The sequence below is a fragment of the Pseudomonas vancouverensis genome (assembly GCF_004348895.1).
GTDB lineage: Bacteria > Pseudomonadota > Gammaproteobacteria > Pseudomonadales > Pseudomonadaceae > Aquipseudomonas > Aquipseudomonas vancouverensis.
The window spans coordinates 113130-228472 of the sequence record NZ_RRZK01000028.1 but is presented as its reverse complement, the minus strand read 5'-3'; the positions used below and the strand labels follow the sequence as shown (position 1 = coordinate 228472).

The 115343-nt window shown below is 59.1% G+C and carries 97 protein-coding genes, 1 other RNA gene and 1 pseudogene (2 of these 99 cut by a window edge); 43 read left to right on the top strand and 56 right to left on the bottom strand.

Features of this window, described 5'->3' with window-relative positions; genetic code table 11:
- The 8 genes from EIY72_RS20100 to EIY72_RS20065 form a co-directional block, all read left to right on the top strand.
- On the top strand, positions 1 to 1325 hold the 3' portion of the coding sequence (locus EIY72_RS20100) for a PEP-utilizing enzyme (RefSeq protein ID WP_093230366.1). 991 nt of this gene lie to the left of the window's left edge; only the last 1325 of its 2316 coding nucleotides appear in the window; its start codon lies beyond the left edge, outside the window; its stop codon occupies positions 1323 to 1325.
- A complete protein-coding gene (locus EIY72_RS20095; RefSeq protein ID WP_093217378.1) occupies positions 1322 to 1921 on the top strand; it encodes a gamma-glutamyl-gamma-aminobutyrate hydrolase family protein in 600 nt (199 codons plus the stop codon). Before EIY72_RS20100 ends, EIY72_RS20095 begins: the two co-directional genes overlap by 4 nt.
- Positions 1922 to 1953: 32 nt before the next feature.
- On the top strand, positions 1954 to 2667 hold the full coding sequence (locus tag EIY72_RS20090) for a phosphocholine cytidylyltransferase family protein (protein WP_093217383.1): 714 nt from the start codon (positions 1954 to 1956) through the stop codon (positions 2665 to 2667).
- 153 nt (positions 2668 to 2820) lie between these two features.
- The gene (locus tag EIY72_RS20085) at positions 2821 to 3009 is read left to right on the top strand and encodes a hypothetical protein (protein ID WP_093230369.1); all 189 of its coding nucleotides are present in this window, start codon (positions 2821 to 2823) and stop codon (positions 3007 to 3009) included.
- Between the two features lie 310 nt (positions 3010 to 3319).
- On the top strand, positions 3320 to 3688 hold the full coding sequence (locus tag EIY72_RS20080) for a bacteriocin (RefSeq protein WP_093217386.1): 369 nt from the start codon (positions 3320 to 3322) through the stop codon (positions 3686 to 3688).
- 114 nt (positions 3689 to 3802) lie between these two features.
- Positions 3803 to 4264, top strand: a complete 462-nt coding sequence (locus tag EIY72_RS20075; RefSeq protein ID WP_093217390.1) for a glycine zipper domain-containing protein — start codon at positions 3803 to 3805, stop codon at positions 4262 to 4264.
- A 16-nt stretch (positions 4265 to 4280) separates the two neighbouring features.
- The gene (locus EIY72_RS20070) at positions 4281 to 4508 is read left to right on the top strand and encodes a hypothetical protein (protein ID WP_093217394.1); all 228 of its coding nucleotides are present in this window, start codon (positions 4281 to 4283) and stop codon (positions 4506 to 4508) included.
- Positions 4509 to 4668: 160 nt separating this feature from the next.
- The gene (locus EIY72_RS20065) at positions 4669 to 5364 is read left to right on the top strand and encodes an HAD-IA family hydrolase (RefSeq protein WP_093217399.1); all 696 of its coding nucleotides are present in this window, start codon (positions 4669 to 4671) and stop codon (positions 5362 to 5364) included.
- Positions 5365 to 5481: 117 nt separating this feature from the next.
- On the opposite strand, the gene EIY72_RS20060 is transcribed toward EIY72_RS20065, so the two are convergent.
- Positions 5482 to 6228, bottom strand: coding sequence for a 3-oxoacyl-ACP reductase family protein (locus EIY72_RS20060; protein WP_093217403.1), 747 nt, complete (start codon positions 6226 to 6228; stop codon positions 5482 to 5484).
- A 124-nt stretch (positions 6229 to 6352) separates the two neighbouring features.
- Here EIY72_RS20060 and EIY72_RS20055 point away from each other — a divergent pair, with 124 nt between their 5' ends.
- Positions 6353 to 7276, top strand: a complete 924-nt coding sequence (locus tag EIY72_RS20055) for a LysR family transcriptional regulator (protein WP_093217407.1) — start codon at positions 6353 to 6355, stop codon at positions 7274 to 7276.
- Between the two features lie 129 nt (positions 7277 to 7405).
- On the opposite strand, the gene EIY72_RS20050 is transcribed toward EIY72_RS20055, so the two are convergent.
- The 3 genes from EIY72_RS20050 to EIY72_RS20040 form a co-directional block, all read right to left on the bottom strand.
- Positions 7406 to 8134: an aspartate/glutamate racemase family protein gene (locus EIY72_RS20050; RefSeq protein WP_093217412.1), complete on the bottom strand. Its 729-nt coding sequence runs from the start codon at positions 8132 to 8134 to the stop codon at positions 7406 to 7408.
- 56 nt (positions 8135 to 8190) lie between these two features.
- On the bottom strand, positions 8191 to 9732 hold the full coding sequence (locus EIY72_RS20045) for an NCS1 family nucleobase:cation symporter-1 (RefSeq protein WP_093217416.1): 1542 nt from the start codon (positions 9730 to 9732) through the stop codon (positions 8191 to 8193).
- Positions 9733 to 10310: 578 nt separating this feature from the next.
- Positions 10311 to 11045, bottom strand: coding sequence for a phosphoadenylyl-sulfate reductase (locus EIY72_RS20040; RefSeq protein ID WP_093217421.1), 735 nt, complete (start codon positions 11043 to 11045; stop codon positions 10311 to 10313).
- A 172-nt stretch (positions 11046 to 11217) separates the two neighbouring features.
- Here EIY72_RS20040 and thrH point away from each other — a divergent pair, with 172 nt between their 5' ends.
- Positions 11218 to 11835 (top strand): bifunctional phosphoserine phosphatase/homoserine phosphotransferase ThrH, encoded by a 618-nt coding sequence (gene thrH, locus EIY72_RS20035; protein ID WP_093217425.1) that lies wholly within the window; start codon positions 11218 to 11220, stop codon positions 11833 to 11835.
- Between the two features lie 146 nt (positions 11836 to 11981).
- Here thrH and pabB read toward each other — a convergent pair whose 3' ends face one another.
- The 4 genes from pabB to rloA form a co-directional block, all read right to left on the bottom strand.
- Positions 11982 to 13325, bottom strand: coding sequence for an aminodeoxychorismate synthase component I (gene pabB / locus EIY72_RS20030; RefSeq protein ID WP_093217430.1), 1344 nt, complete (start codon positions 13323 to 13325; stop codon positions 11982 to 11984).
- A gap of 227 nt (positions 13326 to 13552) precedes the next feature.
- Positions 13553 to 14539, bottom strand: coding sequence for an alpha-L-glutamate ligase-like protein (locus EIY72_RS20025; protein WP_093217434.1), 987 nt, complete (start codon positions 14537 to 14539; stop codon positions 13553 to 13555).
- On the bottom strand, positions 14539 to 16074 hold the full coding sequence (gene rloB / locus EIY72_RS20020; protein ID WP_093217439.1) for an osmotic stress tolerance membrane protein RloB: 1536 nt from the start codon (positions 16072 to 16074) through the stop codon (positions 14539 to 14541). Before rloB ends, EIY72_RS20025 begins: the two co-directional genes overlap by 1 nt.
- A 5-nt stretch (positions 16075 to 16079) precedes the next feature.
- Complete coding sequence (gene rloA / locus EIY72_RS20015; protein ID WP_093217443.1) at positions 16080 to 16616, bottom strand: retropepsin-like aspartic peptidase RloA; 537 nt, start codon at positions 16614 to 16616, stop codon at positions 16080 to 16082.
- Positions 16617 to 16915: 299 nt separating this feature from the next.
- On the opposite strand from rloA, the gene EIY72_RS20010 reads away from it, so the two are divergent.
- The 5 genes from EIY72_RS20010 (at position 16916) to prpF (ending at position 23754) form a co-directional block, all read left to right on the top strand.
- Entirely contained in the window at positions 16916 to 17635 is a 720-nt protein-coding gene (locus EIY72_RS20010) for a GntR family transcriptional regulator (RefSeq protein WP_093217447.1), read from the top strand.
- Entirely contained in the window at positions 17632 to 18522 is an 891-nt protein-coding gene (prpB, locus tag EIY72_RS20005; RefSeq protein ID WP_093217452.1) for a methylisocitrate lyase, read from the top strand. Before EIY72_RS20010 ends, prpB begins: the two co-directional genes overlap by 4 nt.
- A 44-nt stretch (positions 18523 to 18566) precedes the next feature.
- Positions 18567 to 19694, top strand: a complete 1128-nt coding sequence (gene prpC, locus EIY72_RS20000) for a bifunctional 2-methylcitrate synthase/citrate synthase (RefSeq protein ID WP_093217456.1) — start codon at positions 18567 to 18569, stop codon at positions 19692 to 19694.
- Positions 19695 to 19899: 205 nt separating this feature from the next.
- Positions 19900 to 22494 (top strand): Fe/S-dependent 2-methylisocitrate dehydratase AcnD, encoded by a 2595-nt coding sequence (gene acnD, locus EIY72_RS19995; protein WP_093217461.1) that lies wholly within the window; start codon positions 19900 to 19902, stop codon positions 22492 to 22494.
- Positions 22495 to 22560: 66 nt separating this feature from the next.
- Positions 22561 to 23754: a 2-methylaconitate cis-trans isomerase PrpF gene (gene prpF / locus EIY72_RS19990; RefSeq protein WP_093217464.1), complete on the top strand. Its 1194-nt coding sequence runs from the start codon at positions 22561 to 22563 to the stop codon at positions 23752 to 23754.
- Positions 23755 to 23870: 116 nt separating this feature from the next.
- Here prpF and ppsR read toward each other — a convergent pair whose 3' ends face one another.
- Positions 23871 to 24689: a posphoenolpyruvate synthetase regulatory kinase/phosphorylase PpsR gene (gene ppsR, locus EIY72_RS19985; RefSeq protein ID WP_093217468.1), complete on the bottom strand. Its 819-nt coding sequence runs from the start codon at positions 24687 to 24689 to the stop codon at positions 23871 to 23873.
- 174 nt (positions 24690 to 24863) lie between these two features.
- Here ppsR and ppsA point away from each other — a divergent pair, with 174 nt between their 5' ends.
- The 8 genes from ppsA (at position 24864) to EIY72_RS19945 (ending at position 32978) form a co-directional block, all read left to right on the top strand.
- On the top strand, positions 24864 to 27239 hold the full coding sequence (gene ppsA, locus EIY72_RS19980; RefSeq protein ID WP_093217471.1) for a phosphoenolpyruvate synthase: 2376 nt from the start codon (positions 24864 to 24866) through the stop codon (positions 27237 to 27239).
- Between the two features lie 123 nt (positions 27240 to 27362).
- Positions 27363 to 28352: an alpha/beta fold hydrolase gene (locus EIY72_RS19975; RefSeq protein ID WP_093217476.1), complete on the top strand. Its 990-nt coding sequence runs from the start codon at positions 27363 to 27365 to the stop codon at positions 28350 to 28352.
- A 137-nt stretch (positions 28353 to 28489) separates the two neighbouring features.
- Positions 28490 to 28981, top strand: a complete 492-nt coding sequence (gene rraA, locus EIY72_RS19970; protein ID WP_093217480.1) for a ribonuclease E activity regulator RraA — start codon at positions 28490 to 28492, stop codon at positions 28979 to 28981.
- A gap of 25 nt (positions 28982 to 29006) precedes the next feature.
- Positions 29007 to 30002, top strand: a complete 996-nt coding sequence (locus EIY72_RS19965) for a zinc transporter ZntB (RefSeq protein ID WP_093217484.1) — start codon at positions 29007 to 29009, stop codon at positions 30000 to 30002.
- Between the two features lie 63 nt (positions 30003 to 30065).
- On the top strand, positions 30066 to 30314 hold the full coding sequence (locus EIY72_RS19960) for a hypothetical protein (RefSeq protein ID WP_008048593.1): 249 nt from the start codon (positions 30066 to 30068) through the stop codon (positions 30312 to 30314).
- Positions 30315 to 30316: 2 nt separating this feature from the next.
- On the top strand, positions 30317 to 31141 hold the full coding sequence (locus tag EIY72_RS19955; protein ID WP_093217488.1) for a mechanosensitive ion channel family protein: 825 nt from the start codon (positions 30317 to 30319) through the stop codon (positions 31139 to 31141).
- Between the two features lie 89 nt (positions 31142 to 31230).
- On the top strand, positions 31231 to 31821 hold the full coding sequence (gene sigX / locus EIY72_RS19950; RefSeq protein ID WP_081501652.1) for an RNA polymerase sigma factor SigX: 591 nt from the start codon (positions 31231 to 31233) through the stop codon (positions 31819 to 31821).
- A 107-nt stretch (positions 31822 to 31928) separates the two neighbouring features.
- A complete protein-coding gene (locus tag EIY72_RS19945) occupies positions 31929 to 32978 on the top strand; it encodes an OmpA family protein (protein ID WP_093217492.1) in 1050 nt (349 codons plus the stop codon).
- Between the two features lie 75 nt (positions 32979 to 33053).
- On the opposite strand, the gene cobA is transcribed toward EIY72_RS19945, so the two are convergent.
- The 8 genes and pseudogenes from cobA to EIY72_RS19900 all read right to left on the bottom strand — a co-directional run bounded on the left by cobA (position 33054) and on the right by EIY72_RS19900 (position 44574).
- The gene (cobA, locus tag EIY72_RS19940) at positions 33054 to 33833 is read right to left on the bottom strand and encodes a uroporphyrinogen-III C-methyltransferase (RefSeq protein ID WP_093217497.1); all 780 of its coding nucleotides are present in this window, start codon (positions 33831 to 33833) and stop codon (positions 33054 to 33056) included.
- A 10-nt stretch (positions 33834 to 33843) separates the two neighbouring features.
- Positions 33844 to 36561, bottom strand: coding sequence for a nitrate reductase (locus tag EIY72_RS19935; protein ID WP_093217500.1), 2718 nt, complete (start codon positions 36559 to 36561; stop codon positions 33844 to 33846).
- On the bottom strand, positions 36561 to 36878 hold the full coding sequence (gene nirD / locus EIY72_RS19930; protein ID WP_093217504.1) for a nitrite reductase small subunit NirD: 318 nt from the start codon (positions 36876 to 36878) through the stop codon (positions 36561 to 36563). Before nirD ends, EIY72_RS19935 begins: the two co-directional genes overlap by 1 nt.
- On the bottom strand, positions 36875 to 39328 hold the full coding sequence (gene nirB, locus EIY72_RS19925; protein WP_093217509.1) for a nitrite reductase large subunit NirB: 2454 nt from the start codon (positions 39326 to 39328) through the stop codon (positions 36875 to 36877). Before nirB ends, nirD begins: the two co-directional genes overlap by 4 nt.
- A gap of 290 nt (positions 39329 to 39618) precedes the next feature.
- Positions 39619 to 41287: pseudogene (locus tag EIY72_RS19920) on the bottom strand (bifunctional protein-serine/threonine kinase/phosphatase).
- 7 nt (positions 41288 to 41294) lie between these two features.
- Positions 41295 to 42506 (bottom strand): nitrate/nitrite transporter, encoded by a 1212-nt coding sequence (locus tag EIY72_RS19915; RefSeq protein ID WP_093217514.1) that lies wholly within the window; start codon positions 42504 to 42506, stop codon positions 41295 to 41297.
- A 265-nt stretch (positions 42507 to 42771) separates the two neighbouring features.
- On the bottom strand, positions 42772 to 43347 hold the full coding sequence (locus tag EIY72_RS19905; RefSeq protein ID WP_093217519.1) for an ANTAR domain-containing response regulator: 576 nt from the start codon (positions 43345 to 43347) through the stop codon (positions 42772 to 42774).
- 15 nt (positions 43348 to 43362) lie between these two features.
- The gene (locus EIY72_RS19900; RefSeq protein ID WP_093217525.1) at positions 43363 to 44574 is read right to left on the bottom strand and encodes a CmpA/NrtA family ABC transporter substrate-binding protein; all 1212 of its coding nucleotides are present in this window, start codon (positions 44572 to 44574) and stop codon (positions 43363 to 43365) included.
- 228 nt (positions 44575 to 44802) lie between these two features.
- On the opposite strand from EIY72_RS19900, the gene EIY72_RS19895 reads away from it, so the two are divergent.
- Positions 44803 to 45822 (top strand): quinone-dependent dihydroorotate dehydrogenase, encoded by a 1020-nt coding sequence (locus tag EIY72_RS19895; protein WP_093217530.1) that lies wholly within the window; start codon positions 44803 to 44805, stop codon positions 45820 to 45822.
- 232 nt (positions 45823 to 46054) lie between these two features.
- Here the strand turns inward: EIY72_RS19895 and rmf are convergent, their stop codons facing one another.
- The gene (rmf, locus tag EIY72_RS19885) at positions 46055 to 46270 is read right to left on the bottom strand and encodes a ribosome modulation factor (protein WP_003223300.1); all 216 of its coding nucleotides are present in this window, start codon (positions 46268 to 46270) and stop codon (positions 46055 to 46057) included.
- Between the two features lie 529 nt (positions 46271 to 46799).
- Here rmf and rlmKL point away from each other — a divergent pair.
- A complete protein-coding gene (gene rlmKL, locus EIY72_RS19880) occupies positions 46800 to 49070 on the top strand; it encodes a bifunctional 23S rRNA (guanine(2069)-N(7))-methyltransferase RlmK/23S rRNA (guanine(2445)-N(2))-methyltransferase RlmL (RefSeq protein ID WP_093217535.1) in 2271 nt (756 codons plus the stop codon).
- 143 nt (positions 49071 to 49213) lie between these two features.
- Positions 49214 to 51613, top strand: coding sequence for a sensor domain-containing diguanylate cyclase (locus EIY72_RS19875; protein WP_093217540.1), 2400 nt, complete (start codon positions 49214 to 49216; stop codon positions 51611 to 51613).
- Positions 51614 to 51660: 47 nt separating this feature from the next.
- Here EIY72_RS19875 and dacB read toward each other — a convergent pair whose 3' ends face one another.
- A complete protein-coding gene (dacB, locus tag EIY72_RS19870; RefSeq protein WP_093217544.1) occupies positions 51661 to 53121 on the bottom strand; it encodes a D-alanyl-D-alanine carboxypeptidase/D-alanyl-D-alanine endopeptidase in 1461 nt (486 codons plus the stop codon).
- Between the two features lie 235 nt (positions 53122 to 53356).
- Between dacB and EIY72_RS19865 the strand changes: the two genes are divergently transcribed.
- The gene (locus EIY72_RS19865; protein WP_093217547.1) at positions 53357 to 53701 is read left to right on the top strand and encodes a YggL family protein; all 345 of its coding nucleotides are present in this window, start codon (positions 53357 to 53359) and stop codon (positions 53699 to 53701) included.
- 57 nt (positions 53702 to 53758) lie between these two features.
- Here the strand turns inward: EIY72_RS19865 and EIY72_RS19860 are convergent, their stop codons facing one another.
- The gene (locus EIY72_RS19860) at positions 53759 to 54949 is read right to left on the bottom strand and encodes a benzoate/H(+) symporter BenE family transporter (protein WP_093217550.1); all 1191 of its coding nucleotides are present in this window, start codon (positions 54947 to 54949) and stop codon (positions 53759 to 53761) included.
- 256 nt (positions 54950 to 55205) lie between these two features.
- On the opposite strand from EIY72_RS19860, the gene EIY72_RS19855 reads away from it, so the two are divergent.
- Complete coding sequence (locus EIY72_RS19855; protein ID WP_093217553.1) at positions 55206 to 55970, top strand: GntR family transcriptional regulator; 765 nt, start codon at positions 55206 to 55208, stop codon at positions 55968 to 55970.
- A gap of 90 nt (positions 55971 to 56060) precedes the next feature.
- Here the strand turns inward: EIY72_RS19855 and guaD are convergent, their stop codons facing one another.
- From guaD to xdhA, 4 genes are all read right to left on the bottom strand, one after another.
- Positions 56061 to 57365 (bottom strand): guanine deaminase, encoded by a 1305-nt coding sequence (guaD, locus tag EIY72_RS19850; RefSeq protein WP_093217556.1) that lies wholly within the window; start codon positions 57363 to 57365, stop codon positions 56061 to 56063.
- Positions 57366 to 57388: 23 nt separating this feature from the next.
- On the bottom strand, positions 57389 to 58246 hold the full coding sequence (gene xdhC, locus EIY72_RS19845) for a xanthine dehydrogenase accessory protein XdhC (protein WP_093217559.1): 858 nt from the start codon (positions 58244 to 58246) through the stop codon (positions 57389 to 57391).
- 142 nt (positions 58247 to 58388) lie between these two features.
- Positions 58389 to 60788 carry a xanthine dehydrogenase molybdopterin binding subunit gene (gene xdhB / locus EIY72_RS19840; RefSeq protein WP_093217562.1) on the bottom strand — a complete coding sequence of 800 codons (2400 nt, stop codon included), beginning with the start codon at positions 60786 to 60788 and terminating at the stop codon, positions 58389 to 58391.
- The gene (gene xdhA, locus EIY72_RS19835; protein WP_093217564.1) at positions 60781 to 62235 is read right to left on the bottom strand and encodes a xanthine dehydrogenase small subunit; all 1455 of its coding nucleotides are present in this window, start codon (positions 62233 to 62235) and stop codon (positions 60781 to 60783) included. Before xdhA ends, xdhB begins: the two co-directional genes overlap by 8 nt.
- Before the next feature lie 265 nt (positions 62236 to 62500).
- On the opposite strand from xdhA, the gene EIY72_RS19830 reads away from it, so the two are divergent.
- The 6 genes from EIY72_RS19830 (at position 62501) to ffs (ending at position 71689) form a co-directional block, all read left to right on the top strand.
- Positions 62501 to 63160: a GntR family transcriptional regulator gene (locus EIY72_RS19830; protein WP_093217567.1), complete on the top strand. Its 660-nt coding sequence runs from the start codon at positions 62501 to 62503 to the stop codon at positions 63158 to 63160.
- Between the two features lie 2 nt (positions 63161 to 63162).
- The gene (smc, locus tag EIY72_RS19825) at positions 63163 to 66651 is read left to right on the top strand and encodes a chromosome segregation protein SMC (protein WP_093217570.1); all 3489 of its coding nucleotides are present in this window, start codon (positions 63163 to 63165) and stop codon (positions 66649 to 66651) included.
- Positions 66652 to 66909: 258 nt separating this feature from the next.
- Positions 66910 to 67764 carry a cell division protein ZipA gene (zipA, locus tag EIY72_RS19820; RefSeq protein WP_093217573.1) on the top strand — a complete coding sequence of 285 codons (855 nt, stop codon included), beginning with the start codon at positions 66910 to 66912 and terminating at the stop codon, positions 67762 to 67764.
- Between the two features lie 89 nt (positions 67765 to 67853).
- On the top strand, positions 67854 to 70211 hold the full coding sequence (gene ligA, locus EIY72_RS19815; protein ID WP_093217576.1) for an NAD-dependent DNA ligase LigA: 2358 nt from the start codon (positions 67854 to 67856) through the stop codon (positions 70209 to 70211).
- 78 nt (positions 70212 to 70289) lie between these two features.
- On the top strand, positions 70290 to 71456 hold the full coding sequence (locus EIY72_RS19810; protein ID WP_093217580.1) for a zinc-binding metallopeptidase family protein: 1167 nt from the start codon (positions 70290 to 70292) through the stop codon (positions 71454 to 71456).
- A gap of 136 nt (positions 71457 to 71592) precedes the next feature.
- Positions 71593 to 71689: signal recognition particle sRNA small type (ffs, locus tag EIY72_RS19805), an RNA gene on the top strand.
- A 170-nt stretch (positions 71690 to 71859) separates the two neighbouring features.
- Here ffs and EIY72_RS19800 read toward each other — a convergent pair.
- On the bottom strand, positions 71860 to 72174 hold the full coding sequence (locus tag EIY72_RS19800; RefSeq protein WP_093217583.1) for a helix-turn-helix domain-containing protein: 315 nt from the start codon (positions 72172 to 72174) through the stop codon (positions 71860 to 71862).
- A gap of 285 nt (positions 72175 to 72459) precedes the next feature.
- On the opposite strand from EIY72_RS19800, the gene EIY72_RS19795 reads away from it, so the two are divergent.
- Positions 72460 to 74154 carry a putative bifunctional diguanylate cyclase/phosphodiesterase gene (locus EIY72_RS19795; protein WP_093217586.1) on the top strand — a complete coding sequence of 565 codons (1695 nt, stop codon included), beginning with the start codon at positions 72460 to 72462 and terminating at the stop codon, positions 74152 to 74154.
- A 9-nt stretch (positions 74155 to 74163) separates the two neighbouring features.
- Here the strand turns inward: EIY72_RS19795 and EIY72_RS19790 are convergent, their stop codons facing one another.
- A complete protein-coding gene (locus tag EIY72_RS19790) occupies positions 74164 to 74928 on the bottom strand; it encodes a substrate-binding periplasmic protein (protein ID WP_093217590.1) in 765 nt (254 codons plus the stop codon).
- 135 nt (positions 74929 to 75063) lie between these two features.
- Here EIY72_RS19790 and dnaX point away from each other — a divergent pair, with 135 nt between their 5' ends.
- From dnaX to EIY72_RS19765, 5 genes are all read left to right on the top strand, one after another.
- Complete coding sequence (dnaX, locus tag EIY72_RS19785) at positions 75064 to 77121, top strand: DNA polymerase III subunit gamma/tau (protein ID WP_093217593.1); 2058 nt, start codon at positions 75064 to 75066, stop codon at positions 77119 to 77121.
- 68 nt (positions 77122 to 77189) lie between these two features.
- Positions 77190 to 77528: a YbaB/EbfC family nucleoid-associated protein gene (locus EIY72_RS19780; protein WP_093217596.1), complete on the top strand. Its 339-nt coding sequence runs from the start codon at positions 77190 to 77192 to the stop codon at positions 77526 to 77528.
- 270 nt (positions 77529 to 77798) lie between these two features.
- The gene (locus EIY72_RS19775) at positions 77799 to 78830 is read left to right on the top strand and encodes an NADP-dependent oxidoreductase (protein ID WP_093217599.1); all 1032 of its coding nucleotides are present in this window, start codon (positions 77799 to 77801) and stop codon (positions 78828 to 78830) included.
- Between the two features lie 66 nt (positions 78831 to 78896).
- On the top strand, positions 78897 to 79499 hold the full coding sequence (gene recR, locus EIY72_RS19770; RefSeq protein ID WP_057715679.1) for a recombination mediator RecR: 603 nt from the start codon (positions 78897 to 78899) through the stop codon (positions 79497 to 79499).
- Between the two features lie 191 nt (positions 79500 to 79690).
- On the top strand, positions 79691 to 80839 hold the full coding sequence (locus EIY72_RS19765) for an acyl-CoA dehydrogenase family protein (protein ID WP_093217602.1): 1149 nt from the start codon (positions 79691 to 79693) through the stop codon (positions 80837 to 80839).
- Between the two features lie 139 nt (positions 80840 to 80978).
- On the opposite strand, the gene EIY72_RS19760 is transcribed toward EIY72_RS19765, so the two are convergent.
- From EIY72_RS19760 to ccoN (EIY72_RS19680), 17 genes are all read right to left on the bottom strand, one after another.
- Complete coding sequence (locus EIY72_RS19760; protein WP_093217605.1) at positions 80979 to 81527, bottom strand: adenine phosphoribosyltransferase; 549 nt, start codon at positions 81525 to 81527, stop codon at positions 80979 to 80981.
- Between the two features lie 79 nt (positions 81528 to 81606).
- Positions 81607 to 82341 (bottom strand): fumarate/nitrate reduction transcriptional regulator Fnr, encoded by a 735-nt coding sequence (fnr, locus tag EIY72_RS19755; RefSeq protein WP_093217608.1) that lies wholly within the window; start codon positions 82339 to 82341, stop codon positions 81607 to 81609.
- A gap of 93 nt (positions 82342 to 82434) precedes the next feature.
- Entirely contained in the window at positions 82435 to 83817 is a 1383-nt protein-coding gene (gene hemN, locus EIY72_RS19750) for an oxygen-independent coproporphyrinogen III oxidase (protein ID WP_093230372.1), read from the bottom strand.
- Between the two features lie 250 nt (positions 83818 to 84067).
- Positions 84068 to 84751, bottom strand: a complete 684-nt coding sequence (locus tag EIY72_RS19745) for a sulfite exporter TauE/SafE family protein (RefSeq protein ID WP_093217611.1) — start codon at positions 84749 to 84751, stop codon at positions 84068 to 84070.
- Positions 84744 to 84962: a cbb3-type cytochrome oxidase assembly protein CcoS gene (gene ccoS / locus EIY72_RS19740; protein ID WP_093217614.1), complete on the bottom strand. Its 219-nt coding sequence runs from the start codon at positions 84960 to 84962 to the stop codon at positions 84744 to 84746. Before ccoS ends, EIY72_RS19745 begins: the two co-directional genes overlap by 8 nt.
- A 22-nt stretch (positions 84963 to 84984) precedes the next feature.
- The gene (locus EIY72_RS19735) at positions 84985 to 87435 is read right to left on the bottom strand and encodes a heavy metal translocating P-type ATPase (RefSeq protein WP_093217616.1); all 2451 of its coding nucleotides are present in this window, start codon (positions 87433 to 87435) and stop codon (positions 84985 to 84987) included.
- Between the two features lie 153 nt (positions 87436 to 87588).
- A complete protein-coding gene (locus EIY72_RS19730; RefSeq protein ID WP_093217618.1) occupies positions 87589 to 88128 on the bottom strand; it encodes a FixH family protein in 540 nt (179 codons plus the stop codon).
- A gap of 11 nt (positions 88129 to 88139) precedes the next feature.
- Entirely contained in the window at positions 88140 to 89555 is a 1416-nt protein-coding gene (ccoG, locus tag EIY72_RS19725; protein ID WP_093217620.1) for a cytochrome c oxidase accessory protein CcoG, read from the bottom strand.
- Between the two features lie 260 nt (positions 89556 to 89815).
- On the bottom strand, positions 89816 to 90007 hold the full coding sequence (locus EIY72_RS19720; RefSeq protein WP_093217622.1) for a hypothetical protein: 192 nt from the start codon (positions 90005 to 90007) through the stop codon (positions 89816 to 89818).
- Between the two features lie 229 nt (positions 90008 to 90236).
- Complete coding sequence (gene ccoP, locus EIY72_RS19715) at positions 90237 to 91220, bottom strand: cytochrome-c oxidase, cbb3-type subunit III (protein WP_093217624.1); 984 nt, start codon at positions 91218 to 91220, stop codon at positions 90237 to 90239.
- Positions 91217 to 91402 (bottom strand): CcoQ/FixQ family Cbb3-type cytochrome c oxidase assembly chaperone, encoded by a 186-nt coding sequence (locus tag EIY72_RS19710; RefSeq protein ID WP_003175465.1) that lies wholly within the window; start codon positions 91400 to 91402, stop codon positions 91217 to 91219. Before EIY72_RS19710 ends, ccoP (EIY72_RS19715) begins: the two co-directional genes overlap by 4 nt.
- A gap of 5 nt (positions 91403 to 91407) precedes the next feature.
- Positions 91408 to 92016 carry a cytochrome-c oxidase, cbb3-type subunit II gene (ccoO, locus tag EIY72_RS19705; protein WP_009042961.1) on the bottom strand — a complete coding sequence of 203 codons (609 nt, stop codon included), beginning with the start codon at positions 92014 to 92016 and terminating at the stop codon, positions 91408 to 91410.
- On the bottom strand, positions 92016 to 93458 hold the full coding sequence (gene ccoN, locus EIY72_RS19700) for a cytochrome-c oxidase, cbb3-type subunit I (RefSeq protein ID WP_093217626.1): 1443 nt from the start codon (positions 93456 to 93458) through the stop codon (positions 92016 to 92018). Before ccoN (EIY72_RS19700) ends, ccoO (EIY72_RS19705) begins: the two co-directional genes overlap by 1 nt.
- Positions 93459 to 93942: 484 nt before the next feature.
- Entirely contained in the window at positions 93943 to 94896 is a 954-nt protein-coding gene (gene ccoP, locus EIY72_RS19695; RefSeq protein ID WP_093217629.1) for a cytochrome-c oxidase, cbb3-type subunit III, read from the bottom strand.
- Positions 94893 to 95090, bottom strand: coding sequence for a cbb3-type cytochrome oxidase subunit 3 (locus tag EIY72_RS19690; protein ID WP_093217632.1), 198 nt, complete (start codon positions 95088 to 95090; stop codon positions 94893 to 94895). Before EIY72_RS19690 ends, ccoP (EIY72_RS19695) begins: the two co-directional genes overlap by 4 nt.
- A 3-nt stretch (positions 95091 to 95093) precedes the next feature.
- Complete coding sequence (ccoO, locus tag EIY72_RS19685) at positions 95094 to 95702, bottom strand: cytochrome-c oxidase, cbb3-type subunit II (RefSeq protein ID WP_093217635.1); 609 nt, start codon at positions 95700 to 95702, stop codon at positions 95094 to 95096.
- Positions 95703 to 95712: 10 nt separating this feature from the next.
- Complete coding sequence (gene ccoN, locus EIY72_RS19680) at positions 95713 to 97137, bottom strand: cytochrome-c oxidase, cbb3-type subunit I (RefSeq protein WP_093217638.1); 1425 nt, start codon at positions 97135 to 97137, stop codon at positions 95713 to 95715.
- Positions 97138 to 97228: 91 nt separating this feature from the next.
- On the opposite strand from ccoN (EIY72_RS19680), the gene EIY72_RS19675 reads away from it, so the two are divergent.
- Both EIY72_RS19675 and EIY72_RS19670 read left to right on the top strand, forming a co-directional pair.
- Positions 97229 to 97921, top strand: a complete 693-nt coding sequence (locus EIY72_RS19675; protein ID WP_093217641.1) for an alpha/beta family hydrolase — start codon at positions 97229 to 97231, stop codon at positions 97919 to 97921.
- A 270-nt stretch (positions 97922 to 98191) separates the two neighbouring features.
- A complete protein-coding gene (locus tag EIY72_RS19670; protein ID WP_132680162.1) occupies positions 98192 to 100519 on the top strand; it encodes a fibronectin type III domain-containing protein in 2328 nt (775 codons plus the stop codon).
- 108 nt (positions 100520 to 100627) lie between these two features.
- On the opposite strand, the gene EIY72_RS19665 is transcribed toward EIY72_RS19670, so the two are convergent.
- Positions 100628 to 102193: a methyl-accepting chemotaxis protein gene (locus EIY72_RS19665; protein WP_093217646.1), complete on the bottom strand. Its 1566-nt coding sequence runs from the start codon at positions 102191 to 102193 to the stop codon at positions 100628 to 100630.
- Positions 102194 to 102507: 314 nt separating this feature from the next.
- Between EIY72_RS19665 and EIY72_RS19660 the strand changes: the two genes are divergently transcribed.
- A complete protein-coding gene (locus tag EIY72_RS19660; RefSeq protein WP_093217648.1) occupies positions 102508 to 103434 on the top strand; it encodes an NAD-dependent epimerase/dehydratase family protein in 927 nt (308 codons plus the stop codon).
- 97 nt (positions 103435 to 103531) lie between these two features.
- On the opposite strand, the gene EIY72_RS19655 is transcribed toward EIY72_RS19660, so the two are convergent.
- The 12 genes from EIY72_RS19655 to EIY72_RS19600 form a co-directional block, all read right to left on the bottom strand.
- A complete protein-coding gene (locus EIY72_RS19655) occupies positions 103532 to 103924 on the bottom strand; it encodes a VanZ family protein (RefSeq protein WP_093217650.1) in 393 nt (130 codons plus the stop codon).
- Complete coding sequence (locus EIY72_RS19650; protein WP_093217653.1) at positions 103921 to 106008, bottom strand: YjbH domain-containing protein; 2088 nt, start codon at positions 106006 to 106008, stop codon at positions 103921 to 103923. The genes EIY72_RS19655 and EIY72_RS19650 overlap by 4 nt, the downstream gene beginning before the upstream one ends.
- Entirely contained in the window at positions 106005 to 106736 is a 732-nt protein-coding gene (locus EIY72_RS19645; RefSeq protein ID WP_231985534.1) for a capsule biosynthesis GfcC family protein, read from the bottom strand. Before EIY72_RS19645 ends, EIY72_RS19650 begins: the two co-directional genes overlap by 4 nt.
- 38 nt (positions 106737 to 106774) lie before the next feature.
- Positions 106775 to 107434: a YjbF family lipoprotein gene (locus tag EIY72_RS19640; RefSeq protein WP_093217657.1), complete on the bottom strand. Its 660-nt coding sequence runs from the start codon at positions 107432 to 107434 to the stop codon at positions 106775 to 106777.
- Positions 107435 to 107448: 14 nt separating this feature from the next.
- On the bottom strand, positions 107449 to 108555 hold the full coding sequence (locus EIY72_RS19635) for a polysaccharide biosynthesis/export family protein (RefSeq protein WP_093217659.1): 1107 nt from the start codon (positions 108553 to 108555) through the stop codon (positions 107449 to 107451).
- Between the two features lie 89 nt (positions 108556 to 108644).
- Complete coding sequence (locus EIY72_RS19630) at positions 108645 to 108950, bottom strand: hypothetical protein (protein WP_093217661.1); 306 nt, start codon at positions 108948 to 108950, stop codon at positions 108645 to 108647.
- Positions 108951 to 109266: 316 nt separating this feature from the next.
- Positions 109267 to 110361 (bottom strand): glycosyltransferase family 4 protein, encoded by a 1095-nt coding sequence (locus EIY72_RS19625; RefSeq protein ID WP_093217663.1) that lies wholly within the window; start codon positions 110359 to 110361, stop codon positions 109267 to 109269.
- 28 nt (positions 110362 to 110389) lie between these two features.
- Positions 110390 to 111187: a glycosyltransferase gene (locus tag EIY72_RS19620; RefSeq protein ID WP_093217665.1), complete on the bottom strand. Its 798-nt coding sequence runs from the start codon at positions 111185 to 111187 to the stop codon at positions 110390 to 110392.
- Positions 111184 to 112296: an EpsG family protein gene (locus tag EIY72_RS19615; protein WP_093217667.1), complete on the bottom strand. Its 1113-nt coding sequence runs from the start codon at positions 112294 to 112296 to the stop codon at positions 111184 to 111186. The genes EIY72_RS19620 and EIY72_RS19615 overlap by 4 nt, the downstream gene beginning before the upstream one ends.
- Before the next feature lie 64 nt (positions 112297 to 112360).
- Complete coding sequence (locus EIY72_RS19610) at positions 112361 to 113299, bottom strand: glycosyltransferase family 2 protein (RefSeq protein WP_157720928.1); 939 nt, start codon at positions 113297 to 113299, stop codon at positions 112361 to 112363.
- A 15-nt stretch (positions 113300 to 113314) separates the two neighbouring features.
- Complete coding sequence (locus tag EIY72_RS19605) at positions 113315 to 114454, bottom strand: polysaccharide pyruvyl transferase family protein (protein ID WP_093217673.1); 1140 nt, start codon at positions 114452 to 114454, stop codon at positions 113315 to 113317.
- Between the two features lie 224 nt (positions 114455 to 114678).
- Positions 114679 to 115343: the 3' portion of a nitroreductase family protein gene (locus tag EIY72_RS19600; protein WP_093217677.1), read on the bottom strand. The gene runs 325 nt beyond the window's last position; only the last 665 of its 990 coding nucleotides appear in the window; its start codon lies beyond the right edge, outside the window; the stop codon is at positions 114679 to 114681.

Here is a 115343-nt window from a genome sequence, read left to right as displayed (position 1 = left end):
GGCGACTGGTCGATCACTACATCGACCGTCTGCTGGCCGAGCCGACGCTGCACGACAAGGTCGAGTTCGAGATCGTGTTCTCCTGTTACACGCTGGACCTGTCGCAACGCCTGGAGCGTCTGGCCGATGCCGGTTTCGAGGCGCATGAGCTGGACGCCATCAGCACCAGCTTGCGCAAGCTGACCAACCGCATCGTTCATCCCAAGGACGGCTTGTGGCGCGCCGATGCGAGCAAGCTGGACACGCTCAAGGCGCGACGTGAAGCCTTGCTGGCGTCCGATGCCGACCCTGTGGAGCGGATCTACTGGTTGCTGGAGGACGCCAAGCGCTACGGCACCTTGCCGTTCGCCGGTCTGGCTCGGGCCGGTTTCGTCGCGGTACAGATGCTCAAGTCCCTGGTATCGGTCGGCGTGTTCTCCCAGGCTGACTACGATGGTTTCATGGCCGGGGTTTCCACGGTCAGCGGCCAGCTGGCGCGTGACCGGGCGGAGCTGGACAAGACGACGTTCCTTGCGCGATACGGGCATTTGCGACCGGGCACCTACGACATCCTTTCGCCGCGCTACGATGAAGCGCCGGAGCTGTATTTCGACTGGGAACAGCGACCCGCCGCCCCGGAGCCGCTGCGGCCGTTTTCGCTGACGTTGCCGCAGATGCGCGAAATCGTGAAGCAACTGGAAGCCCACGGCCTGGAGCCGGACCCGGTGGGTTTGCTGGACTTCATGCAAGCCGGCATCGAGCTGCGCGAGCTGGCCAAATTCCACTTCACCCGCAACCTGTCCGATGCCCTGGCCTTGATCGCCGAAGTGGGCGCCGGGCATGGCATAGCGCGCGAGGACATGGCCTATTGCGACATCAGCGTGTTCCGCGAGCTGCATGTCGCCGCCGCAGACCCGAAGGACCTGATCTTGCGCAGTATCGAGCAGGGCAAGGCGCGCTACGCAAAGACCCTGAAGATATCGCTGCCGCCGGTGATCACCCGGCCCGAGGATGTCTGGTCCTTCGAGTGGCCGGAAACGGCACCCAATTTCATCACCCAGAAGCAAGTCACCGCGCCCATAGTCGGCAGCGATAACCGCGACCGGCTGGCCGGCGCGATTGTCTGCATTCCCAATGCCGATCCCGGCTTCGACTGGTTGTTCGCCTACCCGATTGCCGGGCTGATCACGGCCTGGGGCGGTGCCAACTCGCACATGGCCATTCGTGCTGGCGAATTGGGGTTGCCGGCCGTCATCGGTGCGGGCGAGGTGCTGTACCGGCGCTGGTCGACTGCGCAACGTTTGCACCTGAACTGTCCAGGGCGCTGGGTGGAGATACTGCTATGAAAGTGGTGGCCGTCAGTCAGCGGGTGGATGAATTCCCCGAGCGCGGGGAGGCCCGCGATGCGCTCGATCAGCGGCTGGTTGCCTTTCTGTTGGCGGCCGGCTGTCTGCCGGTGCCGGTGCCCAACGCCATCATCCAGCGCGAGCAGGGCGCCCTGCAGAGATGGCTCGATGTCGTCGCACCAGAGGCCATCGTGCTGTCGGGCGGTAATGACATCGGCCAATGCGCGGCGCGTGATTTGACCGAAGGCCGGCTGTTGGAACATGCGCTGACCCGCCAGCTACCGGTGCTCGGCATCTGTCGGGGCATGCAGATGCTGGCGCACTGGTCGGGTGGCGCGCTGAAGCCGGTGAGCGGTCATGTGCGCACCCGGCACCGTTTGTCGGGGCAAATAGTGGCCGAGGTGAACAGCTTTCATGACTGGGCCCTGGCCGGTTGCCCGCAGGGCTTTGAAGTCCTGGCGCGCAGCGAAGATGGGGAAATCGAAGCGGCTCGTCACCTCGATCTGCCCTGGGAGGGCTGGATGTGGCACCCCGAACGTGAAGCGATTTTTGCCGCGCACGACCTGCAACGACTCAAGCAGTTGTTCCAGGTCTGAGTCCATACGACATTTCAGGAGGTAATAGGGTTGTGAAAGCGATAATTCTGGCCGCCGGTCGCGGCAGCCGCATGAAAAGCCTGACTGACGAACGTCCCAAGTGCATGGTGCCGTTGCGCGGCAAGACTTTGCTGGCATGGCAACTCGAAGCGTTGCGCGGTGCCGGTATCGAAGAAATTGCCATCGTCACCGGTTACAAGCGCGAGCTGTTGGCAGATCAGGGCCTGGTCGAGTTCCACAATCCACGCTGGGCGCAAACCAATATGGTCGCGTCGCTGGCGTGTGCGCAGGCCTGGCTCGAAGAAGGGCCGTGCATCGTCAGTTATTCCGACATCTTCTATAGCCCCTCCGCCGTCCAGTCGTTGATGGCCAGTCAGGCTGCGCTGGCTGTTACCTACGATCCGAACTGGCTGGCACTCTGGACAGAACGTTTTGGCGATCCGTTGCTGGATGCCGAGACCTTTCGCCTGACCTCTGCCGGAACCTTGGCCGAGATCGGCAACAAGCCGCTGTCGGTGGACGACGTTCAGGGCCAGTATATGGGGCTGTTGCGCTTCACGCCGCAAGGCTGGGCGGAAGTCGTTCGCCTGCGCGCGGGGCTCACGGCGGAGCAATGCGACAAGGTCCATATGACCAACACCCTTGGGCAAGTCATAGAAGCAGGACGGGTGCCGATTCAAGCCGTTGCCTACGCGGGAGAATGGGGGGAAGTGGACTCCTGCGAAGACCTGGCGGTGTATCAATGAGCGCAAAGGTTGCGCGGGGCCATTCGTCGGGCATGGCAGAAACTGAACGGCAAGTCTGGTCGTGACCGGCTAGTCTGGGAATCCTTGGCGGTCGATATTGTTCTGGCAAAAGGGCTTGCCGGGGTCGATCCCGTTTTCAGAGGGGGTGAAGAGATGGCTGAACCGTATATCGAAGATGATGGGGCAGAATTTCCGATCAACAATTCCGTACATTGTGGCCAGACCCGCTACGTCGCAAGCTTCGGTGAAGACCAGACAGAGGTCGACAAGATCAAGACCCGAGCCTGCCGAGTGTTGAAAGGCAAGTTTTTACCCAAGGTTACTGCGCCGGTCAGGAAGTAAAAAAATCGCGTTCAAACCCCGCCATCGAGCGGGGTTTTTCTTGTCCGACGAAGTGCGGGCGGAAGTCGCTGAGAGGCGGATTTTCTTCACAAACTTTTCACATCGCCTTACGTAGGCTCAACTCATCCGTTAGAAAGCAACACCTGCCCGTTCCCCAGCGGGCTTTTTTTTGCCTGTCATAAAACCTTTTCCAAAAAAGCTGTCAAACCGTCGCCGATTGCGAAGTTGCGCCGGTGCGCTGGACATTGCCCGCCCGAAAGCATTCAATCTCGCCCCCTTTTCCTTACCCTTATTGTTTGAGGTTTTCGTCATGCGTTTAACACTGCCCGCTCTGGTTCTGGGGCTTCTGGTTGCTCAAGGTGCAATGGCTGGTGATGGTACGGCCGCGGTGGGTGGCGGTCTCGGTGGCGCCCTGGGTAATGTGGTCGGCCAGAAAATGGGCGGCAGCACCGGCGCAGCCATCGGTGCTGGCGTTGCTGGCGCGGCGGGCAGCGCGGTTGCCGCGAAAAAAGGTCATCGCACCAGTGCCGCCATCGGTGGCGGTGTCGGCGCGGCCGGCGGCTCGGTGATCGGCAACAGCCTGGGTGGCAAATCCGGCGCCACCATCGGCGCAGGCCTGGGCGGCGCATTGGGCGGCGGCGTGGGCAGCAACATGGCTAAAGGTCACAAGAGCCACTAAGGCTACCCGCACGTTGAAAAGGCCCGGCTTGATGCCGGGCTTTTTCATATCTGAACCTTTCCCCGCCAATCGGCCTCAAATCTTCCATACTCCTTGAAGAATGTGAGGCTCGCCATGAACCCGCACACCGCTGGCAAAAAAGATCACAGCCTGAATGCTCGACGTTTGATCCTGCCCGCCATTGTGTTTGGACTGCTGCTTTCCCAAGGGGCTCTGGCCGCCGGTAATGGCGATGCGGCAGTTGGCGGTGGCCTGGGTGGCGTTCTCGGCAACGTCGTGGGTGGACATGTCGGTGGCAGCACGGGTGCCGCCATCGGCGCAGGTGTCGGCGGCGCCGCTGGCAGCGCCGTGGCTGCACCCAAGCACAGCCGCACTGAAGCGGCGGTAGGTGGTGGTTTGGGCGCGGCGGGTGGCTCGGTAGTGGGCAACAGCCTGGGTGGCTCCACGGGTTCAGCTATCGGCGCCGGTCTCGGCGGTGCGGCCGGTGGTGCGGTCGGCAACAATCTCGGCAGCAGCGACGGCCATTCTCATTCCAGTCATAAACACTCGAACAAGCATCATCATAAAAATCATTGATTGAGCGAGGCGGATCATGAGGCCCGAACCTGAAGGCACGGAAGAAGAAGGCCCAAACGATCCCGGCAATGAAGACCCGGGGTCGTTGATGGATGATGCGACGGTGCCGTTGAGTGAAGCGGATGACACGCCGGAATATCCACTGCCTTCGCCCACGGATCCACTCGGTCGCGATCAGCTTCCTCTGGAGGAAGATGCCGGTGAGGATCAGCCAGATCGTGCCCCTGCACAGCACGATGCTTGAACCCGGGCCTTTTTCCCTCGATTGAATTGCAGGCCTTTTCCCGGGAAATCACATTGCCCGCGGCCCTCTGCGCTCGTTATGCTGCTGAAACCTTTAACCCGTCCGGGTCCATGCCGTTGCATGAACGGCCCGGATAGCCTGTTGATACGGATCAGTTGCGATGAGTGCACCCCTGAAAGCATTCGGCCCGATCAAGGCCGTGATTTTCGATATGGACGGTCTGCTGCTGGACACCGAAGGCATCTACACCGAAGTCACTTCCATCATCGCCGCGCGTTACGGCCGCACCTTTGACTGGAGTATTAAACAGAACATCATCGGCCGCGGCGCCACTGACCTGGCGCGTTACGTGGTCGAGGCGCTGGACCTGCCGATCAGCGCCGAAGAGTTTCTGGTCATCCGTGAACCGCTGCTGCGTGAAATGTTTCCTGGCGCCCAGGCGATGCCGGGTGCACAGGAATTGGTCAGGCATCTGAAGGCCAACAACGTTCCAATCGCCGTGGGCACCAGTTCGTCGAGCCATTCGTTCGGCCAGAAAACCACCTTGCACCGCGATTGGTTTGCGCTGTTCGATTTCATCGTCACCGCCGATGACCCTGAAGTGACAGCGGCAAAACCGGCCCCGGACATCTTCCTCACCGCGGCGCGGCGCCTTGGCGTGGCGCCGGAAGATTGCCTGGTGTTCGAGGATTCGCCTTTTGGCGTCACGGCGGCGAAAGCGGCGGGGATGACGGCGATTGCGATACCTGACGCGGCAATGGCCGATGAAAAGTATGCCCATGCCGATGGCATTCTTCGTTCGCTGAAAGCCTTCGTGCCGAGCGCGTGCGGGTTGCCGGCGCTGGAGTGGGGCTGAAAGACAGACAAATGTGGGAGCGAGCTGGCTCGCGAAGAGGGTGTATCAGTCGATGAAAATGCTGACTGACAGGCCGCCAATCGCGAGCAAGCTCGCTCCCACAATGTTGGTGTTGAATCAGGCGCCGAAACCACCGTCGATGGTCAGGCTCGCACCGGTGATGTAGCCGGCTTCCGGGCCGGCGAGGTAGGCGACGAAGCTGGCGATCTCTTCCACCTTGCCGTAACGACCGACCGCCATCATCGGAATCAGGCTGCCGGCAAAGTCGCTGTCGGCCGGGTTCATGTCGGTGTCGACCGGGCCTGGCTGTACGTTGTTGACGGTGATGCCTTGCGGACCAAGGTCGCGGGCCAGGCCTTTGGTCAGGCCGACCAGCGCCGACTTGCTCATGGCATAAGGACCGCCACCACCAAAGGGCATGCGATCGGCGTTGGTGCTGCCGATGTTGATGACCCGTCCGCCTTCCTTCATGTGTTGCGCGGCGGCCTGAGTGGCGACGAACACGCTGCGCACGTTGATGGCCAGGGTCTGGTCAAAGTCTTCCAGTTTGAACTCGGCCAGTGGCGCGATGGCCAGGACCCCGGCGTTGTTGACCAGAATGTCCAGACGACCGAAGGCGTCTACAGTGGCCGACACGGCATTGCGGATGGCTTGCGCGTCGGCGCTGTCGGCCTTGATTGCCAGGGCCTTGCCGCCCTTGGCCTTGATGCTGTCCTGCAGTTCTTCTGCCTTGGCGGTGGAGCTGACGTAAGTGAAGGCAACGGTTGCGCCTTCAGCGGCCAGGCGTTTGACGATGGCAGCGCCAATGCCACGGGAACCACCTTGAATCAATGCCACTTTGCCGCTGAGGTGTTGAGTAGTCATGTTGATCTCCAAGTCCCGAGGCGGAATGTCCCGGTTGATGGAGCCTAGTATCGATTGCCGATTACGTGCCGTGTAGACCGTGATTGCGATAGTCTGTGTAAACCAGAAGTTTATAGTGGCGCCTATGGAAACCTTCAGCAGTATCGAATGCTTCGTGCGCAGTGCCGAAGTGGGCAGCTTCGCCGAGGCCGCGCGCCGCTTGAGCCTGACACCCGCAGCGGTCGGCAAGAGTGTGGCCAAGCTGGAAGCCCGGTTGGGTGTGCGGCTGTTTCAGCGCAGCACCCGGCGCTTGACCCTGACGGAGGCCGGGCAGTTGTTTCTCGGTGAAGTCAGCGGCAGTCTGCACACGATCCAGAATGCCGTGGCCAACCTGGCCAGTGCAGGCGGGCAGCCGGCGGGTACCTTGAAAGTCAGCATGGGCACGGTGTTCGGCTGCTTGTATATCGTGCCGATGCTCGCTGAGTTTCTGCGGCGATTTCCGGCGATCAATCCGGACTGGCACTTCGACAATCGTCAGGTCGACCTGATCGGGCAGGGCTTCGACGCGGCCATTGGCGGAGGCTTCGAACTGCCCCCTGGCGTGGTGGCACGCAAGCTGAGCCCGGCGCATCGGGTGCTGGTGGCGTCGACGGATTACCTGGCGGCGAGGGCGCCGATTATCGAACCTGAGGACCTCAAGCTGCATGACGGGATTCTGATCCGCTCGCCGCAAACCGGTCGCGTGCGTTCCTGGCAATTGACTCACCGCAATCAGCAGCACAGCCCGCTGACGCTCAAGGCGCGGATGACCATGAGCGATTCCGAGGCCGCCTGCATCACCGCTTCCCAGGGGCTGGGCGTTGCCTTGGTGAGTATGCCGTTCGCGTCCGGTTATCTGGAGTTGGGCAGGTTGCAGCGGGTGTTGCCGGACTGGTACATCGACGACGGCTACACCTCGATCTACTACGCCGAGCACAAGTTGCTACCCGGCAAGACCCGGGCGTTTGTCGACTTCATCATCGAGCAGTTTGCCGAGCGCGGGTTGAAGCAGCGGTTCAGTGCTGTTTGAGTTCGATTCAGAACCGAGGTGTGGCCATCGAGGGCAAGCCCGCTCCGACTGGTACGGGGTCCCACTTCAATCCTGCAAACGACACAAGACCTGTGGGAGCGAGCTTGCTCGCGATTCAGCCGCCGCAGTCTAACGGGCAAACCGCCCCGGCCAGCCGATAATGTTCTTCGGCCGCGGCGTCGCGTAGGTGCGCACCTTCGAGGTCGACAGCCCCAGTCGCACCAGCGACTCGGCAATGGTCACCGCCGCCGTCACTCCATCCACCACCGGCACGCCGGTGCGCCGGCGAATCTGCTCATCCAGCCCGGCCATGCCGCCGCAACCGAGGCAAATCACTTCGGCCTTGTCCTGCGTCACCGCCAGCTCAGCCTGCTGGACGATGGCTTCCAACGCACGCTGCGGTTCATGTTCCAGTTCCAGCACCGCCAGGCCGCTTGCTCGCACGGATGCGCAACGGTCCCACAGGCCGGACAGCTTCAGGCGATCCTCGATTAGCGGCACGGTACGGTCGAGGGTGGTGACCACCGAATAAGCATGGCCAAGGAACATCGCCGTGCTGGCGGCGGCATCGGTGATGTCCACCACCGGGACATTGAGCAGTTCCTGCAAACCTTCCCGACCGTGTTCGCCATAACCGGCCTGGATGACCGCATCGAACGGCTGATCGTAGGACATGACCCGGTCCATCACGGCGATGGCCGCCAGATAGCTTTCGAAGTTGCCTTCAATGGAATCTGCACCGAAGTGCGGCGTCAGGCCGACGATTTCCGTACCGGGCGATGCGACAGCCTGCGCCGAACGGGCGATGGCTTGGGTGATGGATTCGGTGGTGTTGACGTTGACCACGAGAATACGCATGGGAATTCCTTATTGCGGAGGGTTCTGCGGCCCGAGCACGTCGGGCCGCGACAGGATTAATGGCTGACGTTGTCGACGGCGATGGCTTCGCCGCTGACATCGGCGTAGTGGGCTTGCCGTTTGGCGATGATCAGGTAGAGCATCCCGGCGATACCGGCACCGACCAGCCAGGAGAAGGGCGAAACGGAATGGAAGCCCGGTACCAGCGCCAGGACGATGGCGATCAACGCGGCTGGAATGAACGCCGCCACCGCACGCAGATTGACCCCATGGCTGTAGTAATACGCGCCGTTCGGATCTTCGCTGTACAACTGCGGTACGTTGACCTGGCCTTTGCGCACCAGCCAGTAGTCGACCATGATCACGCCGTACAACGGGCCGAGCAGGGCGCCGAGGCCGGACAGGAAGTACACGATCACCAACGGGCTGTTGTAGAGGTTCCAGGGCAGAATCAGCACGGCCATGGTGGCACTGATCAGGCCGGCGCGGCGGAACGTCAGATACTTGGGCGCGAGGTTGCTGAGCACGAAGGCCGGGGCAACGAAGTTGGCCATGATGTTCACGGCCACGGTGACAATCAGGAACGCCAGGCAGCCCAGCACCAGGAAGAAGGTGTTGGGGATCGAGGCGATGATCTCCGTAGGGCTTTCAATGATGTGGCCATTGATCTGGAATTGCGCGCCACACAGCAGGACGGTGATGGTGGCGAACACCAGGATGTTCACCGGCAAGCCCCAGAAGTTACCGACCTTGATGGTTTTGCGGCAGGGCGAGGAACGGGCGAAGTCGCAGAAGTTGAGGATCAGGGTGCCGTAGATCGCCAGCCACAAGGCGCCGCCGGCAAAGATGTTGCGCCACATCTCGCCACCGCTCAGCGGCTCGCGGATCGACCAGGCGATGGTCGCGTTGGCCTGGGTGTACATCCAGGCAGCGAGGGCGGCGACGGTCAGCAGGATCACCGGGCCGGCGAAGGCTTCGTAGCGCCGGACCATCTCCATGCCATAGGCAAGGATCGCCAGTTGCACGAACCAGATCGCCACGAAACACACCCAGCCCAAGGTCGAGAGGCCAAGGATCGAGTTGTGGTCGTAGTCGGCGAAACCGGGATGGATGGCCGTCAGCAGGACCCGAAAGACCACCGACGCCAGATAGGTCTGGATGCCGAACCAGGCGATGGCGATCACCGCGCGGATCAGCGCAGGAATCTGCGCACCATGAATGCCGAAACTGATCCGGCTGATGACCGGAAAGGGCACCCCGGTTTTTTGCCCCATGAACCCGGACAGGTTCATGAAGAAGTACACCAGAGTGGCGCCTATCCCCAGTGACAGCAGGATCTGCCAGCCGCCGAGGCCCAGTGCGTAGAGGCCGATGGCGAAGGAATAGTTGGCGATGTTGTGAACGTCGTTGGTCCACAGGGCAAAGATGCTGTAGCGACCCCAGCGTCGGCCTTCGGTCTTGGTCGGTGCCAGGTCCTCGTTGTGCAGGCGCGGGCTGAGCACGACGGGGTCGTGATGCCCTGGCACATCGGTTGTAGGGGTGGAAGGGGAGGCAGGTAGATCCAGTGCGATGTTGTTATTGGAGAGACTTGTACGCATTCCGGCAGGCTCCTGATGCTCGCCCTTCGCGATGACTGTGCTTGAGCACTGGCTCGGCAGATCTTCGTCGCGAGTGGCGAATACCATTGATTACGGGGCATCTGCAGCCTGTACGGGATAGGGCGCTTCAGGCTTGCGGATCTAAAGTGTGTATGTTTTCTATAATTGTATACAAAACATGTATGCACTTAAGCCAGATCTGTGCCAGTCCGCAATCTATGGAAATCAGTGCTCATTTCGTTTTGTTATCAAGAGGCGCCAAGCCGCTGAAATTCGGGCGATATAAGCTGACCGATCGAGCAGGTATTTATTTTCGGGAGAGGGCGTTCAGGAGGGCGTGATAGCGAATTGGAAGCAGGGGATTTGTAACTTTTGCGGGCGCTGAAAGTAAAAGTGCACACAAGAATGGCACCGATGGTGACACTCGTGTGTACACTTTTATTTTGAAAGGAATGCTGGCTTTTGTGGGAGCGAGCTTGTTCCGGGCGGCGTTCCGACGATAGCGGTGGGTCAGTCGACATCAACGCCGACTGTTACTCAGCCATCGCGAGCAGGCTCGCTCCTACAGGGGGGCAGCGTTAAGCCTTGCTGATGATATTCCCCGCATGCAGCCCGCATTCCTTCTGCGTGGCTTCTTCCCACCACCAGCGGCCTTCGCGCTCGTGCTGGTTCGGCAGCACCGGGCGGGTGCAGGGCTCGCAGCCGATGCTGATGAAGCCGCGCTCATGCAGGCTGTTGTACGGCAGTTCGAGCATGCGGATGTAGCCCCAGATTTCCTCGCTGGTCATCTGTGCCAATGGGTTGAATTTGTACAGGGTGCGCTCCGCGGTAGAAAACGCGCTGTCGATTTCCATCACGGCGACAGCGCTGCGGGTGCCGGGGCTCTGATCCCGACGCTGGCCGGTGGCCCAGGCTTTCACGCCCGACAGCTTGCGGCGCAACGGTTCGATCTTGCGGATACCGCAGCATTCGCCGTGGCCGTCCTTGTAGAAACTGAACAGGCCTTTTTCCTTCACGAAGGGTTCAAGTTTCGTGTAGTCCGGCGACACCAGTTCGATCTCGATTTTGTAGTGCTCGCGCACCTGATCGATGAAGCGGTAGGTCTCCGGATGCAGGCGACCAGTGTCGAGGCTGAACACCTTGACGTTCTTGTTCAGCTTCCAGGCCATGTCAACCAGCACCACGTCTTCGGCGCCGCTGAAGGATATCCACAGGTCATCGCCGAACTCGGCAAATGCGAGTTTCAGGATGTCCTGGGCGGATTTATTGGCATAGGTCGTGGCGAGTTCCACGACATCAAACGTTGGGCTCATCAGGGCGGCTTCCTACAGGTCGGTGGCGCTGGGCGCTCTATATGGGGCCGATGGTAACAAAAAGCTGCGTCGGGAGGGTGCCCGCTGCGTTGCGCCGGCAGCCTTGAATCGCTAGAGTTCCGCAGTCTTTTTGCTGGCTCGACTCAATAATCAATACAAATGGGAGTGTCTTGTGGAAATTGCCTGTCTGGATCTTGAAGGTGTACTGGTCCCGGAAATCTGGATCGCCTTCGCCGAAAAAACCGGAATCGAATCCCTCAGGGCCACCACCCGGGACATTCCCGACTACGACGTGCTGATGAAGCAACGTCTGCGGATTCTCGACGAACACGGCCTGAAGCTCTCCGACATCCAGGAAGTGATCGCGACCCTCAAGCCCCTGGATGGCGCCATCGAGTTCGTCAACTGGCTGCGCGAGCGCTTCCAGGTGGTGATCCTGTCGGACACTTTTTATGAGTTTTCCCAGCCGCTGATGCGTCAACTGGGTTTCCCGACCTTGCTGTGTCATCGCCTGATCACAGACGAAACCGGGCGAGTGACCAGCTATCAGCTGCGTCAGAAAGATCCCAAGCGTCAGTCGGTCCTGGCCTTCAAGAGCCTGTACTACCGGGTGATCGCGGCGGGTGATTCGTACAACGACACCACCATGCTGGGCGAGGCCGATGCCGGCATTCTGTTCCATGCCCCGGACAACGTGATCGCCGAGTTCCCGCAATTCCCGGCGGTGCACACGTTCGAGGCGTTGAAGCAGGAGTTCATCAAGGCATCGAACCGGACCTTGAGCCTGTAACCCCGATCCCTTGTGGCGAGGGAGCTTGCTCCCGTCGGGGCGCAAGCGTCCCCAAATCCAGGCTCCGCGCATCTTCAGATCCAGCGTGTGTTCTGAATTGCGACTGCTGCGCAGCCGAACGGGAGCAAGCTCCCTCGCCACAAAAATCAGAGGTTTTGCAGGGTCTCGAGCAGCACCTTCACCTTGGTGATCGATTCCTGATACTCGGCCTGCCACTGCGAATCCGCAACAATCCCGCCGCCGCCCCAGCAACACACTTGCCCATCCTTGACCAGCAAGCTGCGGATAGCGATCGAGCTGTCCATCTCACCGCGCACGTCCAGGTACACCAGCGAACCGCAGTACAGCCCGCGTCGGGTTGGCTCCAGCTCGTCGATGATCTGCATCGCACGAATTTTCGGTGCACCCGTGATCGAGCCGCCGGGGAAGCTGCCGGCGATCAGGTCCAGGGCATCGCGCTCATCCGCCAGTTCGCCGGTGACGCTGCTGACCAGGTGATGCACGTTCGGATAGCTTTCCAGGCTGAACAACTCCGGCACCCGTACCGACCCCGTTCGACACGTGCGGCCGAGGTCGTTGCGCAGCAGGTCGACGATCATCAGGTTTTCCGCGCGGTCCTTGGGGCTGGCCAGCAGTTCGGCTGCGTTTGCTGCGTCTTCGGCAGGCGTCAGTCCCCGTGGGCGGGTGCCCTTGATCGGGCGTGTTTCCACATGACGCTGGCTGACTTTGACGAAGCGCTCCGGCGACAGGCTGAGCACTGCGTTGCCAGCGGGCAGGCTCTGGAACCCGGAGAACGGCGTCGGGCACGCGGCGCGCAATGCGCAGTAAGCCAACCATGGATCGCCCTGGCATTGGGCACGGAAGCGCTGGGCGAAGTTGACCTGATAACAGTCGCCGGCCTGGATGTAATGCTGGATACGTTCGATCGACTGGCGGTACTCGTCGGCACTCAAGTCGGCGGTCATCGGCGATTGCAGGGTGAATGGCACGACGCTTGTGGATGCCGGTTGGCTGAACAGGTCGATCAGGCGCTCGCGCTCGTCGTTCGCCAGTGTCGGGTGAAACATTAACTGGCTGGTTGCTTGCTGGTGATCGCTGATCAGCGCCCAGTTGTACAGGCCAAGGCGTGCGTCAGGCAGTTGCAGATCGTCCCGGGCCTGGCTTGGCAGGTGTTCCAGGTGACGTCCGAAATCGTAGCTGAGGTAGCCGATCAAGCCACCGGCGAAGGGCAGTTCATAAGGTGCAGGCAAGGCGGCCTCGCCCAGGCGCGCAAGATTGACGCGCAGGCGCTGGAGGAAATCGGCGCCACGTTCGTTGGGCGCTACCGTCAATTCTTCCAGCGGCCAGGCGCTGAGCAGGTCGTAGCGGCCACGGTCGGCGCTCGGCCGGCCGCTGTCGAGCAGGATGGCACCGGGGGCATGACGAATCGCCGCGAAGTAGTCGGCGGGGTTGGCCAGATAGGGTAGCGGGTGTACGGAGCAGGTCAGCATGGGCGGGGTAAGTCAGCCATCGAGGCGGGGTGGCGATTGTAGTCCTCTGGGGGATTTGGTCCTAGAGGGGATGTCGGGGATTGGCAACTGGATGGCCGCATGAATGCTGTGGAGGCGGATAGTCCGTCATCGTCGGAGCGCCGCCCGGAACAAGCTCGCTCCCACAAGGATCGCGCAATTCCCTGTGGGAGCGAGCTTGCTCGCGATAGGCGCGACGCGGTTCCGGATCAACCCTCGACCGGCGGAATATGCCCGAACATCTCCTGCACAAATGCCACGCGTTCTTCGACGGTCTCGCTCAAGCCACGGGCCTTGAGGTCTTCCAGGCGCGCTTCCACGGCATGGGTGCGATGCGTCAGACCGCAGTCGTTGGCAATCTGAATGTTCAAACCGGGACGGGCGTTGAGCTCAAGAATCAGCGGACCTTTTTCCTGGTCCAGCACCATGTCGACGCCGATGTAACCCAGCCCGCACAGCTCATAACAGCCGGCGGCGAGTTTCATGAAACCGTCCCAGTAGGGCAGTTGCACCCCGTCCACCGCGTTGGTGGTGTCCGGGTGTTTGTTGATGATGTTGTTCAGCCAGGTGCCGCGCAGGGTCAGGCCGGTGGCCAGGTCCACGCCGACGCCGATTGCGCCCTGGTGCAGGTTGGCCTTGCCGTTGGACTGACGGGTCGGCAGGCGCAACATGGCCATCACCGGATAGCCCATCAGCACGATGATGCGGATGTCCGGTACGCCTTCGTAACTGATGCTCTTGAAGATCTGGTCCGGGGTCACACGGTACTCGATCAGCGCTCGATCCCGGTGGCCGCCCAGCGAATAGAGGCCGGTGAGGATGCTCGAGATGTGATGCTCAAGCTCTTCGTGGGCAATGATCTTGCCCGACACCGTGCGGTAGCGGCCCTCGAAACGGTCGGCGACGACGATGATGCCGTCACCGCCGGCACCCTGGGCCGGTTTGATCACGAAGTCGTTACGCCCGCCGATGATCTCGTCGAGCTTGTCGATTTCCTTCTCGGTGGAAATCACGCCATAGAGTTCCGGTACGTGAATGCCGGCGGCGATGGCGCGCTCCTTGGTGATGATCTTGTCATCGACAATCGGGTACAGACTGCGCTTGTTGTACTTGAGCACGTAGTCTGCGTTGCGCCGGTTGATGCCCATGATGCCCCGGGCTTCCAGGGCCTTCCAGGTCTTCCAGAAGCCGAACATCAGGCGTCAGCCTTCTTCAGGAAGGCCTTGAAACGCACCAGCTCGGTCAGGCGGTAGCCGCGATAGCGACCCATGGCCAGCATGAAGCCCACCAGGATCAGCAGGATCGCCGGGAAGGTGAACACGAAGTAAACCAGTTCCGGCACTGTCATGATCAGGTGCGCCAGGGACGCGGCGAACAGTGTGCCGATGGCGACTTTCATCGCATGGCTGGCGCCGCGTTCTTCCCAGGTGATCGACAGGCGTTCGATGGTCATGGTCAGGATCACCATCGGGAACAGCGCCACCGACAGCCCGCGCTCCAGGCCGAGCTTGTGGCTGAACAGGCTGATGGCGGCAATCAGCACCACGACGAAGGTCAACACCACCGACAGCCTCGGCAGCATCTGCAGCTTCAAATGTTCAAGATAGGAGCGCAGCGACAGCCCCAGCGCCGTGATGATGGTGAACAGCACGATGCCGAAGCCCAGCTGGGTTTCACGGAAGGCCAGGGCGATCAGCACCGGAGTGAAGGTGCCCAGGGTCTGGATGCCGATCAGGTTGCGCAGGATCAGGATCACCAGCACGCCGATCGGGATCATTACCATGATCATGAAAGTCTGCTGGGTTTGCAGTGGCAGGCCGTACAGCGAGTATTCGAGGAAGTTGGCGTCGGTGTTCTCGTCGGTCAGCTTGGCCAGGCGAATGGCGTTCATTTCGCTGTTGTTCAGGCTGAAGGTCACGTTGGCTTTCTTGCCGCCGTCGACGGTGATCAGGTTTTCATCACCGGTCCACCACAGCAGGCGGTCAGTGGGCAGGCCTTGTTCGCCGGTTTCCGGGTTGAAGTACAGCCAGTCGGTGCCGTTGAAGCTACGCAGCCAGAGTTCCGGGGTTTGCGGCTGGTCGGCCACCAGGCGAATGGTGTGGACCTTTTCCACCGGCACGTGGGCGATGGACAGCAGTAATTCGACGATTTTCGCCTTGTGCGGGGTCGACGGATCGCCCGCCAGCAGCAGCTTCACATTGTCGTCGCTGACATTGTTGACACGTTTGATCGCTTCGCCGACGAAGGTTTCGACATCGGCCGAATGCTGGCGAATTGGCGCCAGCAAGGCTTCGGCGGCGATCTTTTCCGGGCCTTCGATGGCGATGCTGTCGCGGAAGGTCGGGCCCTTGATCTTGGATTTTTCGCCGGAGTAACGCTTGGTCAGCACCAGGCGGTAGTACAGCGTCTGGTTGCCCTTGGCCCGGCGTGCCGACCAGGTGACCTTGCGGTTGCCGTCGACGCGGTTCACCGCCACGCCATAGTTGTTGGAGATGAAGCTCTCATTGAGGCTGACGAAGTCACGGCTCAGCGGCGGTACGAACATCTGGATCTTGACCGGGTCCTTGGCACTGGCGACGAACTCGACTTTCGCGTCGATGTTCCACAAGTCGTCGGTGGCGTCTTCGGTCACCGGGATGCCCAGCACGAAGATCTGGTAGGCCGTGACTGAAATGCCCAGCACCACCAGGATGGCGATCAGCAGTTTCAGATGAAGGGTAAGGGAGCGCATTTAAATTACTCTGCGGTATGAGCGTCGGTGGTGCAGGCAGGTTTGCCGGCAGCATATTTAAGGCTGGGGTCGACCAGCGCGTCGAAGCGCTTGAGTGCTTCGGAGCCGATCAGGAGCGGGTATTGGAAGGCGCTGCGGTCGGTTAGGTTCACTTCGATACTGCGCAGGGCCGAACCCATGCAGATGTCCAGTTCGATGACCGGGCGGGCCGTGTATTTCTTGCCTTCTTCGGGATCGTAGTCGCCGGCGCGGCGCTTGATCTTGCTGACCCGGGCCAGCGGCCGCTCGATCGGGTGCGAGTGGGCGGCATCGATGGCCAGATAGAAGCGCACCCAGGATTCGCCATTGCGTTTGAAGCGTTTGATGTCGCGGGCACTCAGCGAGGCGGTTTTCGCCCCGGTGTCGAGTTTGGCCGCCACTTCCAGGTCAATGCCGCCCAGCGACGCATATTCATTGAGGCCATACACGGTCTTTTCCCCTGCGACTGCAAAACCGGGCAGGCAAAGGAAATAAAGGAAGGTGGGGAAGGGCTTGAGTCTCATAAATCCTGGTGCGCAGCGGTCCGTGTATCGATTCAAGGCCCTGGCATCGCTGCGCAAGCTCCCTCGTATGCCTATCAGGGTTTTATGACAGGCAGTGCAGATGTGACAAACAAATGCGGGCGGCATTCTAGCACGGTGGATTGTGGGCGCCAGCGCTGGCCAGACGCTATAAACCCTCAGGTTGCATTGTTATGGTGCAACGGGTTATTAGACGATTGTCGACAATATCTAATTATCCTTTGACTCTGGCGTCGGTATTGGCTAATTTTCGCGGCACTGGCTTACAAGGTGTCGACAATATGTTGGATCAACTCGATCCCCCGGTTGCTACGCAGGACGATGCGGAGACTCTCTCCGAGAACGTCTTCCGGCGTATTCAGGCCGCCATCGTCAAAGGTGAGATCGCCCCGGGCAGCAAAATCTCTGAACCTGAGCTGGCGCGCACCTACGGCATCAGTCGCGGCCCGCTGCGCGAAGCGATCCACCGCCTCGAAGGCCAGCGCCTGCTGGTGCGCGTACCCCACGTCGGTGCTCGAGTGGTGTCGCTCAACCATGCCGAGCTGCTGGAACTCTATGAAATCCGCGAATCCCTCGAAGGCATGGCCTGCCGCCTCGCCGCCGAGCGCATGAGCCTTGAAGAAATCGACGAGTTGCGCCGGGTGCTCGAAACCCACGAGCGCGACGAAGCGTTTCAGGCCGGCCGCGGCTACTACCAGCAGGAAGGCGATTTCGACTTCCATTACCGAATCATTCAGGGCAGCGGCAACCGCACGCTGACCCAAATGCTCTGCGGCGAGCTGTATCAACTGGTGCGCATGTACCGCATCCAGTTTTCCACCACGCCCAACCGCCCGCACCAGGCGTTTGCCGAGCACCACCGTATTCTCGATGCCATCGCCGACCGTGACGGTGAACTGGCCGAGTTGTTGATGCGCCGCCACATCGGCGCTTCCAAACGCAATATCGCCCGTCATTACCAGGACGGCGCCAACCCGACAGCCAAACGAGGTGAGTCATGAGTTCGAACAAGAGCACACCAGGCCAGCGTTTCCGCGATGCGGTCGCCAGCGAGCATCCATTGCAAGTGGTCGGCGCGATCAACGCCAACCACGCCCTGCTGGCCAAACGCGCCGGTTTCAAGGCGATCTACCTGTCGGGTGGTGGTGTCGCTGCCGGCTCCCTGGGCCTGCCTGACCTGGGTATCACCGGTCTGGATGACGTGCTGACCGACGTGCGCCGCATCACCGACGTCTGCGACCTGCCGCTGTTGGTGGACGTGGACACCGGTTTCGGTTCCTCGGCGTTCAACGTCGCGCGTACCGTCAAGTCGATGATCAAGTTCGGCGCCGCAGCGATTCACATCGAAGACCAGGTCGGTGCCAAGCGTTGCGGCCACCGTCCTAATAAAGAGATCGTGACCCAGCAGGAAATGGTCGACCGCATCAAGGCGGCCGTCGATGCGCGTACCGATGACAGCTTCGTGATCATGGCGCGTACCGACGCCCTGGCCGTGGAAGGTCTGGAATCCGCCCTGGATCGCGCCGCGGCGTGCATCGAGGCTGGCGCCGACATGATTTTCCCGGAAGCCATCACCGAACTGGACATGTACAAGCTGTTCGCCAACCGCGTGAAAGCGCCGATCCTGGCCAACATCACCGAATTCGGCGCCACGCCGCTGTACACCACCGAGCAACTGGCTGGCGCCGATGTATCCCTGGTGCTGTACCCGCTGTCGGCCTTCCGCGCCATGAACAAAGCTGCGGAAAACGTCTACAACGCGCTGCGTCGCGATGGTACGCAGGCGAACGTCATCGACACCATGCAGACACGCATGGAGCTCTACGATCGCATCGACTACCACACCTTCGAGCAGAAGCTCGATGCGTTGTTTGCCGCGAAGAAGTAAGTCGAACAACTCCTTAACAAATTCAAGAATGCTGGAGACAAAAAATGGCCGAAGCAAAAGTACTCAGTGGCGCCGGGCTCCGTGGCCAGGTGGCCGGGCAAACCGCACTGTCCACCGTGGGCCAGTCGGGTGCCGGTCTGACTTACCGTGGTTACGACGTTCGTGAACTGGCCGCTGATGCGCAGTTCGAAGAAGTGGCTTACCTGCTGCTGTACGGAGAGTTGCCGACCAAGGCGCAACTGGCCGCCTACATCACCAAGCTGAGCAAGCTGCGTGACCTGCCGCAAGCGCTGAAGGAAGTGCTTGAGCGCATTCCGGCCGACGCTCACCCGATGGACGTGATGCGCACCGGTTGCTCGTTCCTCGGCAACCTGGAGCCGGAAAACAGCTTCGCCGAGCAACAGGACAAGACCGACCGCCTGCTCGCTGCGTTCCCGGCGATCATGACCTACTGGTATCGCTTCAGTCACGAAGGCAAGCGCATCGACTGCGTCAGCGACGAGCCATCCATCGGCGGCCACTTCCTGCACCTGCTGCACGGCAAGAAGCCGAGCGAGCTGCACGTCAAGGTGATGAACGTTTCGCTGATCCTCTACGCGGAGCACGAGTTCAACGCATCGACCTTCACCGCACGCGTTTGCGCTTCGACCCTGTCCGACCTGTACTCGTGCATCACCGCGGCGATCGGTTCGCTGCGTGGCCCGTTGCACGGCGGCGCCAACGAAGCGGCGATGGAAATGATCGAGCGCTTCTCTTCGCCGGAAGATGCGATCAAAGGCACCCTCGGCATGCTCGAGCGCAAGGACAAGATCATGGGCTTCGGCCACGCGATCTATAAGGACAGCGATCCGCGCAACGAGGTGATCAAGGGCTGGTCGAAAAAACTCGCTGACGAAGTGGGCGACAAGGTGCTGTTCCCGGTTTCCGAAGCCATCGACAAGACCATGTGGGAACAGAAAAAACTGTTCCCGAACGCCGACTTCTACCATGCCTCGGCATACCACTTCATGGGTATTCCGACCAAGCTGTTCACGCCGATCTTCGTCTGCTCGCGCCTGACCGGCTGGGCCGCGCACGTGTACGAGCAACGCGCCAACAACCGCATCATCCGTCCAAGCGCCGAGTACGTCGGCGTTGAACAGCGCAAGTTTGTGCCAATCGAACAACGCTGAATGGGGGTGGCCAGCGCCGGGATCTGAACTCAACGCAGGGTTCCAGTGGGAGCGAGCTTGCTCGCGATAGCGGTGGGTCAGTCGACATCATTGTCGGATGTGACTCAGTCATCGCGAGCAAGCTCGCTCCCACGGTGGATCCTGTGATCTTCAGCTCCGGCGCCAGGCCCCGCCTTTTGAAACTACCGTGACCGAGTCCTGACCGATGAACACAGAATTCCGTAAACAATTGCCCGGCAGCCAACTGGATTACTACGACGTCCGCGCGGCGGTCGAGGCCATCCAGCCGGGCGCCTATGACACCCTGCCGTACACCTCCCGCGTGCTGGCGGAAAACCTGGTGCGTCGCTGCGACCCGGCCACGCTGACCGAATCCCTCAAGCAGTTCATCGAGCGCAAGCGCGACCTCGATTTTCCCTGGTTCCCGGCCCGCGTGGTGTGCCACGACATCCTCGGCCAGACCGCACTGGTCGACCTCGCCGGCCTGCGTGACGCCATCGCCCAGCAAGGCGGTGACCCGGCGCAAGTGAACCCGGTGGTGCCGACCCAACTGATCGTCGACCACTCCCTGGCGGTCGAGCGCCCAGGCTTCGATCCAGAGGCGTTCGAAAAGAACCGCGCCATCGAAGACCGTCGCAACGAAGACCGCTTCCACTTCATCAACTGGACCAAGAAGGCGTTCAAGAACGTCGACGTGATCCCGCCGGGCAACGGCATCATGCACCAGATCAACCTGGAGAAAATGTCTCCGGTGATCCAGGTGCGTGACGGTGTCGCGTTTCCTGATACCTGCGTCGGCACCGACAGCCACACGCCGCACGTCGATGCGCTGGGCGTGATCGCCATCGGTGTGGGTGGTCTGGAAGCCGAGAGCGTGATGCTGGGTCGTGCCTCGTGGATGCGTCTGCCGGAAAGCGTCGGTGTTGAACTGACCGGCAAACTGCAACCGGGCATCACCGCCACCGACATGGTGCTGGCGCTGACCGAGTTCCTGCGCAAGCAAAAAGTGGTTGGCGCCTGGCTGGAGTTCTTCGGCGAAGGCGCTTCGGCCCTGACCCTGGGCGACCGCGCGACCATCTCCAACATGGCCCCGGAATACGGCGCCACCGCGGCGATGTTCTACATCGACCAGCAGACCATCGACTACCTCAAGCTCACCGGTCGTGAAGACGAGCAGGTGCAGTTGGTCGAGAACTACGCCAAGCAGATCGGCCTGTGGGCAGACAGCCTCAAGGGCGCGCAATACGAGCGTGGCCTGACATTCGACCTGTCGTCGGTGGTGCGCAACATGGCCGGCCCGAGCAACCCGCACGCTCGCGTGGCGGTCTCGGATCTGGCCGCCAAAGGCATTTCCGGACAGTGGGAAGACGTACCTGGGCAGATGCCGGACGGCGCAGTGATTATCGCCGCCATCACCAGTTGCACCAACACCAGCAACCCGCGCAACGTGATCGCCGCTGGCCTGCTGGCGCGCAACGCCAACAAGCTCGGCCTGACCCGCAAGCCATGGGTGAAATCGTCCCTGGCGCCGGGCTCGAAAACCGTCGCGCTGTACCTCGACGAAGCCGGCCTGACCGATGAGCTGGAGCAGCTCGGTTTCGGCGTCGTGGCCTTTGCCTGCACCACCTGCAACGGCATGTCCGGTGCGCTTGATCCGGTGATCCAGCAAGAGATCATCGACCGCGATCTGTACGCCACAGCGGTGTTGTCCGGCAACCGTAACTTCGACGGCCGGATTCACCCGTACGCCAAGCAGGCGTTCCTCGCTTCGCCTCCACTTGTCGTTGCTTATGCGATTGCTGGCACCATCCGTTTCGACATCGAAAAGGATGTGCTGGGCGTGGTCGACGGCAAGGAAATCCGCCTGAAGGACATCTGGCCGAGCGACGAGGAAATCGACGCGGTGGTGAAAGCTTCGGTGAAACCTGAGCAGTTCCGTCAGGTGTACATCCCGATGTTCGCCATCCACGAAGACAATGGTCCGAAAGTGGCGCCACTGTACGAATGGCGCGAGATGAGCACCTACATCCGCCGTCCGCCGTACTGGGAAGGCGCACTGGCCGGTGCACGTCCGCTCAAGGGCATGCGCCCGCTGGCGGTGCTGCCGGACAACATCACCACTGACCACCTGTCGCCATCCAATGCCATCATGCTCGACAGCGCCGCCGGTGAATACCTGGCGAAAATGGGCCTGCCGGAAGAGGACTTCAACTCTTACGCGACGCACCGCGGTGACCACCTGACTGCGCAGCGCGCGACTTTCGCCAACCCGAAACTGTTCAACGAAATGGTTCAGGAAAACGGCAAGGTCAAGCAGGGTTCGCTGGCCCGCGTCGAGCCGGAAGGCAAAGTGATGCGCATGTGGGAAGCTATCGAAACCTACATGGACCGCAAGCAGCCGCTGATCATTATTGCCGGTGCCGACTACGGCCAGGGTTCGTCCCGCGACTGGGCGGCCAAGGGCGTGCGTTTGGCCGGTGTGGAGGCGATTGCCGCCGAAGGATTCGAGCGCATCCACCGCACCAACCTGGTGGGCATGGGCGTGTTGCCGCTGGAGTTCAAGCCGGGCACCAATCGCCACACCCTGGCCATCGACGGCAGCGAAACCTACGACGTGATCGGTGATCGCACCCCACGCGCCGAGCTGACGCTGGTGATCCATCGCAAGAACGGCGAGCGCGTCGATGTGCCGGTGACCTGCCGCCTCGACACCGCCGAAGAAGTGTCGATCTACGAGGCCGGCGGCGTGTTGCAACGCTTCGCCCAGGACTTCCTCGAAGAGTCGGCGGTTGCCGTTTAAATCAGGCTGTACGGACACGGGACCTCGAGTCCCGTGTCTGTTTTCAGGTTAGGAGTAAAGAGCGCCATGGCTCAATTCGCACCCCAGATCAAAATCCCCGCCACCTACATGCGCGGCGGCACCAGCAAAGGCGTGTTCTTCAGCCTCAAGGACTTGCCCGAAGCCGCCCAGGTGCCAGGCCCGGCCCGTGATGCCTTGCTGTTGCGTGTGATCGGCAGCCCCGACCCGTACGACAAGCAAATCGACGGCATGGGCGCGGCAACCTCCAGCACCAGCAAAACCGTGATCCTGTCCAAAAGCATCAAGGCCGATCACGACGTCGATTACCTGTTCGGCCAGGTGTCCATCGACAAGCCGTTCGTGGACTGGAGCGGCAACTGCGGCAACCTGTCGGCCGCGGTCGGTTCGTTCGCCGTCAGCAACGGTCTGGTGGACGCCAGCCGCATTCCGCACAACGGCGTTGCCGTGGTGCGCGTCTGGCAGGCCAACATCGGCAAGACCATCATCGCCCATGTGCCGATCACCAACGGTGAAGTGCAGGAGACCGGCGATTTTGAGCTCGACGGTGTGACCTTCCCGGCCGCCGAAGTGCAGCTCGAGTTTCTCGATCCGGCGGCGGAAGAAGAGGGCGCCAGTGGCTCGATGTTCCCCACCGGCAACCTGATCGACGACCTGGAAGTACCGGGCGTCGGCAGCTTCAAGGTGACCATGATCAATGCCGGCATCCCGACGATTTTCGTCAACGCCGAAGACATCGGCTACAAGGGCACCGAACTGCAAGGCGCGATCAACGGCGACCCGAAAGCCTTGCAGATGTTCGAGACCATTCGTGCTTATGGCGCCTTGCGCATGGGCCTGATTTCAAATGTCGATGAAGCGGCCAAGCGTCAACACACGCCGAAAGTGGCGTTCGTGGCCAAGCCCGCGGATTACGTCGCGTCCAGCGGCAAGGCGATTGCAGCGGGTGATGTCGACCTGCTGGTGCGTGCGCTGTCGATGGGCAAGCTGCACCACGCCATGATGGGCACGGCGGCTGTGGCCATCGGCACGGCGGCGGCGATCAATGGCACCCTGGTCAATCTGGCGGCGGGCGGTGTCGAGCGCAACGCGGTGCGCTTCGGTCACCCGTCGGGCACTCTGCGGGTCGGCGCTGAAGCCAGCCTGGTCAACGGTGAATGGACGGTAAACAAAGCCATCATGAGCCGCAGTGCGCGGGTGTTGATGGAAGGTTTTGTGCGAGTGCCGGGCGATTCTTTTTAAGATCACCCAAAACCGCTCCCACACTGGATTTTCGGTGAACGCGGTATTTGTGTTCGACGCAAATCCAGTGTGGGAGCGAGCTTGCTCGCGATGAGGCCCGTTCAAGCGCCACAGGTTTACTTGAAGCGCCGCTCCACACCTTTCTCCACAAGGATTTTCGCGGAGATTTCTTCCACGGAAAAATGCGTGGAGTTGATGTGCGGGATGTTTTCGCGGCGGAACAGGTTTTCCACCTCGCGCACTTCGAATTCGCACTGGGCGTAGCTCGAATAGCGGCTGTTGGGCTTGCGCTCGTTGCGGATCGCGGTGAGGCGGTCCGGATCGATGGTCAGGCCGAACAGCTTGTGCTGGTGGGCGCGCAGGGCGGCCGGCAATTGCAGGCGCTCCATGTCGTCTTCGGTCAGCGGGTAGTTGGCGGCGCGAATGCCGAACTGCATGGCCATGTACAGGCAGGTCGGGGTTTTACCGCAGCGCGAGACGCCGACGAGAATCAGGTCGGCCTTGTCGTAGTAGTGAGTGCGGGCGCCGTCGTCGTTGTCGAGGGCGAAGTTTACGGCCTCGATACGCTCCATGTAGTTGGAGTTGGTGCCGATGGAATGGGACTTGCCGACGGTATAGGAAGAATGCTCGGTCAGCTCCTGTTCCAGCGGTGCCAGGAAGGTCGAGAAAATGTCGATCATGAAACCATTGGACGTTGCCAGAATCTCACGAATGTCCTGGTTGACGATGGTGTCGAAGATGATCGGCCGGAAGCCGTCTGTTTCGGCGGCTTTGTTGATTTGTTGTACCATTGCCCGCGCTTTTTCCACGTTGTCGATGTACGGTCGCGTGAATTTGCTGAAGGTAATGTTTTCGAATTGTGCCAACAGGCTCTGACCCAGGGTTTCGGCAGTGATGCCGGTGCCATCGGAGATGAAGAAAGCAGATCGTTTCATTTGCACCTTGGGCCTTAAGCTAGTGACGATTCTTGGATATGATAGGCGCGATTTGCAGGCCGCCAATGGCCGGCATTCTCACTTATTTTCCAGGTCCAGGCCATACAGCCGGCAGATGCTCCCCCGAGCAGCCGGTTCCTGAGCTTTTCCAATACAGTTAGTGGAGAGATCACCTTGGTAGAGTACGTAGTTTCCCTCGATAAGCTCGGCAAACACGATGTTGAGCATGTGGGGGGCAAGAACGCATCCCTGGGCGAGATGATCAGCAACCTTGCAGGTGCCGGTGTTTCGGTGCCCGGTGGCTTCGCCACGACCGCTCAGGCTTATCGTGACTTCCTGGAACTGAGCGGCTTGAATCAGCAGATTCACGATGCTCTGGATGCCCTGGACGTCGACGACGTGAATGCCCTGGCCAAGACCGGCGCACAGATCCGTCAATGGATCATGGAAGCCGAGTTCCCTGAAAAGCTGAACAGCGAAATCCGCACCGCGTTTGCTGCGCTGTCCGCCGGTAACCCCGACGTGGCCGTGGCCGTGCGCTCTTCCGCCACCGCCGAAGACCTGCCGGACGCCTCGTTCGCCGGTCAGCAGGAAACCTTCCTGAACATCCGTGGCGTTGAAAACGTCATTCGCGCCGCCAAGGAAGTGTTTGCCTCCCTGTTCAACGATCGCGCGATTTCCTACCGCGTGCACCAGGGCTTCGACCACAAGTTGGTGGCCCTGTCGGCCGGCGTACAGCGCATGGTCCGTTCCGAAACCGGCACCGCCGGCGTGATGTTCACCCTCGATACCGAATCGGGCTTCCGTGACGTGGTGTTCATCACCGGCGCCTACGGCCTGGGTGAAACCGTCGTACAAGGCGCGGTGAACCCGGATGAATTCTATGTCCACAAAGGCACGCTGGCGGCCGGTCGCCCGGCGATCCTGCGCCGCAACCTGGGCAGCAAGGCCATCAAGATGATCTACGGCGACGAGGCCAAGGCCGGTCGTTCGGTCAAGACTGTCGACGTGGATAAAGCTGAGCGCGCGCGTTTCTGTCTGACCGACGCTGAAGTCAGCGAGCTGGCCAAGCAGGCGATGATCATCGAGAAGCACTACCAGTGCCCGATGGACATCGAGTGGGCCAAGGACGGTGACGACGGCAAGCTGTACATCGTGCAGGCCCGCCCGGAAACCGTGAAGAGCCGCACCCAGGCCAACGTCATGGAACGTTACCTGTTGAAGGAAACCGGCACCGTGCTGGTGGAAGGTCGAGCCATTGGCCAGCGCATCGGCGCGGGCAAGGTGCGCATCATCAAGGACGTGTCCGAGATGGACAAGGTCCAGCCAGGTGACGTACTGGTGTCCGACATGACCGACCCGGACTGGGAACCGGTCATGAAGCGCGCCAGCGCCATCGTCACCAACCGTGGTGGTCGTACCTGCCACGCAGCGATCATCGCTCGTGAGCTGGGCATTCCGGCGGTAGTCGGTTGCGGTAACGCCACTCAACTGTTGAAAGACGGTCAGGGCGTCACCGTTTCCTGCGCTGAGGGCGACACCGGTTACATCTTCGAGGGCGAACTGGGCTTCGACATCAAGAAGAACTCCGTGGACGCCATGCCGGAGCTGCCGTTCAAGATCATGATGAACGTCGGCAACCCGGACCGTGCCTTCGACTTTGCTCAGCTGCCGAACGCCGGTGTGGGCCTGGCCCGCCTGGAGTTCATCATCAACCGCATGATCGGCGTGCACCCTAAAGCGCTGCTGAACTACGACGGCCTGCCGCTGGACATCAAGGAAAGCGTCGACAAGCGTATCGCCGGCTACAACGATCCGGTCGGTTTCTACGTCGAGAAACTGGTGGAAGGCATCAGCACCCTGGCGGCGGCGTTCTATCCGAAGAAGGTCATCGTGCGTCTGTCGGACTTCAAGTCCAACGAATACGCCAACCTGATCGGCGGCAAGCTCTACGAGCCGGAAGAAGAAAACCCGATGCTGGGCTTCCGCGGCGCTTCGCGTTACATCAGCGAGTCGTTCCGTGACTGCTTCGAACTCGAATGCCGCGCCCTCAAGCGCGTGCGCAACGAGATGGGCCTGACCAACGTTGAAATCATGGTGCCGTTCGTCCGTACCCTGGGCGAAGCGAGTCAGGTCGTCGACCTGCTGGCTGAAAATGGTCTCGCTCGTGGCGACAACGGCCTGCGCGTGATCATGATGTGCGAATTGCCATCCAACGCCATCCTGGCGGAAGAGTTCCTTGAGTTCTTCGACGGTTTCTCCATCGGCTCCAACGACCTGACCCAGCTGACTTTGGGCCTGGACCGTGACTCCGGTATCATCGCGCACCTGTTCGATGAGCGGAATCCGGCGGTCAAGAAGCTGCTGGCCAATGCCATCGCCGCCTGCAACAAGGCCGGCAAGTACATCGGCATCTGCGGTCAGGGGCCTTCGGACCACCCGGACCTGGCCAAGTGGCTGATGGAACAGGGCATCGAAAGCGTGTCGTTGAACCCTGATACTGTGCTGGAAACCTGGTTCTTCCTGGCTGAGGGTCAGGCTTCGGCTTGATTGTGTGAAAACGGGCTGTTTTCTGTGGGAGCGAGCTTGCTCGCTCCCACATTGATCTCAGCCTTTAGAGATTCAAGCAGGGCGGGCTCCAACAGGATGCCGCCCTTTTTTGTGCAAGAGACTATGCAAAGCAGCAGCAACCTATTTCCTGTCGCTCTGATCAGTGCCGAACGGCGCGGAGATCTGAGCGAAGATGTCTATCGTTTGAAACCTGCAAACAGCCCTGACATCAGCGTCGAACTGGCGGTGACACGCCTGGGCATGGCCGACGAGCCTGCCTCGCGCGGTGTGCCGGTGATCCTCTTGCATGGCAGCTTTTCCAATCGGCGCTTCTGGTTCTCACCAAAAGGCCTGGGATTGGGCGCCTATCTGGCGCGCCTGGGGTACGACGTGTGGATTCCGGAAATGCGCGGTCACGGTTTGTCCCGGCGCAACCAGGCTTACCGCAAGAACCGTGTTGCCGATTACGCGCAATATGATCTGCCCGCCATCGGCGCCTTTGTGCGCGAACAGAGCGGGCAGATTCCGCACTGGATTGGCCACTCCCTGGGTGGCATCACCCTGGCAGCCGCATTGGGCGGTGAATACATCGGTGAGCCGGTGGTGGCGTCGGCGGCTTTTTTCGGCACCCAAGTCAGTCGCACCTATTGGCCGTTGAAAATCCCGCCGGTGGAGTGGGGTAGTCGCTTCATTCTCAAGCGTTTTGCCCAGTTGTCCGGTTCGCGGCTCAAGCGTGGCCCCGAGGACGAGCCAATCGGCCTGGCCCTGGAAAGCATGCGCTGGTACGGGCTGTTCGGACGCTTTGGCGATGGCAAGAAGGATTGGTGGGCCGGTTTGGCCGAGGTCAAGCTACCGGTGCTCGCCGTGACTGCCGCAGGCGATCATCAGGATCCGGCCTGGGCCTGTCGCAAGTTGTTTGATCAGCTGGGTTCGGAGCACAAGCAGTTTGTGAACCTTGGGCGTGAGCAAGGATTTGCCGACAATTTCGGTCATGTGGAAATGCTCGTCAGCAAAGCCGCGCAGACTGAAGTCTGGCCGCTGGTAGCGCGCTGGCTGTTGGATCAGCAAACGCCGTTGCTGGGAGAAAAAGCCGATCTGGCCACAGCGATCTAAGCTGGACGCTCTAACAAGGGCATTTCGCTCTGATCGGCTTGCGGCTAAGATATGACGGATTGAGCGGTTCTGGTCATTTTCAATGACTGAACCATCACTGGTGTTCGTGCTGCCCTTCTCTTTACAGGAGTTTCTCGATGAACCATTACCTCACGCCTGATCTGTGCGATGCCTACCCGGAACTCGTGCAGGTGCTGGAGCCGATGTTCAGCAATTTCGGCGGCCGTGATTCCTTCGGCGGCGAAATCGTCACCATCAAGTGCTTCGAAGACAATTCGCTGGTCAAGGAACAGGTCGAGCTCAAGGGTAATGGAAAGGTCCTGGTGGTCGATGGCGGCGGCTCTCTGCGTCGCGCGTTGCTGGGCGACATGCTCGCCGAGAAAGCCGCGAAGAATGGCTGGGAAGGCCTGGTCATCTACGGTTGCATCCGTGACGTCGATGTCATTGCGCAAACTGACCTGGGTGTTCAGGCGCTGGCCAGCCACCCGATGAAGACCGACAAGCGCGGCATCGGCGATCTCAATGTCGCGGTGACTTTTGCAGGCGTGACCTTCCATCCAGGTCACTACGTTTATGCGGACAACAATGGCGTGATCATCTCGCCAAGCCCGCTGAAGATGCCTGAATAAAGCGTCGTCAATCAGAGGAGTGCGGATGTTCGAGGAAGAAAACGCGCAATGGGGGCTGGTACACGCCCTGGTGCTGGACGGAAAAGGCGGTGCGCGTTCGATAGCCCGGACTGAACTCGATGACTTGCAGCTGCAGGGGCATGAAAGCCTGTGGCTGCACTGGGATCGTGGTCATCCGCAAACCCAGACCTGGTTGCGCAGATCCAGCGGATTGAGCGAGTTCAGCTGCGATCTGTTGCTCGAAGAAAACACCCGACCGCGCCTCTTACAGCTTTCCGACAGCGAATTGCTGCTATTTTTGCGCGGGGTCAATTTGAATCCGGGCGCCGAGCCTGAAGATATGGTCTCGGTGCGGATCTTTGGCTCTGCACAACGAGTGATTTCGCTGCGGTTGCGCCCATTGCGCGCGACCGATGAATTACTGGTGCAACTGGCGGACGGCAAGGGGCCGAAAACCGCCTCCGAACTGATTCTCTACCTGGCGCAGTACCTCACCAACAAGGTGCAGGATCTGGTCAGCGATCTCTCGGAAGTGGTCGATGAGGAAGAAGAAAAGCTGGATGCCGACGAACGGTATGCACCCGAACACGGCGCCATTTTGCAGATCCGTCGCCGGGCTGCTGCGTTGAAGCGTTTTCTCGCTCCGCAGCGGGATATCTTTGGTCAGCTGACGCGGATCAAACTGCCCTGGTTTGTCGACGATGATGGCGATTACTGGAACGAGCTCAACAACAGCCTGACGCGTTATCTTGAAGAGCTGGAGCTGACCCGGGAGCGGGTGGGGCTGGTCCTTGAGGCCGAAGACCGGCGCTTGAGCGTGCGCATGAATCGCACGATGTATCGCTTCGGGGTCATTACCGGAATCTTTTTGCCGATGAGTTTTCTCACCGGTCTGCTGGGCATCAACGTCGGTGGCATTCCGTTTTCGGGTAGCCCCTACGGTTTCATGATTGCCTGCTCGATGATGGTCGCGGTCGCCGTGGGACAATGGTGGTTGTTCCGCCGTTTGCGTTGGGTCTGAAGGAGCGCCATGTGACCCGAGCAAATCTGGCCGCGTCTTTCACAGACATCACGAGAGGTGCGTATGCACGATCCGTTTGAACAGTCTTTGCGCGACATGCTCAACGCCTCACCGTCCACCCGGGACGACGATGCGTGCCTTGGGCGTGTGCTGAAAACCGCCAACCGCCAGGTCGGCGCCGGTGATTTGTTCAGTCTCCTGGGCCGTTGGCTGCCCGCGCTGATGATCGCCCTCAATAATGGCTCGGCCCACGTGGCGCCGGTCTCCCGTCTACGTAAACCTGCAGCTCGTACCGCTGATAAGGCTGATTGAATATGGAACTTGATCTCTGGACCCAGAGCCTCGTCACTGCAATGACTGCGTTGTGGACCAAGGTTGCGAACTTCATTCCGAACCTGTTCGGCGCACTGGTAGTGCTGCTGCTGGGTTTTGTCGTGGCCAAGCTGCTGGACACGCTGCTCTCCAAATTGCTGGCCAAGCTGGGCCTGGATCGCCTGATGGGCGGTACCGGCTTGACCAAGCTGCTGTCTCGCGCCGGCATTCAAGTGCCGATCTCGACCTTGATCGGCAAGATCGTCTATTGGTTCGTTCTGCTGATTTTTCTTGTTTCGGCGGCAGAATCCCTTGGACTTGAGCGAGTTTCAGCTACGCTGGATATGTTGGCGCTCTATTTGCCGAAAGTGTTCGGTGCAGCGCTGGTGCTGCTCGTCGGTGTATTGCTGGCACAACTGGCCAACGGCCTGGTGCGCGGGGCGGCAGAAGGTGTAGGACTGGACTATGCTTCAGGGCTTGGGCGGATTGCCCAGGGCCTGGTGATCATCATCAGCATTTCGGTGGCGATCAGTCAGTTGGAGGTCAAGACTGACCTGCTCAACCATGTGATCGTGATCGTATTGATAACCGTTGGTCTGGCGATTGCGCTGGCCATGGGCTTGGGAAGCCGGGAAATTGCCGGTCAGATTCTTGCGGGAATCTATGTGCGTGAGTTGTATCAGGTTGGGCAACAAGTACGTGTTGGCGAGGTCGAAGGCCAGATCGAGGAGATCGGCACGGTTAAAACCACATTGCTGACCGATGAGGGTGAGCTAGTCTCTCTTTCCAATCGGATCCTCCTTGAGCAGCATGTGAGTAGCCGCTAACCCGGCAAACCCTGCTAATGTATGCCGCCGCAAAATGCCGCTGAAGCTGGCTGCGGCGGACATTGACCTGACTGTCGGCACGACTTGTTTTGAATAAAACCCAATCGCTATCCATGCGCTACGACCCCCGCGAGCTCTCTGATGAGGAGTTGGTCGCGCGCTCGCATACCGAGCTGTTTCACGTAACGCGCGCCTATGAAGAACTGATGCGGCGGTACCAACGAACATTATTTAACGTGTGTGCACGATATCTTGGGAACGATCGCGACGCCGACGATGTCTGTCAGGAAGTCATGTTAAAGGTGCTGTATGGCCTGAAGAACTTCGAAGGCAAATCCAAGTTCAAGACATGGCTATATAGCATCACGTACAACGAATGTATTACGCAGTATCGGAAGGAACGGCGAAAGCGTCGCTTGATGGATGCTTTGAGTCTTGACCCCCTCGAGGAGGCGTCCGAAGAAAAGGCGCCGAAACCTGAGGAAAAGGGTGGACTCGATCGCTGGCTGGTGTATGTGAACCCGATTGACCGTGAAATTCTGGTGCTACGATTTGTCGCAGAGCTGGAGTTTCAGGAGATCGCAGACATCATGCACATGGGATTGAGTGCAACAAAAATGCGGTACAAACGCGCTCTAGATAAATTGCGCGAGAAATTTGCAGGCATTGCTGAAACTTAGTTCAGCGCAAATATCTCTTACGCTTAGGCAAGTTCTGTTAGACTTGCCGCCGAGTTGTCCCCCGGTTTGCGGGACTGCTTCACAATCACCAGATGGGGATTTAACGGATGAAACTGAAAAACACCTTGGGCTTGGCCATTGGTTCTCTTATTGCCGCTACTTCGTTCGGCGCGTTGGCACAAGGCCAAGGCGCAGTTGAAGGCGAGCTCAACTACGGGAAGAAGTACAACGACAGCGTTAATCACGTTGAAGACGGCTACACTCCTGGCGCCTCCATCGGTTACTTCTTGACCGACGACGTGTCGTTGAACCTGACCTACAACAACGATGACCACACCCGTTCGAACGACGGTACTGGCCACCAGAAAATCGAAGGCGATCAGTTCGGTCTGAACGCTCAGTACCACTTCAACAACGCTGGCGACGCTCTGCGTCCTTACGTTCAAGGTGGTGTTAAGCACGGCAGCATGACCAACGTAGCCGCTGACGGCCACACTGGTCGTGACCAGTCGACCTTCCTGACTGCTGGCGCTGGCCTGAAGTACTACTTCCTTGAAAACGTTTACGCTCGTGCTGGCGTAGAAGCTGACTACAAGCTGGACAACGGCCGTTGGGACTACATCCCGTCCGTAGGTCTGGGTGTGAACTTCGGTGGCGGCGGCAAGCCTGCTGCAGCTCCAGTTCCAGCTCCGGCTGAAGTCTGCTCCGACAGCGACAACGACGGCGTATGCGACAACGTTGACAAGTGCCCAGACACCCCAGCCAACGTAACTGTTGACGCTGATGGCTGCCCGGCAGTTGCTGAAGTGGTTCGTGTTGAGCTGGACGTTAAGTTCGACTTCGACAAGTCGGTCGTCAAGCCTAACAGCTACGCTGACATCAAGAACCTGGCTGACTTCATGAAGCAGTACCCGTCGACCACCACCACTGTTGAAGGTCACACCGACAACGTTGGTCCAGACGCGTACAACCAGAAACTGTCCGAGCGTCGTGCAAACGCCGTTAAACAAGTTCTGGTTAACCAGTACGGCGTTGGTGCAAACCGCGTTCAGTCCGTTGGCTACGGCGAATCCCGCCCAGTTGCTGACAACAAGACTGAAGCTGGTCGTGCTGTTAACCGTCGCGTAGAAGCGCAGGTTGAAGCTCAGTCCAAGTAATTGGATTGCAGTACTGAGAAAAGCCCGGCTTAGGCCGGGCTTTTCTTTGCCTGCGATTGGGCGAAGAGAGAAGCGTCAGGCGTGTTGACTGCCAACGTGGGCGACGCTGAATAGAGCCCCTTGACGAGCAGGGTCGCTAGCACAGGAAGGATTGGCTGCGACTGCGCCAATCACCAGGATCGCCGGGCTTTTCAACGCGAAGGCGCAGGCATCTTCCACCATTGCCATCAGGGTGCTGCGACATTCCCGTTGATGCGCCAGTGATGCATTTTCAATCATTGCTACCGGCGTTTCTGCCGGCATTGCCCCCGCCAGCAGTTGCTCACGAATCTCGCAGAGCTTTGCCACTCCCATGTAGACCACCAGTGTGGTGCCACCTTGGGCGAGCGCTTGCCAGTTCAGGCTGCTTTCGTCTTGAGTGTGGGCGGTTACCAGCGTCACCCCGCGTGCAACACCGCGTAGGGTCAATGGAATAGCGCATTGCGTGGCGCCTGCCAGCCCGGCCGTGATGCCGTTGACCAATTCAGTCTCGATACCCCGTTCGCCTAACCACTGCGCTTCTTCGCCACCACGTCCGAAGATGCACGGGTCGCCACCCTTGAGCCTCACCACGCATTTTCCCTGACGGGCATAACGCAGCATCAGGCGATGGATAAAGGCCTGCGGCGTCGAACGACAGCCACCGCGTTTACCCACCGCAATAATCCGCGCACCGGGACAATGCTCCAGCACGGCGTCGTTGACCAGATCGTCGATCAGCACCACATCCGCTTCACTCAACGCCCGTACGGCTTTGAGGGTCAGCAGCTCGGGATCGCCGGGACCTGCACCCACCAGCCAGACTTTTGCGCTCATAGTGTTTTCCTCACGAGATGGCAGCTTGCGGCTGCGCTTGGGCGGCCAGCAAACGCTTGATTTCCGGGACGCAGGAGCCGCATTGCGTGCCGCAACCCAATTCCTGTTTCAAACCTTGCAAGTCCAGGCCGCGGCGAATACCGGTGCAAACCGCGTTCTGACTGACGTTTTTGCAGTTACACAAGGTTTTATTGCCGATCACTTCGGCGTCGATTTGACCAGGTGGCGCACTCAAGGGGGCGAGCAGCCAGCGCCTGAGCTGTTCATCGGCACGACCCTCGAGCCAGAGGTTTTGCAGCCAGTGTCGAGCGAGGGTTTCCCCCGCCAGGCGGATAGCGGTGATTCGGCCGTTCTCGATCCGCACGCGCTTGCCGATGGCACGTCTGGGATCGTCGTAGGCCAGGACCGGTCCGTCGTTCAGCCCCAGGCATTGATCGATATCGTGCAGCAGGTGTGGATCAGGCGCAGCGGCGCTGGCAGCGCGTATGAGCAACGCAGGGCGTTCTCGACCTATCAAACTGAGGCTGACGTAGGAAAACGCCTCGCAGAGGGGTCGTAGTGTCTCGAAGTGTTGTTGGACGTTGCCCTCGATCAACGCGAAAAGCTGCCACGACAATTGCACCGGCTCCAGGCGCACACCGCTGTGTTTGAGTTCCGGTTGTTTCGACAGGGGGTCGAAGGCGGGCAGGGTGAGGCTGTTCGCACCCCCTTTGAGGAAACGATCACCAAAATGCATCGGCAAGAAGGCCTGGCCCGGACGCACGCTGTCATCGCTGGCGACCGGCACAATCACTGCGCCACGACGACTCTTCAGGCTGATCAAGTCACCGGTTTGCAGTCGATGCCGACGCAGCTCTTCGGGATGCAGGCTTAACACAGCCTCGCTGACATGACCGAACAACTGAGCGGCGGTGCCTGTGCGGCTCATGCCGTGCCATTGATCGCGCAGACGACCGGTGATCAGGGTCAGCGGGAAACGTGCATCGCGTTGCTCTTTGGCGGCGCGATACGGGTCGGCGATGAACTGCGCACGGCCGTTAGCCGTGGCAAATACCCCGTCGACATACAGACGTGTCGTGCCCTCGACGGCACCCGAAGGGAAAGGCCATTGCTGCGGGCCCAGACGATCGATCAGTGCATGGCTGATACCGGAGAGGTCCAGATCGCGTTCGCGAGTCAGTTGTTTGTATTCATCAAAGAGTTGTACAGGGTTATCAAAGGCAAACAGGCTGGTTTGACCCGGACGCAGGTATTTTTCCAGGCGTTGTGCGAAATCCACGGTGATCGCCCAATCCGGTCTCGCGTCACCCGGCGCGGCGATGGCCTGGCGCACATGGGAGATGCGCCGTTCGGAGTTGGTCACACAACCCTCCTTCTCCCCCCAGCTGGCGGCGGGCAACAGCAGGTCGGCAAACCTTGCGGTTTCCGTGGTGCGAAAGGCTTCCTGCAAGACAACGAATGGGCAGGCCTGCAGTGCCGCGCGCACGGTGGCCTGATCGGGAAGCGACTGCGCGGGGTTGGTGCAGGCGATCCACAAGGCTTTGATTTTTCCGTTGGCCATCTGCTCAAACAGCTCGATCGCGGTCAGCCCGGGTTTTTCAGGCAGTTGATCAACGCCCCAGTAAGCGGCCACCTCGGCACGATGTTCAGCGTTGGCGGCATCGCGATGACCGGGCAGCAGGTTGGACAAGCTCCCGGTTTCCCGTCCGCCCATGGCATTGGGCTGACCGGTGAGGGAGAAAGGCCCTGCACCGGGACGACCGATCTGCCCGGTGGCCAGGTGCAGATTGATCAGCGCACTGTTTTTCGCGCTGCCAGCGGTGGACTGATTCAGCCCCATGCACCACAGCGACAGAAAGCTGGATGATGTGCCGATCCATTCGGCACATTGCTGCAATTGCTCGACGCTGATTCCGCAAAGCTGCGAAACCATTTGCGGCGTGTAGTCGCGCACCAGGCTTTTCAGTTCAGCCAGACCCTCGGTGTGGTCCCTGATGAAATCGCGGTCGATCCAGTCTTCCCACAGCAACAGATGCAAAATCCCATGGAACAAGGCGACATCGGTGCCAGGCAAGATCGCCAGGTGCAGGTCAGCCAGGTCGCAGGTGTCTGTACGACGTGGGTCGATGACCACGACTTTCATCTGCGGCCGGCGGGATCGGGCTTCCTCCAGCCGACGAAACAGCACCGGGTGGGCGTAGGCCATGTTACTGCCGACGATCATCACGCAATCGCTCAACTCCAGGTCTTCGTAGCTGCAGGGAGGCGCGTCGGCACCCAGGCTGCGCTTGTAGCCGACCACCGCCGAAGACATGCACAGGCGCGAATTGCTGTCGATGTTGTTGGTGCCCACCAGGGCGCGAGCCAGCTTGTTGAAGGCGTAGTAGTCCTCGGTCAACAGTTGCCCGGAAATGTAGAACGCCACGCTGTCCGGGCCATGTTCGGTGATGGTCGCGGCAAAGACACTGGCAGCGTGATCGAGGGCGCTATCCCAGTCGCTGCGGTGGCGGGCCAGGCCTTTGCCCAGGCGCAGTTCGGGATACAGTGCCCGCGCCGTCACGTCGCCAGTCAAGTGCAGGGTCGAGCCCTTGCTGCACAATTTGCCGAAATTGGCCGGGTGTGCCGGGTCGCCGCTGACGCCGAGGATGCGCTCGCCGTTATGCTCGATCAGCACCCCGCAGCCAACCCCGCAGTAACAGCAGGTGGACGCGGTGATCTGACGGTCCATCAGCCTGCGTCCCGCAGGGCCAGCATCACTCGGCCATTTTCGACCCGCGCCGGGTGGTGATGGGCACAGCCGACATCCGGGGCCTGGGCTTCGCCGCTTTGCAGATCGATTTGCCAGTTGTGCAGCGGGCAGGCCACCCGTTTGCCGTAGATCAGTCCTTGGGACAGCGGCCCTCCCTTGTGCGGGCAGCGGTCGTCGAGGGCGAACACTTCGTCGTCAGTGGTACGAAAAATCGCGATGTCACCCTTTGGGCCGGCGATGATCCGCGAGCCCAGGGTATTGATTTCATCCAGTGCGCAGATATCCAGCCAGTTCATGCCAGCACCTCCAGGTTTTTCACGGGGATGACGTCGAATTCTTTTTTCAGCTGTGGCTGTTCCAGGCGTTCCTTCCACGGGTCCTGTTCGAACGACAGCGAGAATTGCAGGCGATCGTTGAGCGCCTTGCGTCGCTCCGGGTCTTCAAGCACGGCTTTCTTGATATGGTCCATGCCAACCCGCTGCAGGTAGTGCACGGTGCGCTCGAGGTAAAAGGCTTCTTCGCGATAGAGCTGCAGGAATGCGCCGTTGTATTCACGGACTTCTTCGGCGGTTTTCAGTTTGACGAAGAACTCCGCCACTTCGGTCTTGATCCCGCCGTTGCCGCCGATGTACATCTCCCAGCCGGAGTCTACGCCGATGATGCCTACGTCCTTGATGCCGGCTTCCGAGCAGTTGCGCGGGCAGCCGGAGACAGCCAGTTTCACCTTGTGCGGCGACCACATGTTGAAGAGGTCATGTTCCAGCTCGATACCCAACTGTGTGGAGTTCTGCGTGCCAAAGCGGCAGAACTCGCTGCCGACGCAGGTTTTCACCGTACGGATGGATTTGCCGTAGGCATGGCCGGACGGCATGTCCAGGTCTTTCCAGACCCCCGGCAGGTCCTGTTTGCGGATGCCCAGCAAATCAATGCGCTGGCCTCCGGTGACCTTGACCATCGGCACCTTGTACTTGTCGGCAACGTCGGCAATACGCCGCAACTCCGAAGGATTGGTCACGCCGCCCCACATCCGCGGGACGACAGAGTAGGTGCCGTCTTTCTGGATGTTGGCGTGGGCTCTTTCGTTGATCAGGCGCGATTGCGGATCGTCCCGGGCTTCCCCCGGCCAAGTGGAAATCAGGTAGTAATTGAGTGCCGGCCGGCAGGTGGCGCAGCCATTGGGTGTGCGCCAGTTCAGGTAGCTCATGGTGCCGGCGATGGTCAGCAGGTGCTGCTCGCGGATGGCCTGGCGGATCTGTCCGTGATTGAGGTCGCTACAACCGCAAATGGCCTTTTCGCTTTTCGGCTTGACGTCTGCCGCGCCGCCCACGGTGTTGATCAGGATCTGCTCCACCAGACCTGCGCAGGAGCCACAGGAGCTGGCGGCCTTGGTGTGTTTCTTGACGTCGTCGACGCTGAACAGTCCGTGTTCCTGAATCGCCTTGACGATGGTGCCCTTGCACACGCCGTTGCAGCCGCAGACTTCGGCGCCGTCGGCCATGCTCATGGCTTTGTCCTGGCCTTGGTGTCCCACGTCGCCCAAGGCGTTTTCGCCAAACATCAAGTGATCGCGGATCTCGCTGATGGCATGGTTCTCACGGATCTGGCGGAAGTACCAACCGCCGTCTGCCGTGTCGCCGTACAGGCAGGCGCCGACCAGCACATCGTCCTTGATCACCAGTTTTTTGTAGACCCCGCCGATCGGATCGGAAAGGGTGATGGTCTCGGTGCCTTCGCCGCCCATGAAGTCGCCGGCGGAGAACAGGTCGATGCCGGTAACCTTCAGTTTGGTCGAGGTCACCGAGCCCTTGTAGGTGGCAAAACCGAGTTGCGCGAGGTGATTGGCGCAGACCTTGGCCTGTTCGAACAGGGGGGCTACCAAGCCATAGGCAATGCCGCGATGGCTGGCGCATTCACCGATGGCGTAGATCCGCGGGTCGTAGGTTTGCAGGGTGTCGTTGACCAGAATCCCGCGGTTGCACGGAATGCCGGATTTCTCCGCCAGTTCAGTATTGGGGCGAATGCCGGCGGCCATCACCACCAGGTCCGCGGGGATGATGTCGCCGTTCTTGAACTGCACCGAACCGACCCGGCCGTTGCCCGCGTCGTGCAGGGCCTGGGTGTGTTCGCTCAGACGAAAGTGCAGGCCGCGCGTCTCCAGGGCGGTTTGCAGTAGCTGGCCGCTGGTTTTGTCCAGTTGCCGCTCCATCAACCACTCGCCGATGTGCACCACGGTCACGTGCATGCCCCGCAGCATCAGGCCGTTGGCAGCCTCCAGGCCGAGCAGGCCGCCACCGATCACCACGGCGTGCCGGTGGGTTTTCGCAGTGTCGATCATGGCCTGGGTGTCGGCGATATCGCGGTAGCCGATCACACCCTCAAGGGTGTTGCCGGGAATGGGCAGGATGAAAGGTGTCGAGCCGGTGGCGATCAGCAGGCGGTCGTATTCGGCTTCGCTGCCGTCTTCGGCGATGACCCGGCGCTTGACCCGGTCAATCTCCACCACTTTGCGATTGAGCAGCAGTTTGACGTTGTTGTCCAGGTACCAGCTCAGGTCGTTGAGCACGATCTCTTCGAAGGTCTGTTCACCCGCCAGCACCGGCGACAACAGGATGCGGTTGTAGTTGGTGTGCGGTTCGGCGCCGAAGACCGTGATGTCGTACAGCTCAGTGCTCAGTTTGAGCAATTCTTCCAGGGTCCGGACCCCGGCCATGCCGTTGCCGATCATCACCAGTTTTAGTTTTTTCATCAGCTTCTCCGGGGAGCTCAGGCTTGCCTCATCAGGGTTCAGGCCACGCTCGACAAATGTTGCGCAAACAAAAAAAGGCGTCCCGCTAGTTGCCTAGCGAGGACGCCTTTGTCCTGGTCCCGTTCTCTCGGGAAGTGCAGCCTTCGTCGTTGAAGCCTGCGCTTTATGTCTGTTGAAAGCGTTAATGCAGCGCTTGTGCCAAGTCGCTCAGAACCCGTGTTTATTGGCTTTGCTCCCGCCTGCGGAGGCTGCGCCGTGAGGGAATGCACCGATTCAACGCGCTTTGCCCGCTAATGGAGCGCGACCACCAGCAGCGCCAGGTTGAGCAGCAGCGATAGCAGCGCCACTGTCCGCCAGACTTTCAGTGGTTCGCGTTCCAGCAATGGCTTGGGGCGCATATTCAAACTGCGGCGTTCGCCCTGTTCGAGCAGCAGCAACCATTCTTCCGCCGTTTCAAAGCGCTGATCGGGGTCCACTGCCACGGCGCGTTCCAGGTTATGGGGTGATCCAGTCCGGCAGGTCCGGTCGGTAGCGGTTGGCATTGACCGGCTGGCCAAACCTCGGGCGCTGGAACGCTTCGATTTCGCCATAGGGGTAATGCCCGGTGAGCAGGAAATACAGGGTCACACCGACGGCGTATAGATCCTGTCGTGACGTCGGCAGTTCTCCGCGAAAGGCTTCCGGTGCGATATAGCTGGGCGTACCCGGAAGGGTCCACGGCAGATCCTGGGAAAGACCAGGGCAGTAGGCGAGGCCGAAGTCCAGCAAGCGCAACTCACCGTCCAGCCCCAGCAACAGGTTTTCCGGTTTGATATCGCGATGCAGAATCTGCCGTCGATGCAACAGGCCGACTGCCCGTAGCAAGCGCTCGGCGATGTCTTGCCATTGGGCCAGCGGCAACGGTCCGCCCTGTGCATGCCGTTGCGCCAGGGTGGCGCCCGAATATTCACGCATCACGTAGTACAAATGCTGACGCTGACTGGCGGCATGGACTTCAGGAAAGTGCCGGCCGGCTACGCGTTTGAGAAACCACTCTTCCGAGAGCAGCGCTTGCCCGGTCTGGTGATCGTCGTGCAGGTGTCCCGGCAGCGTTTTCAGCAGCCAGGCGTGTTGTTGGTTGTCGCGAACCCGGTAAAGCAAAGATTGCTGACTCTGTGCAACGATCCCCTCAACCTGCCAACCCTCGAACGCCTGACCCGGTTTCAGGGCTGGCGGCAATGGCCATTGCTGCAAGTGAATCAGCGCATCGCCGATGCTGGCTTCACCGAGGGCATCGACCCGCACCAGTAAAGCACTGGCATTGTCCTGGCTGCCCGCCAGGTGTGCGGCATTGACCAGTGTTTGCGCGGCGCTTTGCAAGTCTGGCTGATCGCGCAGGATCGCGGCGATGGCGGTATCGCCCAGGACGGCCCAGATGCCGTCGCTGAGCAGGACGAAGCTTTCTTCGGGGCGCAACTCACCGTCGAGAAAATCCAGCACCAGATGTTGATCGAGCCCCAGCGCACGTTTCAGCACGTGCTGCATGCCCGGCTGCTCCCAGACGTGATCCTCGCTGATTCGCTGCAACCGATCGGCGTGCCAGCGATACACCCGACAATCGCCGACATGGGCCAAGGTAAAACGCCGGCCACGCAGGACCATTGCACTGAGGGTGGTCAGCAGCGGTTGTCCGCCACCATTGGCCTGCAACCAGCGGTTCTGCGCCAACAGCAGGCGATCGAGTGCTTGCGCGACGCTCCAGGTTTCCGGGGTGGCGTAGTAATCCAGCGCCAGGGCCTGCAACGTTGAACGGGCGGCCAGGCCACCATCAGCGCACTGGCTGACGCCGTCGGCAATGGCGAACAGGTAGCCTTTGCTCGCCGCCAGTGCCGGGGCTGGCGTGACCAGGCGCAGCGCATCCTGGTTTTCCTCACGAGGACCGATGGCGCTGGCTTCGGCGAAACTCAGTTGCAGGCTCATCGAAACCTCAAACCCGCGCAGCCGTGACGGCAGCCGAGCCCCAGGTGGTTCTCCAGCGCCGTTTCACCCCGTGCAATCCGAACCACGCCAGCACACCCAGGCTGGCGAACAACCACAGGGCCAGTTGATAGCTGCCGGTGCTTTGCTTGATTGCACCCATGCCGGCCGCCAAGGCAAACCCACCAATGCCACCGGCCATGCCGATCAGGCCGGTCATCACGCCGATTTCCCGGCGAAAGCGCTGTGGCACCAGTTGGAACACTGCGCCATTACCGGCACCCAGGCCGAGCATGGTGCAGACGAAAAGCGCCAATGCCGCGTAGGAACTTGGCAGATTGAAGCCGACCGCGGTGATGCAGATCGCTGCAACGGTGTACATCGCCAGCAGGGTGCGGATGCCCCCGAACCGGTCAGCCAAGGCACCGCCCAGCGGGCGCATCAGGCTGCCGCCAAATACGCATGCAGCGGTGTAGTAACCGGCAGTGACCGGGCTCAGGCCATACTGGTCGTTAAAGTAGCCGGGCAGGGCGCTGGCCAGGCCGATGAAGCCGCCGAAGGTCACGCTGTAGAAAAACATGAACCACCAGCTATCGCGGTCGCCCAGAGCCTTGAAGTAGTCGGCCATGGCTTTGGCCTTTGGCCGCTCGGGGGCGTTTTTGGCCAACCAGGCAAAGACGATCAAGGTCAGGATCAGTGGAATCAGGGCGAAACCGAACACGTTGCTCCAGCCAAATGCCGCTGCCAGTACCGGGGCGATCAACGCGGCGAACACCGTGCCCGAGTTGCCTGCGCCGGCAATGCCCATCGCCTTGCCTTGGTGTTGCGGCGGATACCACTGTGACGCCAAGGGCAGGGCGACGGCGAAAGAGGCGCCAGCCATGCCCAGGAACAGCCCCAGCAACAACGCTTGCTCGTAGCTGTGGATACCGATTTTCCAGGCGCCGAACAGGGCGCAGATCACGATGACCTGACCGATCAGGCCGGCAGTCTTGGGTGACAGGCGATCAGCCAGCATCCCCATCACGAAGCGCAGAACTGCCCCGGCCAGAATGGGCGTGGCCACCACCAGCCCGCGTTGTTGCGTTGTCAGTTGCAGGTCGGCGGCGATCTGCACCGCCAGGGGGCCAAGCAGGTACCAGACCATGAAGCTCAGGTCGAAATAGAGGAAGGCGGCGAACAATGTCGGTGTATGGCCGGATTTCCAGAAGCTTGAATTCATCGCGCACCTCAGCTGTGAAGAGTCTCGGAAGGAGTCGTGAGCTTGCAGGTGGGCGCCGTTACGGCCGCACCACCGGCCCCGGGCTGTGGGGCCAAAACGAAAAAACGCCGCCACCCGATTTGCCAGGAGCAAATGAGGTGAGCGACGTCTTTGTCGTAGGTGGGGCAACCGCCGTTGGTTACCTGTGGTGATTGCTTAGCGAGATTTGTGCCAACACTTGCAACCCAGTTGCTCGCGGAGATGAAGGAGCATCCACCGCTGAACTTCAGCCCAGCAGCTCGCTCATGGCAATGATCTGTTCCGCCACTTGAATCAGCTTCTGCTGGCGGCTCATCGCCTGGCGGCGCATCAGCGTGTAGGCCTCTTCCTCGTTGCAGTTCTTCATTTTCATCAACAGACCCTTGGCCAGTTCGATGCGCTTGCGCTCGGCCAATTGCTGATCACGGGCATGCAACTGGGCGCGCAAGGCCTGATCGCTTTCAAAACGCGCCATGGCCACGTCGAGTATCGGCTGCAAGCGCTGTGCGTGAATGCCTTCGACAATGTAGGCACTGACCCCGGACTTGATCGCCTGACGCATCACCACGGGGTCGTGTTCGTCCGTAAACATCACGATCGGTCGAGGCTGGTCGCGAGTCACCATGACCACTTGCTCCATGACATCGCGCCCCGGTGACTCGGTATCGATCAGAATCACATCCGGCCGCACCGTTTCTACGCGTTCGGGCAAGTCGATGGTCAGGCCGGATTCATCGATCACTTCGAAACCGGCCTCGATCAGGGCTGATTTCAGGCGTCCGACTTTCTTTGCCGTGTCGTTGATGAGCAGGATACGCAGCATATTCGAGGTCTCCTGTCAGCAGTGGGTGGTTCGCGGCGAGCGGTCGTTCATGGCGTGCAAGGTGAAGCTGCGGGCATAACCGGCGGGGTTCGAGCCGTCCCAGATTTTGCCGTCGATCAACTGACTGCTGCGCATTTCAAAGGCCGGCGATACAACGCCAACGGCGCTGGCGGCCTGGCGGTAGAGGTCAAGTTGCTGGACCTGCCGGGCTACTGCGAGATAGTCAGGGTCTTCGCGTAACAAGCCCCAGCGACGAAACTGAGTCATGAACCACATGCCGTCGGACAGGTAGGGCAGGTTGACCTCGCCGCCACCATGTAAACGCAGCGTGTGGGGGTCTTGCCAGCGATGGCCGAGGCCGTCGGTGTAATCACCCAGCAGGCGCGGTTCGACGCAGCCCAATGGCGTATCAAGATACTGTGCGGCGCTGAGCAGTTGTGCGGTACTGCGGCGATTTTCGCGGCTTTGCTCGATGAAGCGGCTGGCTTCGAGGACCGCCATGACCAATGCCCGCGAAGTATTCGGGTACTGCTCGACGAATTCGCGGGTACAGCCCAGGACCTTTTCCGGGTGATCGGGCCAGAGGGTCTGGGTCGTGGTCAGGGTAAAGCCGAGGTCCTGTTGCACGGCGCTCGCAGACCAGGGTTCGCCTGCACAGAACCCGTCGATACGTCCGGCTTGAAGGTGCGCGATCATTTGCGTTGGCGGCACCACGACGCTGTCGACATCGCGCAACGGGTGAATGCCTTGGCTGGCGAGCCAGTAATACAGCCACATGGCGTGGGTGCCGGTTGGAAACGTCTGGGCGAAGGTGAGTTTTGTGCGAGTGTGGTGCACGTGCCGATCCAATGCTTCAGGACTGGTCACGCCCAGCGCTTGCAAGTCGCGGGACAGATTGATGCTTTGGCCGTTCTGGTTCAGCCCCATCAGAACGGCCATGTCGGTTGCACCCACGCCACCGATGCCCAAGTGAACGGCATAGATCAGGCCGTACAGGCTGTGGGCTGCATCGAGTTCGCCGCTGACCAGTTTGTCCCGGATGTTGGCCCAGGATGACTGACGCTTCAGGTTCAGGGTCAACCCATGGGGTTGGGCGAAGCCCTGGGTGGCGGCGACCACCACCGATGCACAGTCACTCAGGGCCATGAAACCGAGGTTGATTTCGGATTTTTCCGGGGCATCACTGCCGTTGACCCAGGCCAGGGGACCGGCTGACGGTTCGTTCATCGTGTGTTCACCCTACAAAAAAAACGTCGTCTCCGGCCCACAAACGAGCAGTCCGGAAACGACGCCATTGTCTTTTCACCCCCGCCATCGTTGGCATGGGTGTCGATGCATGGAATAGTGCAAGGCATATGCCATTCAACCTTGAATTGCTAAGGTGCCTCGCTTGCCGAGCCTTGGCCCGGCTATAATCGCCATCTCAATTCGCCGCCAATCGAGTCCAACCCGCCCATGTACAGCCTGGCCCGTCAGTTGTTGTTCAAACTCTCTCCGGAAACCTCTCACGATCTGTCCCTGGACCTGATCGGCGCGGGAGGGCGTCTGGGGCTCAACGGCTTGTTGTGCAAGGCTCCGGCGAAAAAGCCGGTGAACGTCATGGGCCTGGATTTCCCGAACCCGGTAGGCCTGGCCGCAGGCCTGGACAAGAACGGCGCGGCCATCGACGGCTTTGCCCAGCTGGGTTTCGGTTTTGTCGAAATCGGCACCATCACCCCGCGTCCACAACCGGGCAACCCCAAGCCGCGCCTGTTCCGCTTGCCGGAAGCCGAGGGGATCATCAACCGCATGGGTTTCAACAACCTCGGTGTGGACTATCTGCTGGCCCGCGTAGCGGCAGCCAAGTACAAGGGCGTGCTGGGCATCAATATCGGCAAGAACTTCGATACGCCGGTCGAGCGTGCCGTGGACGATTACCTGATCTGTCTGGACAAGGTTTATGCCCACGCCAGCTATGTGACGGTCAACGTCAGCTCGCCGAACACCCCGGGGCTGCGCAGCCTGCAATTCGGTGATTCGCTCAAGCAACTGCTCGCCGACCTGGCTGAGCGCCGCGCTGAATTGGCGCTGCGCCATGGCAAGCATGTACCGCTGGCCATCAAGATTGCCCCGGACATGACCGATGAAGAAACCGCTCAGGTCGCGCAGGCGCTGATTGAGACCGGGATGGATGCGGTGATTGCCACCAACACGACCCTGAGCCGTGTTGGCGTCGAAGGCATGGAGCATGCTGACGAGGCGGGCGGTCTGTCCGGTGCGCCGGTGCGTGACAAGAGCACCCACACCGTGAAGGTGCTGGCCTCGGAGCTGGGCGGCAAGCTGCCGATCATTGCGGCCGGTGGTATCACCGAAGGCAAGCACGCGGCGGAGAAAATCACCGCCGGTGCGAGCCTGGTACAGATTTACTCGGGCTTCATCTACAAAGGCCCGGCGCTGATTCGCGAGTCCGTAGACGCCATCGCCGCGCTGCGCTGAACCCTGTGGGAGCGAGCTTGCTCGCGATAGCGGTTTAACATTCAACGAGGATATCGACTGAAAGGCTGCCATCGCGAGCAAGCTCGCTCCCACAAGTTGTATTTGAATCCTCAGGCATAAAAAAGGGCCCCTTCAAAGGAGCCCCTGGGCCGAAGCCCGCCGTCCGGATGGGACGCGCGTGGTTAATTCAGTACAAAGTCAGATTGTCGTGTCGGAGTGTTGTGCCCTGTGCTTAGCCGACGGCGTGAAGTTCGTTGAGTCTGTGGATTCCCGCAGTGCCGGTCATACCGTCCCAGTTGTCGCCGCGTCCTTCTCGCCAGCCGTTGATCCAGGCTTGACGTACCGACGGTAGAGTAAATGGGCAAAGCTCACGGGATTTACCACCTACGCCATATTGATATCCGCGCAAAAATGCTCTTTCCAACGGATCACGCTTAAGTCTTCTCATAGGGTATTGCCCTCACTTGTTGACTGTATGTATCGCGTTGACCTCAACGGAGGTCTGGCAGAAAAACTCTGCCGTTGGCGGCTCGTTGCCGGCGTGACGAGCCAAGGTGTTGGCGTCATTGCGGCGCCAACCTGATTCCAGTTCTAACCAATGAGTCACACCGAGGGAATGATCGTTTTGTCATAAGGGCGTAACCAAAAGCGTGCTATGGCCATAAGTAACGGCGCAATTCATGAATTTTTTTTCACCAAAGCCCGGTATGATCGGCCCCCGCGCGGGATGCGCGGGTTAATCCTTTAGTGAGAATGTTTCCTGCCGCTGCGGGACAATTCGACGAAGGGTCGACTTATGACATTTTGTTGCATCAACTTTTTTATCTGTCCTTGCATCTAAGCTCATTTAACCCGGGCAGCAGGGGTGGAACGGCACACCTTCGTGCCACGCGGGCGCTCTTCGAGAAAAGCGCCTGATTGAAAACCGGACCGGCAATGCGTTGCCCGGTCACTCAGCCAAAGGTTCTGGAATTCCCATGTCCGATCGTTTCGAACTCTTCCTCACTTGCCCTAAAGGCCTTGAAGGCCTGCTCATCGAGGAAGCCGTCGGGCTTGGCCTTGAGGACGCGCGGGAACACACCTCCGCCGTGCGTGGCATGGCCACCATGGAAACCGCCTACCGCCTCTGCCTGTGGTCACGTCTGGCCAACCGCGTATTGCTGGTGCTCAAGCGCTTCGCAATGAAGGATGCCGAAGACCTGTACCACGGCGTGCTCGATATCGAGTGGCAAGACCACATGCTCAGCGACGGCACCCTGGCCGTCGAATTCAGTGGCCATGGCTCGGGCATCGACAACACCCACTTCGGTGCGCTGAAGGTCAAGGACGCCATCGTCGACAAGTTGCGCACCCCCCAGGGCGATCGTCCTTCCATCGACAAGCTCAATCCCGACCTGCGCGTTCACCTGCGCCTGGACCGTGGCGAAGCGATCCTGTCCCTCGACCTGTCCGGTCACAGCCTGCACCAGCGCGGCTACCGCCTGCAGCAAGGTGCGGCGCCGCTGAAGGAAAACCTCGCGGCAGCCATCCTGATCCGTTCCGGCTGGCCACGCATTGCCGCTGAAGGCGGCGCTCTGGCCGACCCGATGTGCGGCGTCGGTACCTTCCTGGTGGAAGCCGCGATGATCGCCGCCGACATCGCGCCGAACCTGCGCCGTGAGCAATGGGGTTTCAGCGCCTGGCTCGGTCACGTGCCGGCCTTGTGGAAAAAGCTCCACGAAGAAGCGTCCGAGCGTGCCGCGGCCGGTCTGGCCAAGCCACCGCTGTGGATTCGTGGCTACGAAGCCGACCCGCGCCTGATTCAACCGGGGCGCAACAACGTCGAGCGTGCCGGCCTGAGCGAATGGATCAAGATCTATCAGGGCGAAGTCGCGACCTTCGAGCCGCGTCCGGATCAGAACCAGAAAGGCCTGGTGATCTGCAACCCGCCCTATGGCGAGCGTCTGGGCGACGAGGCGAGCCTGCTCTACCTCTACCAGAACCTCGGCGAACGCCTGCGTCAGGCCTGCCTGAACTGGGAAGCGGCGGTGTTTACCGGCGCACCGGACCTGGGCAAGCGCATGGGCATCCGCAGCCACAAACAGTATTCGTTCTGGAACGGCGCCTTGCCGTGCAAGCTGCTGCTGATCAAGGTCCTGCCCGACCAGTTCGTCACCGGCGAGCGCCGTACTCCGGAGCAGCGTCAGGCCGAACGTGAGCAGGCGGCCTACGATCAGGCGCCAAGCGAGCCGCAAGAGCGCCAGTACAACAAAAACGGCAACCCGATCAAACCGGCCCCGGCGCCCGCGCCTGTGGTCGAACTGCCACGCCTGAGCGAAGGCGGGCAGATGTTTGCCAATCGCCTGCAAAAGAACCTCAAGGCGCTGGGCAAGTGGGTCAAGCGTGAAGGCATTGATTGCTATCGCGTCTACGATGCCGACATGCCGGAATACTCCATGGCCATCGACCTGTACCAGGATTGGGTGCATGTCCAGGAATATGCCGCGCCAAAATCCATCGACCCGGCAAAAGCCTCGGCGCGCATGTTCGATGCCCTGGCCGCGATTCCCCAGGCCCTGAACATCGACAAGAGCCGCGTGGTGGTCAAGCGCCGTGAACGTCAGAGCGGCACCAAGCAATACGAGCGCCAGGCTGCGCAGGGCAAATTCGTCGAGGTCAACGAAGGTGGCGTGAAACTGCTGGTGAACCTCACCGATTACCTCGACACCGGCCTGTTCCTCGATCACCGGCCGATGCGCATGCGCATTCAGAAAGAGGCGGCGGGCAAGCGCTTCCTCAACCTGTTCTGCTACACCGCGACGGCCAGTGTGCATGCGGCCAAGGGCGGCGCGCGCAGCACCACCAGCGTCGACTTGTCGAAAACCTACCTGGACTGGGCGCGTCGCAACCTGTCGCTGAACGGTTTCTCCGACAAGAACCGCCTGGAGCAGGGTGATGTCATGGCCTGGCTGGAAGCCAGTCGCGACGAGTACGACCTGATCTTCATCGACCCGCCAACGTTCTCCAACTCCAAGCGCATGGAAGGGGTGTTCGACGTGCAGCGCGACCAGGTGCAACTGATCGACCTGGCCATGGCGCGCCTGGCGGCCGGCGGCGTGTTGTATTTCTCCAACAACTTCCGCAAGTTCGAGCTGGAGGCCAATCTGGGCGAGCGCTATGCGGTCGAGGAAATCACCGCGCAGACCATTGATCCGGATTTTGCCCGCAACGCCAAGATCCACCGCGCCTGGAAAATCACGGCTCGTTGACACTTGAATCGGTTGGAACCTCAGAGCCTTGATTTTTAAAGGCTCTTGGCTCCGACCGGTACTGGTCAAATTAGTGGCTAATAGCTATAACTCAACTCATGGCCAAAGGGCTTTCCCGCACCTGGCGTTTTGAGTTGGGTTTTATGTCGTTGCACGCCGTGCGCCCCAAGATCCTGGGTTTTATCAGCGAAGATGTCTCGGCCTGGCTGGTCGCGCTGTTGGTATTGCTTGTCGGTGGGGTTCTCACCGGCTTGCTGGCCTGGTCGACGCTGAATCTGTTTCACCATCAACTGCGCCAACGCTTCCAGTTGTTGGCCAGTGAACGCTACAGCCGCATCGAAGAACGATTTCAGGATCAGGAGCAGCGCCTCGATGGCCTGCGACGTTTTTTCGCCAACTCCGATTCGGTGTCCCGCGCGGAATTCGACGGCTATACCAAACCCTTGCTCTATCGAACCCAGGCGTACTCCTACGCTGAACGGGTCAGCCGTGACCAGCGCGCGGCGTTCGAGCAGCGTGCGCGTGATGAGGGCTTGAGCAGCTTTGCCCTGCGTGAACTCGATGCCGCGGGCCAGTTGAAACTCGCCGGTGAGCGCGACGAGTACGTGGTGGTGCTCTACAGCCAGACGCAAAGCAAGCTCGGATCACCCCTCGGCTACGACTTGCTGGCGCAGCCTTTGCGTCGCGCGACCCTTGAGCGAGCCAATCAGCATGGAGGCATGGCTGTTTCGCAGCCGATGACGCTGGTCAGTATCGAGCCGGCCTATGCCCGGGGCGTGCTGCTGGTCGCGCCGGTGATGCAGCGCAATAGCCAGGAAGCGCAGGCGACCAAGCCCTATGGCTATGTCATGGCGGTGATCAGCATGCGCCAGTTGCTGGCGGACGGCTTGCCGGAAGCCAATCGCGACTCCCTTTCGGTGCGCATTCTTGATCTGTCCACCAACGATCAGCATGAAGTGCTGTTCGAGTCGCCCAATCCGCCGGCGGTCAGCGACTTGTCCGCCACTCGCCTGTTACGCCTGGCCGACCATGATTACCAGGTCGATATCCAGCCCAGCGAGGCCTTCGTCCAGGCCAATCATTCCTCGGTCAGCAGCCTGGTCGTGCTCGGAGGCCTGCTCAGCATACTGCTCAGCGCCTTGCTTTATGTGTTGGTCAGTCAACGCCAGCGGGCGTTGAAAATGGTTGAACTGCGCACCCAGGAACTGCGTGAACGCGAACAGGAATTGCGCGGCACCCACGGCCAGTTGCGCGGCGTTTTGAATGCGGCGACCCAGGTGGCGATCATTGCCACGGACCTGCGCGGGGTCATCAGCACCTTTAACGCTGGCGCCGAGCAGATGCTCGGCTACACCAGCGCCGAAGTGGTGGGGCACATGACCCTGGAAAACCTGCACCTGCCCCGGGAGCTGGTGGCGCGCGCGGCGGAGCTGAGCACACGCTATGGCAAACCGGTGCCGACCTGTCAGGCCATGTTGGTGGAGGGCGATCTTGAGAGTGATCACGAGGCGCGCGAATGGACGCTGGTGCGCAGTGATGGCAGCCACCTGATGGTCAATATGCTCGCCACCCCGGTGCTGGACGAGCAAGGCCTGTGGGTCGGGCACCTGGCCGTGTGTATCGACATCACCGAGCGCAAGCGGGTCCACGAAGCGTTGGCGGCGCGCGACCTGTTGTTGAAGAAACTCAGCGCCCATGTGCCCGGTGGCATCTACCAGTTCAAGATGGAGTTCGATGGGCGATTCAGTGTGATCTACGCCAGTGACGGCATCCGCGAGATCTACGAGCTGGAGCCGGATGTACTGCTGATGAACGCCGAGTCGATCTTCACCCGCATTCATCCCCAGGACACCACCCGGGTTCGCGCCTCCATCAAGGCCTCGGCGGACAATCTCAGCCCCTGGCGCGAGGAGTACCGGGTGCAATTGCCCCTGCGTGGTCTGCGCTGGGTGCGTGGCGAGGCAACGCCTGAGGAGTTGCCCGGCGGTGGTGTGCTCTGGCACGGCTACATCTCGGACATTTCCGACATGAAGCGGGTGGAAGAAGAACTGCGCGCGCTGTCGGTGACGGATTCGCTGACCGGCATCCACAACCGTCGCTACTTCCAGGAGCGCCTGACCAGTGAAATGGCGCGGGTGGAGCGTGGCGGAGGTGATCTGTCGGTGATCATGCTCGACATCGACCATTTCAAACGGATCAACGATTTGCACGGCCACGCCGTGGGGGATCGGGTGTTGCGCATTGTCTGCGAGCGCATTGGTCATCGCCTGCGGCGCACTGATGTGTTCTGTCGCCTGGGCGGTGAGGAGTTCATGGTGCTGTGCCCGGACATCAGTGGCGAGCACGCCCATGTGCTGGCCCAGCAGCTCTGGCAAGGCCTGCGCAGTACGCCCATCGATGGCGTGGGTACGGTCACCGCCAGTTTCGGTATTGCCAGTTGGCGCGTCGGCGAAGGCGCGGATGCGCTATTGCTGCGCGCTGACTCGGGGGTCTACGCGGCGAAGCAGGCCGGGCGGGATCGGGTGGAAGGGGAGATGACTTAGGCGTAAAGCCCACTGTGGGAGGAGCTCCCACAGGGTACGGGTTGTGCTTAGAGTACCGACGCGGTCTGCGCCAGCTTCGGTTGGCGGTACAGGTCCAGCAGCACTTGGTCGAGCACCGACGAGGCGCCGAACGGGGCCTTGTCGTTGAGGATCGCGACCACGGCCCAGGTGTTGCCATTGACGTCGCGGCTGAAACCGGCGATCGCGCGCACGGTGTTCAGGGTGCCGGTCTTGACGTGAGCCTCGCCGCGCATCGCAGTGGTCTTCAAGCGTTTGCGCATGGTGCCGTCGGTGCCGGCAATCGGCATCGAACTGATGTACTCGGCGGCGTACGGGCTGTGCCAGGCCGCTTCGAGCATCGCCGCCATTTCCCGGGCGCTGACCCTTTCCGAGCGTGACAGGCCGGAGCCGTTTTCCATGACCAGATGCGGGGCGGTGATGCCTTTTTTCGCCAGCCACTGGCGCACGACACGCTGGGCAGCCTTGGCGTCATCACCGTCGGCATCGGTGCGGAAGCGCTGACCGAGGCTCAGGAACAGTTGCTGAGCCATGGTGTTGTTACTGTACTTGTTGATGTCGCGGATGATTTCCGCCAGGTCCGGGGAGAACGCCCGGGCCAGGACCTTGGCATCTTTCGGTGTCGATGCCACGACGTCCTTGCCCTGGATGCTGCCGCCCAGTTCCTTCCAGATCGCCCGCACGGCGCCGGCGGTGTAGGTCGAGTGGTCGAGCAGCGACAGGTAAGTCTGCGAGCTGCAGCCTTCGGCCAGTTGGCCACCGACCGTGACGGTCACGCTGCCATCGGCCTGGGGCACAGGGTTGTAACGCACGCCACCGGTGCACTGCTTGCCGGCGATGGCCTTGACCTGATTGTCGATACGGATGGTCGCGATCGGCGGCTCAACCGACACCAGCACCTTGCCCGAGTCGTTGCGCGCAACGAAGCGCAGGGCCTTGAGGTTGACCAGCAACGCGTCGGGCTTGACCAGGAACGGCTTGTTCTCGTCATTGCCGTCGTCGTTGAACTCGGGCAACTGTGGCGGAATGAAGAAGCCCTTGTCCAGCACCAGGTCACCGGTGACCTGGGTCACGCCGTTGGCGCGCAGATCACGCATCAGCAGCCAGAGTTTTTCCATGTTCAGCTTCGGGTCGCCGCCACCCTTGAGGTAGAGGTTGCCGTTAAGAATGCCGCCGCTGAGGGTGCCATCGGTGTAGAACTCGGTTTTCCACTGATGGTTGGGGCCGAGCATCTCCAGGGCCGCATAGGTGGTGACCAGTTTCATGGTCGACGCCGGATTGACCGAGACGTCCGCGTTGAACACAGTGGGCGTGCCCGGGCCAGTGAGCGGAATCATCACCAGCGACAGGGCGTTGTCCTGCAACTTGCTGGCCTTGAGAGCCTTTTCGACATTCGGGGTGAGGGCGGTGTTGATGGTGGCGGCGCTGACGGGGAGGGCCAGCGGCAGAAGAAGACCGGCGAGAAACAAAGGACGCAGCGATTTGATCATGTGAAATAAGACCCTGCAGTCGAGGGGAAAAATAACGAGGGCATGGATGAAAAAGCCCTCAGTGGTCATGAAAGTGTCGGCATTATGCCCCAAGGTGTTACGGCTTGTGCCGTGCCTTGGCCGGTTAATCGGCTATTTTTTTTACCGGCGGTAGCTGCCGTCGCCCAGAGAGTCGGGCAATCGGCGGCTTAAACTGCTAAAGTGCCGGCCGTTATTACTTAAGAGGATTGTTCCAATGGCGACTAACCGTTCCCAGCGTCTGCGCAAAAAACTGTGCGTCGATGAATTTCAAGAGCTGGGTTTCGAACTGAACCTGGATTTCAAAGAAGATTTGGCTGACGAAGCCATTGATGCTTTCCTCGATGCATTCCTCAAAGAAGCCATGGAAGCCAACGGTCTGGGCTACGTGGGCGGCGACGACTACGGTCTGGTTTGCCTGCAGAAGCGTGGTTCGGTGACTGCCGAGCAGCGCGCTGCCGTTGAAACCTGGCTCAAAGGCCGCACCGAGCTGACCAGCGTTGAAGTCAGCCCGCTGCTGGACGTCTGGTACCCGGAAAAGCCGATCAATCCGGTAGCTTGATGTCAATGAAAACGGCGACCCAAGGGTCGCCGTTTTTTTATGCCCGGATTTCGTGTGTCAGGCCTTGCGCCAATTCAGGATCAGCAGCGTCAACACCCCCGCAACAATCCCCCAGAACGCCGAACCGATGGAAAACAGCGTCAGCCCCGAGGCCGTGACCATGAAGGTGATCAGCGCCGCTTCACGCTCCTTCACCTCGCTCATGGCGATACTCAAACCGTTGATGATCGAGCCGAACAGCGCCAGTGCGGCAATCGACAGCACCAACTCCTTGGGCAATGCCGCAAACAACGCCGCCAGGGTCGCACCGAACACACCGGCGATGCCATAGAAAATCCCGCACCAGACCGCTGCCGTGTAACGTTTGTTGCGGTCCTCGTGGGCTTGTGGCCCGGTGCAGATGGCTGCGCTGATGGCCGCCAGATTGATGCCGTGGGAGCCGAACGGCGCCAGCAACAGCGAGGCGATGCCGGTGGTGGTGATCAGTGGTGATGCCGGAACGCTGTAGCCGTCGGCCCGCAACACGGCGATGCCGGGCATGTTCTGCGAAGTCATCGCCACCACGAACAGCGGGATGCCGATGCTGATGGTGGCGGCAAAGGAGAAGTGCGGTGTGGTCCAGACCGGTGTCGCCACTTCAAGGTGGAAGCCGCTGAAGTCCAGCAGGCCCATGAAGCCCGACAGGGCGGTACCGATCAGCAACGCGCACAGCACGGCGTAGCGGGGCGAGAGGCGCTTGACCACCAGGTAGGTGAAAAACATGCCGAGGACCAGCGCGGTGCGGTGTTGCGCGGCGACGAAGATTTCGCTGCCGATCTTGAACAGGATTCCCGCCAGCAGGGCCGCTGCCAGTGATGCCGGGATTTTCTTCACCAGGCGCTCGAAGCTGCCGGTCAGGCCGCAAATCGTCACCAGCACTGCACAGGTGATATAGGCGCCGATGGCTTCGCCGTAGCTGACACCGCCCAGGCTGGTGATCAGCAAGGCTGCGCCAGGCGTCGACCAGGCAATGGTGATCGGCGTGCGATAACGCAGCGACAGGCCAATGGAGCACACCGCCATGCCGATCGAGATCGCCCAGATCCACGAGGAAATCTGCCCGCTGGTCAGGCCCGCCGCTTGCCCGGCCTGGAACATCAGCACCAGGGAACTGGTGTAGCCGGTCATCATGGCGATGAACCCGGCGACGATGGCCGAGGGTGAAGTGTCGGCCAGAGGACGGAGCTGCGTGTGCGTGGCGTCGTTCATGACGGCGGTGTTCCTTGTTCTGGTGAAGATGTCCGCCTGGAGGAGGATTGCAATCGGCTGCGGATTCTGTGAACAAGCCTAAACTCAAAAGTAACCGAACGTTGCAATACAGCCGGGGCCACAAACAGCCGTACAGTCGTGTTGCCACCATTCATTGTGTACAATCGCCGTGTTTTTTACGCGATACTTGCCAGCGACCCACTGTGCCGTATTAAAGTCACCGTCAATTCGCCGCAGTTTTCCGACTCGAGTGCCCATGAACGAACAGTTGCAACCCCTCAAGAAACAACCGCGCGCAGGCAAGGCCGGCCGTAGCGGAACCCAGGACGATATTGTCTATGCGCATATCTTCGAGGCGATCCTCGAACAACGCCTGGCGCCTGGCACCAAGTTGAGCGAAGAAGCGCTGGGGGAGATTTTCGGGGTCAGTCGCACCATCATTCGCCGCGCACTGTCGCGCCTGGCCCATGAAGGTGTGGTGTTGTTGCGACCGAACCGTGGCGCCGTGGTTGCCAGCCCGAGTGTGGAAGAAGCCCGCCAGGTGTTCTTCGCCCGCCGTCTGGTGGAGCGGGCGATCACCGAACTGGCGGTCGAGCACGCCACTGCGGAGCAAATTGCCGAGCTGCGGCAGATGGTCAACGACGAGCGCGACAGCTTCTCCCGCGGCGATCGCGGTGCCGGCATTCGCCTGTCGGGCGAGTTCCACCTGAAACTGGCGGAAGCGGCAAAGAATGCACCGCTGATCAGCTTCCAGCGCAGCCTGGTGTCGCAGACTTCGCTGATCATCGCCCAGTACGAAAGCGGCAACCGTTCCCACTGCTCCTACGATGAGCACACCCAACTGATCGACGCCATCGAGGCGGGGAACGGTGAGTTGGCGGTGAACCTGATGATGCATCACATGGATCACATCGACAGCAAGCTCAATCTCGATGAGGAAAGTGCATCGGATGACCTGCATGCGGTGTTCTCGCATCTGTTGCAGACCAAGAAGCCAGGGCGGGCGCCGGCGAAAATCTGACAAACCGAGTTGCTCGCGAAGGCGGCATAGCAGGCAATAAAAATCCCCCGGGCTGAAAAGCGCGGGGGATTTTTTATGCCTTGGGAAAACTCAGCGCTGATGCACCAGGTTGCCCGCTGCATAAGTCTGCAACACAGTCCGGTCATCACCCAGCGTCATCAACACGAACAACGCCTCGGCAATGTTGTTGGCCTGTTTCAGGCGATAACCCAGCAGCGGCGTGGCGTTGTAGTCCAGCACCAGGAAGTCGGCGTCGGTGCCCGGTTGCAGGTTGCCGATCTTGTCCTCCAGACGCAGCGCCCGGGCACCGCCCAAGGTCGCCAGGTACAGTGACTTGAACGGACTCAGGCGCGCACCCTGCAACTGCATGACCTTGTAGGCTTCGTTGAGGGTTTGCAGCAGCGAGAAGCTGGTGCCGCCACCGACGTCAGTGCCCAGGCCGACATTGAGCTTGTGCTTCTCGGCCATGGGCAGGTTGAACAGGCCACTGCCGAGGAAGAAGTTCGAGGTCGGGCAGAACGAGATCGCCGAGCCGGTTTCTGCCAGTCGCGCGCACTCGTCGTCGCACAGGTGCACGCCGTGGGCGAACACCGAGCGCTCGCCGAGCAGTTGGTAGTGGTCATAGACGTCCAGGTAGCCCTTGCGCTCCGGGAACAATTCCTTGACCCACTCGATTTCCTTGAGGTTTTCGCTGATGTGGGTCTGCATGTACAGATCCGGGTACTCGGTCAGCAATTGCCCGGCGAGGGTCAGTTGCTCGGGGGTGCTGGTCGGCGCAAAGCGTGGCGTCACGGCGTAGTGCAGGCGACCCTTGCCATGCCAGCGTTCGATCAGCGCCTTGCTTTCCAGGTAGCTGGATTCGGCGGTGTCGGTCAGGTAGTCCGGCGCATTGCGGTCCATCATCACCTTGCCGGCGATCATGCGCAGGTCCAGTTGCTGCGCCGCTTCGAAGAACGAGTTCACCGACTGCGGGTGCACGCTGCCGAACACCAGGGCGGTGGTGGTGCCGTTACGCAGCAGTTCTTTGATGAAGATGTCCGCGACTTCGTCGGCGTGTGCCTTGTCGGCAAACTGGCTTTCGCAGGGGAAGGTGTAGGTGTTGAGCCAGTCGAGCAGTTGCTCGCCATAGGCACCGACCATGCCGGTTTGCGGCAGGTGGATGTGGGTGTCGATGAAGCCCGGGGTGATCAGCGCATCCTGATAGTGGGTGATTTCGATGTCCGCCGGCAGTTTCGGCAGCAGATCGCTGGCGTGGCCAAGGGCGCTGATCTGGCCGTTGTCGACCACCAGCAGGCCGTCTTCGAAGTACTCGTAGGAGGCTTCGATACCCACTTCGGCCGGGTCGGCGATGCTGTGCAGGATGGCGGCGCGGTAAGCTTTGCGAGTCAGAGGCATTGGGGTTCTCTATATCAGGCTTGTCAGTTCGAGGCGGCTTGTCTGGCCGCTTGGCTGCGGCGTGACGCCGGCAGCAGTTTGGCAATCGGTTCGGCGCTGGAGCTTTGCTGGCCGAAGTTGGCGTTGTAGGTGGCGATGATTTCGCCGGCGATGGAGATGGCGATCTCGACAGGCAACTTGCCTTTGACTTCGCCGATGCCCATCGGGCAGCGCATGCGTTGCACGACGCTGGTGTCGAAGCCGCGTTCGCGCAGGCGGTGTTCGAATTTCACGCGTTTGGTCTTCGAGCCGATCAGGCCGAAGTAGGCGAAGTCGTTGCGCTTGAGAATCGCTGCGGTCAGTTCCAGGTCAAGCTGGTGATTGTGGGTCATGACGATGCAGTAGCTGCCGGCCGGCAGGTCGTCGATTTCATCCACCGGCTCTTCGCTGACGATCTTGCGCACACCATGGGGGATCTGCTCCGGGAACTCATCTTCCCGCGAGTCGATCCAGCGCACGCGGCACGGCAGGCTGGCCAGCAGCGGTACCAGCGCGCGGCCGACATGGCCGGCACCGAACACCGCAATCTGCGCCTGCACCTGGCCCATCGGCTCGAACAGCAGCACGGTGGCGCCACCGCAGCATTGGCCCAGACTGGCGCCGAGGCTGAAGCGCTCCAGATGGGTGTCCTGCTTGCCGCTGGCGAGCATCTCGCGGGCGATCTGCATGGCCTTGTATTCCAGGTGCCCGCCACCGATGGTGTCAAAGGTCTGGCTAGCGCTGACGACCATTTTTGAACCGGCGTTTCGCGGCGTTGAGCCGAGCTCTTCGATGATGGTCACCAGCACGCAGGGTTCACCGCGGTTTTGCAGGTCGGCGAGGGCGTCGATCCAGTTGTACATGTTTCACCTCAACATCTCTGTTGTCTGCACCGGCCTCATCGTTAGCAGGCTAGCTCCCACAGTGTTTTGTGGTGTCCACAGAATTTGCTTCAACTCAAATCCTGTAGGAGCCAGCTTGCGAGCGATTGGCCGCACCGCGGTCTTAGAGCGAAGCCAACTCGGTCTCAGTCTCGACAGCCTTCGCTGCCTTCAACTGGCGCATCTGCTCACAACCCCACAACACCCGCTCCGGGGTCGCCGGTGCGTCGATCTTCGGTTGATGTTTGTAGTCGCCCAGACTGGCCACTGCGTCCTTGATCGCACACCACGAGGCGATGCCGAGCATGAACGGCGGCTCACCGACAGCCTTGGAGTGGAACACCGTGTCTTCCGGGTTCTTGCGGTTTTCCACCAGCTTCACGCGCATGTCCAGCGGCATGTCCGCCACGGCCGGGATCTTGTAGCTGGCCGGGCCGTTGGTCATCAGCTTGCCCTTGTTGTTCCACACCAGCTCTTCCATGGTCAGCCAGCCCATGCCCTGGACGAAACCACCCTCGACCTGGCCAATGTCGATGGCCGGGTTCAGCGAGGCGCCGACGTCGTGGAGGATGTCGGTGCGCAGCATCTTGTATTCGCCGGTCAGGGTGTCGACCAGCACTTCGCAGCAGGCCGCGCCGAAGGCGAAGTAGTAGAACGGCCGACCACGGGCCTGGCTGCGGTCGTAGTAGATCTTTGGCGTCTTGTAGAAGCCGGTGCTCGACAGCGACACCTGGTTGAAATAGGCCTGCTGGATCAACGCTTCGAAGGTCAGGATGTGATCGCGTACACGCACATGACCGTTGTGGAATTCGACGTCTTCCTCACTGACCTTGTACTGGCGCGCGGCGAATTCCACCAGGCGTTTCTTGATGATTTCCGCAGCGTTTTGCGCGGCCTTGCCGTTGAGGTCGGCGCCGCTGGAAGCTGCAGTCGGCGAGGTGTTCGGCACCTTGTCGGTGTTGGTCGCGGTGATCTGCACCCGGTTGATTTCCACCTGGAACACCTCGGCAACGACTTGCGCCACCTTGGTGTTCAGGCCCTGGCCCATTTCCGTGCCGCCGTGGTTCAGGTGGATGCTGCCGTCGGTGTAGACGTGCACCAGGGCACCGGCCTGGTTGAGGAAGCTGGCGGTGAAGGAAATGCCGAACTTCACCGGGGTCAGCGCCAGGCCTTTTTTCAGGATCGGGCTGTTGGCGTTGTAGCGACGGATCGCTTCGCGGCGTTCGGCGTACTGACTGCTTTCTTCCAGTTCGGCGGTCATCTCTTCGAGCATGTTGTGCTCGACGGTCTGGTAGTAGTGGGTGACGTTGCGCTCGGTCTTGCCGTAGTAGTTGATCTTGCGCACCGCCAGCGGGTCGAGGTTCAGATGCCGGGCAATCGCGTCCATCACTTCTTCGATGGCGACCATGCCTTGCGGGCCGCCGAAGCCACGGTAGGCGGTGTTCGACGCGGTGTTGGTCTTGCAGCGATAACCGTTGATGGTCGCATCGCCCAGGTAGTACGAGTTGTCGGAGTGGAACATGGCTCGGTCAACGATCGAGTTCGACAGGTCCGGCGAGCAGCCGCAGTTACCCGCCAGTTCCAGCTGGATGCCATGCAGGCGCCCGCTGTCGTCGAAGCCCACGTCGTATTCGACATAGAACGGATGGCGCTTGCCGGTCATCAGCATGTCTTCGACCCGCGGCAGGCGCATCTTGGTCGGCTGCCCGGTCAGGTGCGCAATCACCGCGCACAGGCAGGCCGGGCTCGCGGCCTGGGTTTCCTTGCCGCCGAAACCGCCACCCATGCGCCGCATGTCGACGACGATCTTGTTCATCGACACGTCCAGCACTTCCGCCACCAGTTTTTGCACTTCGGTGGGGTTCTGGGTGGAGCAGTAGACGATCATGCCGCCGTCTTCGGTGGGCATCACCGAAGAGATCTGGGTTTCCAGGTAGAAGTGCTCCTGGCCGCCGATGTGCAGCGTGCCCTGGATACGGTTTTTCGCGGTCGCCAATGCCCCTGTCGAATCACCGCGTTCATGAGTGTGGGTGTCCAGCACGAAATGCTTTTTGCGATAGGCCTCGACCACGTCCAGCACCGGTTCCAGGTCTTCGTACTCGATCACGGCGGCCATCGCGGCCTTGCGCGCGGTTTCCAGGTCTTTCGCCGCGACAGCGACCACCGGCTGACCGACGAACTGCACGGTGTCGATGGCCAGCAGCGGGTCGCCGGGCATCAACGGGCCGATGTCTTTCAGGCCCGGCACGTCTTCGTGGGTAATGGCGATGCGCACACCTTCAAAGGCGTAGCAGGGCGAGGTGTCGATGCTGATGATGCGTGCATGGGCACGGTCGGACATCCGCGCATAGACGTGCAACTGGTTGGGAAACTCCAGGCGATCGTCGATGTACTGCGCTTCACCGGACACGTGCTTGGGCGCGCTGTCGTGCTTGACGCTGCGACCGACACCGGTGGTCAGGTCCTTGGCGAACAGTTCAGCCAGTTCGGCCTGGGTCTTCTCTACGGCGTGATGATTAGACATAAGCGGTCACCCGAGTCTCGATGTGCGGTGTTTGCAGTTCGATGAAGTATTTGCGCAGCAGGTTCTGCGCACTGAGCAGGCGATATTCCTTGCTGGCGCGGAAGTCCGAGAGCGGCGTGAAATCTTCGGCCAGGGCAGCGCAGGCGCGCTCGACGGTGGCGTGACTGAAGGGCGAACCGAGCAGTGCGGCTTCACAGGCAGCAGCGCGTTTCGGGATCGCGGCCATGCCGCCGAAGGCGACGCGGGCTTCGGCCACCACACCGTTTTCCAGGCGAATGTTGAAGGCGGCGCACACCGCGGAAATGTCATCGTCCAGGCGTTTGGACACCTTGTAGGCGCGGAACAGCTTTTCGACGCTGGCCCGCGGCACGATGATCTTCTCGATGAACTCGCTCTCCTGGCGTGCCGTCACGCGGTAATCGATGAAGTAGTCTTCCAGCGCCAGGGTGCGGCGGGTTTCGCCTTTGCACAGCACGATCTGCGCACCAAGGGCGATCAGCAGGGGTGGCGAATCACCAATGGGCGAGGCGTTGCCGATGTTGCCGCCGAGGGTGCCCTGGTTGCGGATCTGCAGGGAGGCGAAACGGTGCAGCAGTTCACCGAAGTCCGGGTACTCGGCGTTTAGCGCCTCATAGCAGTCGGAGAGGGCGGTGGCGGCGCCGATTTCCAGGCGATCGTCAAAGCGCTCGATGCGCTTCATCTCGGCGACGTTGCCGACGTAGATCATCACCGGCAGGGTACGGTGGAACTGGGTGACTTCCAGCGCCAGGTCGGTACCGCCGGCCAGCAGGCGGGCTTGCGGGTAGGCGTCGTACAGGTCGGCCAGATCGGCCACGGTCAACGGCACCAGGCAGCGCTTGTCGCCGCTGTTGAGTTCACCGATGTCGGTCGGCGCAATGGCTTTCAGGCGGGCGATGGTCTCGGCTTCGCGGGCATCGAACTGGTCAGGCTGTTTGCCGCAGCAGGATTGCTCGGCGGCTTCCAGAATCGGCCGATAACCGGTGCAGCGGCAGAGGTTGCCGGCCAGGGCTTCATGGGCCTTGGCGTGGTCCGGTGCATCGCTGTTCTTCTGCAGGGCAAACAGCGACATGACGAAGCCGGGGGTGCAGAAGCCGCATTGCGAGCCGTGGCACTCGACCATCGCCTGCTGCACGCTGTGCAGCTTGCCCTGGTGTTTGAGGTCTTCGACGCTGATCAGTTGCTTGCCGTGCAACGACGACACGAAGGTCAGGCACGAGTTGAGGCTGCGATAGCGAATGTGTTCGCGGCCGTTGTCATCCGTTTGCAACTCACCGACCACCACCGTGCACGCGCCGCAGTCACCGCTGGCGCAGCCTTCTTTGGTACCGGGTTTGCCCACATGGTCGCGCAGATAATTAAGCACGGTCAGGTTCGGGTCCAGGGCGTGCTCGCTACGGAGTTCCTGGTTTAGTAAAAACTGGATCACGGAAGGCCTCGCAGACTCATTATTGTTGTTAACCGATGCAACCGAATTTAGCAGGTCTGACTTTTCGGTCAATGATTTTCTGACTTAAAGGTCAGGAAATAGCATTTTGTCGATCAACCACGCCTCACTTCATTATTGACCCTCGATCAATAGCCTGCTTTTTGCTTGAATCGTGCCAAAAACCACCGGGCGGGCACTCCGCGATCCTGTAGCAATTGCGCTACACTGCGCCGCTTGTACAGATCGAAGAGTTTGAAGGACAACCATGACGTTCAAGGCGCCGGACAGCCTCGCCGAGCAAATTGCTCACCACCTCGCCGAACGCATCATTCGCGGCGAAATGAAACCCGGGGAGCGCATCCAGGAACAGAAGGTCACCCTGGCCCTCAACGTCAGTCGCGGCTCGGTTCGCGAGGCGCTGCTGATCCTCGAGCGCCGCCACCTGATCGCGATCCTGCCGCGTCGGGGCGCCCACGTCACCGAACTCACCGCGCACAAGGTGCAGAGCCTGTGCACGCTGATGAGCGAGATGTACATATTGCTGGCCAACGCCGTGGCCAGTGGCTGGAAAGTCCAGGCCGACCTGGCGCCGTTCGTGCAGATCCAGCAGCGCCTGACTGCCAGCTTCGAGCGTCAGGACATCCACACCTTCGTCGACGACAGTTTCAATGTCATGCGCGCCACCTACGGGTTTGCCAATAACCCGTACCTGCAGGAAACCGTCGAGAACCTGCAGCCGGCCATGAGCCGTGCCTATTTCCTGGCGCTGGAACAGCGCAAGGCGTCGATGAGCGAATACCTGGAACTGTTCGAGCGCCTGCTCGCTGCCGTGATCGCCCGTGACTTCGCGCAGATCCGCGTGGTGCTGACGGCCTACGCCCAGCGCAGCTGCGATCTGGTGATCTCCGCCTTGACGGTCGCTTAAGCGTGCGGCTCAAGAGCATCAAGCTGGCGGGCTTCAAGTCCTTCGTCGATCCGACCACGGTGAACTTCCCCAGTAACATGGCGGCGGTGGTCGGGCCCAATGGTTGCGGCAAGTCGAACATCATCGACGCCGTACGCTGGGTAATGGGCGAAAGTTCGGCGAAGAACCTCCGTGGCGAGTCGATGACCGACGTCATCTTCAACGGTTCGACCAGCCGCAAGCCAGTGAGTCAGGCCAGCATCGAACTGGTGTTCGACAACTCCGACGGCACTTTGCTGGGCGAATACGCGGCCTACGCGGAAATTTCCATTCGCCGCAAAGTGACGCGCGACAGCCAGACCACCTATTACCTCAACGGCACCAAATGCCGCCGTCGGGACATCACCGACATCTTCCTCGGCACCGGCCTGGGCCCGCGCAGCTATTCGATCATCGAGCAGGGGATGATCTCCAAGCTGATCGAGTCCAAGCCCGAAGACCTGCGCAACTTCATCGAGGAAGCGGCGGGCATCTCCAAGTACAAGGAACGTCGGCGCGAGACCGAGAACCGCATCCGCCGTACTCACGAGAATCTTGAGCGCCTGACCGACCTGCGCGAAGAACTGACCCGTCAGCTTGAGCGCTTGCACCGTCAGGCCGAGGCCGCGAAGAAGTATCAGGAATACAAGGGCGAGGAGCGTCAGCTCAAGGCCCAGCTGTCGGCACTGCGCTGGCAGGCACTGAACGATCAAGTCGGCCAGCGTGAAAGCATCATCGGCACCCAGGAGGTGTCGTTCGAAGCCCTGGTGGCCGAACAGCGTAACGCCGATGCGAGTATCGAACGCTTGCGCGACGGGCACCATGATCTGTCGGAACGCTTCAATCTGGTGCAGGGGCGCTTCTATTCGGTGGGTGGTGACATCGCCCGGGTCGAACAGAGCATCCAGCACGGCCAGCAGCGTTTGCGCCAATTGCAGGATGACCTGAAAGAAGCCGAGCGCGCGCGCCTGGAAACCGAATCTCACCTGGGCCACGACCGCACGCTGTTGCTGACCCTGGGCGAAGAGCTGGACATGCTCACCCCGGAGCAGGAAGTCACCAGCGCTGCCGCAGAAGAAGCTGCCGCCGCGCTGGAAGAATCCGAAACCACCATGCACGGCTGGCAGGAACAGTGGGACGCGTTCAACCTGACGTCCGCCGAACCACGGCGCCAGGCCGAAGTGCAGCAGTCGCGCATCCAGCAACTGGAAACCAGCCTGGAGCGCCTGGCAGAGCGCCAGCGACGTCTGGGCGAAGAGCGCGCCTTGCTCTCGGCGGACCCGGAGGACGCGGCGATCATGGAACTCAGCGAGCAGCTCGCCGAATCCGAAGCGACCCTCGAAGACCTGCAGACCAGCGAAGAGGCGCAGGTCGAGCGCCTTGAACAACTGCGCCAGCAATTGCAGCAAACGCTGACGGCGCAACAGCAGGCCCAGGGCGATTTGCAGCGCCTCAATGGTCGTCTCGCCTCGCTGGAAGCCTTGCAACAGGCCGCCCTTGATCCCGGCACCGGTACCGCCGAATGGCTGCGTGATCAGCACCTGGCGGATCGCCCGCGTCTGGCCGAAGGCCTGAAGGTCGAAGCCGGTTGGGAGCTGGCGGTGGAAACCGTACTGGGCGCCGATCTGCAAGCAGTGCTGGTGGATGATTTCAACGGTTTCGATCTGTCCGGCTTCAATCAGGGCGATCTGCGTCTGCTCAGCCCGGCGGGCGATGGTGTGCGGATGCCCGGAAGCTTGCTGGACAAGGTCGAAGCGCAGATCGATCTATCGCCTTGGCTGGGGCAAGTCAAACCTGTCGACAGCCTTGAGCAGGCCCTGGCCCTGCGCGGTCAACTGGCGGCCGGACAGAGTCTGATCAGCCGCGACGGTTATTGGGTCGGTCGCCACTTCCTGCGGGTGCGCCGTGCCAGCGAAGCGGAAAGTGGCGTATTGGCCCGTGGCCAGGAGATTCAGCAGTTGGGTCTCGAGCGTGAAGAGCGCGAAGCCGCTGTTGAAGCCCTGGAAACCCAGCTGCAGAATCTTCGGGCGCAACAGCGCCAGCAGGAAAACGGTCGTGAGCACTTGCGTCGTTTGCTGCAGGATGAAGCCCGTCAGCAGGGCGAATTGAAGGCCCAGTTGTCCGCCGGTAGAGCCAAGGCTGAACAGCTGACCTTGCGCCGTACCCGTCTCGACGAAGAACTGGTCGAGCTGGACGAGCAGCGCGCCCTGGAGCACGAAAACATCGGCGAAGCGCGCCTGCAATTGCAGGAAGCCCTCGACAGCATGGCGCAGGACACCGAGCAGCGCGAACTGCTGCTGGCCCAGCGCGACAGCCTGCGTGAACGCCTTGATCGGGTGCGTCAGGAAGCCCGTCAGCACAAGGACCACGCCCATCAACTGGCGGTGCGTCTGGGCTCGCTGAAAGCGCAGCACGACTCGACGCGGCAGGCGCTTGAACGCCTGGAGATGCAGGCCGAGCGCCTGACCGAAAAGCGCGAACAGTTGAGTCTCAATCTGGAGGAGGGCGAGGCGCCGCTGGAGGAGTTGCGCCTGAAACTCGAAGAGTTGCTCGACAAGCGCATGACCGTCGACGAAGAGCTCAAGACCGCACAGATCGCCCTGGAAGACGCCGACCGCGAATTGCGCGACGCGGAAAAACGCCGCAGTCAGGCCGAGCAACAGTCGCAGTTGATTCGCAGCCAGCTCGAACAGCAGCGCATGGAATGGCAAGCCCTGACCGTGCGCCGCAAAGCCCTGCAGGACCAGTTGCTCGAAGACGGCTACGATCTTCATGGCGTGCTCGCCACGCTCACCGCCGAAGCCAGCGAAAAGGAAGCCGAGGAAGAACTCGAACGCATTGCCGCGCGAATTGCACGCCTGGGTGCCATCAACCTCGCGGCCATCGACGAATACCAGCAACAATCCGAGCGTAAACGTTATCTGGATGCGCAGGACGCCGATCTGGTCGAAGCACTCGAGACCCTCGAGAACGTGATTCGCAAGATCGACAAGGAAACGCGCAACCGTTTCAAGGATACCTTTGATCAGATCAATGGCGGTTTACAGGCGCTTTTCCCAAAAGTTTTCGGTGGTGGACGCGCGTATTTGGAACTGACGGGCGAAGATCTACTCGATACAGGGGTAACGATCATGGCGCAGCCGCCCGGCAAGAAGAACAGCACCATCCATTTGCTCTCCGGCGGCGAAAAAGCCCTGACCGCATTGGCCCTGGTTTTTGCGATCTTCAAGCTCAATCCTGCGCCGTTCTGCATGCTCGATGAGGTTGACGCGCCTTTGGATGACGCTAACGTTGGACGCTACGCAAAACTGGTTAAAGAGATGTCTCAGACCGTGCAGTTCATCTACATCACCCACAACAAGATCGCCATGGAAATGGCCGATCAATTGATGGGGGTCACGATGCATGAACCGGGTTGTTCAAGACTGGTAGCGGTGGATGTCGAGGAGGCGATGGCGATGGTGGACGCCTGAGGAACGGTCTGTCGGATGGTGGTATTGGGTCTGTAGGACTTTTTTGAAGGCTTCGACTTGCTGGCCAATCGACATATTCGCGCAAGCCAACGCCGTAGACGGTGTAAAGTTGCCTTTGGTCGTGCTAGTTTAATGTCAATTTTTCGTATACGTGGGCAAAACGCCTGTCAGAACATAGAGTTGGCGCCACGTTTTAAAGCGGTTTGCACATTGTAAACCCCTTATTTTTCAGCATTTTTTATAGAGGCACGGGATTACATGGAAATCGGTCTGCGCGAGTGGCTGATCGTCATCGGCATTATTGTCATTGCCGGTATTCTTTTTGATGGCTGGCGCCGTATGCGCGGCGGCAAGGGAAAACTGAAGTTCCGTCTTGACCGAAGCCTGTCCAATCTGCCGGACGAGGACAGCAGTGCCGAACTGCTGGGCCCGCCACGCGTGCTGGATACGCACAAGGAACCGCAACTGGATGAAGAAGATTTGCCGTCGGTGAGCATGCCTGCCCGTGAACCTCGCGAATCGGGTTCCAAACGTGGCAAGCGTGCGCACAGCGAGCCTTCCCAGGGCGACATGAACCTGAGCCTGGATCTGGACGGCGGCCCGAGCTTCAGCAGCCGCGACGACGATTTCCCGGTCGAACCGAAGGCTGCGCCGTCGATCAGCGACAAGGATCAGCCGCAAGCCGAAGAAGTGCTGGTAATCAGCGTGATCTGCCGTGACGCCGCCGGCTTCAAAGGCCCGGCGCTGTTGCAGAACATTCTCGAAAGCGGCCTGCGTTTCGGCGAGATGGATATTTTCCACCGTCACGAAAGCATGGCCGGCAATGGCGAAGTGCTGTTCTCCATGGCCAACGCGGTCAAGCCAGGGGTGTTCGACCTGGACGACATCGACCACTTCAGCACTCCGGCCGTGAGCTTCTTCCTCGGCTTGCCAGGTCCGCGTCATCCGAAGCAGGCCTTCGACGTGATGGTGGCGGCGGCACGCAAGCTGTCCCAGGAATTGAACGGCGAACTGAAGGACGATCAACGCAGCGTCCTGACCGCGCAGACCATCGAGCATTACCGTCAGCGCATCGTCGAGTTCGAGCGCCGCGCACTGACCCAGAAGCGTTGATTCAAAGGTTATTCCCGCGCGGGGCGCGGGATGATCGGCAAATAGATTGAGCAGCCTCGGCTGCTCTTTTGCTTTATGAGAGAACACCCATGACCGCCGCCAAGAACCGTATTTTAGAGCTGCGCGCTGAGCTGGATCAGCACAACTATCGCTATCACGTCCTCGACGAGCCGAGCATTCCGGACGCTGAGTACGACCGCTTGTTCCACGAGCTCAAGGCACTGGAAGCGGCCAATCCGGAGCTCATCACCAGCGACTCGCCAACCCAGCGCGTCGGCAGCGTGGCGCTCACCGCGTTCACTCAGGTGCGTCACGAAGTGCCGATGCTCAGCCTCGGCAACGCCTTCGAAGAAACCGACATGCGCGAGTTCGATCGCCGGGTGAGCGAAGGCCTGGACCTGCCGGTTGGCGATCTGTTTGATGGCGGTGCGGCGGTGGAATACAGCTGCGAGCCGAAACTCGATGGCCTGGCGGTCAGCCTGCTGTATCAGGACGGCGTACTGGTACGCGGCGCCACCCGCGGCGATGGCACCACCGGTGAAGACATCAGCGTCAATGTGCGCACCGTGCGCAACATTCCGCTGAAGTTGCATGGCGAAGGCTGGCCGGCAACCCTGGAAGTGCGCGGCGAAGTGTTCATGTCCAAGGCTGGTTTCGAACGACTCAATGCCTCGCAACTGGAAGTCGGCGGCAAGACCTTCGCCAACCCGCGCAACGCGGCAGCCGGCAGCTTGCGTCAGCTGGATTCGAAGATCACCGCCAATCGTCCGCTGGAGTTCTGCTGCTACGGCATTGGTCAGGTCTCCCATGACATTTCCGACACGCACATGGGCAACCTCAAGCAGTTGCAGAAGTGGGGCATGCCGATCAGTCATGAACTGAAACTGGCCAAGGGCATTGATGAATGCCTGGATTACTACCGTGACATCGGCGAACGGCGTAACTCGCTGGCCTACGAAATCGACGGCGTGGTGTTCAAGGTCAACAGCATCGCCGATCAGCGCGAGCTGGGCTTTCGTGCCCGCGAACCGCGTTGGGCGATTGCACATAAATTCCCGGCGATGGAAGAACTCACCGAATTGCTCGACGTGGAATTCCAGGTCGGTCGCACCGGCGCCGTAACACCCGTGGCGCGATTGAAACCGGTAAAAGTCGCTGGCGTGACCGTGGCCAACGCCACCTTGCACAACATGGATGAAGTCGCGCGCCTTGGCCTGATGATCGGTGACACGGTGATCATCCGTCGTGCCGGTGACGTGATTCCGCAAGTGGTGCAAGTGGTCGCCGAGCGTCGCCCGGAAGATGCGCGTCCGGTACAGATTCCCGAAAGCTGTCCGGTGTGCGGTTCTCATGTCGAGCGCACGCAACTGATCAAGCGCAGCAAGGGCAAGGAAACCGTCAGCGAGGGCGCGGTGTACCGCTGCGTCGGGCGCCTGGCCTGCGGTGCACAACTCAAGCAGGCGATCATTCACTTCGTCTCGCGGCGGGCGATGGACATCGAAGGCCTCGGCGACAAGAGCGTCGAGCAACTGGTGGATGAAGGCCTGGTCAGTTCGCCGGCCGATCTGTACGCGCTGAAGTTCGACGACATCGTCGATCTGGAAGGTTTCGCCGAGGTCTCGAGCAACAAGTTGCTCGCGGCCATCGAAGACAGCAAGAAGCCGGGGCTGGCCCGGTTCATCTATGCCCTGGGCATTCCCGATGTCGGCGAAGAGACAGCCAAGGTGCTGGCACGCTCGCTGGGCTCACTGGAGCGCGTGCAGCAGGCGCTGCCGCAAGTGCTGACCTACCTGCCGGACGTCGGTCTGGAAGTCGCGCACGAGATCCACAGCTTCTTCGAAGATGCGCATAACCAGCAGGTCATCACCGAGTTGCTGGGCCATGGCTTGCAGATTCAGGACCAGGGCGAACTGGGCGCCGAATTCGCCGCCAGCACCACCCTGGGCGGTTTCCTCGACAAGCTGCACATTCCATCGGTTGGTCCGGGCGGCGCGCAGAAACTGGCGGACAAGTTCGGCTCACTGCAAGCGGTGATCAATGCCGACTGGCTGGACATGCGCCAGGCCTTGCCGGAAAAGCAGGCCAACTCGGTTCGCGAGTTTTTTGCAGTCGAGGGCAATCGTCAGCTGGCTGAGGCTGCCGAGCAGCAACTGGCGGCTTTCGGCATGCATTGGCAGAGCGAAAAGAAAGTCGTCGAAGGTTTGCCGCTGGCAGGGCAGACCTGGGTGCTGACCGGCTCGCTGGAACTGATGAGCCGCGATGTCGCCAAGGACAAGCTTGAGAGCCTGGGGGCCAAGGTGGCGGGTTCGGTGTCGGCCAAGACCCATTGCGTGGTGGCCGGCCCGGGCGCCGGGTCGAAGCTGACCAAGGCCAATGAGCTGGGCTTGAAGGTGCTGGATGAAGAGGCGTTTGTCGGATTCCTGAAGGATCACGGCATCCAGGTCTGACAGCTGACCTGTGGAAACACGGAACGAAGGACATTGGCGAATGATCTAGTCTTGGCAAGCCCAGGGGGAGATTTCGCCATGTACCGTTTCTTCGAACAGCTCAGCTCACGCATCGCCGCGCCCTTCGTGGGTGAAGGCTCACGTAACAGCAAGGTTTGGCCCTGTCGCTGCGGGCAGTCGTTGTTCTTTCGCAACAGCCAGTGCCTGGCCTGCTCGGCGCTCTTGGGTTATCAACCGCAGCTGAGTCGTTTGTCGTCGCTGCAACCCGGTGCGCAACCCGGTACCTGGTTTCTCGATGCCGACCCAGGTGCCGGCGCGTTTCGCCGTTGTGCCAATCTCGACTCCCCGGCGGCCTGCAACTGGCTGATCCCGGCGTATCAGCAGGAATCGCTGTGCATTGCCTGTCGCCTGAATCGCACCATTCCCGACCTGTCGATCCCAGAAAATCACGAACGCTGGCGCAAGGTGGAAACCGCCAAGCGGCGGCTGGTTGCGCAGTTGATCAGCCTGGGATTGCCTGTAGTTCCCAAGGCCGCCAATGAGGCCGAGGGCCTGGCCTTCGACTTCATCGGTATCGACCTGCAGGGCAAGCCGCCGACCACCGGCCACGCCAATGGCTTGATCACCCTGGACATCAAGGAAGCCGACGACGCCCATCGAGAGCAGGTGCGGGTGCAGATGCATGAACCCTATCGCACCTTGCTGGGCCATTTTCGCCATGAGGTCGGGCATTATTATTGGGATCGGTTGATCGCCAATGGTAATTGGCTGGATGGGTTTCGCGGGCTGTTCGGTGACGAACGCGCCAGCTACGCCGACGCACTGGCGCGGCATTATCAACAGGGCGCGCCACTCGACTGGCAGCAGCGGTACGTCAGCGCCTACGCGACCATGCACCCTTGGGAGGACTGGGCGGAAACCTGGGCGCACTACCTGCACATGATGGATGCCGTGGACACCGCGCTGGGATTCGGCATGAGCGCCCGGGAAATGGATTTCGACTACCAGCCGTTTCCACCCGAGACGCTTTACGATCCGCAGCACCCCGGCGGCGCGGCGTTCCTGTCGTTCGTCAACGCCTGGATCGAACTGGCCGGCATGCTCAACGAACTGTCACGCAGCATGGGCCAGCCGGATTTCTACCCCTTTGTCCTGCCACCTGCGGTGATCGCCAAGCTGCACTTTATCCACCTGGTGATCCAGCAGGAGGGCGGCAGGGCGGATGAGGTGCTTCAGGCACAGTAGCGGCGGTTGTCTTTCAAGGGCCGCGCATGTCCTTGAAGCCACTCATTTTTTTTAATCAGTGTGAACGGTTGTAACTTCGCTCCAGATAGGTACAATGGCGCGGCTCGCCGTCAGGTGAGCGTCGTTATGGTGACCCCATCGGTCCCCCCGCAACGATCAGCCGTGAACCCGGTCAGGCCTGGAAGGGAGCAGCCGCAGCGGTGACATTGTGTGCCGGGGTGTGGCTGGTGGGGTTGCCACCTTAACGCAGTGCGAATCCTCTCTCGCGTTATTCATCTGAAATCATTTCTTGTATTGGCTGCCAGGCAATTGTCCGGGGCGGTTTTTTGTCGTATCCGATTTTTCACTGCTCAACAAAGTCGAACTGTCACGCGTGGCAGTCCGGCCTTTGTCACGCCCGCCACTAAGGCCTGGCCAGCGCCTGATCAACCGCAGCAATCAGCTTTTCCAGATCTTTGGGCGACGCTTTGTGGATGACGTTGAACAGGTAGGCGCGCTGTTCGTCTTCATCGCCGAATTCGGCGAAAAAGGCCTTGGGATGGACGCCGAACACTTCGGCAAACAGGAACAGAGCCTCGACACTCGGCGTGTAGGTGCCGGTTTCAAAGCGGCTGATGGTTTTGGGGTCGAAACCGGTTTTTTCGCCAAGTTCAGCCTGAGTAAGACCTGCGACCTTACGGTGGCGCCGTATGGCCGGACCCAAACTTGAAATTTGCATCGATTAATTCCCATTTAGAATCAAGAACTTAACGACAGATACTGGCAATGCACAACGGCATGATTCATCACCTTGTGTTGCAAAAGGTGATGCAATTCGTAGAATCGCCGCCCTGTTCGGGTTTTTCGTGACCGGTTTTACGACGTTGGATAAAAACTCAAGCGCCATTGATGCGCTCTTTCTTGAGTCCAGGGTCGCCCCGAAGCCTTGCAACATGTGACCAGTACCGGTGTTGCCGCCGTGTACGGGTCCCACCGCCAACGACAGTAACAGCGAGTCTGACTCATGGATGAGAAGTACCGCAGGGCCGTGGATGCCGCCGCCATTTTTTCCGAAACCGATTTGAGCGGCCGCATCACCCATGTCAATGATCAGTTCTGCGCCGTGTCCGGCTACAGCCGCGAAGAACTGCTCGGGCAGAACCACCGTATTCTCAATTCCGGCGTCCATAGCGCTGATTTTTTTGCCGCCATGTGGCGCACCATCGCCTTGGGCAGCGTGTGGAAAGGCGAGATCTGCAATCGCGCCAAGGACGGCAGCCTGTACTGGGTCGAAAGCACCATGGTGCCGATCCTCGACAGCACCACCGGGCGGGTGGAGCGCTATCTGTCGATTCGCTTCGACGTCAGCGAGAAGCGCCAGTTGTTGCATTCCCTGCAATGGCGTGTCGGCCACGATGTATTGACCAGTCTGCCCAATCGCGCGTTCCTTTCCGATTTGCTCGATCAGGCACTGGCGGTCTCCCGCCAGGAAAACATCCCCCTGGCCGTGTGCATGCTTGACCTTGATGGCTTCAAGGCGGTCAACGACGGTTACGGCCATGCCAGCGGTGATTTGCTCTTGGTCGAGGTCGCCAAGCGCTTGCGTAACATCGTGCGCAGCGAAGATGTCGTGGCGCGACTGGCGGGCGACGAGTTTGTCCTGGTACTGCGTTATGTACGCGATCCATCGGAGTTGCGCGCAGCCTTGAATCGCGTGCTGGGCGCGGTGTCGGCACCGTACCTGCTCAACGGCAAGCAGATCAGCGTATACGCCAGTATTGGCGTCACGCTGTTTCCCCATGATGACGAAAACGCCGAGACCTTGTTGCGCCATGCCGATCAGGCGATGTACGTGGCCAAGCAGAGTGGACGCAAACGATTTCACCTGTTTGATGTGTCGCGGGACCGGGAGGTGAAAGCCACCCATCAAACGGTCGAGCGTGTGCGTCAGGCGCTGATCGATGGCGAGTTGTGCCTGCATTACCAGCCCAAGGTGCACATGCGTCGTGGTGACGTCAGCGGTTTCCAGGCCGTGTTGCGTTGGCAGCATCCGCAGAGGGGGCTGGTTGCCGGCAAGGATTTCCTGCCGTTGGTGGAAGAGACCGACCTGATCATCGACATCGGCGAATGGGTGCTGGATCAGGTGCTCTCGCAGTTGGCGCAATGGCAGCAGGGCGGGCGAGTCTGGCCGGTCAGCATCAACATCGCGGCGCGGCATTTTCAGCGCGATGACTTCGTCGATCGGCTCAAGGCTTTGCTGGCGCGGCACCCGCAGGTCGCGCCGCAATGGCTGGACCTGGAAATAGTCGAGGCGGTCGCCATCGAGAACATTGCCCACGTCAGCGCATGCCTGACGGCCTGTCAGGCACTGGGCGTGCGTTTTTCCCTGGGCGATTTCGGTACCGGATATTCCTCCCTGAGTTACCTCAAGCACCTGCGCACCCAGACCATCAAGATCGACAAATCCTTTGTTCGCGACATTCTTCACGACCATGACGACCTCGCGTTGACCCGAGCGGTCATCGGCCTGGCGCGGGCGTTTGGTCGACAGGTGATTGCCGAAGGGCTGGAGAGTGTCGAGCACGGTGTCCTGTTGCTTGAACTTGGCTGTGAAGTGGCTCTGGGCGGGTTCATTGCCGGGCCGATGGCGCCGGTTGAGGTGCCGGGTTGGGTGCAAGGGTTTGTCGCGCCGCCGCAATGGCAAGCGCTGCCCGCATGAGGTGACGGATTACTGTTGCGAAAGTGCTTTGGCGGCGGAGGTATCGCCAATGTACAGGTGGATGATGTCGTCGATTTCACCGCTCATCTTCATCCGTAACAAGGTGCGCAGCACGCGCTGCACCGGCACCTGCGGATCATTGCGCACGTAACAGCCGACACTCTGCTCCTGCAGCACGGCAACGCCCTGCAGTTGCCGTTCAGGCAGCAGGCGCTGATTGAACCAGTCCAGGCTCCACTGGTTGCTGACGGCGTAGCGATTGCGCCCGGCGAGGAGTTTTTCCAGTACCTGTTCCTGATTGCGTGCGTCGTCGCGTTGCAGGCGATTGCTGTCGAACAGCGGTTGCAGCGTCGGGTAGCTGTAGCCCAGTACCGTGCCGATGGGCTGTGGTGGCAAGGTTGCAGGGTTAACCGTAGTGGGTGCCGCCTGGCGGGTGATCAACAGGTCGGGCTGGGTGAACAGCGGAATGCTCCAGATATAGTCGCCCGACTGGTGGGGTAGCCAGGATTGCGCGGCGTAACAGCGAATATCGACTTCGCCGTGTTCCATGGCGTTCTGTACCCGCCCTCTGGGCAGCACGTGGAATTCGGCCGGCACACCGACCTGGGTCGCCAGGCTGAGCATCACGTCATACAGGATGCCCTGGGTCGGCCGGCCGTGTTCGAGCTGCACCATGGGCATGGTCCAGCTGTCCGGAACGACAAAGCGCAACGGCGCCTCCGCGGCCGCACTATCCAGGCTGATCAACAGCATTGCCCCCAAGGCCAGCCGCATAAACGCTCCGCCATATTTGTACCAAAACGCCCCCGAAGTGCAGCTTAGCCAGAATACACGAGCGCACCGGATGCAATTTGTGCCTTGCTCCGCTAGCATTAGCCGCTTCTGCTTCCTTCGCTGCGACGGTTTTCGATGAGTTATCAGGTTCTTGCACGTAAATGGCGTCCGCGCTCGTTCCGCGAAATGGTCGGCCAGACCCATGTGCTCAAGGCTCTGATCAATGCCTTGGACAGTCAGCGCCTGCACCACGCGTACCTGTTTACCGGTACCCGCGGGGTCGGCAAGACCACCATCGCGCGGATCATCGCCAAATGCCTGAACTGTGAAACAGGTATCACGTCCTCGCCCTGCGGCGAGTGTTCGGTGTGCCGCGAAATCGACGAGGGGCGCTTCGTCGACCTGATCGAGATCGACGCCGCGAGCCGCACCAAGGTCGAAGACACCCGCGAGTTGCTCGACAACGTGCAGTACGCGCCGAGCCGTGGGCGCTTCAAGGTCTACCTGATCGACGAAGTGCACATGCTCTCCAGCCATTCGTTCAATGCGCTGCTCAAGACGCTCGAGGAGCCGCCACCCTACGTCAAGTTCATCCTGGCCACCACTGATCCGCAGAAACTTCCTGCAACGATTCTCTCGCGGTGCCTGCAGTTCTCCCTGAAGAACATGACGCCGGAGCGCGTGGTCGAGCATTTGACCCACGTACTGGGCGTTGAGAACGTGCCGTTCGAAGACGATGCACTGTGGCTGCTGGGGCGTGCCGCCGATGGCTCGATGCGTGACGCCATGAGCCTGACCGACCAGGCGATCGCCTTTGGTGAAGGCAAGGTCATGGCCGCGGATGTACGGGCGATGCTCGGCACCCTCGATCACGGCCAGGTCTACGATGTGTTGCATGCGCTGATCGAAGGCGATGCCAAGGCCCTGCTCGAAGCCGTCCGCCACCTGGCCGAACAAGGTCCGGACTGGAACGGCGTGCTCTCGGAAATTCTCAATGTGCTGCACCGTGTCGCCATTGCCCAGGCCTTGCCTGAAGGCGTCGACAACGGTCACGGCGACCGTGACCGGGTGCTGGCGCTGGCCCAGGCCTTGCCGGCCGAAGACGTGCAGTTCTATTACCAGATGGGCCTGATCGGTCGACGTGACCTGCCGCTGGCCCCGGATCCACGCGGTGGCTTTGAAATGGTCCTGCTGCGGATGCTCGCCTTCCGCCCGGCGGATACCGCGGACGCCCCGAGGCAACCGCTAAAGCCAGTGGGGATCAGCCAGGCCACAGTTGATTCCGCAAATTCAGTGGCTGCCGCGCCGGTCGTTGCGCCGGTGGTCGCTGCGGCAGTGGCACCGGTTGCGCCTGTTGTTCCTGTCGAAGCTGCGGCGCCTGCGCCGAAAGCCGTGCCCGAGCCGGTGGCAGAAGCGGTGGTGGTCGAGGAGGTCGTCGACCTGCCGTGGAATGATCCGGTCGAGACGGTGCCGGTTCAGCAACCTGCGGTCGAGCCGGTGCTGGAAACCGCCAGTGAACAACCCGAATTGCCACCCATGCCGTTACCGACACCGGACAGCGTGGTGCCGGACGCACCGGAGTGGGCTGCTGCGCCGATTCCCGAGCCGACCGTGGCCGACGTCGATGCGGCCACGCCAGGCATGGACCTGGACGACGAGCCGCCGCTGGACGAGGACTATATCGAGCCGGACATGGACTCGGCCTATAGCTATCTCGATGAGTTGGCCAGCGAGCACGCCGCCGAACCGGCTGCCGAGCCAGAACCCGAGCCTGCGGCTGCACCGGCGACGGGCTTGGCCCTGCAATGGCTGGAGCTGTTCCCGAAACTGCCGATCTCGGGCATGACCGGCAGCATCGCCGCCAACTGCACACTGATTTCGATAGACGGCGACAACTGGCTGATGCACCTGGATCCGGCCCACAGCGCCTTGTTCAACGCCACTCAGCAACGTCGTCTGAATGACGCACTGAACCAGTACCATGAGCGTACGCTGACCCTGAGCATCGAGCTGATCAAGCCCGAGCAGGAAACCCCGGCCCAGGCCGCATCCCGTCGGCGCGCCGACCGTCAGCGCGAGGCGGAAGAGTCGATCCACGGTGATCCGTTCATCCAGCAAATGATGCAGCAGTTCGGTGCGGTGATCCGTAACGATACTATTGAACCTGTCGACGCTCTGGTCACTCAGGGCTAATAACTGAAGGCGCTCGGCGTTACTGCGCCGGGCGCCGTTTTGATCCAAGTACTTTTGAGGTGATTCCCATGATGAAAGGTGGCATGGCCGGCCTGATGAAGCAGGCACAGCAGATGCAGGAAAAAATGGCCAAGATGCAGGAAGAGCTGGCCAACGCCGAAGTCATCGGTAAGGCCGGTGGCGATATGGTCACCGTGGTCATGACCGGTCGTCACGACGTCAAGAGCGTGACCATCGACCCAAGCCTGGTCGAAGGCCTGAGCGAAGACGACAAAGAGATGCTGGAAGCCGTTGTGGCCGCCGCCGTCAACGACGCCGTGCGCAAGATCGAAGCCAACAGCCAGGAAAAAATGGGCAGCATGACCGCCGGCATGCAATTGCCGCCGGGCATGAAACTGCCATTCTGATTCGCCAAAGCGTTTCGGATGGGCTACAAAAAATGCCAGACATCATGTCTGGCATTTTTGTTTCTGGCTGACAGATAGGCATTGCTCGTGAAATAGCTTTCGCGAGCAAGCTCGCTCCCACAGCAATTGTGTTGCTTACAAAACCCGAGGGAGCGAGCTTGCTCGCGATGAAGACAGCTCGGATGACCTGAGAAAACTTCGAACATATAACCTGTCACCAAGGTCTGCTCCCTTACACCCTCGAATCTATCGATCAAAGGAGACGCTGCCATGTCCGACCCCATGACCCTCAATCAACGCATTGTCCTGGCCTCTCGCCCGGTCGGCGCGCCGACGCCGGAAAACTTCCGCCTGGAGCGGGTGGCGCTGCCGGATCTGACCGATGGCCAGGTGCTGCTCAAGACGGTTTACCTGTCGCTGGACCCCTACATGCGTGGGCGCATGAGCGATGCACCGTCCTACGCCGCACCGGTGGAAATCGGCGAAGTGATGACCGGCGGTGCTGTCAGCCGCGTCGAGCGTTCACTCAATCCCAAGTTCCAGGAAGGCGACCTGGTAGTCGGTGCCACGGGCTGGCAAAGCCACAGCATCAACGATGGTCGCAGCATTATCCCGCTACCGGGTATGCCAAGTCCGTCGATGGCGCTCGGGGTGCTGGGTATGCCCGGCATGACCGCCTACATGGGCCTGATGGACATCGGCCAGCCCAAGGCCGGCGAAACCCTGGTGGTGGCCGCGGCGTCGGGTGCGGTCGGTTCGGTGGTGGGCCAGGTGGCGAAGATCAAAGGCCTGCGCGCGGTTGGCGTGGCCGGTGGCGCTGACAAGTGCCGCTATGTAGTCGAAGAGCTGGGCTTCGATGCCTGCATCGACCACAAGAGCGCGAATTTCGCCGAGGAACTGGCCAAGGCCTGCCCGAAGGGCATCGACATCTACTATGAGAACGTCGGCGGTAAAGTCTTCGATGCGGTAGTGCCGTTGCTCAATCCCAAGGCGCGAATTCCGTTGTGCGGTTTGATCGCCTCCTACAACGCCCATGAGGCGCCGAGTGGTCCGGATCGCCTGCCAACGCTGCAACGCACGCTGTTGACCAAGCGTGTACGGATTCAGGGCTTTATCGTGTTCGATGACTATGGCGATCGCCAACCCGAATTCCTCAGTGCCATGGCGCCCTGGGTGCGTGATGGCAAGGTGAAATTCCGTGAAGACGTGGTCGATGGCCTCGAGCAGGCGCCGCAAGCGTTCATCGGCATGCTCGAGGGGCGCAACTTCGGCAAACTGGTGGTGCGCGTTTCAGCCGATTGAGCATTTGACGCTAAACAGAGGCGCGGGTATAAACCGCGTCTCGTTGTCATGTCGGACTTTTGCACCATGAGCTTCAGCCCTTTGATTCGCCAACTGATCGATGCCCTGCGAATTTTGCCCGGCGTAGGTCAGAAAACTGCCCAGCGCATGGCGTTGCAGTTGCTCGAACGTGATCGCAGCGGCGGCTCGCGCCTGGCCCTGGCCTTGAGTCAGGCCATGGAAGGTGTCGGTCATTGCCGTTTGTGCCGCACCCTGACCGAAGACGACCTCTGCCCGCAATGCGCCGACACCCGCCGCGACGATACCCTGCTGTGCGTGGTGGAAGGGCCGATGGACGTCTATGCGGTGGAGCAGACCGGTTTCCGCGGGCGTTACTTTGTGCTCAAGGGGCACCTGTCGCCACTGGACGGTCTCGGCCCGGAAGCCATCGGTATTCCGCAGTTAATGGCACGGATCGAAGAGGCGGGCACCTTCACTGAAGTCATTCTCGCGACCAACCCGACCGTTGAAGGCGAGGCGACGGCGCATTACATCGCCCAGTTGCTCAGCAGCAAAGGCCTGATCGCTTCGCGGATTGCCCACGGTGTGCCGCTGGGTGGCGAGCTGGAGTTGGTGGATGGCGGCACGCTGGCGCATTCGTTTGCGGGGCGCAAGCCGATTTCTCTCTAATTTGTGCTGATTGTCCTGGCGCTATCGCGAGCAAGCTCGCTCCCACATTGGTTTTGTGATCACCGCAAACCCTCTGTGGAAGTGGGCGTGCCCGCGATGCAGGCGCTACGGTTTATCCGATAACCACAATCCTGTTGAAAACCAAGCAAGCGCTCGGTTAACTTCACTGACCCCTTCAGTGGAGCTCGCCGATGTCTGCCTTGCAGGAATACTTCGACCCCAGCCACCAATTGGTCCGTGACAGCGTCAGACGATTCGTCGAGCGCGAGATTCTTCCCGACATCGAGCAGTGGGAAGAAGCCGAGAGCTTTCCCCGTGAGCTCTATCTCAAGGCCGGTGCCGCCGGGATTCTCGGGATTGGTTATCCGGAGAGCTTCGGTGGCAGCCATGAAGGCGATCTGTTCGCCAAGATAGCCGCCAGCGAAGAGTTACTGCGCTGCGGCTCGGGCGGGCTGGTAGCGGGGCTTGGCTCGCTGGACATCGGCCTGCCGCCGATATTGAAGTGGGCCAGGCCCGAGGTTCGCGACCGCGTGGTCCCGCTCGTACTGTCTGGCGAAAAGATCAGCGCCCTGGCCGTCACCGAACCCGGCGGCGGCTCGGACGTCGCTAACCTGCAAACCCGCGCCGTGCGAGACGGCGATGTCTACCGGGTCAATGGCAGCAAAACCTTCATCACCAGTGGCGTGCGTGCGGATTTCTACACCGTCGCCGTGCGTACCGGCGAGCCGGGCTTCTCCGGCATCAGCCTGTTGCTGATCGAGAAGGGCACGGCGGGTTTCACCGTGGGCCGACAGCTGAAGAAAATGGGCTGGTGGGCGTCGGACACGGCCGAGTTGTTCTTCGACGATTGCCGCGTGCCTGCAGGCAATCTGATCGGCGTCGAGAACATGGGTTTCGCCTGCATCATGGGCAACTTCCAGGGCGAACGCCTGGCCCTGGCGCTGATGGCCAACATGACCGCGCAGTTGGCCTTGGAAGAAAGCCTTAAGTGGGCACGTCAGCGCGAAGCCTTCGGCAAACCCATCGGCAAGTTCCAGGTGATCAAGCATCGCCTGGCCGAAATGGCCACGGCGCTGGAGGTGTCCCGTGAGTTCACTTACCGCCAGGCAGCGAAGATGGCGGCGGGGCAGAGCGTGATCAAGGAAATTTCCATGGCGAAGAATTTTGCCACGGACACCGCCGACCGAATCGTCAACGATGCGGTGCAGATACTGGGTGGTCTGGGTTACATGCGCGAAAGCCTGGTGGAACGGCTGTATCGCGATAACCGGATTCTGTCGATTGGCGGCGGGACGCGGGAAGTGATGAACGAGATCATCAGCAAGCAGATGGGGCTTTGAGCAGGGTTTGAGATGAGTGGTGTCGACACTGACGTCATCGCGAGCAAGCTCGCTCCCACATTTGATCGCATTCCGACTGATGAAATGCAATCCACTGTGGCAGCGAGCTTGCCCGCGATGGCGTCAGAACAGGCGCTACTTACTTGTCGCTCAACGCAAACTGCGTCAGGCAGAACGTCGGAATGCCCATGTCTTCCAGGCGCTGCGAGCCACCCAGCTCCGGCAGGTCGATGATCGCCGCTGCTTCATGCACCCGCGCGCCCATGCGCCGAATCAGGTTCGCCGCCGCAATCAGGGTGCCGCCCGTGGCGATCAGGTCATCGAACATCACCACCGAGTCGCCTTCACACAGGCTGTCGGCGTGCACTTCCAGGAAGGCTTCGCCGTACTCGGTCGCATAGCCTTCGGCCAGCACATCGGCGGGCAGTTTGCCTTGCTTGCGGAACAGCACCAGCGGCTTGTTCAACTGATAGGCCAGTACCGAGCCGATCAGGAAACCACGCGCATCCATGGCGCCAATGTGGGTGAAGTCGGCCTCGACGTAACGGTGGGCGAAGGTATCCATGACCAGGCGCAAGGCTGTCGGCGACTGAAACAGCGGGGTGATGTCGCGAAAGATCACCCCCGGTTTCGGGAAGTCGATGACAGGGCGGATGAGGGATTTGATGTCGAAGGAGTCGAAGACCATCGTCGTGGTGTCCTGGCGGGCTACAAACGACGCAGTATAACGGCGGCCGAACGGTTTCGCTCAGCCGCAATCATTTGTATCAGCTTTCCAGTGAGCCACCGGCCAGTGCGCAGAGCTGGATCGGGTCGAGAATCCTGATTTCCTTGCCTTCGGCGGCGATCAGTTCATTTTGCTGGAAGCGCGTAAATACCCGGGACACGGTTTCCACGGCCAGGCCCAGGTAGTTGCCGATTTCGTTGCGCGACATGCTCAGGCGGAACTGGTTGGCCGAGAAGCCACGGGCGCGGAAACGAGCGGAAAGGTTGACCAGGAACGTGGCGATGCGCTCGTCGGCGGTTTTTTTCGACAGCAGCAGCATCATTTGCTGATCGTCACGAATCTCGCGGCTCATCACGCGCATCAGCTGGCGACGCAGTTGTGGCAATTGCAGGGCCAGTTCGTCGAGGCGTTCAAAGGGGATCTCGCAGACCGAGGTGGTTTCCAGGGCCTGCGCCGACACTGGATGCTTTTCCGTGTCCATGCCGGACAGGCCGACCAGTTCGCTCGGCAGATGGAAACCGGTGAGCTGTTCTTCGCCGCTGTCGCTCAGGCTGAAGGTCTTGAGGGCGCCGGAGCGCACCGCGAAGACCGAGTCAAAGGTGTCGCCCTGACGAAACAGGAACTCGCCCTTTTTCAGCGGACGCCCACGTTTGACGATCTCGTCCAGCGCATCCATGTCTTCCAGATTCAACGAAAGTGGCAGGCATAAAGGCGCCAGGCTGCAATCCTTGCAATGGGCCTGATTGTGAGCGCGAAGTTTTACTGGCTCAGACATTTCTTCAATCCTTGTGGGAAATCACACATAAGCTGTAAGGGTAACCCACCCAAGGACATTGAAGCCAGTATGTGGCGCTTTTGTCGCAGGCCGTCAAATCACCCGCGAGAAGCGCTGACGACTGTGTTGCTCCAGGTACGCATCGAACACCATACACACCGAGCGCACCAACAGGCGGCCGGCGGGCAGCACGCTGATCCGCTCGTTGTCGAGTTCGATCAGGCCGTCCCTGGCCATGTCTTGCAGTTGTGGCCAGAGTTCGCCGAAGTAACCTTGAAAGTCGATGTTGAAGGCCTGCTCGATGTCGGCGAATTCCAGATTGAAGTTGCAGATCAACTGTTGAATCACGGCGCGACGCAGTCGGTCGTCGCTGTTGCACACCAGGCCACGGTTGGTGGCCAATTGCAGAGCAGCGAGGGTGTTCTGATAGTGGTTCAGGTCACTGCTGTTCTGGCAGTACAGATCGCCGATCTGGCTGATCGCCGAGACGCCCAGACCGATCAAATCGCAATGGCCATGGGTGGTGTAACCCTGGAAGTTACGCTGCAGGGTCGACTCTTCCTGGGCAATCGCCAGTTCGTCATCCGGCAGGGCGAAGTGGTCCATGCCGATGTAGCGGTAACCGGCGGCAGTCAGTTGTTCGATGGTGCGTTGCAGCATCTCCAGTTTCTGGCTCGGCGTCGGCAGTTCGTTGCTGTTGATGCGCCGCTGGGGCATGAAGCGTTCCGGCAGGTGGGCATAGTTGAACACCGAGAGCCGGTCCGGTTGCAGGCTGATGACCTCTTCCACGGTGCGGGCGAAATTATCCGGTGTCTGCCGGGGCAGGCCGTAGATCAGGTCGATGTTGATCGAGCGAAATTGCAGGGTGCGCGCGGCGTCGATCACCCCGCGGGTTTCTTCCAGGCTTTGCAGGCGATTGACCGCCCGCTGCACGGCGGGGTCAAGGTCTTGCAAGCCGATGCTGACCCGATTGAACCCCAACTCGCGCAGTAGACCCATGGTTGACCAGTCGGCTTCCCGAGGGTCGATTTCGATGCCGTAATCGCCGGAGTCGTCATCCAGCAGATTGAAGTGCTTGCGCAGGTGCGCCATCAACTGGCGCAGCTCGTCATGGCTGAGGAAAGTCGGGGTGCCGCCGCCGAAGTGCAGTTGCTCGACTTTTTGCGTGGGGTCCAGGTGGCAGGCAATCAGCTGGATTTCCTGCTCCAGGCGCTGCAGGTAAGGCTGCGCGCGCCCGCGATCCTTGGTGATGACTTTGTTGCAGGCGCAGTAATAGCAAATGTTCGCGCAGAACGGCACATGCACGTACAGGGACAGCGGCCGCAGGGCCTTGCGGCTTTCGCGCAAGGCATGGAACAAATCAAAGGAGCCGACCTGACTGGTGAATTGCACAGCCGTCGGGTACGAGGTGTAGCGTGGTCCCGCCAAGTCGTAGCGGCGGATCAGATCGGTGTCCCAACGAATGGCGTCGAGCATCATGCGGGCATTCCCCCGGTTAGGCTGCAGTGTTGGCCAGTCTAGGGGGCGCGGCATTTGTGCATCTTGATTTGCATCAAGGGTGGTTGTCGGCTGGAGAATTTTGGAGGTTTTGGAGGGTTCTGAGGGCTTAGACGGCTTGCTGAAGGCTTTTGTGGTGAGGGAGCTTGCGCCCGTTGGACTGCGCAGCAAGCCCATCTTTTTGGGGCCGCTCCGCGACCCAGCGGGAGCAAGCTCCCTCGCCACAGGTTCAGTGCCCCATAAGCCAATGCTGATGCGGTCCCGGCAGGGTCCAGATACCAAACACAATCACCAGCAGCCCACCGGCCATGCGCACGCTGCGCTTGCGCAACAGCGCCGTCACGCGTTCGGCGGCAAGGCCGGTTGCCAGCAACACCGGCCAGGTACCGAGGCCGAAGGCCAGCATCAACAACGCGCTATCCAGCGCATTGCCCTGGCTGGCCGACCAGAGCAAGGTGCTGTAGACCAGCCCGCACGGCAGCCAGCCCCACAGGGCACCCAGCAGCAAGGCGCGCGGAACGCTCGACACCGGCAACAGCTTGGTCGCCACTGGCTGGATGTGCCGCCACAGCCCGCGCCCGAGGCCTTCAATGCGGGTCAGGCCGCTCCACCAACCGGCCAGGTACAAGCCCATGGCAATCAGCAGCAGACCGGCGAGCACGCGCATGACCATCGCCGCCGGGCTATTGGCCACCGCCCAACCGGCCAGGCCGATCAGCAAGCCCGCCATGGCGTAGCTGAGGATGCGCCCCAGGTTGTACGCCAGCAGCAGGCGAAAGCGTCGGCTGCGTTGCTCCTTGGGGATCGCCAGGGTCAGTGCGCCCATCAGGCCGCCGCACATGCCCAGGCAATGGCCGCCGCCGAGCAGGCCGAGAATCACCGCGGACACCAGCAGTGGCGCCAGTTCAAGCATGGGGCGGCGCCTTGTCGTCCGGCTTGGGCGATGGCTGGCTGGCTTCGTCGACCGCCGCGGTGTGTTTCGGGTCCTGGTCGTCGAACAGGATGCTGTGGGCCGGGCCGTCGAGGTCGTCGTACTGACCGCTGTCGACCGCCCAGAAGAAGATGTACACGGCGATGGCCACGATCAGCAGTGCGGCGGGAATCATCACATAAAGCGCTGGCATCTGGACTCCATGCTCGTGCGGCTCAGGCCGGCAGCGGGCGGGTGACTGGCGGGGTATCGGTGGTTGCGCCCGGCATGCGGGTCAGGCGCAACGCATTCAACACCACGGTCAATGAGCTGATCGACATGCCGACCGCAGCCCACACCGGGGTGATCCAGCCGAGGGCGGCGAACGGCAGCATGAGGCCATTGTACAACCCGGCCCACAACAGGTTCTCGATGATAACCCGGCGGGTGCGGCGGGCGAGGCTGAAGGCTTGCACCAGCGCGTCGAGACGATTGGACAGCAGCACGGCGTCGGCGCTGGTTTTCGCCAGATCAGTGGCCGAGCCCATGGCGACGCTGATGTCGGCGGCGGCCAATACTGGCACATCGTTAACCCCGTCGCCGAGCATCAACACCTTGCGACCTTCCCTGTGCAGTTGTTGCAGCACCTGCAGCTTGTCATCCGGACGCAGGCCACCGCGAGCTTCATCGATGCCCAGTTCCGCGGCCACACTGGCAACCATCGGCGAGCTGTCGCCGGACAGCAGCAACGTGCGCCAGCCTCGTGCCTTGCAAGCGGCCAGTAACGCGGGGGCGTCGGTGCGCAAACGGTCGTCGAGGACGAACCAGGCCAACGGCCCTTGGCTGTCACCGAGCAACAACCATTGGCCTGCTTCATCGGGCATGGCCGGTACTGTCGCGCCGCTGAGCTCGCAGACGAAGCCCGCTTGGCCTATGCGCAGGCGTTGCCCGCCAATCAGCCCTTCCAGACCCAGGCCCGGTGAACTGTGAACCTCTTCGGCCGCCACCGGCGCGCGACCAAAGGCGCGGGCGATAGGGTGTTCGGAGCGGTTTTCCAGCGCAGCGGCCAGGCTCAGACATTGCTCATTGTTCAATGCGCCGAGAGGGCGAATGGAGCGCAGCGCCAGACGACCTTCGGTGAGGGTGCCAGTCTTGTCGAAAATCACCGTGTCGATCTGATTGAGGCCTTCCAGTACATGGCCGCGGGTCAACAGCAAGCCCAGCTTGTGCAGGGTACCGGTGGCTGCCGTGAGCGCAGTGGGCGTCGCCAGCGACAGCGCACAAGGGCAGGTTGCCACCAGCATGGCCAGCACGATCCAGAAGGCGCGTGAAGGATCGAGTTGCCACCACAGCAGGCCGATGGCGGCCACGGCGATCAGTGTCAGCAACAGGAACCATTGCGCGGCGCGGTCGGCGATTTCCGCCAGCCGTGGCTTTTCCGCCTGGGCGCGGTCAAGCAGGCGGACGATCGCGGAGAGGCGCGTGTCCTGGCCGAGGGCCTGCACTTCCACCTTCAGTGCGCCTTCGACGTTCAACGTGCCGGCGGTCACCGTATCGCCCAGGGTGCGGGGTTGCGGCAGGTATTCACCGGTCAATACCGATTCGTCGACGCTCGACTGGCCGTCGAGAATCTTGCCGTCAGCCGGAAGGATCGCGCCCGGGTGCACCAGCACCTGATCGCCGATACGCAGTTCACTGAGCAGAATGCGTTCGCTCTGGCCATCGGGCGACAGGCGCAGGCAAGAGGCCGGCAGCAGATTGACCAGCTGCGCGGTGGCGGCCGCGGTGCGTTCCCGCGCCCGTTTCTCCAGATAGCGCCCGGCCAGCAGGAACAGCGCAAACATGCCGACCGCATCGAAATACAGCTCGCCATTCCCGGTGATCGAAGTCCAGATCCCGGCCACGTAGGCGCTGCCGATGGCCAGCGAAACCGATACATCCATGGTCAGGTGACGGGTGCGCAAGTCGCGCATGGCACCCTTGAAGAACGGCGCGCAGCTGTAGAACACGATAGGCGTGGTGAGGAACATCGCGACCCAGCGCAGGATGGCGTGCAGTTCCGGGCTGAGGTCGATGTTGAATTCCGGCCAGGTGGCCATGGTCGCCATCATCGCCTGAAACCACAGCAATCCGGCGACGCCGAGTTGGCGCAAGGCCAGACGGTTTTCGCTGGCCAATTGTTCGCTGGCGCGATCGGCTTGATACGGATGCGCGGCGTAACCGATGTGCCGCAGCTCGCCGAGAATCTGGCTGAGGGGTAGCTGCGCATCGGCCCAGCTGACATGCAGGCGATGGTTGGACAGGTTCAGGCGCGCTTCGGCCACGGCGGGCAAGGTGCGTAGGTGTTTCTCGATCAGCCAGCCACAGGCGGCGCAGCTGATACCTTCCATCAGCAGGGTGGTTTCGGCCAGTTCGCCCTGATGGCGGACAAAGGGCTGCTGGACGTCGGCGCGGTCGTACAGGGCCAGTTCGTCCACCAGTTGTACCGGCAGCGCTTCGGGGTTGGCCGAGGCTTCGCTGCGGTGCTGGTAGTAACTCTCCAGGCCACCGGCGACGATGGCTTCGGCCACGGCCTGACAGCCGGGACAGCAGAACTCGCGGGTTTGTCCCAGAACGGTCGCGGTGAAGCGGCTGCCGCTCGGGACGGGCAGAGCGCAGTGGTAGCAGGGGAGTGGGGTGATGGTCATGGAGTATTCACTGATACTGCTGAATCTCTATCGTCTGTAGGGCCTCATCGCGAGCAAGCTCGCTCCCACAGGGATCATGGGTGTGCTCAGGATTTGAGCACGACGCTGATCAACTGTGGGAGCGAGCTTGCTCGCGATGCGCGAAGCGCGGTTTTACTTCTTCAGATCTTCGGCGCCTTGCAGCGGTTCATCACCCAGCAACAGATCCTTGTCATGGCTCACCAGCTCTTCTTCGAACATGCGCCAGACGTGGTCATCCTGAGAACCCAGCAACTCGACGAAGCGGCGACCTTCGATCTTGTCGCTGAGTTGACCGATGTAGCGACCCTGCTCGGTTTCACTGCGGGTCAGAACGATCTTGCGATCCTTCTCCGGTTGGGTTGGCGAGATCAGGTTCAGTTCCAGCGTCTTCGGTTGACTGTCGCCGCTCAGGCGCAGGTCGACTTCACCGGTGACGTCATCGAGGTGCACGTTGGCGCGCATTTTCAACGTCTGGGCCAGCAGTTCGCGGTCCAGGGAGCGGTTGATGCCTTTGCCGGCCTCGTAGTAGTTGTCGTTGACCAGGTTGTCCGGGTTCTTTACCGCAATGGTCACCATGGACAAGGTCAGGGTCACCGAACAGGCCAGAATGCCGATGATGATCCACGGCCAGAGGTGCTTGTACCAGGGGCTTGCGGCGTTTGCTGCGGGCATGTTCAGTTCTCTCAACGATTTTGTGGGCCGATGAACCGGCTCTTGGCTTCTATGTGAACGCTGTCGTCATCGGCATCCTTGAGGATGAATTTCACCTCGTTGGTGCTCGATGGCAGTTTTTCCGGTGCAACGGACAACTCGGCGGGCAGGCTGACGATGTCGCCGGCCGCGACCTTGATTTCGCGCCGACCCTGCAGTTTCAGATCCGGCAGGCCGGAGGCGTCGAGCAGGTAGGTGTGGTCGCGCTGGTCCTTGTTCATGATCTTCAGGCTGTAGACGTTTTCGATCCGGCCTTCGGCGTTCTCACGGTACAGCACGCGGTCCTTGCTGACATCGAAACCGACCAGCGAACGCATGAAGAATGCGGTCACCAACAGGCTGATCATCGCCAGCAACACTACGGCATAGCCGATCAGGCGTGGGCGCAATTTATGGGTTTTCTGCCCTGACAGGTTGTGTTCGGTGGTGTAGCTGATCAGCCCGCGTGGGTACTCCATCTTGTCCATGATCGCATCGCAGGCGTCGATGCAGGCGGCGCAGCCAATGCACTCGATCTGCAGGCCGTCGCGGATGTCGATGCCGGTCGGGCAGACCTGGACGCACATGGTGCAGTCGATGCAGTCGCCCAGGCCCTGAGCCTTGTAGTCGATGCCTTTCTTGCGTGGGCCACGGCTTTCGCCACGGCGCGGGTCATAGGAAACGATCAGGGTGTCCTTGTCGAACATCACGCTCTGGAAGCGCGCATAAGGGCACATGTAGATGCACACTTGCTCGCGCAGCCAGCCGGCGTTGCCGTAGGTGGCCAGGGTGAAGAAACCGACCCAGAAATACGACCAGCCATCGGCCTGGCCGGTGAAGAAATCGATCACCAGCTCGCGGATCGGCGAGAAGTAGCCGACGAAGGTCATGCCGGTGACGAAGCCGATCAACAGCCACAAACCATGTTTGGCGAACTTGCGCAGCACCTTGTTGGCGCTCATTGGTGCCTTGTCGAGTTTTATGCGCTGGTTGCGGTCGCCTTCGGTGACCTTCTCGCACCACATGAAAATCCACGTCCAGACGCTTTGCGGGCAGGTGTAGCCGCACCAGACCCGACCGGCATACACGGTGATGAAGAACAGGCCAAAGGCCGCGATGATCAGCATGCCCGAGAGCAGGATGAAATCCTGGGGCCAGAACGTCGCGCCAAAGATAAAGAATTTACGCTCCGGCAGGTTCCACCAGACGGCTTGATGGCCGCCCCAGTTCAACCACACCGTGCCGAAATACAGCAGGAACAAAAACGCACCGCCGGCCATCCGCAGATTGCGGAACAGGCCGGTAAAAGCGCGGGTGTAGATTTTTTCCCTGGAGGCGTAGAGGTCGACGCCGTTGTTCGCATTCTTGGTGGGTGGCGTGACGTCGTGTACCGGAATCTGGTTGCTCATCATTGCATCCCACGGCAGTGGAAAAATGCCTCGGTCAGTACATGCCGACCGCGGTCAAAAAGGGGTGTCGCAGTGGCGCAATGATACGCCTGTCGCTCTAGCCTGCGGGTGCGACCTTTGGTCGCGTTGGGGAAAAATCCTGAATGGTGTAGCGAATGTAACAAAGCATGATGCAGGTCAATTGACTATAGACGATGGATGTTGCTGGTTGTGGAGCAGAAGAAAGGCAGCGAGATCGCTGCCTTTCAATCAGTAGCTACTTAAGGAATATTGCCACCCCCCAGGCTGTCCAGCGGGTCCCTCGGCCGATTGCGATCGGCGGCGTTATCGGCGAAGACGGATCGGGTCTTGCGAATCGGTGGTTGTGCCGGGGTAACGACTTCGTCCTGGGTGTCTTGCGGGTTGAGCTGCCCTGGGTTTGTGGTTTCCGGCTTTGGGGTTTGTTCGGTCATCGTCAGGTTTCCTTTCCTGTGATTGTTCAATAGTGTGCAAATCCTTGCTTGTTGGCCTCCTGGCCGAGGTAGACGTTATCGATACGGTCAGTGCCTGCCCATCGAATTTTAATTGCAAAACATTAACGGTGGGCGTGAGCCTGATACAGCGCCCGACCCTGGACCCGGAAAAGCAAAAGGCCCCGCCCATGTGAATGGGCGGGGCCTTTATTCGCGTCAAGCGTTGGCCTTACTGAGCCTCGGCTTCCGGTGCTTTTTCACCGTGGGACAGGCTGTAGACGTAAGCCGCCAACAGGTGAACCTTGTCGTTGCCTTGCAGCTGCTCTTGCGCAGGCATCTGGCCCTGACGGCCGTAACGGATGGTCTGCTGCAGTTGCGCGAAGCTCGAACCGTAGATGAATGCCGCCGGGTGAGTCAGGTTAGGCGCGCCCATGGCCGGGGTGCCTTTGCCTTCCGGACCGTGGCAGGCTACGCAGTTGGCGGCGAACAGTTTCTGCCCGGCAACCGGATCAGCCTTGGCGCCTTCCGGCAGCTTGCGGCCATCGAGGTTGGTCAGCACGAATGCCGCGACGTCGGCCACGCCTTGCTCGCCGATCACTTCAGCCCACGCAGGCATCACCGCATGACGGCCGCCCATGATGGTGGTCTTGATGGTTTCCGGCTCGCCGCCCCAGCGCCAGTCGGCGTCGGTCAGGTTAGGAAAGCCATAGGCGCCCTTGGCGTCGGAACCGTGGCAAACCGAGCAGTTGGAGGCAAACAGACGGCCACCCATTTTCAAGGCTTGCGGGTCCTTGGCGACTTCTTCGATCGGCATGGCGGCGAACTTGGCGAAGATCGGACCGAACCTGGCGTCCGACTTGGCCATTTCCTTTTCCCACTCGTGCACACCGGTCCAACCGGTCTGGCCGTTGGCGAACGGGGTCTGCTTCTCGTTGTCGAGGTAGTTGTAGCCCGGCAGCAGGCCTTTCCAGTTACCCAGGCCCGGGTACAGCGCCAGGTAGCCCAGGGCGAAGATGATGGTGCCCACGAACAGCATGAACCACCATTTCGGCAGTGGGTTGTCGTACTCCTCGATGCCATCGAAAGAGTGCCCGACGGTCTGGTCCGTTTGCTCGGTGCGCTGGCCCTTGCGGGTCGACAGCAGCAGCCAGGTCAGGGAAAAGATCGTACCGAGACTGAGGACTGTGACGTACAGACTCCAGAATGTAGTCATTCTTTGTTACTCCTAGAAGCTTGCTCGACGTGCTTGATGGCTTCGGGATCATCCGCGAAAGGCAGCAAGGTCGCGTCTTCAAACTCCGACTTGCGCTTGGGACTGAACACCCACAGTGCCAGTCCAATGAAGGCCACCATCACGACAACGGTGCCCAGGCCACGAATCATCCCGATATCCATTTAGATCACCGTTTGCTTTTGATGATGGTGCCCAGGCCTTGCAGATAGGCCACCAGCGCGTCCATTTCGGTTTTGCCCTTCACCGCATCCTTGGCACCGGCGATGTCTTCGTCGGTGTAAGGGACGCCGAGCGTGCGCAAGACTTCCATTTTCTTGGCGGTGTCTTTGCCGTCGAGCTTGTTTTCCACGAGGAACGGGTAGGCCGGCATTTTCGACTCCGGCACCACGTTGCGCGGGTTGTACAGGTGCGCACGCTGCCAGTCATCGGAGTAACGACCGCCGACGCGGGCCAGGTCCGGACCGGTACGTTTGGAGCCCCACAGGAACGGGTGGTCCCAGACGCTTTCACCGGCGACCGAGTAGTGGCCGTAGCGTTCGGTTTCGGCACGGAACGGACGGATCATCTGCGAGTGGCAGCCGACACAACCGTTGGCGATGTAAACGTCCCGGCCTTCCAGTTCAAGGGCGGTGCGCGGCTTCATGCCCTCGACCGGCTTGTTGGTGACATCCTGGAAAAACAGCGGAACGATCTGGGTCAGGCCGCCGATGCTGACGGCGATGACCATGAAGAAGGCCAGCAGGCCAATATTCTTCTCGACTGCTTCATGCTTCATCAGTGAGCTCCAACTACGGCAATCTTGGCGGCGGCTTCGGCTTCAGCCGGATCCGAGGCACGTACGGTACGGAAGACGTTGTAAGCCATGAACAGCATGCCGGCGGCGAAGAACGCACCGCCCAGGGCACGCACGATGTAGCCCGGATGGCTGGCTTGCAGCGCTTCGACGAACGAGTAGGTGAGGGTGCCGTCGTCGTTGATTGCACGCCACATCAGGCCCTGGGTGATGCCGTTGACCCACATCGAGGCGATGTAGAGCACGGTACCGATGGTCGCGAGCCAGAAGTGGGTGTTGATCAGGCCGGTGCTGTGCATCTGCGCACGACCGAACAGTTTCGGAATCATGTGGTAGACCGCGCCGATCGAGATCATCGCTACCCAGCCCAAAGCACCAGCGTGTACGTGGCCGATGGTCCAGTCGGTGTAGTGCGACAGCGAGTTGACGGTCTTGATGGCCATCATCGGGCCTTCGAAGGTCGACATGCCGTAGAACGCCAGGGACACCACCAGGAAGCGCAGGATCGGGTCGGTGCGCAGCTTATGCCAGGCGCCCGACAGGGTCATCATGCCGTTGATCATGCCGCCCCAGCTCGGTGCCAGGAGGATGATCGACATCGCCATGCCCAGCGACTGAGCCCAGTCCGGCAGTGCGGTGTAGTGCAGGTGGTGCGGGCCGGCCCAGATGTACAGGGTGATCAGCGCCCAGAAGTGCACGATCGACAGGCGATAGGAGTAGATCGGACGCTCGGCCTGTTTCGGCACGAAGTAGTACATCATCCCCAGGAAGCCGGTGGTCAGGAAGAAACCTACGGCGTTGTGGCCGTACCACCACTGGATCATCGCGTCAGTCGCGCCGGAGTAAGCCGAGTAGGACTTGAACAGGTTAACCGGCAGCGACATGTGATTGACAATGTGCAGCATCGCGGTCACGAGGATGAAGGCACCGTAGAACCAGTTACCGACATAGATGTGCTTGGTCTTGCGCTTCATGATGGTGCCGAAGAACACCAGCGCGTACACAACCCAGACCACGGCCAGCAGGATAGCCAGAGGCCATTCCAGTTCGGCGTATTCCTTGCTGGTGGTGTAACCCAGCGGCAGGGTGATGCCGGCGCCGACGATAACCGCTTGCCAACCCCAGAAGTGAAAGGCCGCGAGGCCGTCGGAAATCAGTCGCGTCTGGCAGGTTCGCTGCACGACATAATAAGAAGTGGCAAACAGTGCACATCCACCGAAGGCGAAAATCACCAGGTTGGTGTGCAGCGGGCGCAGGCGTCCAAAGCTCGTCCACGGCAGACCGAAGTTCAACTCCGGCCAGACCAGTTGCGAGGCGATGAAGACACCGAGCCCCATGCCAAGGATCCCCCAGACCACCGTCATGATGGCGAACTGGCGGACTACCTTATAGTTATAAGCAGTCGGACTGATTGCTGTGCTCATTCTAAGGTTCCACGGTTTGGGTGTTTTATTAGGATTGAAAATCGGCCGCAAGTATGTAGAAAGCAGGGGGTCATTGCAACGCGCCATGACCTGGGTCAATGCTTTCCAACGCTGATTCTGCGGCCTTTCCATGCGCCGCGTAAGGACAAAATTGCCCGCGGGCAAAATGTCGTCGCGGACGAAAAAGGCGAGGGGTTCAGGTCGGGTGTAACAGGGTGTGTTCAAACGCAATGATTGGGTGACCAAAGGCAATTGGCGCGACAGCCGGTATCTACCGGCCTTTGCGACCTGTCCTCGGGCACAATCGCCGAACACATCGGTTAAGGTCGACCTGGAACCGGTGCTTGCCGGTCCGCATCGGGGGAAGCTTAGACCCGATTCCGGGGAACCGAAAGGAAGAGTCAAAGAGGGTGCGACAATGCGTCGCAAAGAGGCGGGGGAAGCTGCCGCATCCGGGTGAATGCGGCAGTAGAGCGGTCGAGCGTTACGGCTTCTTGTCTTCTGCCAACAAAGGATCGGCACCCGCACCGTGGGACAGGCTGTACACGTAGGCGGCCAGCAGTTGCACCTTGTCGTTGCCGAGCAATTCGTTCTGCGCCGGCATGTGGCCCTGGCGACCGTGACGAATCGTCTGTTCAAGCTGCGTCAGGCTGGTGCCGTAGATGAAACCGGCCGGATGGGTCAGGTTCGGCGCGCCCATGGCTTCAGTGCCCTGGCCGTTGGCGCCGTGGCAAGCGACGCAGGTGGTGCTGAAGGCTTGCTGCCCTGCCTGCAAATCTGCGCTGCTGTCCGCAGGCAGCGGCAGGCCGGCCAGATCATGGCGGACATAAGCCGCCACGTTCTTCACGCCGGCTTCGCCGAGCACTTCGCCCCAGGCCGGCATCATCGCGATCCGCCCACCCATGATGGTGGTCTTGATGGTTTCCGCCGAACCGCCCCAGCGCCAGTCCTTGTCAGCCAGGTTAGGGAAACCGTAGGCGCCCTTGGCGTCCGAGCCGTGGCACACCGAGCAGTTGGAGGCGAACAGGCGTCCACCCATTTTCAACGCTTGCGGGTCCTTGGCCACTTCTTCCACCGGCATCGCAGCGAATTTGGCGAAGATCGGCCCGAACTTGGCGTCGGCCTTGGCCATCTCCTTTTCCCATTCGTGCACGCCGGTCCAGCCGTTCTCGTAGCCGGGCAGGATGCCTTTCCAGTTGCCCAGGCCCGGATACAGGATCAGGTAGCCGACGGCAAATACCAGGGTGCCGGCGAACAGCATGAACCACCATTGCGGCAGCGGATTGTCGTATTCCTCGATGCCGTCGAAGCTGTGGCCCATGGTCTGGTCGACGCTGCCCTTGGTCTCGCCCTTGCGAGTGCCGACCAGCAGCCAGGTCAGGCCGATCAGGCTGCCAATGGTCAGTACGCAGATCCACGTACTCCAGAAGGTGGTCATGGCCGGGTACTCCTTGTCGCGGTTTCTTCAGGGGTGGCAGGTTGCGGCTCGTCGGCGAACGGCAGCAGGCGCGCTTCGGCGAACTCGGGGTTGCGCTTGCCGTTGAACACCCAGAGGGTCAGGCCAACGAATGCAACGAAGACGACGACGGTGCCCAGCCCGCGGATCATGCCAGTGCTCATCTCAATGACCATGTCTCACCTCTTGCTCTTGATGGCAGTGCCGAGCACTTGCAGGTAGGCGACCAGTGCGTCCATCTCGCTCTTGCCCTTGAGCGATGCCACGGCGCCATTGATGTCGTCGTCGGTGTAGGGCACGCCGAGGGTGCGCATGGCCTTGAGCTTGGTTTCGGTGTGGCTGCTGTCGAGTGCGTTGGCGACCAGCCACGGGTAGGCCGGCATCTTCGACTCCGGTACGACGTTGCGCGGGTTGTACAAGTGCGCGCGGTGCCAGTCATCGGAGTAACGCGCGCCGACCCGGGCCAGGTCCGGACCGGTACGTTTCGAGCCCCACAGGAACGGGTGATCCCAGACGCTTTCACCGGCCACCGAGTAGTGCCCGTAACGTTCGGTTTCGGCGCGAAACGGCCGGATCATCTGCGAGTGGCAGCCGACGCAGCCTTCGCGGATGTAAATGTCGCGGCCTTCCAGTTGCAGCGCGGTGTAGGGCTTCATGCCTTCCACCGGTTTATTGGTCACGTCCTGGAAGAACAGCGGCACGATCTGGGTCAGGCCGCCGATGCTCACGGCCAGGATCATCAGCAGCAACAACAGGCCGACGTTTTTCTCGATAGTTTCGTGTTTCATGGCGTTCTCCTCAGGCCATCTGCGCGGCAGCGGCGATGTCGGCAGGCTTGGAAGCCTGCACGGTGCGCCAGGTGTTGTAGGCCATCAGGAACATGCCGCTGAGGAAGATCGCACCGCCGACCAGGCGCACGACGAAGCCTGGGTGGCTGGCCACCAGGGTTTCGACGAAGGAGTAGGTCAGCGTGCCGTCTTCGTTCACTGCACGCCACATCAGGCCCTGGGCGATGCCGTTGACCCACATCGAAGCGATGTAGAGCACGGTACCGATGGTGGCGAGCCAGAAGTGCGCGTTGATCAGGCCGATGCTGTGCATCTGCTCTTTGCCGAAGACTTTCGGGATCATGTGGTACAGCGCGCCGATGGAAATCATCGCCACCCAGCCGAGCGCGCCGGCGTGTACGTGACCGATAGTCCAGTCGGTGTAGTGGGAGAGGGCGTTCACGGTCTTGATCGCCATCATCGGCCCTTCGAAGGTCGACATGCCGTAGAACGCAAGGGAAACCACGAGGAAGCGCAGGATCGGGTCGCTGCGCAACTTATGCCAGGCCCCCGAGAGGGTCATCATGCCGTTGATCATGCCGCCCCAGCTTGGCGCCAGCAGCACCAGCGACATCACCATGCCCAGCGACTGGGCCCAGTCCGGCAGTGCGGTGTAGTGCAGGTGGTGCGGACCGGCCCAGATGTACAGGGTGATCAGCGCCCAGAAGTGCACGATCGACAAGCGATAGGAATACACCGGGCGCTCGGCCTGTTTCGGCACGAAGTAATACATCATGCCGAGGAAACCGGCGGTGAGGAAAAAGCCCACGGCGTTGTGGCCGTACCACCATTGCACCATGGCGTCGGTGGCACCGGAGTAGACCGAATAGGACTTGGTGAAGCTGACGGGCAATTCCAGGTTGTTGACGATGTGCAGAATCGCCACGGTGACGATGAACGCCCCGAAGAACCAGTTACCGACGTAGATGTGCTTGGTCTTGCGCTGCATGATCGTGCCGAAGAACACGATGGCGTAGGCGACCCAGACGATGGTGATCAGGATGTCGATCGGCCATTCCAGCTCGGCGTATTCCTTGGAGCTGGTGTAGCCCAGCGGCAGGCTGATCGCCGCCAGCAGAATCACAAGCTGCCAGCCCCAGAAACAGAACGCGGCGATCTTCGGCGCGAACAGTTGTGTCTGGCAGGTGCGTTGTACGGAGTAGAACGAGCTGGCGAACAGCGCGCAGCCACCGAAGGCGAAAATCACCGCGTTGGTGTGCAAAGGGCGCAAGCGACCGAAGCTGGTCCAGGGCAAATTGAAGTTGAGTTCGGGCCAGACCAACTGGGCAGCGAGAAAAACCCCGAGCCCCATGCCGACGATGCCCCACACCACCGTCATAATGGCGAATTGGCGGACCACCTTGTAGTTGTAGGCGGTACTGATAGAAGTGTTCATGGTTCCCCATCCACGGTTCAGCCGAAATGAGCGCGCGGCAAGGCAGCGCGCCCTCGACTGGAGTTATAGGCAGACTAAAAGCGAGGCAAGCATGAGCAATCGGCTCAACAGCGGTATTGACGGGGATCAATGGGCGCAGTGCGTGCGGGACAACGGATGGCTCTGGAACGCCGCATCGGGCAAGTCCACGGCGACGCTGATCCTCGCCCATGGTGCCGGCGCGCCGATGGACAGCGACTGGATGAGCGACATGGCAGCACGCCTCGCCGCGCTTGGCATCAACGTCCTGCGCTTCGAATTTCCCTACATGGCGCAGCGACGGGTCGATGGTGGCAAGCGCCCACCGAACCCGGCGCCAAAGCTGCTGGAATGCTGGCGCGAGGTCTATGCCCAGGTGCGACGCCATGTCACCGGGCCGCTGGCCATCGGTGGCAAGTCCATGGGCGGGCGCATGGCCAGTTTGCTGGCGGATGAATTGGGCGCGGATGCGCTGGTGTGCCTGGGGTATCCGTTTTATGCCGTGGGCAAACCCGAGAAGCCGCGGGTCGAGCATCTGGCTGGGCTGAAGACGCGGACGTTGATCGTGCAGGGTGAGAGGGATGCGTTGGGTAATCGCGAGGCGGTTGAAGCGTATGTGCTGTCACCGAGTATCGAAGTGTTCTGGCTGGTGGCGGGGGATCATGATTTGAAGCCGTTGAAGGCTTCTGGAGTGACGTATGAGCAGCACTTGAAAACTGCTGCTGAAAAGGCTGAAAGTTATCTAGGGTGTATTGCTATCCTCTAATGTATTTATAGGTCTTCTTTCAGGGCTCAATGTAACCTATATTTGAAGTTGTGAATGAATAACAAGTGTGGTGTTGTTGATTGTCTTTCGGAACTGGTGTTCTGGCAAAGTCGGAAGTTTATATGTGGGGTAAAAGCGGGTGCTGGGGGAGCTCAATCTATGATTGTAGCTGCAGGTCGGAGCGGCTGCCACTAACAGTTCTGATAGTTGTTGGGAGGGTGGTTGAGTCGTAGAGTGTTTTTTCGGGATGAAAAAACAGAGGTGTCAATCGTGGATAATAAAGAGCAAGGCTTCTTTGGCGGGCAGTCGCAAGATTCAGGAATGGATCAGGTGATAATTCCAAATGCCAATTACAGTCGCTGGATGAGCGATATTTTCAATGATATTGGAGGTTTAAAAGTCAATCAGCTTGCTTTGCCTTCAGCGCATAATTCAGGAGTGGACGCCACTGGAACTTGGGGGCCGAACGAATCATGGGGGGCTTGTCAGACCGATACGTTCGCTGCACAACTCGCCTGGGGGGCGCGGGTACTTGATCTGCGCCTGGTTGATGCCAGCTATCGAAAATTTACGGGAAACAATAGCGGAAGCTCTGTATTCAAGGAAGTATTCATATTTAAGCACGGGATTGCGGATGCGGGACGCCGCTTGGAGCATTGTATTCAGGCTGTCAAGGATTTTACTACCAGTAATCCGGGTGAGATTGTCATATTGAGTTTCGATAAGTACGACTTGGGGAATCACTCTGGCACAAGTGTTAAACGCTGTCTGCCTTATTTTAATCCGATCAAGGATCGGCTGATTCCCCGAGCTGCGCAAGATTTAACAGTTGCTCAGATTCGTCAGCAATACCCAGGCAAGAGTGTAATTATTGCCTGGGATCACTGGCGTGAAAGTGGCGACTACTGGGGTAAGCTCGATGGCAAGTGGACCGGGCAGGACTTTACCTCACCCGATGAGATCACGGTTTTTTGCGAGAAGCTGATGGCGGAGCCTCCTTCCGTGAAAATTTGGTCGCTTTCGGCAACCGCCTATAATAATCGTGGCCCTGTGCTGATGAGTTCTAATCATAAATTGTGGGCAGCAATATTTAAACCGGGATTTAAGAATTGCAACATTGTTAATGTGGATTTCATTGAGAGAACAGGTGTCGTTGATCATTGTATTGCGCTGAACAAGGCTCGGGGACAAGACAAGCAGCCACCAACGACGCCTTCACAGTTTACGGCTGTGCAGGTCAAAAAGGATGGCATACCGACAGATCTCGTCGAGTTAAAATGGAATCCTTCCACTGACGCTCACGGTGTTAGAATGTATGAAATTTATCAAAATGGACAGAAAATTAGTTCAATTTCGGGGAGTAGCTTGATTATAGGCCCTGTACGGCCTCTTCCTTATGTGTATAAGGTTCGGGCTTTGGATGCTTCGGGAAATATAAGCGCATTTTCCACCGAAGTGGCTCTGCATCTCGAGGATATAAATCCGTCCAGTAAGCCAGGAAACTTTAGACTTTCCAATGTAAAAATGAAATCAGTTACTTTGGAGTGGGACGTATCATACGATTTCGCAGGGGTCGTTGGCTATAGATTGATTATGAATCATCAGCCTCTGGACTTTGTTCAGGGTTTGAAGTATGAAGTGGCAAATCTGGACGTAAGTACCGAGTATGAATTCATTGTTCAAGCGGTGGATGCCAACAATCTTTATTCTCAACCGGCTGGGGTGGTTTTAGCCCCCCGGCCCGGGAAGCCAGAAAATATGAGAAGTTCAGATACAGTTCTAAACGGAGAGTATATACGGCTCTTTGCGTGGACGCCAAATATCTACACTGATATACCTTACGCATTTCAATTCAAAATTGACAGCATTCCTTACTTCGAAGAGTTTGTGCACTACCGTCCTCATGAGGATGGTACGCAGGCTGTTTGGGTTAAGGAGAATGTTAACTACAACGTTGAAGTGTGCTCAAAGCTTATAAGCAGTGGGGAGCTGTCGGAGCCTCTTTTATACAGTTTTATTATCGATAATACGCCTCCGGTATCAGGTCCTAGTTATTTTCGTGTTTCAGATGTTACGCATGCATCCGCCAAGTTAAATTGGGAGCCGGGGTATAATAGGGTTGCTAGTCATGCTCTTTCTCGCAATGAGGAGCATCCGATCCTGTTACCTAAAGATGTTGGTTTTTATATGGCTGATGGCTTAAAGGAAGATACGGAGTATCTATTTGAGATTTGGTTTATCGATGCCAATGAAAAACCTTCCATGCTTAGCTCCGTAACATTTCGGACGAAAAAGGAAAATCCGGAGCCGGAGCCGGAGCCGGAGCCTGGGAGTCCACCGACAGGATTTCGTTTCATTAAAGCAGAACGCACCGCTTTCACAATTGGATGGACTGCGCCAAGTGATTCGAGCAAACTGATTGGGTATACCGTTGTTTTAACTAGCACCGCCCCTCGTTATTTCCAGCTTGGTAAGGACATTACCACCCAAAGATTCGGTTTTTTGAATCAGGCGACACGCTATCAAGTGCAGGTGATCGCCAAATATGAGAATGGAACCGTCTCTTCACCTTTGTTGGGTGAAGGGACAACTCTATAATTCAGCGGTTGCTCGTGCCATATGTTTAACATCTCTACAGGCTGTTCACTACAGCTTGTAGAGATGTTGGCTTGCCGAGCGCATTCGAACGCAACACTCGATAATCTCTCAGCGGTTAAACCGCTCCACCAACGAATACTGGGTATTGGCGGTCTTGGTCAGCTCTTCACTGAGCAACGCAGAGTTCTGCGCCTGTTCCGAAGTCTGGTCCGCCAGTTCGGAAATGTTGCTGATGTTGCGACTGATCTCCTCAGCCACCGCACTTTGCTCTTCGGTCGCCGCAGCGATCTGGGTGGTCATGTCGGTGATGTTGGCCACCGCTTCACTGATTCCAACCAGCGCCTGATCCGCCTCCAGCACCCGCGCCACACCTTCTTCCGCCTGGCGATGCCCGGCTTCCATGGTCTGCACCGCAGTGCCGGCAGTTTGCTGGAGCTTGGCGATCAGCGCATGAATCTGCCCGGTCGACTCGCTGGTACGTTGCGCCAGTTGACGCACTTCATCCGCCACCACCGCAAACCCGCGACCCATCTCACCGGCACGAGCTGCCTCAATCGCCGCGTTGAGTGCCAGCAGGTTGGTCTGGTCGGCGATGCCCTTGATCACATCGACCACACCACCGATTTCATTACTGTCCTTGGCCAGTTGGGTCACGGTTTGACCGGTCTCACCGACCACCACCGACAGGCGCTGGATGGCCTCGCGGGTTTCCCCGGCAATGTCGCGACCACGACCGGTCAGGCGATTGGCTTCCTGGGTAGCATCAGCAGTGCGTTGCACATGACTGGCGACTTCTTGCGTGGTCGCGGCCATCTGGTTGACGGCGGTAGCGACTTGCTCGGTCTCGACGCGCTGACGCTCCAGCCCGCTCGAACTGTTGTGCGCCAAGGCATCAGACTGGCGGGCCTGATCGGTCAGGTGTTCGGCGGTGTCCTGCAGACGGGTCAGGCAGGTTTTCAGGCGGGCTTCCTGACTCAGGATCGACATCTCCAGACGCGCCTGGGCACCACGGCTGTCGGTGTACATCTGCGCGATCAGCGGGTCAGAGGTGGTCTGCTCGGCCAGGCGCAACAAACGCTTGAGGCCACGCTGCTGCCAGCTCAAGCCCAGCAGGCCCAACGGCACCGACAACCCGGCCGCCAGGGCAAAACCCCACTGCGAATTCAGCGTCGCGCCAATCATGAAGCTCAACTGGCTGACCAGAATGAACGGCAGCCAGTCCTGCAGCACCGGCAGCCACTTGTCACTGGAAGGCACCGCCGACTTGCCCTGATTGATGCGCTGATACAGCACCTCGGCACGACGGATCTGCTCGGCCGTAGGCTTGACCCGTACCGACTCGTAGCCAATCACCTGATTGCCTTCGAAGACCGGCGTCACATAGGCGTTGACCCAATAGTGATCCCCGCTCTTGCAGCGGTTCTTGACGATGCCCATCCATGGCAAGCCTTGTTTGAGCGTGGCCCACATATGCGCAAACACCGCACTCGGCACATCAGGGTGACGCACCAGGTTATGCGGCGCACGGATCAGTTCTTCACGAGAAAACCCGCTGATCTCGACAAAGGCGTCGTTGCAGTAGGTGATCACACCCTTGGCATCGGTGGTGGAAATCAACCGTTGCTGGGCCGGAAAGGTCCGTTCGCGTTGGGTAATAGGCTGGTTGTTACGCATGGCGTTTTCAATCCGTGAGACTTTGACAGGGTGTCGGCGGGGGAGGGGAATTGTTGAGTTTTTATTTTTACTGGCGGATGCGCGGTGTACAGCTTAGTGGTCTTGGTTTTTGTACAAACTTCAATGCGTCGTCTCCGTAGACCAAATGCGGCTCGAATGCGTGGTGTCGTTTATGGGACAATTGACCGGGTGGCGCTTGAGTTTCCTGCCACCTCAAAATGCTTTGAGCAAATCTCCAAGTGTAAAAACCGAGAATCAACGTAACCCTTTGAGAGGTGATCATTCCTCTCGTCAATTTTCTATGGATTTTGATCATGTTTGATGGACCTATCCTAATCACCGGAGGTGCCGGTTTTATCGGCTCTCATTTGACTGATGCCTTGCTCGCGAAAGGTTACTCAGTGCGAATTCTCGATGACTTGTCGACCGGCAAAGTCAGTAATCTACCGCTGAACAATCCACGTGTTGAATTGATCGAGGGTGACGTAGCCGATGCAACGGTCGTTGCACAGGCGATGCTTGGCTGCCGGGCAGTCGCACATTTGGCTGCTGTGGCTTCTGTTCAAGCTTCGGTGGATGATCCGGTGCGCACGCACCAGAGTAACTTCGTAGGTACCCTGAACGTTTGTGAAGCGATGCGCCAGGCCAATGTCAAACGCGTTGTTTTTGCATCGAGTGCAGCCGTATATGGTAACAATGGTGAAGGACTCGCAATCGACGAGGACACACCAAAAGCCCCATTGACACCCTATGCTTCGGACAAATTGGCGAGCGAATATTATTTCGACTTCTACCGACGCCAACACGCACTGGAACCCGTTGTATTCCGCTTTTTCAACATCTTCGGCCCGCGCCAGGATCCTTCTTCGCCGTACTCGGGTGTCATCAGCATTTTCAGCGAGCGTGCACAGAAGGGATTGCCGATTACGATTTTTGGCGATGGCGAACAGACCCGTGATTTTTTCTATGTGGAAGATCTGGTGAAGGTGCTGGTGCAGGCATTGGAAGCACCACAGGTCGAAGCAGGCGCGATTAACGTGGGTATGAATCAAGCCACTTCACTCAATCAAATGCTGGAAGTGTTGGTTGAAGTCCTGGGGGAAATCCCTCCGGTGAATCACGCTCCAGCGCGATCGGGTGACATTCGCCACTCAAGAGCGAACAACCAGCGGCTGCTGGAGCGATTCAAGGTTTCCGAGCCAACAGCCATGAGTGTCGGGCTGGCAAGGTTGCTCGGATGAGTAGTGTGTATAGCTGTTGATAAGCCGCACTGAAATGTATCTGGCCGCGTTTTTTGATGACGCGGCCAGATCGGGTTTCATTTGACGAGGGAACAGGTTAGCGCTTTGCGGCGCCCACCGGAGCTGACGTCCTGAGTTTCGAATTCTGATAACCACGCAAAACGAAAATCGCAACCATCCCACACAGAACGCCAGTGGCATTCGCCAACATATCTCCCCAGGACGCACTGCGCAGCGGCATGAAGCTTTGCTCCAATTCGATCAGCATCGACCCCACCAGCGGCCAAAGCAGCAACCAGATCAGGCGAGTCCCCGGGAACGCCAGATAGGCGCTCACCGTCAGACAGGCAAAACCTGCCCAGTGATGCAGCTTGTCCTGATTCTCGAACACCTGCGGCACCGGCTCGCCGCGCATGCCGGCAACACAGAGCACCAACAGGATCACGAAGAATGCCACTTTTGGCAGGACTCGCAGGATGCGCTGCTTCATTCGGTGACCTTGTAGAAGTTGCTGTGGAACATGTCGATGTTTCGGCGCTCGGTCAAGGTGTACAGCGAGTAGCTGCGTCCAAGCGAAGCACCACCGTCCCGCGTCAACGGTGTCCAGGCGAGGTTGGCCCGGCGAGTGGTGGAACTGGCCATCAATTCGTCGAACGGAATCGAGAAGTAGATGCCTTTGCCGAAACTACCTTCACCGTACTCTTCCTTGGTTGCATTGGTGATGGTGACCCAGCCGCCGAAACGCACGCCGTTTCCGAACTCACGGGACAAGTCCACGGTGACACCATAGTCCTTGGCCAGATAGCGACCAACGCTGACCGCGCCAAGAATGTCCTGGAAGGAACTGCGGTAGTAGAGGGTAGCGTTGCCGGTGATCGTACTGTAATCGCGCAGACCAAAGCCCTGATCGAAATCACGCTGCTTGACCCAGTTCATGTCCACACCCACGGCCCAACGCTCGCCCATTGGGCGATACAGGCCTTCGCCACCGACACCGGCGAACATCGACTCCAGGTAACCGCCGTACAGCATGCCGTAGAGGTCCTGGTCCAACTGCTTGACCTTGTTCAGCTGGAAGGTTGGCATCGTCAGTTCCGAGGTGGTCATGTACTGACGCAAATCGGTGCGCACACGCGGCAGGCCGCTGGGTGCGTCGTACTTGAACTTGTCGAAGTTGTTCGCCAGGTTCTGGCTCAGCGTACCGCTCCACCACAGGTCAGGCTGGAAGCGATACTCAGCACTCAGATCTGCACTGAATTGATACAACAGGAAGCCGTCCGGACCGCCGACGTTTTGCTTGTAACCCAAGCCCAAACCATAAGTGAAGGGATCAGGTTTTTGCTCGAACAGGGTTTTTTCCTGATGCGGCACAGCGACGTTCTGTTCGGTCACTCGGCGCAGATCTTCCAGCGGTCGATCTTCCTGGACCACCTCACGGAAGGTATCGCGCGGGACGCTTACTTCCTCGATCGGCAGGCTGTAACGGGTGTCGACCATCGTGAACCAATTGATCTCGTCGTCGACGCTGTTGTCCAAAATCCGCGAAGCGCGGCCGACCGCTTTGGGCGTGTGGAAATAGCGGTTCTGCTCGCCGTAGACGATCAGCTCGGAATCACGCTGGGTGATACGTGACACCGTGTAGCCGGCGTTGTTCTGCAGGCGCGTGGCGACGCCGGCCCACTGAACGTCGGTGGGCGCTGTGGCTGGCTTGACGTCTGGCACAGGCTCGGGTTTCGGGTCGAAGCTCTTGGTCGGCGATTTGCGGGTCGCGAAGTTGGTATGCAGGGTGATACCGAACATCGCCGTGTTGCCGCGTTCCCAGGCGGCGTGCAAGTCGATCCAGTCGTTGGCTTTGAAGACGAAGCCGAGATTGATCGGGGAATCCTGGACCTGATTGTTTTTCTGAGGCTCGTGCTGGTAGTCGTTACCCTCATATTCGAGCTTCAGCGACAGCGGCTCCCAGGGCGTCTGGTAGTTCACGCCGCCGAAAAAGGAGGGTGATCCACGGAAATACTGGTTACCGTTGAAGTCGCCCGCTTGATCGCTGGTGGGACGCTCATCAAATTTGTCGTCGACCCAACCCAACGGGTTGTCCATATCGCCACGGTTGCCGATGTAACCCCACGCCAGACCCAGACTCAGGTCAAAATTTCCAAGACGCTTGTTACCAACGAAGTATTCACTTGAGAACAGGCCCGTACCACCAAGGTCTCGTGCCCCCAAAGCGACCTGTGGGATCCAGTGGGATTCTTCGAGCAAGCGGACCTTGGCATCGATGGCCTTGTCCTTATAGCTCTGGCTACCACTCAATGATTCAGGACCATAGTCACGGTTGCTGATCGAGGTATAGCGGAACGATCCTTCCAACCAATCGAAAGGCTGAAACGACACGCTGTATCGGCTATAGGGATCAGTACGGTTGGCGTTCAACGACAACTCACCTGCAGGTGCCATCCGCGCGCTAGGTGTTTGCAACAAGCCAACACCACCGAAATCATTTTGTGTATATCGTGGCTCCGCCACAGCCCAAGTGCTGCAACCGAGCAACAGGCAGGGAATCAAGTGATACTTCATGGCTTCACCTCCAGCAGTGGCTGGGTGGCGATGAAGGCAGCCAGTTCGGTATTCAGCTCAGGCGTAGGATCGCCCTGGTCGCTGTTATGGATCGGCACATAAATTCGGGCACCTGGGGCAGGTGGTGCAGCCTTGGTTTCGTTCCAAAGCGCGACACCCTGCTTGAACACCCGGCCATCAGGTTGAATCACGAACAGCCAGTCAGCGTCAGCATTCGGGTCGCGTGGGCAATCTTTCAGGTAGCCCATGGCCGGTTGCAAAGGCTGATGTGCAAGTTCGCATTCAGCCAGCACCGCACCTTCGATCCGCACCGTGGTCGGGCGAGTGGGGTACAGCAGCACATCGCCGTCACTCAGATGAGGATTGTCCTTGCGGTTCAGCTCAACCTGCACGGGATCCAACTGAGCGACCTTGCGGGCAGTCACGGGCATTGCCTGCACCTTGTCGCGCAAACGCGCGGCAAGCGCTGCCAGTCCGGTCTCGTCGCCCTGTATCGCATTACTGCGCAACGTCGCCAGATCAAACAGCACACCGATTTTCAGGCGCTCCTGCGCATCATGCAGAGGCATGTGCAGCCACGCCGCACCGAGCAGATAGGCCTTTGGATTGACCTGGGCCGGCAGCAACACGTCATGCAGGCGCGTGCCTTCCACGAACGAATACTTCCCCGGCTTGGCGGCATCGCCCTGCACGGTGACCAGCGAGTCAGCATTAACGGCAAACGACATGAGCAGGCTGCAGCAAAGCAGCCAGGAAGAGCGAAAAATCATTGCACTACCGGCTTATTCGGGCGCACTTGAACAATGCGTAGGGGCAATTCGGGGGTGAGGTACTGTTCGCTGGCCATGATGAAGCCATCAACAGGATCGACCCAATATCGGTTGCGGGCACTGAAGCCCAGACCGTCCATTGAGATGTCTTCGTCCACGCGCAGCAGCTCGACGTCACGGTCGAGGATGTGCACGGTCTCCAGACCTTTCTTGTTGAAACGACTGGTGACACTGACACCCATGCGGTAGCCGTCGACAAAGTCGACCTGACGCCGGGTTTGCAGGCCATCGGGAATGCGGTTCAGCCCGGTCTTGAACGGCGAGGCGCCTTCGAAACGAGTGCCATCGAGGTTGTCGTTGAAACCGACACTGCGGATGGCCAGACCGTCTTCAAGCATCAGGATCTGCCGGGTCGAAGCCATCCAGAATCCGACATCACCCTGCTGACGCACCAACGCCATTACCGCTTCACCCGTAGGGGCGGTAATGGTGATCTGGTAGTAGGGCGTGGCATCCACTTGCTGACGGGTCAGCTTCAGCGGCTCAGGCCCTTCGAAAGCGGCCTTGAGCGTGTCCATGGAGGCGGTCATCAACGGGTTGCAGGCGCTCACCAGCAAAGAGGCCACCGACAGGGTGGCCAGTCGCAGAAGTTTCACAAGAATTCCATTTCTTAGTTGGTGGTGCCCAGGTCGTCTTTGATGTTGGCACCCACGCTCAGCAAGTTAGCCGAAGGGAAAACCTGACTGATAAAGCGGTTCCAGCGAGTGATATCGGCTGGACCGACGTACACCACATCCTGCGGACGCAGTTTGAAATGCTGGGCGAGTGCGTAGGCAGAAGGCGACTTCAGATCGATCTGGAACACCTTGACCGGCTCGTCTGCCAGGTTCTCGACACCGCGGATCACATAAACTTCCTTGCCGCTGGAAGTCTCCTGACGCAGGCCGCCGACGCTGCCGAGAGCATCGGTCAGGTTCATGTTGCTGCCCTTGAAAACCAGTGAGCGCGAGGAATTGACCTCACCCAGCAGGTAGACCTTTTTCTGGTCGTTGTACGGCAAGTGCAACTGGTCGCCGTTTTTCAGGTAGAGATTATGCAGGTTCGAGTTCTTGCGATTGAGCGCGTCTAGGTCAAGCAGGTATTCACGACCATCGCGCTTGAGCACCAGGCCAGAAATATCGGCGCTGCCCACCTGTACCGAACCTTCACCTACTGCCTCAAGCAGCGTCATCGGCGTGTTGGTGATAGCTATCTGACCAGTTTTGCCAAAGGCGCCGGAAAGGGTCACCTTCTGGCTAACAAAACGCAAAATGCTGACATCGACCTGCGGTTCGGCAACAACCTTGGACAGTCGCGAAGCGATAATCGAGCGCAACTCGTCGATGGTTTTACCCGCGGCATCGATGGAGCCTACATAGGGGTAGAACAGCGTGCCATCCGGGCGAATCAGGCGGCCGTTGGCTTCAATTTGCTGCTGTGGACCGGAAGGAGCGGTCAGCTCCGGGTGATCCCAGACAGTGATGTAAATCAGGTCGCCGGCACCCAGGCGATATTCAGCTGGCTGATAGTGCAACAGCTCCGGGGCGACCACGTTGGAGTGATCGGATGCCGCTTCGATGGCGACCAGCTTGGGTGTAATCGGAACCAGCTCGATGCGGCTGCTTTCCGGAGAACCTTCACGTACCAGTTGGCCTGTGTCCATGTGCTGACCAGGGGAGAAAATGCAGCCTTGCAGGGTCAGGCCAACCAGCATGGCCAAGGGAAGCGCGCGATTCATTGTGGAGATTGCTCGAAGGGAATAGGCAAAACAAAACCTCCCAGCGAGGCTGGGAGGTTAGCGTATCTAACTTTAAGCGGGGGGAACTGTTACCGGGTGGTACCAGTAGTGCCAGTAGTACCGCCAGTGCCGCCGCCGGTAGTGCCTGGAGTACCGTCGTTACCACCGCCGCCACCGCTGTTGGAAGCGGCAACACCAGCAGCGATCACGCCAGCACCGATGGCCAGACCGGTACCTACAGTTACGCCGCCGGCGATTGGAGTCGACAGACTCAGACCGGAAGTAGAGCCTGGAGTAGCCGGAGTAGTGTCTGATGCTTTTACAGGGGTAGTTTCAGCAGCCATCAATGGCAGGCTGAGCGAGGTTGCGAGGGCGAAGGCCAGCAGTTGTTTCATGTTCAAGCTCCTTGAAAGGATAATCCTTGGGGGTTATTAGGATAGATTATTGTAAGTAGGGGCTTCAATGCAAGATGAATACGCTTCTTTAGTACAATTTTTCTTCGCTTTCCTACTTGCATAGGCCCGCAACCATTACGGAATTCGGGGCTTTGGTGTCTGAATTAACACCGTCAACTTTACGCCAGGGTTGCGACCGACTTTGGTATTTTTTGTACATGTATACGTGGTTGTTAAAAGTGGGAGGGTGCATGACGGAAAAAATACCGAATCAGAGCCGTTCAAGGCAACTCCGCTCCTTTTCACTCTGAGATGGCTACGCTGTTTTGATGTCTTGGTAAATGTTCATGATTTCCTGATGAGTTCGCTGCACAAGAAAAAGTTCTTCAAAGCGCAATCTGCCAGCCCTACCCATCAGTAGAAGTGATTTTTCGTCCAGGCTACGAATAGCGTCAATAAGTTCATTCGCGCAGTGAGGTTTAAATAGTAATCCTGTCTTCCCGTGAACAACAATTTCGGGTAATCCGCCTACTTCGGAAGCAATAACAGGTAGTCCCGCTCGCATTGCTTCTGTAGCGACAAGTCCGAAACCTTCCCATCTGGATGGAATCACTAAAGCGTCCGCTGAGGCATACAGGTCTGAAAGTTCGTGCGCGTTTAGCCAGCCGGCGTGGCGTACGTTCTCAGGGATTGATAATTTCTGAGCGTCGCCAAGGACATAGTCACCTACCAAGACTCCGCACGCATCCTGATTCAGCTGACGCAATGCCTCGCAAAAAATATCAGCACCTTTTTGTTGATCAAACCTACCAACAAACAGTAACTTACGAGCGCCGATTGGCCAGTCTCGAGATATTGTGGTGCTTGGTGACGCAATATCTCCAATACCGTTCAAAACCACAGAAATTTTATTGCTGCTTATTCCCGCCTGAACAGCCAACATTTTTTCATGTTGTGAGATGCAGATTATTCGATCGCAGAATTTTGACAGCAATCGTTCGACTAAAATTGTTATTTTTCGTTTTCGGTTGGTCATGGGTCTGTCCCAAGCCCAGCCGTGCGGGCAATATACAAGTTTTACTTTTCTGGAGAGTGTTTTTATCAGCGGTCTTAGCGATGCACCTGCAAACGTAGAGTGAATATGCAGGGCACCGATTTGATTGGTTTTTAATAGCTTTAAAACGACCAATGCGAGAGCAAAAGCGTTTGATATACGACTATTTTTGGTTGGAAAGGTAAAGATGCGAACACCTTTCGGAACCGACAATTCAGATTCTTGTGAGCTTGGTATGACAACACCAACAGAGCCTTCACCCAAAGCTTCAACTTGAAGAGGAAGTAATTCTCTAAAATAAGTGGCAATACCTCCTTTGATGGTTTCAGCGCAATGCAAAACTTCTATTTTTTTCATTTTCGTCTGGATTTGTAAAGGTGAAGTGCTATTGATTTGGACGTAGCAGCATATTAAGAAAAACTGTAAATTTCCTAGGTGTATGTAAAAGCATGGCGGATCTAATTAATCCATAAATTGCATATCCATTAAAATTAAAGTTTTTTACAATTACAGATATCCTGCTTCGGATTTGAGTCTTTCTTTTTTTTGTAGAAATGCCGTTCGGGTCAATAATGCAATCTATTAAGCTTTCTTGTATGTTTGAGGCTGGGTGCTTTTTTATTATATTGAAAAAATATGCATAATCTTCTGCTGCTGGTGCATCAGTCGGATAGAATCCTACAGATTTCAGCGTTTCGCTTCTGAAAACTACTGTAGGGTGTGTAAATGTAGTATTAATGTACATGAGTTTTTTTATTAAGCGGTACTCGGCCGGGTGCTGAACGGTGTATAAGTGATTTCCTTCCATATTAATGAAGTCAACCCAGGTGCCAACGAGATAATAGGAAGGGTTCTCCTCGAGAAATTTTATTTGTTTCTCTAATCTATTGTTTTTACAAATGTCACCACAATCCAGTCGGGCAATGAATTTGTATGCATGGCCATGCAGTTCAAGCCCCTTGTTTAACGCGTGCTCGATGCCTTTGTTGTCTTGCAGTTCAACGAGGATTAGCTTTAAGGGGCCATTGTATTTTTTTAGGATGTCTGCAGCTTTTATTGTTTTGCTACCATCGTCAACGACTATGACCTCAGGAGTGCAGTAGTTGTAATCAATAGAAGCAATAGAAGTTAGCAGGGAGTCGCCCGCGTTGAAGTAGGGGATTAATACACAGCAGGTTTTCATTGAGTAATTCCTAGTGTAATCATCGCGCTCTCACGAGTGTAAACAAGTACGGCCATTACAAGAAATAACGCCAAATACAATTGGTTTTTGATTATTGGCATTATTTTGAACTTTGAAAATATGGCCGTAACGGCCAATGGGATCGCGAAAAGGTACCAGACCATATAGCGCTCAGAAACATCAGGGTTGGCAACCGCAAATAGCATCAGTGAAAAAAACATTAATAAAAACTTGGATATTTTTTCATTGTCTTTATCGGTGATAGCATTGGTAATGATTAGTGCTAAATAAACAAATACACATAGCCAAAAATTCACTGTTTTCCAGATGGCTTCAATGTGTGAGATCCGACCTCCCTTAAAGTAGAGATCTGATTTGGATAGTAGCCAACTGAAACCTGTTAAGTCCGTCACAAAATCAATTATAGGGCCAATTAATGATGAGCAGGCGAGGGCAAGTGCTGGCACAGCGATATAGTATAAGCGCTTATTAGGTAGTGCAATTATTAGAGGGCTGGCCAGAATTACTAGTGATGACCAGTGGAATGAAGCGGCGAGACAAGAGAATAGTAAGAACTTTATATTGTCTTTCTTGTAGCAGTAATGGAAGGCAATGAGTCCTATTGGAATTGAGTATACCTGGCGCATTGCATTTCCAGAGTACACAGCGAAAAAAGTTAAAAGTGTTAGTGAGAATATAAGAGGGGATATTTTTGTCCCTTCTGTTGTTTTTTTGTAAGATAGATAAGTTATCGCTACGACTATGAAATAGTTTATTACCAGCCATCCCCTTGTGTCGAATACGAGTTTGAGAATTGCTTGAGTCGGCCAAAATAGTAATTCTGTTCCGTAGTCCGCATCGATTAAGGCTGTTAGCGGGCTGTCTATTTTTGCAAATGCCGAGATGTAAGCACTGGTATCACCGCCCGAACTGAAGGGGCGTAAAGCAATAAAATAAAATCCTAATAATATCGGCGGGAGTGTCAAAAATAAGAGCTTGTTTGCATTTTGGGTGCGATATTTGTTGAATATAGACTGGTTTTTGTGCAGGGTCGCTGATGTTGACCAACTAAGAACGAAGTACAGGATTAATAGGTATATGCTGCTCATGTTTTTACTTCTGATCTTGGTTGCTTGCAACCATGTGGTAAGGGGTGGTTGTGAATGTTTTCAGTTAAGGCTTTTTAAGTTTGCTGATTCGAGGGATGTAGGCAAGAAAGCCAATTATCATGCCTGAAGCATAAACAAAGTGGTTCAAGGCATATCTTATTTTCTTTGATTTGATTTTTGTGTATATGAAAAATCCTACCGTCAGAGCCAAGAAGGTATAAAAGTTATTGCTAAGAATAAAGAATGGCGCGAGCAGGAGTAGCAGTGCAGCAAGAAATGTTTCTTGATTCGCCAGGAACATTTTTTTTAAGTAGCCAAAATTTCTAATCGCAATATGCAAATTTATTCCTAATCCCGTAAGACGTCTATTTAAGATCATCGAACGGATGCGGCGTGTAGATCTTTGGGCCTCCGTATGGTGATTGATCATTTTACAATCGATCCTTCGCCCATGGTAACCCGAGCGATTGAGGCGATATTCAAATTCGGACTCTTCATTGCAGACTAGTTCAGAGTTAAATCCACCAACTGCAGTCAGTGACTCTCTACTTACAAGCATTGCGCCGCCCATTGTGTGCTTACTTATGTCATAGTAATTTTTCTGCACGCCAACGAGGTTTTGGTTGTGGTCGTAATAAAAATTGTCCATCTGCCCCATCAGAACTCCGAGTGTAGGCTGTCTAGAGAATTCATCTACTGCAGTGATAAGAAAATCTTTATTGATTTCCATGTCTCCGTCGAGAAATAGAACCATATTGGCATTCGCCGATACTTTATCAATTCCAATATTTCGGCCTCGGGCGGCGGTGAATGGCGCAGTGTTGTATGTGTATAGTTTGATGGAACTATGAGTGTTGATGTTTTTTTGAACTATGGATCGCGTGTTGTCTGTGGAGTCTGAATCTACGACTATTATTTCTAATGGGTTCAGGGCGATACAGGATGTTAGGGTTCTTTGGATGTTGTGTTCTTCGTTTCGGGTTATTACAACTATACTTAGCATGTTGTTGCACATAGTTTATTTTTTCAAAGATAGATTGGACTTCAAAAAACTGAGAGATTCAAGTTTAAGGAGGTCTAGTTTTTTATTCACGGAGTCCCAATTGATTTTTTCATTGGTCAAGCGAATTAGGTCGGCATCAGTACCCGAAGTAATTCTGCTTCCAAGATCTAGGGCGTCCAATAGAGAGGTGAATCGAGATAAGCCTCTATCAATGTTTCCGAGTACGATGAATGGCTTGTTGAATATAATTGAAAACGCACAGCCGTGAAATGAGTCGGTCAAGACGAATTCAGAATCGAATATCGATTGGATCCAGCTTTCGACCATTGGGAAAGTATAGTCTTGGATGTTCTCGCTTTCGCTGCTGCCAAAATATGAATTCGGTTGGCTACTATATGCGGCTAAACCAAGGGTCTTTTCTAGGATTTTTATAGCGGTCTTTTTTTTCTGAGTGGCATCGAGAATGTACGTGAATAGTTTTTCTTCTTTAGGGGATGTGTCGCAAAGTTTAAAAGCGCGAGCGTAATCTTCGGGAGAAAGTAATAGTGTCGGATCTAGAACAGCTTCTGCACGAGTGTTTAAGTGAAGGTTGCACAGGTTTATGCCCGAGTATTCTCTAACAGATATTGCATCAAACTTCTGCGCGAGTTCCTGGCATTTTATTGTTTCGAGTTTACTATACTCCCAGTGGTCTACGCCAAATGAACTGGCATATGAAATGCGCTTTATGTTGCTGTTTGGGATGAAGTCAAGAAAGTAGTTGTATATATTTGGAGAGTAGCTTGGTCTCCAGGTTTGGTCACTTCCGACAATAACAGCGTAATACTCATGGCGTTCGAAGTGCTTTTTTATTTTGATCGTGTTGTCCATTTCTTCAGACATTGCTATGTGCTGAACAATGAAGTTTTGCATGTTTCTAGTTGCATGTTGCATATGCCGGGTTGAATCAAATATCCCTTTGCGCTTCCCGATGGCTTTCATCGTATGTCGATAGATAATCTGAGTTAGCTTAAAGGCGATGCTGCGTGCGGTTGGGCGTCGATCGATTGTTGTAGGCTCATACCCCATCCCCTTTAGCACTTGCTGCAAAGCCCAAGCTTGCATAATGCCGCCATAATTTTTACCCAAGGGCTGGGTTAGAATTGCTATTTTCATTTAAAAAGTCTTATGAATTGTATAGCAGAGGTTCTGCTTTAATGGGGGGAGTCAGTATTAGAATAAATTTCTGTTGGTTGGGGTCGAACTATGTTCTGCTTGGTTAAAAGTTTTGGCTGGTCTTGGTTTGGAGAATAGGGAAAGCTTGTATTGGACTATTGTAATCACGGTCTCGATCAGCCGTATTTGTTATTGCAAGACCAGCAAAAGTTAAGATTTAAGTTTTAATAGTTATGAGTTGTAAAGAAATCGTATTTGGGTTTTCTTGGGGAGGCTGCAACATCAAAATTTTGTTTTGTATGTCCTACAGCCAGCATCATAATTAAACGTTCGCTGTTTGGTATTCGGGCAATTTTTTTAACGCTATGTTCCTTCAAATAGGAGTAGCTCGTATTCAATGCGCAGCTTCCGAGTCCGGCCGAGTGTAGCGCTAAAATTAGATTCATGGAAAACAATCCGCCGTCTACAAAAATTTGATTGCTTTCGTTTTCGGTGAATGCTCGCGTGTCGCCGGTGATTATTAGCAACTTGTCTATGGTGTCGGCAAAGCCGGCATTGCCATTTTGATGGTAGAGAATATTGCGGATAGTATTTTTTTCGGAGTAATAATGGACATGCCAGCTTTGTCTATTACATACGGATGGAGCATAAGTTGCTGTTTCGATCGCGGTGAATATTAGATTTTCGTCCACTGGCTCATTCGAAAAATTTCTCACGCTATATCTGCAGCGAACGAAGTCGTTAAACTCTTGTGGGGTTAGATTGTTCATCTCTGATTTAACTACAGGTCTCAGTCCTCCGATGCAGTTGCTATTGGCCTGGGCGCTGAAGTCAAGTAGCTTTCGTTCGAATTTTTCGGGTAATGTTGCGCCCTGCTTTTCGTGAAAGG

Excerpts from the sequence above, each read along its gene's own strand:
- EIY72_RS20095 (WP_093217378.1), top strand. The coding sequence starts at position 1,322 with ATGAAAGTGGTGGCCGTCAGTCAGCGGGTGGATGAATTCCCCGAGCGC.
- EIY72_RS20085 (WP_093230369.1), top strand. The coding sequence starts at position 2,821 with ATGGCTGAACCGTATATCGAAGATGATGGGGCAGAATTTCCGATCAAC.
- EIY72_RS20080 (WP_093217386.1), top strand. The coding sequence starts at position 3,320 with ATGCGTTTAACACTGCCCGCTCTGGTTCTGGGGCTTCTGGTTGCTCAA.
- EIY72_RS20075 (WP_093217390.1), top strand. The coding sequence starts at position 3,803 with ATGAACCCGCACACCGCTGGCAAAAAAGATCACAGCCTGAATGCTCGA.
- EIY72_RS20070 (WP_093217394.1), top strand. The coding sequence starts at position 4,281 with ATGAGGCCCGAACCTGAAGGCACGGAAGAAGAAGGCCCAAACGATCCC.
- EIY72_RS20065 (WP_093217399.1), top strand. The coding sequence starts at position 4,669 with ATGAGTGCACCCCTGAAAGCATTCGGCCCGATCAAGGCCGTGATTTTC.
- EIY72_RS20060 (WP_093217403.1), bottom strand. The coding sequence starts at position 6,228 with ATGACTACTCAACACCTCAGCGGCAAAGTGGCATTGATTCAAGGTGGT.
- EIY72_RS20055 (WP_093217407.1), top strand. The coding sequence starts at position 6,353 with ATGGAAACCTTCAGCAGTATCGAATGCTTCGTGCGCAGTGCCGAAGTG.
- EIY72_RS20050 (WP_093217412.1), bottom strand. The coding sequence starts at position 8,134 with ATGCGTATTCTCGTGGTCAACGTCAACACCACCGAATCCATCACCCAA.
- EIY72_RS20045 (WP_093217416.1), bottom strand. The coding sequence starts at position 9,732 with ATGCGTACAAGTCTCTCCAATAACAACATCGCACTGGATCTACCTGCC.
- EIY72_RS20040 (WP_093217421.1), bottom strand. The coding sequence starts at position 11,045 with ATGAGCCCAACGTTTGATGTCGTGGAACTCGCCACGACCTATGCCAAT.
- pabB (WP_093217430.1), bottom strand. The coding sequence starts at position 13,325 with ATGCTGACCTGCTCCGTACACCCGCTACCCTATCTGGCCAACCCCGCC.
- EIY72_RS20025 (WP_093217434.1), bottom strand. The coding sequence starts at position 14,539 with ATGTTCGGCTTCTGGAAGACCTGGAAGGCCCTGGAAGCCCGGGGCATC.
- rloB (WP_093217439.1), bottom strand. The coding sequence starts at position 16,074 with ATGCGCTCCCTTACCCTTCATCTGAAACTGCTGATCGCCATCCTGGTG.
- rloA (WP_093217443.1), bottom strand. The coding sequence starts at position 16,616 with ATGAGACTCAAGCCCTTCCCCACCTTCCTTTATTTCCTTTGCCTGCCC.
- EIY72_RS20010 (WP_093217447.1), top strand. The coding sequence starts at position 16,916 with ATGTTGGATCAACTCGATCCCCCGGTTGCTACGCAGGACGATGCGGAG.
- prpB (WP_093217452.1), top strand. The coding sequence starts at position 17,632 with ATGAGTTCGAACAAGAGCACACCAGGCCAGCGTTTCCGCGATGCGGTC.
- prpC (WP_093217456.1), top strand. The coding sequence starts at position 18,567 with ATGGCCGAAGCAAAAGTACTCAGTGGCGCCGGGCTCCGTGGCCAGGTG.
- acnD (WP_093217461.1), top strand. The coding sequence starts at position 19,900 with ATGAACACAGAATTCCGTAAACAATTGCCCGGCAGCCAACTGGATTAC.
- prpF (WP_093217464.1), top strand. The coding sequence starts at position 22,561 with ATGGCTCAATTCGCACCCCAGATCAAAATCCCCGCCACCTACATGCGC.
- ppsR (WP_093217468.1), bottom strand. The coding sequence starts at position 24,689 with ATGAAACGATCTGCTTTCTTCATCTCCGATGGCACCGGCATCACTGCC.
- EIY72_RS19975 (WP_093217476.1), top strand. The coding sequence starts at position 27,363 with ATGCAAAGCAGCAGCAACCTATTTCCTGTCGCTCTGATCAGTGCCGAA.
- rraA (WP_093217480.1), top strand. The coding sequence starts at position 28,490 with ATGAACCATTACCTCACGCCTGATCTGTGCGATGCCTACCCGGAACTC.
- EIY72_RS19965 (WP_093217484.1), top strand. The coding sequence starts at position 29,007 with ATGTTCGAGGAAGAAAACGCGCAATGGGGGCTGGTACACGCCCTGGTG.
- EIY72_RS19960 (WP_008048593.1), top strand. The coding sequence starts at position 30,066 with ATGCACGATCCGTTTGAACAGTCTTTGCGCGACATGCTCAACGCCTCA.
- EIY72_RS19955 (WP_093217488.1), top strand. The coding sequence starts at position 30,317 with ATGGAACTTGATCTCTGGACCCAGAGCCTCGTCACTGCAATGACTGCG.
- EIY72_RS19945 (WP_093217492.1), top strand. The coding sequence starts at position 31,929 with ATGAAACTGAAAAACACCTTGGGCTTGGCCATTGGTTCTCTTATTGCC.
- cobA (WP_093217497.1), bottom strand. The coding sequence starts at position 33,833 with ATGAGCGCAAAAGTCTGGCTGGTGGGTGCAGGTCCCGGCGATCCCGAG.
- EIY72_RS19935 (WP_093217500.1), bottom strand. The coding sequence starts at position 36,561 with ATGGACCGTCAGATCACCGCGTCCACCTGCTGTTACTGCGGGGTTGGC.
- nirD (WP_093217504.1), bottom strand. The coding sequence starts at position 36,878 with ATGAACTGGCTGGATATCTGCGCACTGGATGAAATCAATACCCTGGGC.
- nirB (WP_093217509.1), bottom strand. The coding sequence starts at position 39,328 with ATGAAAAAACTAAAACTGGTGATGATCGGCAACGGCATGGCCGGGGTC.
- EIY72_RS19915 (WP_093217514.1), bottom strand. The coding sequence starts at position 42,506 with ATGAATTCAAGCTTCTGGAAATCCGGCCATACACCGACATTGTTCGCC.
- EIY72_RS19905 (WP_093217519.1), bottom strand. The coding sequence starts at position 43,347 with ATGCTGCGTATCCTGCTCATCAACGACACGGCAAAGAAAGTCGGACGC.
- EIY72_RS19900 (WP_093217525.1), bottom strand. The coding sequence starts at position 44,574 with ATGAACGAACCGTCAGCCGGTCCCCTGGCCTGGGTCAACGGCAGTGAT.
- EIY72_RS19895 (WP_093217530.1), top strand. The coding sequence starts at position 44,803 with ATGTACAGCCTGGCCCGTCAGTTGTTGTTCAAACTCTCTCCGGAAACC.
- rmf (WP_003223300.1), bottom strand. The coding sequence starts at position 46,270 with ATGAGAAGACTTAAGCGTGATCCGTTGGAAAGAGCATTTTTGCGCGGA.
- rlmKL (WP_093217535.1), top strand. The coding sequence starts at position 46,800 with ATGTCCGATCGTTTCGAACTCTTCCTCACTTGCCCTAAAGGCCTTGAA.
- EIY72_RS19875 (WP_093217540.1), top strand. The coding sequence starts at position 49,214 with ATGTCGTTGCACGCCGTGCGCCCCAAGATCCTGGGTTTTATCAGCGAA.
- dacB (WP_093217544.1), bottom strand. The coding sequence starts at position 53,121 with ATGATCAAATCGCTGCGTCCTTTGTTTCTCGCCGGTCTTCTTCTGCCG.
- EIY72_RS19865 (WP_093217547.1), top strand. The coding sequence starts at position 53,357 with ATGGCGACTAACCGTTCCCAGCGTCTGCGCAAAAAACTGTGCGTCGAT.
- EIY72_RS19860 (WP_093217550.1), bottom strand. The coding sequence starts at position 54,949 with ATGAACGACGCCACGCACACGCAGCTCCGTCCTCTGGCCGACACTTCA.
- EIY72_RS19855 (WP_093217553.1), top strand. The coding sequence starts at position 55,206 with ATGAACGAACAGTTGCAACCCCTCAAGAAACAACCGCGCGCAGGCAAG.
- guaD (WP_093217556.1), bottom strand. The coding sequence starts at position 57,365 with ATGCCTCTGACTCGCAAAGCTTACCGCGCCGCCATCCTGCACAGCATC.
- xdhC (WP_093217559.1), bottom strand. The coding sequence starts at position 58,246 with ATGTACAACTGGATCGACGCCCTCGCCGACCTGCAAAACCGCGGTGAA.
- xdhB (WP_093217562.1), bottom strand. The coding sequence starts at position 60,788 with ATGTCTAATCATCACGCCGTAGAGAAGACCCAGGCCGAACTGGCTGAA.
- EIY72_RS19830 (WP_093217567.1), top strand. The coding sequence starts at position 62,501 with ATGACGTTCAAGGCGCCGGACAGCCTCGCCGAGCAAATTGCTCACCAC.
- zipA (WP_093217573.1), top strand. The coding sequence starts at position 66,910 with ATGGAAATCGGTCTGCGCGAGTGGCTGATCGTCATCGGCATTATTGTC.
- ligA (WP_093217576.1), top strand. The coding sequence starts at position 67,854 with ATGACCGCCGCCAAGAACCGTATTTTAGAGCTGCGCGCTGAGCTGGAT.
- EIY72_RS19810 (WP_093217580.1), top strand. The coding sequence starts at position 70,290 with ATGTACCGTTTCTTCGAACAGCTCAGCTCACGCATCGCCGCGCCCTTC.
- EIY72_RS19800 (WP_093217583.1), bottom strand. The coding sequence starts at position 72,174 with ATGCAAATTTCAAGTTTGGGTCCGGCCATACGGCGCCACCGTAAGGTC.
- EIY72_RS19795 (WP_093217586.1), top strand. The coding sequence starts at position 72,460 with ATGGATGAGAAGTACCGCAGGGCCGTGGATGCCGCCGCCATTTTTTCC.
- EIY72_RS19790 (WP_093217590.1), bottom strand. The coding sequence starts at position 74,928 with ATGCGGCTGGCCTTGGGGGCAATGCTGTTGATCAGCCTGGATAGTGCG.
- dnaX (WP_093217593.1), top strand. The coding sequence starts at position 75,064 with ATGAGTTATCAGGTTCTTGCACGTAAATGGCGTCCGCGCTCGTTCCGC.
- EIY72_RS19780 (WP_093217596.1), top strand. The coding sequence starts at position 77,190 with ATGATGAAAGGTGGCATGGCCGGCCTGATGAAGCAGGCACAGCAGATG.
- EIY72_RS19775 (WP_093217599.1), top strand. The coding sequence starts at position 77,799 with ATGTCCGACCCCATGACCCTCAATCAACGCATTGTCCTGGCCTCTCGC.
- recR (WP_057715679.1), top strand. The coding sequence starts at position 78,897 with ATGAGCTTCAGCCCTTTGATTCGCCAACTGATCGATGCCCTGCGAATT.
- EIY72_RS19765 (WP_093217602.1), top strand. The coding sequence starts at position 79,691 with ATGTCTGCCTTGCAGGAATACTTCGACCCCAGCCACCAATTGGTCCGT.
- EIY72_RS19760 (WP_093217605.1), bottom strand. The coding sequence starts at position 81,527 with ATGGTCTTCGACTCCTTCGACATCAAATCCCTCATCCGCCCTGTCATC.
- fnr (WP_093217608.1), bottom strand. The coding sequence starts at position 82,341 with ATGTCTGAGCCAGTAAAACTTCGCGCTCACAATCAGGCCCATTGCAAG.
- hemN (WP_093230372.1), bottom strand. The coding sequence starts at position 83,817 with ATGCTCGACGCCATTCGTTGGGACACCGATCTGATCCGCCGCTACGAC.
- EIY72_RS19745 (WP_093217611.1), bottom strand. The coding sequence starts at position 84,751 with ATGCTTGAACTGGCGCCACTGCTGGTGTCCGCGGTGATTCTCGGCCTG.
- ccoS (WP_093217614.1), bottom strand. The coding sequence starts at position 84,962 with ATGCCAGCGCTTTATGTGATGATTCCCGCCGCACTGCTGATCGTGGCC.
- EIY72_RS19735 (WP_093217616.1), bottom strand. The coding sequence starts at position 87,435 with ATGACCATCACCCCACTCCCCTGCTACCACTGCGCTCTGCCCGTCCCG.
- EIY72_RS19730 (WP_093217618.1), bottom strand. The coding sequence starts at position 88,128 with ATGCCCGCAGCAAACGCCGCAAGCCCCTGGTACAAGCACCTCTGGCCG.
- ccoG (WP_093217620.1), bottom strand. The coding sequence starts at position 89,555 with ATGAGCAACCAGATTCCGGTACACGACGTCACGCCACCCACCAAGAAT.
- EIY72_RS19720 (WP_093217622.1), bottom strand. The coding sequence starts at position 90,007 with ATGACCGAACAAACCCCAAAGCCGGAAACCACAAACCCAGGGCAGCTC.
- ccoP (WP_093217624.1), bottom strand. The coding sequence starts at position 91,220 with ATGACTACATTCTGGAGTCTGTACGTCACAGTCCTCAGTCTCGGTACG.
- EIY72_RS19710 (WP_003175465.1), bottom strand. The coding sequence starts at position 91,402 with ATGGATATCGGGATGATTCGTGGCCTGGGCACCGTTGTCGTGATGGTG.
- ccoO (WP_009042961.1), bottom strand. The coding sequence starts at position 92,016 with ATGAAGCATGAAGCAGTCGAGAAGAATATTGGCCTGCTGGCCTTCTTC.
- ccoN (WP_093217626.1), bottom strand. The coding sequence starts at position 93,458 with ATGAGCACAGCAATCAGTCCGACTGCTTATAACTATAAGGTAGTCCGC.
- ccoP (WP_093217629.1), bottom strand. The coding sequence starts at position 94,896 with ATGACCACCTTCTGGAGTACGTGGATCTGCGTACTGACCATTGGCAGC.
- EIY72_RS19690 (WP_093217632.1), bottom strand. The coding sequence starts at position 95,090 with ATGGTCATTGAGATGAGCACTGGCATGATCCGCGGGCTGGGCACCGTC.
- ccoO (WP_093217635.1), bottom strand. The coding sequence starts at position 95,702 with ATGAAACACGAAACTATCGAGAAAAACGTCGGCCTGTTGTTGCTGCTG.
- ccoN (WP_093217638.1), bottom strand. The coding sequence starts at position 97,137 with ATGAACACTTCTATCAGTACCGCCTACAACTACAAGGTGGTCCGCCAA.
- EIY72_RS19675 (WP_093217641.1), top strand. The coding sequence starts at position 97,229 with ATGAGCAATCGGCTCAACAGCGGTATTGACGGGGATCAATGGGCGCAG.
- EIY72_RS19665 (WP_093217646.1), bottom strand. The coding sequence starts at position 102,193 with ATGCGTAACAACCAGCCTATTACCCAACGCGAACGGACCTTTCCGGCC.
- EIY72_RS19660 (WP_093217648.1), top strand. The coding sequence starts at position 102,508 with ATGTTTGATGGACCTATCCTAATCACCGGAGGTGCCGGTTTTATCGGC.
- EIY72_RS19655 (WP_093217650.1), bottom strand. The coding sequence starts at position 103,924 with ATGAAGCAGCGCATCCTGCGAGTCCTGCCAAAAGTGGCATTCTTCGTG.
- EIY72_RS19650 (WP_093217653.1), bottom strand. The coding sequence starts at position 106,008 with ATGAAGTATCACTTGATTCCCTGCCTGTTGCTCGGTTGCAGCACTTGG.
- EIY72_RS19645 (WP_231985534.1), bottom strand. The coding sequence starts at position 106,736 with ATGTCGTTTGCCGTTAATGCTGACTCGCTGGTCACCGTGCAGGGCGAT.
- EIY72_RS19635 (WP_093217659.1), bottom strand. The coding sequence starts at position 108,555 with ATGAATCGCGCGCTTCCCTTGGCCATGCTGGTTGGCCTGACCCTGCAA.
- EIY72_RS19630 (WP_093217661.1), bottom strand. The coding sequence starts at position 108,950 with ATGAAACAACTGCTGGCCTTCGCCCTCGCAACCTCGCTCAGCCTGCCA.
- EIY72_RS19625 (WP_093217663.1), bottom strand. The coding sequence starts at position 110,361 with ATGAAAAAAATAGAAGTTTTGCATTGCGCTGAAACCATCAAAGGAGGT.
- EIY72_RS19620 (WP_093217665.1), bottom strand. The coding sequence starts at position 111,187 with ATGAAAACCTGCTGTGTATTAATCCCCTACTTCAACGCGGGCGACTCC.
- EIY72_RS19615 (WP_093217667.1), bottom strand. The coding sequence starts at position 112,296 with ATGAGCAGCATATACCTATTAATCCTGTACTTCGTTCTTAGTTGGTCA.
- EIY72_RS19610 (WP_157720928.1), bottom strand. The coding sequence starts at position 113,299 with ATGCTAAGTATAGTTGTAATAACCCGAAACGAAGAACACAACATCCAA.
- EIY72_RS19605 (WP_093217673.1), bottom strand. The coding sequence starts at position 114,454 with ATGAAAATAGCAATTCTAACCCAGCCCTTGGGTAAAAATTATGGCGGC.